This window comes from Pseudomonas sp. URMO17WK12:I7 (genome assembly GCF_003269045.1).
Taxonomy (GTDB): Bacteria; Pseudomonadota; Gammaproteobacteria; order Pseudomonadales; family Pseudomonadaceae; genus Aquipseudomonas; species Aquipseudomonas putida_J.
Map to the genome: position 1 here is coordinate 1 of NZ_QLTL01000019.1, position 108,076 is coordinate 108,076.

A 108,076-nucleotide genomic window follows, 5' to 3' on the forward strand; every position below is an offset into this window, starting at 1 on the left:
GCATGACGGGAGACAGATGGGGCTGCGTCAATGCCCACAGAGATCGAGCGCCGCCCGCGCGGCGCATCGCGGATGAATCCGCTCCTACATTTTTTCGGGCCAATTATTCCTGTGAGGTTAGCGCTGTCCGCCTTGGTGCATGACGGGAGACAGATGGGGCAGCGTCATGCCCACAGAGATGTATCGCCATACCAACAAGGCGGTTCCTGTTGGCTTCACAGGAGTGACTGGCCCGAAACAAATGTAGGAGCGGATTCATCCGCGATGCGCCGCGCGGGCGGCGCTCGATCTCATAGGCGCTGCACCTCCCAAGGCAAACACTCCGAAGCCCAAACGCCCCAACACAATCCCCTGTTTTTTTACGCTCTTTTTACGACAGCCCTGACGCGCTGCAAGGATACTGACCGCGCGATGCTCAGGGATGGCATGCATTTCCAACCGCCAGTCCAGAGAAGCCTTTCGTGAGCCAGTCCGCCGTCGCAGCAAACCCACCCCAACCCAGTAAATCCACCGCTGTCGGCATGCTCGTTGCCGCTGTCGGCGTGGTCTATGGCGACATCGGCACCAGCCCGTTGTACACCCTCAAGGAAGTGTTCGCCGGGCACTACGGCGTCCAGGCCAACAGCGCCGGTGTGCTTGGCGTGCTGTCGCTGGTGTTCTGGTCACTGCTGTGGGTGGTGTCGCTCAAGTACGTGCTGTTCATCCTGCGCGCCGACAACCAGGGCGAGGGCGGCATCATGGCCCTGACGGCGCTGGCGCACCGCGCGGCAGCACCTTACAAGCGGCTGGGCAGGGTGCTGGTGCTGCTTGGCCTGTTCGGCGCTGCGCTGTTTTATGGCGACAGCATGATCACCCCGGCCATCTCGGTGTTGTCGGCGGTGGAGGGCTTGCAACTGGCCTTCGACGGCATTGAACACTGGGTCGTGCCGCTGGCGGTGGTGGTGCTGGTGGCGCTGTTCCTGATCCAGAAGCACGGCACTGCGCGCATCGGCATTCTGTTCGGGCCGATCATGGTGCTGTGGTTCGTGGTGCTCGGCGCGCTGGGTGTGCACGGCATCGTCCAGCACCCGGAGGTGCTGCAGGCACTGAGCCCGGTGTGGGCGGTGACGTTCTTCATCCTGCACCCGGGCATGGGCGTGGCCATTCTCGGCGCCGTGGTATTGGCGCTGACCGGTGCCGAAGCGCTGTACGCCGACATGGGCCACTTCGGCCGCAAACCCATTGCCCGGGCCTGGTTTCTGCTGGTGCTGCCGGGGTTGGTGCTGAACTACTTCGGCCAGGGCGCGTTGATCCTTGGTAACCCGGAGGCGGTGCGCAACCCGTTCTACCTGCTGGCGCCGGATTGGGCCCTGCTGCCCATGGTCGCACTGGCCACGCTGGCCACCATCATCGCCTCCCAGGCGGTGATTTCCGGGGCGTTTTCCATGACCCGCCAGGCCATCCAGCTGGGCTATGTGCCGCGCATGTTCATCCAGCACACCTCCAGCGAGGAGCAGGGGCAGATCTACGTCGGCATGGTCAACTGGGCGCTGATGGTCGGCGTGGTGCTGCTGGTGGTCGGCTTCGAGTCGTCCGGGGCACTGGCGGCGGCCTATGGCGTGGCGGTGACCGGCACCATGCTGATCACCACGCTGCTGGCTTCTGCGGTGGTGCTGTTGCTGTGGAAGGCGCCACGCTGGCTGGCGGTGCCGATGTTGCTGGCGTTCCTGCTGGTGGACAGCCTGTTCTTTGCCGCCAACGCCCCAAAAATTTTCCAGGGCGGTGCCTTCCCGGTGATTGCCGGGGTGGCGTTGTTCGTGTTGATGACCACCTGGAAGCGCGGGCGCAAGATCATCGTCGAACGGCTGGACGAACATTCACTGCCGCTGGAACTGTTCATCGCCAGCCTGCAGGCGCAGCCGCCGCATCGCGTCAGCGGCACGGCCGTGTTTCTCTCTGCGCGTCCTGAGGCGGTGCCCCACGCGTTGCTGCACAACCTGCTGCATAACCAGGTGCTGCATGAGCAGGTGGTGCTGCTCACGGTGGTGTTCGAGGACGAGCCGCGGGTCACCGCCGGCAAGCGCTTCGAAGTCGAGGCCTTCGGCGCCGGGTTCTACCGTGTGAGCCTGCACTTCGGCTTCATGGAGGAGCCCAACGTGCCGCTGGCACTGAGCCGTTACCCCCATGCCGACCTTGAGTTCGGCCCGATGCGCACCACCTACTTCCTCAGCCGCGAGACGGTGATTGCCGGTAAACAGAAAGGCATGGCCCGCTGGCGCGAGCACCTGTTCGCCTTCCTGCTGAAAAACGCCAACAGCAACCTCAAGTACTTCCAGTTGCCGTTGAACCGGGTGATCGAACTGGGTACCCAGGTCGAAATGTGATCCCTGCGTTCAAACCGCCTTACGGCGATATGCATAGGTTTCGGCAAAACGCGACAGCATGTAGGCGCTGCACGACACCGGCGGGTACTTGGCCGGGTTGTCGTGGCCGGAGCAGTTGGGCAGGCAGCTGATCTCGGTGTCCGGGTGCGGCTCGGCGAAGAACGGCATCGAGTAGCGGTCCACGCCCAACGGGCTGATGACCCGGTGCGGCGTGGAGGTGTAACGGTCATTGCTCCAGCGCGCCATCATGTCGCCGATGTTGACCACGTAGGTGCCTTCGATGGGCGGCGCGTCGATCCACTGGCCGTCGCGGCTGCGCACTTGCAGCCCACCGGCGTTGTCCTGATACAGCAAGGTGATGCAACCGTAGTCGGTGTGTGCGCCGGCGCCTTGCTGGTCGGCGCTGCTGGCGGCCTGGCGTGGCGGGTAGTGAATCATGCGCAGCACGCTGATCGGTTCGGCGAAACGCTGGTCGAAAAAGTCCTGCGCGATGCCCAGTGCTTCGGCCATGGCCCGCAGCAGAGTCAGGGAAAGCCCGTGCATGTCCTGGTAGTGCTGTTGCAGCAGTGCTTCCCAGCCAGCGATGGCCGGATGGCGGTTGGGGCCGCGCAGCGGTTTGCCTGCCAGCACGTCAGGGTGTTCGGCGCTCATGTGGAAACCCATGTCGAAGGTCTCCTTCAGGTCGCTTGGCCGCTCAGGGTCGAGTTGCTCGGTGGCGATGGCGCCATAGCCGCGATGGTGGGCGCTGCGGGTGATGTCGATCCGCAGCTTTTCATCGGTTGGGCGGGCAAAGAAGTCTACGGCGGCGGCTTTCAGTTCAGCGATGCGCGCGGCCGGGATCGGGTGCCCCTTGATGTAGTAGAAACCCCATTGCCGGCAGGCGGCATCGATCTGCCGGGCCACGGCCTGACGGGCAGCGGGGTCGTGCTGGTAGAGCGGGGTGATGTCGATGATTGGCAGTGTGTTCATCAGGGCTCCGGAACAAGGGCGGTGATCAAATTTTCAGGCCTGTGCTGGCACTTGTAGGAGCGGCCTTGTGTCGCGAGAGGGCCGCAACGCGGCCCCATGAATGCAGCGTAAATGCATGGCTTGCTGGGGCTGCTTTGCAGCCCTTTCGCGACACAAGGCCGCTCCTACGGGACCTTACTTGGGCAGTTGCGCGGTGATGCCTTTGACGTAGTAGTTCATGCCCGCCAGTTCGGCATTGCTGGCCACCGCGCCCTCAGGAATCTTCACCTCCCCGGCCTGGTCGAGGATCGGCCCGGTGAAGGGGTGGAACGAGCCGTCCTTGATGCTGGCGATGATCTGCTCGGCGCCGCTTTTCACGTCAGCCGGCACCAGGTCGCTGATCGGCAGCTCGACGGTGCCTTCGGCCAGGCCGCCCCAGTAGTCCTGAGGCTTCCAGTTACCGTCGATGACCGCCTGGGTGCTCTTGATGTAATGCGGGGCCCAGTTGTTGACGATGGAGGTCAACACCGCCTTGGGCCCGAAGTGGGCCATGTCCGAGGCATAGCCCACCGCGTAGATGCCACGGCGCTCGGCGGTCTGGATCGGCGCCGGGCTGTCGGTGTGCTGGAACAGCACGTCGACGCCCTGATCGATCAGGGCATTGGCAGCGTCGGCTTCCTTGCCCGGGTCAAACCAGGAGTTGACCCACACCACCTTGATCTCGGTGCCAGGGTTGTACTTGTCCAGCGCCAGCTGGATGGCGTTGATGTCGCGCAGCACTTCCGGGATCGGGAAGGACGCGACGTAGCCGACTTTCTTGCTCTTGGTCATCTTCGCGGCGAGGTAACCGCCGACGTAGCGCCCCTCATAGGAGGTCGCCAGGTAAGTGCCGAGGTTCTTGTCCTGCTTGTAGCCGGTGGCATGTTCGAAGGTGACCTTGGGGAACTGTTTGGCCACCTTGGCGGTAGGGTTCATGTAGCCGAACGAGGTGGCGAACACCAGGTCGTAGCCACCCTTGGCCATGTTGCGGATGACCCGCTCGGCGTCGGCGCCTTCCGGCACGTTCTCGACGAAGCTGGTCTGGACCTTGTCGCCGAACTGTTTGATCAGCGCCTGGCGGCCCTGCTCGTGCTGGTAGGTCCAGCCATGGTCGCCGATCGGGCCGATGTAGACGAAGCCGACCTTCAGCGGGTCGGCTGCGGTGGCAGAGAGCGCCGTGCTAAGGCCGATGGCGGCGGCCAGGGTGCGCAGCAGTGTGGTGCTTTTCTTCAGATGCATCGAGGGTTCACTCCTGTGGGTCTTGTGTTGTTCTGTTGTTTGCCGGTGCGCCGTCAGCGTCCCGCTTTCCAGGGCTGGCCCAGCGATACCGGGGCGTAGAGCCGGGTCTTGAGTGCATCGCGCGAGAGCACCACCAGCACCAGGATCGTCGCCACGTACGGCAGCATCGCCAGCAGGTTGGCCGGGAAGCTCACGCCGATGCCTTGGGCCACCAGGTGCAGGATGCTGGCCAGGCCGAACAGGTAGGCGCCGAGCAGCACGCGCAGTACCCGCCAGCTGGCGAATACCACCAGCGCCAGGGCGATCCAGCCGCGGCCGGCAGTCATGTTCTCTGCCCACATCGGCGTGTAGGCCAGCGACAGGTAGGCGCCGGCCAGGCCGGCCATGGCGCCGCCGAACAGCACCGCCAGCGTGCGCACGCGCAGCACCGGCAGGCCCATGGCGCTGGCGGCGTCGGGGTTTTCGCCAACGGCCTGCAGGACCAGGCCGGCGCGGCTTTTCAGCAGCACCCAGGCGACCAGCAGGAACAGGGCGAAGGACAGGTAGACCAGCAGGTCCTGGTTGAACAGCATGTGGCCGATGATCGGCAGGTCGGCCAGCAGCGGAATCGCCAGCGCTTCGAAACCGCTCAGCGGCTTGCCGACCCAGGCGCTGCCAACGAACGCCGACAGGCCGACGCCAAAGATGGTCAGGGCCAGGCCGGTCGCCACCTGGTTGGCCTGGCAGCCCAGGGCAACCACGGCGAACAGCGACGCCAGCAGCATGCCTGCCAGGCATGCCATCAGCACACCGAGCCACAGGCTGCCGGTGGCGAAGGCGGTGATGAAGCCCACCACCGCGCCGAACAGCATCATGCCTTCCTGGCCGAGGTTGAGCACGCCGCTTTTCTCGCACACCAGTTCGCCCAGGGCCACCAGCAGCAGCGGGGTGCCGCAGCGCACCATGGCGTAGAGGATGTTGCCAAGCAGATCGAGATCCATAGTCGAAGCCTCAGCCTGCGCACCCATGGCGGCAGGCACTGGTAAAGGTCAGGGGAGGTCAGGCACTGGCCGCTTCGGCCAGCGGCGTGCGCCGCCGCCAGTTGAGCCTGAGCCGTGGCCGGTAAAGGATCAGCACGTCGCAGGCGAGCAGGTAGAACAGCATCATCCCCTGGAACAGCCCGGTCAGCGCCTGCGGCAGATTGAGGCTCATCTGCGCGTTCTCGCCGCCGAGATAGAGCAGAGCCATCAGCAGGCCGGCAACCAGGATGCCAAGCGGATTGAGGCGGCCGAGAAAGGCCACGGTGATCGCGGCGTAGCCGTAGCCCGGCGACACCTGCGGCACCAGCTGGCCGATCGGCCCGCTGACTTCACTGACCCCGGCCAGGCCCGCCAGGCCACCGCTGATCAGCAACACCAGCCACACCAGGCGCTTTTCGCGAAAGCCGACGAAGCCGGCGGCGCGCTGATCGAGGCCAAGCACCTTGATCTGGAAACCCAGGAAGCTCTTGTGCAGCAGCACCCACACCGCCACCAGTGCCAGCAGTACGAAGTACAGGCCGACATGCACGCGGCCATCCTCGAACAGTGCCGGCAGGCGGCTGGCATCACCGAACATCGCCGACTGCGGGAAGCTGAAGCCTTCGGGGTCTTTCAGCGGGCCGTGCACGCAGTACAGCAGCAGGTTCAGGGCGATGTAGTTGAGCATGATGGTGGTGAGGATCTCGTTGGCATTGAAGTGCGTGCGCAGCCACGCTGCCAGCGCCCCCCACAGGGCACCGGCAAGGCTGCCGGCCAGCAGCACCCAGAGCAGTGCCCAGCGGCTTTCCCAGTCGATGATGTGGATTGCCAGGGCGCTGCCGGCCAGGGCGCCGATCAGCAACTGGCCCTCGGCGCCGATGTTCCAGATGCGCGCCTGGTAGGCCACCGCCAAGCCCAGGGCGCAAAGCAGGATCGGCAGCGCTTTGAGCAGCAGTTCGCTAAGGCCGTACAGGTCGCTGACCGGTTCGATCAGCAACGTGTGCAAGGTCAGCAGCGGGTCATGCCCCAGGGCGCTGAACAGGATCGCTCCGCTGGCCAGGGTCAGCAGGGCAGCAAGCAGCGGCGACAGCACCAGCATGGCGCGCGACTGCTGGGTACGGGGTTCGAGGGATAGCAACATGGTGGGCTCTCGTCAGATGGCGGCTTGCGCGGTGTCGAACTGGCCGGCCATCCAGCTGCCGACCTCCACGCTGTGGGTGTCGGCGGTGGCCTTGAGCGGTGACAGGCGCCCGCTGCACAGGGCGCCGATGCGGTCGCTGATCTGCAGCAGCTCATCGAGGTCTTCGGAAATCACCAGGATCGCCGCGCCGGCATCACGCAGGGCAATCAGTGCGCGGTGGATCGCCGCAGCGGCGCCAACATCGACTCCCCAGGTCGGGTGGGCGGCAACCAGCAGCCTGGGGCTCTGCAGGATTTCCCGGCCAAGGATGAACTTCTGCAGGTTGCCGCCAGACAGGCTACGCGCGGTGGCCTGCGTGCCCGAGGCTTTGACCGAGAAACGCTGGATGATCTGTTCGGCCAGCGCCAGTACTTTGCCCGAGCGGATCAGCCCACGTTCGACCAGGCCCTGCTGGAAGGCGCTGAGCAGGGCGTTGTCGGCCAGGCTCATGTCCGGCACGGCGCCGTGGCCCAGGCGCTCTGCCGGGACAAACGCCAGGCCCAGGGCGCGACGGGCATCCGGATACAGGTTGGCCATGGGCTGGTTGTCGAGGCTGATGCGCTCGCGCTCGCTGGCGTGCAGGCGGGTTTCGCCACTGAGCAGGGCCAGCAGCTCGTCCTGGCCGTTGCCGGCGACCCCGGCGATGCCGACGATTTCGCCGCTGCGCACCTCCAGGCGCAGGTGCTCGAAGGAGGTGCCGAACGGGTCCTGGTTGCGCCAGCTCAGGTCGTCCACCCGCAGCCGCGGCAGGCCACCTGCGCGTTTCGGGTAGCGGGCTTCCAGCCCTTCGGCATCGCCGACCATCAGCCGCGCCAGCTGCAGGTCGCTGCAGTCGGCCGGCACGCAGGCGCCGGAAACCCGGCCTGCGCGCAGCACGGTGGCGCTGTGGCACAGGGCGCGCACTTCATTGAGCTTGTGGCTGATGAACAGGATGCTGCAGCCTTCGTGGGCCAGCGTGCGCAAGGTGACGAACAATTGATCGACCTCCTGGGGCGTCAGCACCGAAGTCGGTTCGTCGAGGATCAGCAGTTTGATGTCCTGCATCAGGCACCGCACGATCTCCACCCGCTGGCGCTCACCGATCGACAGGCTGTGAACCAGGCGTTCCGGCTCCAGGCTCATGCCGTAGCGCTGCGACACCTCGCGGATACGCGGCGCCAGCTGCTTCGGCGAGCCCGCTTCGCGGCCCAGCGCCAGGGCAATGTTCTGCGCCACGGTCAGGGTCTCGAACAGGGAAAAGTGCTGGAACACCATGCCGATGCCCAAGCTGCGTGCCTGGGCCGGATCAGCCACCTGCACCTGCCGGCCCTGCCACAGCAGCTGGCCGGAGTCTGGCCGGGTGACGCCATAGATGATCTTCATCAGGGTGCTCTTGCCCGCGCCGTTCTCGCCAAGCAGGGCATGTATCTCACCGAGGGCGATGCGCAGGTCGACGCGGTCGTTGGCCAGCGTGCCCGGGTAGCGCTTGCTGATGGCACGCAGCTCCAGGCGCAGGTGCGGAGGGGATTCGGACATGGGGCTGCTCGGCAGTGGTGGGTGTGAGCAGCATGCAAAGCAAAAACATGGCCAAGTGGTCAGATTCCCGTCGCGGGGCCGTTGCAGGCGGGGTTGTGGCCGATCAAGGCAGCGCGCAGGGCGGGTGCAGGGGGAGGCTGGGTGTGTGGTTTTGGGGCGCAGGCGGCGCCAAAGTGGGGCGAAAATCAATCATGAGCCGTCTTGATGCTTTCACATATTGCGACTAATACTAAAGAGCTGCCAAGAAGAGGGATGGTCATGCAGACGCGCTTCGTTGTGGTTCCCGCTCTACCGCCGGAAAAAGACTACCTGCCCAGGCGCGCAGGTTTCCCCAACACGCTGGGCAAGGGATACGACCTCTATGACACCCTCGACAAGCTCAGGCTGACGCTGAATTTCGCAACCCGGGCTGAAGCGGACTACGCCTGTGCATGCCGCAATGGCGCGTTTGGCGCGAATGAAGAAAGCCCTACCGATGGGCGGTCTGGGTGGTGTAACGCACAGACGTGAGCACCAGGGCGCTGCCGCCCCGGTGCTAGTTGCCAGTTATCAACGATCCTTGTCTTTATGCTGGGTGCCGCCCTGGGAAGCTTGCCCACCCATGCGTCCGCTGTCGGCTGGATTCTGCTTGCCACCGGCCTGCCCACCTTGGTGCCCGGTATCCTTCTGCTGCCAATCCTTGTCCTTGCTCATCTTGTCTTCAGGCGTGTGTCCGGACTGCTGGCCACCTTTCTGCGTACCGGCCATGCCGCCTTGTCCGCCTTTGCCGCCAGCATCCCCCGCGTTGGCCTGGTTGCTGCCGCCTTGGGGTCTTTCTTTGTCTTGATTGTTAGCCATGATCGGTTACCTCAAGTCAGACACAGGAAGTTCTGTGTTTACGTGTGACTGGCGATAGTTGCCGCAGCGTGCAAATTCTTTCAGCTATTCGGACGAGATGCTTTAACCAACCCCGGCCCAACAATTAGCGGGCGAAAGCCTGCTGCATGGCCCAAGTGGCAGACGGGCTTGGGGTGACGTGATGATGCTGTGTGTGTCGCGGGCCCGGACGCCTGCGCTGACGTTGGACCTGCGATGAAAGCAGGGGCCGCAAAGCGGCCCCTGCGTTCTCCCTATGGAACGCCAGGGTGCAAATCCGTCATCTACTGCTGATCGCCCTGTTTTTCTATCATTGCTGCTTCAGGACAATTACACATCAGGAGTTTCCATGGCAGAGCGAGCAATCCGTGCATCTTTCGCAGGCGTGGCCTACCAGGTGAACATCACCAATGGCCAGCACCAGTGGGCCAGCGACGTCGTTGAACAGGCAGGTGGCGCCGATGTGGGGCCGTCGCCCCATGAGCTGTTGCTCTCGTCCCTTGGGGCTTGTACCTCCATCACCGTTGCCATGTACGCGCAGCGCAAGGAAATGCCGCTGCAAGCCATCGACGTGGACATCACCATCGAACAGGAGCAGCTGGGGCGCGAACCCAGGCTCCAGATCGCGCGCGACATTCGCCTGCGCGGGGCGCTGAGCGATGAACAACGTGCGCGTTTGCTGGAGGTCGCCAATGCCTGCCCGATTCACAAGGTGTTGAGCGGCGAGATCATCATCGCCAGCAAGCTGGTGGAGTGACGCACGCGCCCCTAGAGGCAGGCGTACACCACCAGTTCCACCAGCATTTCCTCGCGGGCCAGGCCTGCCACCACGATCGCCGCGCGGTTTGGGTACGGCGCCTGGAAGTACTCGGCATACAAGCTGTTGACGGCAGCCAGGTAGCTGCGATCGGTTACGTAGATCAGCACCTGGGTCACCGCATCCAGCGAGCTGCCGGCAGCCTCCAGGGTGTGGTGCAGGTTGTCCAGGGTCTGACGGGCCTGTGCTTCGATGCCGCCGGCGACCACCTGGCCTTGGGCATCGATGGGAATCTGGGCGGTGTAAAGCGTGCCGTTGCCGACCACGGCCCACTCCAGTGGTGCCCTGGAGGCGTACAGGTCGGTCTTGATCGCATGTTTCATTGCATGGCTTCCTGGATGTAGGCGAGGGTCAGTCGGTGTCGCTGCCGCCGCCTGCACCATGGCGGCGGGAGGCTTCGGTGCTTTCGACGAGAATCTGCTCGGACAACTGCTTGAGCCGCTGCCAGGTGCCTGCGTCTACCGTGAAGCCCTGGTTAGCCGTGCGTTGTGTGGTGCCCGCACTGGGAAGGGCGTAGGCCGGCCGGGTGAACAGCACCGTGACGCCTTGTTCGAATGCCTCGACGGCGCCTGGCTGGGCTTCACTGCGCAGCGCAGGGCGTTGCTCGCCTGCGGTAAAGTCGGCCAGGTGGCGCTGGCGCGCATCGTCCCAGCGGGCCTGCACGTGCAGCCCGCGCTCGGCGGCCTTGCTCAGGTAGCCCAGCAGCAACAGGCGGTTATGGCAGTGGTGAATCTTCAGCAACGCCTGGCCACGGTGCAGCGCCTTGTCCAGTGCCAGTTCCACTGCCGTCGCGGCGCAGCGCAGCACGCTCTGGCCGTGGGCGTCGAGCACCAGCAAGGTGCTGTCGTCGTAGCTCAGGGTGAAGGGTTGGCTGGCTTCACCTTGCAGGTAGTCCAGCGCCTGTGCCAGCGCACCGATGCCATCGAGCCCTTGCACGTGCAGCCAGCCCACCAGTTCGGCCGCGTCCTCGCAGTCGCCCGGGGCATAGCCCATGCCTTCGAACGCCTTGCGGCACATCACCTGGATTTCGTTGAGGGATACACGCATGGTCACAAGGCTCCCTGCGGCATGACCGCGAAGTTCCAGTCGTCGTCGAACGGCTGGCCGATGTCGCTCACCAGAGGCGCGCCCTGGAACAAGGTGATGCGTACCCAGCGGCTGGATTTGGGGTCGAACTTGCCCGCACCGAAGAACGCCAGTTTGCAGCGCAACAGGTGGATCGGCAGCATGTCGCGGTCCAGCAGGTTGGCGCGGATTTCCCCGTAGTTGCTGTGCGCCATGCCTTGCAGGCGGCGCACCGTGCCTTTGAGCGTCGGTGCGGCGATCAGCAGGTGCGCGGTCAGGGCCTGAGGCTGTGCCTGCAGGTGTTCGAGCACGGCGCGGTGGCAGCGCTGGATATTGCGCGCAATGCCTAGTTGCATTTCCTTTTCCGCGCCCGGCTCTTCGGTACGCATGCCCAGGCGTGGCTCCTCTTTTTCGGCTGAGCGGTACCAGAAGAAATGCTCGGCCGCCACGTGGGTGAAGTCGTAGGCCAGGGCCCAGCCGTACTGCTGCTCGATGAGTTCGCGCAGCTGCCTGAGGGGCATCTGTGCGTCCAGCTGCCAGCCTTCGCTGGCCCCCATTTGCTCGGCCAGCGGCGTCACGAGCGCGGGGTACAGCTCCAGCAGCAGGCTCACCAGCAGTTCCTGGCAACCCGGCCCGGCGTGTGTCTCGCTCCAGGCCAGCAGCCGTGGCCAGAGGCCATTGCCAGCGGGCTGGCCACCGAGCCAGTCGGCCAACGCCGCGAGTTCGGCCAGGGTTTGCTGGTCCTGTTGCTGCTGGCGCAGGTCTTCGGTCTGGGTCTGGCTCAGGTGCAGGCTTGCCCGCCTCAGCAGTGCGTGCAGACGCTCCAGTCGGACGGGCTCGGCCGGTTGCGCCAAGGCCCGGCTCAGCGCCGTTTCGCGCATGCTGACCCAGCGTTCCACCAATTGCGGGTGGTTGATCAGGAAGGGCGCCATGCCCAGCCCGGTCGCGTTGCCGACCCCCAGGTAGCGTTGCAGTGCCGGGGCCAGTGCCACGGCACGTTGCGGGTCGAGGGCCCGGGCCATGTGTTCGATCTGTTCGATGCTGAAATGGCGCAACAGGTAGACCGTGAACATCTGCGCGCTGAAAGGCTGGTTGAAGTCCGGGTTGTCCTGCAGGCAGCCGAAATCGGCGATGCCGAACTTGCCGTTGCCGTATACCGCAGTGGTGCGGTAGAGGTAGCCGACCTCGGCCAGCTGGCGTGGGTCTGGCTGCTGCCCTTCGGCCAGCGCCGCCAGGAAGCGGTCGAAGTTGCGCAGGCTGCGGTTGGCCCGCGACAGCACCAGCACGCGGGCATCGAAGCGCCCGGCCTCCTGCAGCGGCACGTTGCGCTGCAGGTCGTCCAGGTGCGCCGCATCGACGTCGCCTGCAACCAGCACGAAGGTGACGTCCCACTGGTCGGCGATCACCCGGTCGCTGCGTTTTTCCGGCGGCAGGTAGGCCGAAAACAGCACGCAGTGGTAATGCCCATGGGGCGTGTCGATGCGGTAGATGGCCGTACCGAAGCCTTGCGCATCGAGGTCGAAGCGGCTGCGCTGGATGTGCCAGCGCTGGTTCATCATCCGCCGCATGCTGCTGCGCACGAAGCTAAGCGGGCTCTGGAAGTGGCTGCCCAGGCGGGCCAGGTCCATGACCTGGCTGGCGGGGCGCAAGGCCAGTGTTGCAGGTAGGCTGTTGGACATTGTTGTCATACCTGGATGGATCATGTTCAGACGCCTTGTTCGCGGGCCATGTGCCGGGCGATGCGCACCGCATCCCACAGCGCTGGCAGGATCACCAGCGAAACCGGCACCGCGGTGATGACAATGAAGGACTGCAGGGCCGTCACGCCGCCGGCACCGATGGTGATCAGCACCACCGCCGCCAGGCCCATGCCGATGGCCCAGAAACCACACAGCCACTTCTTCGGTTTATCGTTGCTGGACATCGCCAGCGCCACGGTGAAGGCCATGGCATCGCCATTGGTCGCCACCGAGATGAAGCTGAGGAACAGGAACAGCGCACTGATCAGGCCGCCCAGCGGCAGGTTTTGCGTCACCCCCAGCAACAGGTCTTCGGGCTGCGCGCCGTGGGCGGTGACGATGCCCGGTGTCTGCAGCTCCAGGCCGATGCCGGTGCCGCCAACCACGGTGAACCAGAACATGGTCACCAGCGGCGCGATGATCGACAGCGTCATGATGATCTCGCGGATGGTGCGGCCCCGCGAGATCCGCGCGACGTACAGCGCCACCATTGGCGCATAGCCTATGAACCAGCCCCAGTAGAACACCGTCCACCAGTCCAGCCACTTGGGGTCGGCACGAAACATCGTCATCGGGATGAAATGCTCGATGTGCAGGGCAAAGGCTGCCGGGAAGCCGCCGAGGATGAACAGGGTCGGGCCGAACACCACCATGAACAGTCCCAGGCCGATCATCAGCCAGACGTTGATCTCGCTGACGAAGCGGATGCCCTTGAGCCCCACCAGGCAGGACACGGTGTACATCGCCGTGACCAGCACGATGGTCAGCGACTGGGTGATGATGTCGTTGGGCAGGCCCCACACGGCATGCATGGCGCTGCTGATCTGCAAGCCGAGAAAGCCGATCGGGCCAATCGTGCCGGCGACCACGGCGATGATCGAGGTGGCGTCGGCCAGGGTGCCGATCGGGCCCTTCAGCGCACGCTCGCCAAACAACGGGTAGAGCAGGGTGCGCGGTGCCAGCGGCAGGCCTTTGTCGTAGTGCAGGTGCATCAGCACGATGGCCAGCAGGCTGCCCAGTACGGCCCAGGCCAGGAAGCCCCAGTGCACGAAGGCTTGCGCCAGTGCCGCGGTGGCTGCGGCCTCGCTGTGTGGTTGCAGGCCGGCGAACAACGGCGGCGGGCTGGCAAAGTGCATCAGCGGTTCGGCGGCGGCCCAGAAGGCGCCGCCGCCGGCCAGCAGGGCGCACATGATCACCGCGATCCAGTTGAAGGTGCTGATGTCCGGGCGCTGGGTCACGCCGCCCAGGCGCACGCGCCCGCAACGGGAGAAGCCGATGGCCAGGCTGACCGCGAAGGTCGCCAGCATCAGCACCTGCCAGTACAGGCCAAAGGCCTTGGTCGACCAGGCGAACAGGGTGTTGACCAGCGCCGACACCGTGTCGATGTCGATCAGCGCCGCCAGCAGGAATGCGCCGAGGAAGCCGCCGCTGATCAGGAACAGCGGCCAGTCGATGTCTCGCGTCAGCGGCAGGCCCATGGCCTGGCCTTCAGCCTGCAGGGTGGTTGGGTTTTTCATGAAGCCTCCGGAACCTGCGATTGTTGTTATTGTTGATGCTGTCCGTGCAAGGGGCTCAGGCCTGTGCCGTGGTGGCGGTCTCCAGCAGGCGCAGCCAGTTCAGCCCCATGATCTTGCCCACCTCGGCTTCTGCAAAGCCGCGGGCGCGCAGGCCCTGGGCGATATTGCGGAAGTCGCGGCTGTCGCGGAACCACTGCAACGGTGCCGGCCAGTTGGCGTTGTCCTTGGAGCCTTCGCCGTAGTCCTTGTCCTTGCTCCAGCGGCCATTGCGCATCCATTCGAGCACCGCCAGCGGCTGTGCCTGGCACAGGTCGGTGCCGATGCCGATATGCTCCACGCCCATCAGGTCTGCGGTGCGTGCGACCATGTCGCAGAAGCTTTCCAGGCTGCAGTCCGACGCCCCCTTGAGGTGGAACGGGTAGGTGCTAAAGCCCAGCAGCCCGCCGGTTTCGGCGATGCCGCGCAGCACGGCATCTGACTTGTTGCGCTTGGCGGCGTGGAAGCTCGACGGGTTGGCATGGGAGATGATCACCGGCCGGCTCGACAGCTCGATGGCTTCCAGCGTGCTGCGTTCGGCGCTGTGGGACATGTCGATGAGCATGCCGACCCGGTTCATTTCGGCAATCACCTGGCGACCGAAGCGGCTGATGCCGTTGTCTTCGCGCTCGTAGCAACCGCTGGCCAGCAGGCTCTGGTTGTTGTAGGTGAGCTGCATGATGAACACCCCCAGCTGGCGGAACACCTCCACCAGGGCGATGTCGTCCTCGATTGGCGAGCAGTTCTGGAAGCCGAAGAAGATCCCCACCCGGCCTTCGGCGTGGGCCTGGCGAATATCGCTGGCCGTGCGCACCGGGCGGATCAGTTCGGGCCAGGCTTCGAAGCGGCGGTTCCACTCACCCAGGCGCGACAGGGTCTCGCGGGCGTTCTCGTGGTAGGCGATGGTGGCGTGCACCGCGCTCAGGCCACCGGCCTGCATCTGCTGGAATATTTCCGGGCTCCAGTTCGAGTACTGCAGGCCGTCGATCATCAAGAGGTCGTGCATGGCGCGTATTCCTTCAGGGCCGCAGGTAGGTGGTCTTGACCACGGTGTAGAAGTCGCGGGCGTACTGGCCCTGTTCGCGGGGGCCGAAGCTTGAGGCTTTGCGGCCGCCGAACGGTACGTGGTAGTCGGTACCGGCGGTGGGCAGGTTGACCATCACGCAGCCGGTCTGGGCGCCGCGCTTGAAGGCGCTGGCGTGGCGCAGCGACTGGGTGATGATGCCGGCGGTCAGGCCGTAATCGGTGTCGTTGAGGGTGGCCAGGGCCTCGTCGAAGTCGCGTACGCGGATCACACAGGCAATGGGCCCAAACACTTCCTCGCGGTTGATGCGCATGTCGTTGCGGCTGTTGATGAACAGCGCCGGGCGCATGTAGTAGCCGTCGCTCTGAAGCTGCAGGCGTTCGCCACCTTCGATCAGGGTGGCGCCTTCGTCCTGGGCAAGCTGCAGGTACTGCAGGTTCTGTTCAAGCTGGCGGGCGTCGGCCACTGGGCCGATCTGCACCCCGGCCTCCAGGGCATGGCCCACCTTGAGCTGGCGCATGCGCAGGCGCAGCGCTTCGACGAAGCGGTCGTGAATGCCCTCGCAGACGATCAGCCGCGAAGACGCCGTGCACTTCTGCCCGGTGCCGAAGAAGGCACCGTTGAGGGCGCACGCCACGGCCAGGTCGAGGTCGGCATCGTCCATTACCACCAGGGCGTTCTTGCTGCCCATCTCCAGCTGGCAGCGCACCAGGTTGCCGGCGGTGGCGACCGCGACACGGCGGCCGGTCTGCAGCGAGCCGGTGAAGGTCAGGGCGTCGATCTCGGCCGACTGCACCAGGGCTTCGCCAACGCTGGCCCCGCTGCCCATGACCAGGTTGAAGGTGCCGTTGGGCAGGCCCTGTCGGCTGATGATCTCGGTCAGCGCCCAGGCGCTGGCCGGCACCAGGTTGGCCGGCTTGAACACCACGGCGTTGCCGAATGCCAGCGCCGGGGCGATCTTCCAGGCGGCGGTGGCCATGGGGAAGTTCCACGGGGTGATGATGCCCACCACGCCCACCGGTTCGCGATGCACTTCGATGTCGATCCCGGGGCGCACCGAAGCGGCGGTCTCGCCCATCTGGCGCAGCACTTCGGCTGCGTAGTAATGGAAGAACTGGCCGCTGCGGTGAACCTCGCCGACGCCTTCGGCCAACGGTTTGCCTTCTTCACGCGAGAGCAGCTCGCCGAGTTCCTGCTTGCGGGCGATCAGTTCGTCGCCGATGGCCATCAGCACCTGCTGGCGGGCCTCCAGGCCGCTGGCGGCCCATTGCGGTTGCGCGGCGCGGGCAGCCTGGATGGCCTGGTGGGCCTGTGCGGCGCTGGCCTGATGGTATTCGCCGATCAGGTCGTGGGTGTCCGAGGGGCTGTAGTTGCCCAGGGTGGTGCGGCCTTCGCACCACTGGCCATCGATATAGTTCTTGTAGGTCTTGAATGACATGGCTGAAAGCCTCTGGTTGCCTGGCCTTCATCTTGCGAGCAATATGCAGCAAATAAAAATTAATAAAAAAAATGCTTTGATAAGGAACGCTAACCATGTTGCCCGAGCTGAAAATCGCCCAGCTGCGCTACTTCTTGCTGGTGGCTGAACTCAAGAGCTTCCACGCCGCAGCGCGCCAGGCGTTTCGCACCCAGCCGGCAATATCGCTGGCGGTGCGCGAGCTTGAGCAGAAGCTGGGGCAGGCGCTGATCGAAAAGGGTGGTGGCCGGGTGGAGCTGACCCCGTTCGGCGAGCATTGCCTGCCGTTGTTTCGTGGCTTGATCGAGCACCACGACCGCATTGCCCGCGAGGCCACCTTACTGGCCCGGCACGAGATCGGCCAGGTCAGCATCGCAACCGTGCCCTCGGTGGCCAGCCGCATGTTGCCTGGGCCACTGGCGCGTTTCGTCGCCGAGCACCCGAATGTGCAGGTCAGCATCCAGGACGGCACGGCCGAGCGCGTTCAGCAGTTGTTGGCCCAGGGCCAGGTGGATTTTGGCATCAGCAGCTTGTGGCTGGAGGACGAGCAGCTCGAGTTTGCGCCGATCGTCAATGATCAGGTGGGCGTGGTGTGCCGCGCCGACCACCCGCTGGCGCAGGCGGGCGAGGCCTTGCACTGGTCGCAGCTGCAGGGCGTGCCGATGGTCCGCAACGGTACCTCGCAGCTGCTGGCCGGCACCGAAGCCGAGTGCTTGCTGGGGCATAGCCGGTTGTTCGTCTCCAACATGATCTCGTTGATCGCGATGCTGGAGGAGGGGGTCGGGATCAGCACCTTGCCGTACCTGGCGTTCCCCCTGGAGAACGACAAGCTGGCGTTCGTGCCGCTGGTCGAGCCCAAGGTGGAGCGGCACATCGGCATGCTCACGCGCAAAGGGCGCAGCTTGTCCCCTGCGGCCGCCGCACTGATGGCATTTTTGCAGGTGCACCTGGCAAGTGCCGGATAGCGCTCTTCGCTCCGGGGCAATAATCCCTGACCCATGATTGCCTTGCTGCAAGCAGCGACATGGGCAGTGCCTATTCAATTTGCCGGCATTTGAGGGTTTGATGGTACGGGCATTACTGTATCGCCCATTTCGCTTGTGCCTGACAGGAATAAACGATGGACAAGATGATGGCCCTGACCATCTTCGTCGCGGCGGCCGAGCACGGCAGCGCCGTCGGCGATCACCAAGGCTGTCGCGCACCTGGAAAGCGAACTGGGCGTGCGCCTGTTCCAGCGCACCACCCGGCGCATGGCGTTACCGAGGCCGGCAACCTGTACCTGGATGGCGCCCTCCAGGCATTGCTGCACCTGCAGCGGGTGACCGAGGAGGTGGAGCAGCGGCAGTACGCGCTGCGTGGCACCCTGCGCATCACCGCGCCGCCGTCGTTCGGCTACCTGTCGGACCGCCTGGGCCGGCGCGTGGTGATGGGCTTCGGCGCGCTGGTCATGGCCTTGGGGCTGTTCGCGTTCTTCTCGCTGGTGGGCATGAAGCGCTTCGCCATTGCGCTGTTCGCCTATTGCGTATTGCCTGACCGGCCTGCGGATGGGCGCGACCCAGGGCCCGATCGCGGCTTTCCTCGGTGAGCAGTTCCCACGCAGCATGCGCTACTCGGGGATTTCGGCCGGTGACCAGATCGGCGCCGCGCTGGGCGGCGGCACGGCATCGAGCATCGCCACGGCGATCCTGATGCTGACCGGCCACGATCCGCTTGGGGTGGCGCTGTACGGGGCAGCGGCGCTAACGCTGGTCGCGGTGTGTTCGCTGATGTTGCGCGAGACCTTGCGCTTAAGCATGGCGCAGATCGATGAACCCGCGACGCTGCGGTTGAACGTTGCCAAGGGGCAGGGCTCATACTTGCAAAGGGCACAGCGAGGAGTCCCGATCATGAGCATCGAACGCAGCATCCCCGAGCTTGAGGCCTGGTACGCCCAGTACGACGACATCAGCTACCGCCAAGCGTCGCCGGATGCCTACCACCTTGAGCTGGTTCGCACCGCCGAGGCCCTGCGCGACGAGGGCGCCATCGACTGGGACGACTGGCTGGCGCTCAAGGCGCTGGCCGACCAGGCCCATGTGCACGCGTTGGAGGACGCCGTGCAGGCCCACGTGAGCGACCCGGACGCATGAAAGCGCTGAAGATCGCCAGTTTCAACATCAACGGGATCCGCAGCCGCCTGCCGGCGCTGCTGGCCTGGCTGGAGCGGGCGCAGCCGGACATCGCCTGCCTCCAGGAGCTCAAGGCGCCCGATCAGCAGTTCCCGCGTCAGGACCTGGAGGCGGCAGGCTATGGTTGCCTCTACCAGGGCCAGCCGTCATGGAACGGTGTGGCGATTCTGGCGCGTGGCAGCGAACCGCTGGAGGTCCGCCGTGGCTTGCCCGGCATGGAAGACGACAGCCAGAGCCGCTACCTGGAGGCGGCAGTGCACGGTGTGCTGGTGGCCTGCCTGTACCTGCCGAACGGCAACCCGCAGCCCGGGCCGAAGTTCGATTACAAGCTGCGCTGGTTCGATTGCCTGGTGGAGCATGCCAAGGGTCTTCACGGCAGTGGGCACCCGACACTGCTGGCAGGCGACTTCAACGTGGTCCCTACCGACATGGACATCTACAACCCGCGCTCATGGCTAAAGGACGCCCTGCTGCAACCCGAATCGCGAGCGCGTTACCGGCAGCTGCTGGAGCAGGGCTGGGTCGATGCCATTCGCTATCTGCACCCTGACGAGCGCGTGTACACCTTCTGGGATTACTTTCGCAATCACTGGGCGCGCAACGCCGGGTTACGCATCGACCACCTGCTGCTCAACCCCGACCTCGCGCCTTACCTGAAGCGTGCAGGCGTCGATGCCTGGGTGCGCAACGAAGCCAAGGCCAGTGACCACGCACCGGTCTGGATCGAGCTGGGCACGCGTAAAAAGTGAGCTACAACAACGTATCGAGGGTGATCGGAAACGCCCTGATCCGCTTGCCGGTGGCATGGTAGACCGCATTGGCGACCGCCGCCGCGACGCCGACCACGCCGATCTCACCGACGCCTTTCGAGCCTAGTTCGTTGACGATGTCGTCCTGCTCTTCGACGAAAATCACCTCGATATCACCGACGTCGGCATTCACCGGAATGTGGTATTCGGCCAGGTTGTGGTTGAGTACCCGGCCCTGTTCGTGGTCTGTCTGAGCTTGTTCATGCAGGGCCATGCCCAGGCCCCACACGACGCCGCCAAGAATCTGGCTCCGTGCAGTTTTCGGATTGACCACGCGGCCCGCCGCCACAGCACTGACAACCCGGGTGACGGTAATCGTGCCAAGGTCCTGGTCGACCTGGACCTCGACGAAGACTGCCGAATGCGTCGCAGTGGAGAACGGTTTACGCTTGGCGCTTGGCTCTGCCTTGACCTGTGCCTCGAAGTAGCCCTCTTTGGACTTGGCCGCAATCTCCGACAAGGCAATCCGCTGCCCATCGAACTGCAGGTACCCATCGGCAAAGGTAATGGCGTCCAGCGGCTGGCTGGCTAGCGCGGGATGGGTCGAGCGGGCGCTTTGCAGCACTTTGCTGCGCAGGATCTGGCAGGCTTGCTGCACTGCCGAGCCTACCGATGAGACGGTAAAGGAACCACCCTGCAATGGCGCGGTTGGCAAGGAAGAATCGCCCAGTAAGAACGTCACGTCTTCCAACCTGAGACCGGCAGCATCGGCCGCGATCTGGCTCATCACCGTACCGGTACCGGTGCCGATGTCGGTGGTCGCACTGCTGACCGTCAAGTGCCCTTGGCCGTCCAGCCTGGCGTTGGCACTGGCTGTCATCTGCATGGCTTCCCAGACACCGCCCGCCATGCCCCAGCCAACCAGATGCCTGCCGCTGCGCATGCTGCGCGGCTCGGGATTGCGGTTGGCCCAGCCGAAGTGCGCGGCGCCCTGCGCGTAACAGGCGAGTAATTGCTTGCTGGAGTAGGGTTTGCCTTCATTGCCGTTGTGGTCGGCAAAATTGGCCCGGCGCAACTCAAGCGGGTCAAGCTTTGCCGCACAGGCCAATTCGTCCATCGCGCATTCCAACGCGAGTACTCCCGAGCCGGCACCTGGGGCGCGCATGTCCAGCGGGGTGAACACGTCGAGCGGAACGAGGCGGTAACTCAGCGCCACGTTGTCGCAGCGGTAAAGCATGCCGCTCCATTCCACCAGGTGCTCGGTGAAGTCCTCGAAACGTGAGGTCTGAGCAATGGCGTCGTGGGCGACTGCTACCAGCCGGCCGTCGGCACTGGCACCCAGGCGAAGACGCTGCTGGGTGCGGGGGCGGTAACCGAAGGTGAACATCTGCTGGCGGGTGAGTGTGACCCGTACCGAGCGCTTCAGATGCAATGCAGCCATGACCGCCAAGGGCAACTGATACTGCGGACGCAGCCCCGAACCGAAGGCACCCCCCACGTACGCGGCCAATACCCGGACCTTGTCTTTCGACATGCCGAATACTTTGTGCAGATAGTCCTGGCAGTTTTGCGGGCCTTGGGTTTTGTCGTGGATTTGCAGCGAACCATCGGCCTGGTAAAACACCGTCGATGCGTGGGGCTCCATGGGGTTGTGATGCTCGTTCGCCGTCAGGTAGGTTGCATCGACGGTGATCGCTGCCTTGGCGAACTGCCCGGCGAAGTCGCCACGGGCCGGTGGTGTCTTGGCCGGGGCCTGATGGCTCTGGTCGAGCACGGCGAGCAGGTCGGTCTGGTGGGCTTCTTCGCTGTATTCGATCTGCACCAGCGAGGCAGCGTAACAGGCCAGCTCAAGGTTTTCGGCAACGACCAACGCCAGGGGTTGCCCGTTATAAAGCACGCGATCATTGAACAGTGGGCGAAAAGGCGCGCCCTTGGCCGAGTCGGCGTCACTGTAGTCGTCGTCATAACTCGACACCGCAGGGCGGTGGGCGTGGTCCAGCACCGCAATCACGCCGGGGACCTTCAGCGCTTGGCTGCTGTCGATGCGCAGCACCCGTCCACGGGCGATGGTGCTGCAGACGACACTGCCATGCAGCAGTCCCGCTTCGGGGTATTCACCGGCATAGCGCGCCTGGCCGGTCACTTTTGCCATGCCATCCACTCGGTCGAGCGGCTGGCCGATCACGGGGGGCATGCTGTTCATGCGGTTGCTCCTGGGTAAGGCTGTCCAACAGCGGCCTCATTCAACGCCCTTACGATTGCCCGATGGGCAAGGGGTACCTTGAAGCCGTTATGCTGCAACGGTCTGGCGCCCTGCAGCAGCACGTCGGCGGCCTGGGCGAACAGCGTCAGGCTGGCTGCCTGGCCGGTCAGTACGCGTTCAGCCGCCGGCTCGCGCCACGGCTTGTGAGCCACGCCGCCCAGCGCAATTCGTGCATCCCTGATCACGCCGTCCTCGATCCTCAGCGCTGCCGCGACCGAGACCAAGGCGAAGGCATAAGACGCCCGGTCGCGAATCTTCAGGTAGTTGCAATGCGTGGCGAAGTGCGGCGGTGGCAATTCGACGGCGGTAATCAGTTCGTCATCGGCCAACTGATTGTCGCGCTGAGGCAGGTCACTGGGCAGGCAGTGGAAGTCGGTCAGCGGGATCTGGCGCATACCGGCACGGCCTTGCACGTGCACCACGGCTTCCAGTGCCGCCAGCGCGACGCACATATCCGAGGGATGGGTCGCGACACAGGCGTCGCTGGCACCGAGGATGGCATGGATGCGGTTCAGGCCGGTGCGTGCCGGGCAGCCACTGCCGGGTTGGCGCTTGTTGCAGGGAGTGCCGGTGTCGTAGAAGTAATAACAACGGGTGCGTTGTAGCAGGTTACCGCCGGTGCTCGCCATGTTGCGCAGCTGCGGTGAGGCACCGGCGAGGATCGCCTGGGCCAGCAGTGGATAGCCTTGCTCGACCAACGGGTGCCAGGCCAGTTCGGCGTTGCTTACCAGTGCGCCGACGCGCAGGCCGCCGTTTGCAGTGGCTTCGATGCCCCTGAGCGGCAGGCCTGTTATATCGATCAGGCGCTCGGGGCGCACCACATTCTCCTTCATCAGGTCGACCAGGTTGGTGCCGCCGGCGATGAACTGCGACGACAGATCCACGAGGCTGATGGCTTCGCTGATGGAGGCCGGTTTGTGGTAACTGAACGGGTTCATGGGCGCACCTGCTGCATCAACGGCAGGGCTTCTTCCACGGCCGCGACGATGTTGGCATAGGCACCACAACGGCACAGGTTGCCGCTCATCTGTTCGCTGATGGCTGCGCGGCTGTCGGCCCGCCCTTCGTGGGCCAGGCCTATGGCCGAACAGATCTGCCCGGGGGTGCAGTAGCCGCACTGGAATGCATCATGGCGGATGAAGGCGCGTTGCATGGGGTGCAGCTGTTCGCCATCGGCGAGGCCTTCGATGGTCACCAGTTCGGCGCCGTCGCACATCACGGCGAGCGTCAGGCAGGCATTCACCCGCTGGCCGTCGCGCAACACCGTGCAAGCGCCGCACTGGCCGTGGTCACAGCCTTTCTTGGTGCCGATCAGGTCCAGCTGTTCGCGCAGCAGATCCAACAGCGTGGTCCACGGTAGGACGTGCAGTGAACGGGCCTGGCCATTGAGCATCAGGTGTATGAGGTGCGCCTTGGCGCCCTCGGGGGAGATCGCACTCATGAAAGGTCCTCACGGTTGGTTATTTCTTCCCGGGCAACACCGAGCTGAGCACCTGCTTGGCCGTTTGCACGATCACCCCGGCCTGGTCCGGGTCGCCCTTGAGCAGGGTGCTGGCGAACTTCTTCGCCTGTTCCAGCTTGATGTGCGGCGGCAGGGGGGGCACGTTCGGGTCGGTCTTGAACTCGATCAGCACGGGCCGGTCGGCAGCCAGGGCCCGTTCCCAGGCGCTGGCGATGTCCTCCTCGCGGTCCACGTAGATGCCTTGCAGGCCAATGGAAATGGCGAACAGGTGGTAGGGCACGTCGGGTATCGATTGCGAGGCCTCGAACTTCGGGTCGCCCTCCATGACCCGCTGCTCCCAGGTGACCTGGTTGAGGTCCTCGTTGTTGAACACCGCGCAGATCCACTGCGGGTTGTCCCATTGCTGCCAGTACTTCGCAACGGTGATCAGCTCGGTCAGGTTGCTCATCTGCATGGCGCCGTCACCGACCAGGGCCACCACCGCCCGCTGCGGGTGAGCGAACTTGGCGGCGATGGCGTAGGGCACGGCTGCGCCCATGCTGGCAAGGCCCCCAGACAGCGAGCACTGCATGCCTTGGCGTATCTGCACATCACGGGCGAACCAGTTGGCGCAGGAGCCTGAGTCACTGGTGACGATGGCGTGCTCGGGCAGGCGAGGGGAGAGCTCGTATGCCACGCGCTGCGGGTTGATCGGGTCGGCCTTGGCCAACGCGCGTTTCTCCAGAGTCTTCTCCCAACGTGCGCGCCAGTGTACGACCTTGTCGCGCCAGCGCATGTCGTGCTGCTGATCGAGCAATGGCAGCAGCGCTTGCAGGGTCTGCGCAGCATCGCCGACCAGGTTGACCTCCATCGGGTAACGCAGGCTGAGCATGTCGGGCTGCAGGTCGATCTGCACGCCTCGGGCCTGTCCTTCCTTGGGCAGGAACTCGGAATAGGGGAAGCCGGAGCCGATCATCAGCAAGGTGTCGCATTCGCTCATGAGCTGGTAGCTGGGTTCGGTGCCGAGCAGGCCGATGGAGCCGGTGACCCAAGGCAGGTCGTCTGGCAGTACGGCCTTGCCAAGCAGCGCCTTGGCCACGCCCGCGCCGAGTTTTTCGGCCACCGCAATGACCTCCCCGGTTGCCTGAAGCGCGCCGGCCCCGACCAGCATCGCCACCTTGCGCCCGGCATTGAGCACATCGGCAGCACGCTGTAGGTCTTCCTCGAAGGGCACGACTTTGGGCTTGCTGTAGCCGATGCCGGAATGCACCGTGCCGTGGGCCCTGGGCGGCTCTGCGTAGGGCAGGTCCTGTAAGTCGTTGGGCAGGATGATGGCGGTGACACGGCGCTCGCCGACCGCCGTGCGCACGGCGCGGTCGAGCAGGTGCCGGACTTGCTCTGGCGTTGAGGCCTGCTGGACGAACGCACCGGCCACGTCCTTGAACATCGACAGCAGGTCCAGCTCTTGCTGGTAGTGCCCGCCCAGGGCCGCTCGCGCTTGCTGGCCGACAATGGCCAGCACCGGCTGATGGTCCATACGCGCATCGTACAGGCCGGTGAGCAGGTGCGAGGCGCCGGGGCCAGAGGTGGCGATGCACACGCCAAGCTCGCCGGTGAACTTGGCGTGGGCGCTGGCCATGAACGCGGCCATTTCCTCGTGGCGGGCCTGGATGAACTCGATCTTGCCGTTGGCGCGGTTCAGCGCGCCGAACACGCCGTTGATGCCATCGCCAGGGTAGCCGAAGATGCGCCGCACACCCCATTGATACAAGCGCTCCACCAGAAAGTCGCCTACCGTGCCAGTCATAGTCCTCTCCCGGTCTGTCGTCGATAGGGTCTGGACTGGGTACGCCCGGAGAAAGTTTCAATGGTGTTCACGTCGGTCGGCTGACCGGAACCGCGCAACGTGCCGGGCGTTCTCAAGCAGACCGAGAACCTGGTCAGGACGCTCAACTCATGATGGAAATCGACACCGTGAATGTCGCTGTACAGACCCTGTGCTTCGCAGATGACGGGGCAACCCCCAACAGCCGTTTGCCGGTCTTGCTCTACCACTTGCAGCTCGACGCCGCGCAGGACACTGCCGCTGGCTTCGAGGCACTGTTCGCGGGGTACCAGTGGACCCCACTCTGGCGTGACGGGATTTTCGATTACCACCACTTCCATCCCAACGCTCACGAAGTACTGGGTATTGCCCGTGGTCATGCGCGGGTGACGCTGGGGGGGGAGGCGGGGCAGACGCTGAGCGTGAAGGCAGGTGACGTACTGGTGTTGCCGGCCGGGACGGGGCATCGCTGCATCGCCTGCAGCGAGGACTTTCTGGTGGTTGGCGCCTATCCGCGCGGGCAGGAAGATTACGACATCCAACGCCCTGACCGGGCGGCTCACCAGCAAGTGCTGGCGCGCATTGCCGCTGTCCCGGACCCTGAACAGGACCCTGTCACCGGTGCGCCGATGAGCCGCTGGCATCGTCGAACATCATGCAATTGACTGCGTACATGTCGCTGTAACCCCTGAAGGGGACGCCTTAGGCTTTTCGCGTGGAGCAAAACACCGCTCGATGCCGTGGTTGGCAGCTGAGCGCGATCCCCATATTCGTCTCGATCAAGGACAGCAGCGCGCAGTTCGGCCAGCTGTTTGCGCAGCACCGCCTTGCTGGGCGCGGCGACGAACACACACTCGGCATTGGCGGCAGCGAAGGCGCGCCCGCCTGGTAGATCACCGGCGAGCGTTGCGGCGAGGGTTCGCTCAAATGAAAGCCCGGCACCTTGAACCAAGTGCCCTGGTGGTCGATGCCGTGGACCTTGCGTGGGTCGGCGTACACTCCGCTTTGCCGGTCGGCCTGCACTGCGTCGTCGTCCCAGCTGGTTTCCCAGAGCTTGTAGCAGACGTGAAGGTACTCCTCGGCCATGCATAGCGCTGATCGTGGCTGAGGGGCGGCTGGCCCATGCTGCGCCGACAACATGATCACTTGCGCAGGGCTTGCACCAGCTCTGCCTTGGTCATGCTCGAACGGCCCTTGATGTCCTTGCTGCGCGCCTCCTTGAGCAGGCTTGCCTTGGTCTGGCTTTCCAGCGAGGTGCTCGATGTCCGGGAATGTCCCTCACGGGACTTGGCGGCGCGCTTGGCCGAATCGGAACGGGCGCTTTTCTGCTCGCCGGCTGAGGTTTCGCTGCCCGACCCACCCGCCTTCTCGCCACCGCCGGACTGCTTGTTCACGGTAGCCCAGGCGCGCGCCTCGGCTTCATCCTTCGGCACGCCCTTGTGCTCGTAGCTTTCTTCGATGTGCGCGGCCTTGCGCTTTTGCTTGTCGGTGTATGTGTCCTTGTCGCCGCGTGGCATGGCGATCACTCCTGCGTGGTGGGCTTGCAGGGTTGAGCGTTCAGGGCCATCGGCAGTGCCATCGAAGGGACGGGCGGTGGGTCACGGCTCGCTGATCTGCGACAGCGGCCTGGCCACCTGTTCGAGTGAACGCCGCTCGGCGGCCACGCCCCACATGGCCTGGGTCACGGCAGCGATGATCATCAGCGCTGCGCCGATCAGGTAGCCGTACAGCACATTGATGCGCTCGCCGGTTTCGATCAGCGCGCCGAACAGTGTCGGCCCGATCAGGCCACCCAAGCCGGTGCCGAACGCATAGAACACGGCAATGGCCAGCGCACGGATTTCCAGCGGGAAGGTTTCCGCCACGGTGAGGTAAGCCGAACTGGCGGCCGCAGAGGCGAAAAAGAAGATCACCATCCAGGCCACGGTCTGCTGGGTCACGTCGATCAGTTCCTGCTGGAACAGGTAGCCGCTGACCGTCAGCAACACGCCCGAGATCAGGTAGGTCGCGCTGATCATGATGCGCCGGCCGATCACGTCGAACAGCCGTCCAAGCAGCAGCGGGCCGCAGAAATTGCCGAGCGCGAAGGGCAGGATGTACCAACCCACCTTGGCCGACGGCACGGCGTAGAAATCGGTCAGCACCAGCGCATAGGTGAAGAAGATCGCGTTGTAGAAGAATGCCTGCGCGGTGAGCAAGGTCAGGCCTACCAGGGCGCGGCGGCGATGCTCGACGAACAGGCTCTGGAACACCTCTGGCAGGGGCGTATGGTCCCGTGCGCGAAGGCGCAGGGGAGGGCCCTGCAACGGCGCAATTGCGATCCCGCGCTGGTGGTAATGGCGTTCGATGTTGGCGACGATGCGTTCGGCGCGCTCCGGCTGGTTGTGGATCATCAGCCAACGTGGGCTTTCGGGTATCCACAAACGCATCAGCATGATCAGCAGGCCCAGCATTGCGCCGATGCCGAAGCACAAACGCCAACCGAGTTCGCCACCGGCAACCGCCGGGTCGAGCAGGATCACGGCACCGCCTGCGCCGAGTGCGGCGCCGATCCAGAAGGTGCCGTTGATGGTCAGGTCGACCCAGCCGCGGTAGCGTGCCGGGGTGAACTCCTGGATGGTCGAATTGATCGCCGTGTACTCGCCGCCGATGCCGGCACCGGTCAGGAAGCGGAACACCAGGAAGCTCCACAGGCTCCACGAAAACGCCGTTGCCGCCGTGGCACCGATGTAGAGGAACAAGGTGATGAAAAACAGTCGACGCCGGCCCAGGCGGTCGGTCAGCCAGCCGAAGAACAGCGCGCCGAGCACCGCACCGGCGATGTAGCTGGCGCCTGCCAGGCCGATGTCGGTGTTGCTCATGTGCAGTGCAGGGCTGTTCTTGAGCGCGCCGGCTACCGAACCTGCAAGGGTGACTTCAAGGCCGTCGAGCAGCCAGGTGATACCCAGCGCCAACACCAGCAAGGTGTGAAAACGCGTCCACGGCAGGCGGTCGAGGCGGGCGGGGATGTCGGTGCTGTAAAGGCGTCCCGAGCCATCGTTGGGCTGCTGCAAAGCTTGGGTCGTCACTGCAATTCCTTCTCTGACAGACTTGCGCGGGCCGTAGGAGCGGCCTTGCCGGTCCGGCGCCCCGGCAAGGCCGCTCCTCCAAGAGCATTGTGAGCTAGCTGCTTGAGCGACCCGTGCCCGTCCGCCAGGCCCAGGCAGCCCTAGTGCTCGGCTGCACAGGTCCGCTGCGTGTCAGGGCGCCAGTCGCTTGAGCAGTGCCTGGGCCGCCGCCTCGGATGAGGCGGGGTTCTGCCCGGTGATCAAATGGCCGTCCTCGACCACATGACTTGCCCAGTCCACAGCTTTGGAGTACTCGCCGCCATTGGCCTTGAGCATGTCCTCAACCAGGAATGGCACCACCTCGGACAAGCCCACGGCCTGTTCTTCACTGTTGGCGAAGCCGGTGACCTTCTTGCCTTTGACCACCGGATGCCCGTCTGGCGCCTTGACGTGCTTGAATACGCCTGGCGCGTGGCACACTGCGGCAATCGGCTTGTTGGCGGCATAGAACGCTTCGAGCAAGGCCTTCGAGTCCTTGTCCTCGGCCAGGTCCCACAGCGGCCCGTGGCCACCGGGGTAGAACACCGCATCGAAGTGGTAGGGGTCGATTTCGCCCAGCGGCACCGTGTCGGCCAGGGCCATCTGCCCGTCAGTGTCGCTGGCAAAGCGCCGGGTGGCGTCGGTCTGGGCGTCCGGTTCGTCGCTTTTCGGGTCTAGCGGTGGCTGGCCGCCTTTGGGCGAGGCAAGGGTGACGTCGGCGTGGGCGTCGACGAACACGTAGTAAGGCGCAGCGAATTCTTCCAGCCAGAAGCCGGTTTTCTTGCCGGTATCCCCCAACTGGTCGTGCGAGGTGAGCACCATCAGGATCTTTTTCATGCGGGCCATTGCTCCAGAAGTGAATAGGCAGCGCGCTGTTCGCCCTGCATAAAGGTGGGAGGGCAGCGCGCAGCAGGCGTTCCATCATAACGCTCGAAAAGGATGCGGAGTTTGCAGCCCGGCTCAATTACCCTATGGGCACGATCATTTCATTTTATGGATGCATACCCATGAGCAACACGTCATTCCGCCAGCCTGTCGTGCGTGACGCCGAGCGCTGCTTCGCGATCGAGATCGGTGCCTACGAGGGTGACGAAGCGGCCACGCTGGAAAAGATCCGCACGCGCATCAGCCAATACCCTGAAGGCTTCCTGCTGCTTGAAGACGCGCATGGCATCGTCGGCTTCATCAACAGCGGCTGTGCCCACGATGTGGTGATGTCCGACGAGGCCTTCAAGGAACTGGTCGGCCATGACCCGCTGGCGCCCAACGTGGTGATCATGTCGGTGGTGGTAGACCCTGCCCACCAGGGCAAGGGCTACGCCAAGCGGCTGATGGGCGAATTCATCACGCGCATGAAGGCCCAGGGCAAGCAGACCATCCACCTGATGTGCAAGCAACAGCATGTCGAGCTGTACCGCAAGATGGGCTACCAGTATGTGCGGCCTTCGCCCTCGGACCACGGTGGCATGGCCTGGCATGAAATGGTTATGGTGCTTTGAGCCCGTCAGCCCGCTGTCTCAGTACACTTGTGGCACGATGATATCGCTGGGGGTCGGGTTGCGGATGTAGTCCTCTTTCCTGACCCGTTGCGGCAGCTCGATCGTCGGCACCTGCACTTCTTCATAGGGCATTTGCCCAAGCAGGTGATGGATGCAGTTGAGCCTGGCCTTCTTCTTGTCATCGGCCTGCACCACCCACCAGGGCGCTTCGGCGATGTGGGTGCGTTCGAGCATGACTTCCTTGGCCTTGGTGTAGGCCTCCCAGCGCCGACGCGACTCCAGGTCCATGGGGCTGAGTTTCCATTGCTTGAGTGGGTCATGCACGCGGCTGAGAAAGCGCAGGTGCTGTTCCTGGTCGGATATGGAAAACCAGTACTTGATCAGCTGGATGCCCGAGCGGGCCAGCATGCGTTCGAACTCCGGCACGCTGCGGAAAAACTCTTCGTACTGGTCGTCGTTGCAAAAGCCCATGACTTTCTCGACGCCTGCGCGGTTGTACCAGCTGCGGTCGAACAGCACGATCTCGCCCGCTGCGGGCAGATGCGAAACGTAACGCTGGAAGTACCACTGCGTGCGTTCCCGGTCATTGGGTGCCGGCAATGCCGCCACCCGGCATACCCGGGGGTTGAGGCGCTGGGTGATGCGCTTGATCACGCCACCCTTGCCAGCCGCATCGCGGCCTTCGAACAGGATGACCACCTTGTGGCCGGTCTTCACCACCCAGCTCTGCAGTTTCACCAGCTCACCCTGCAGGCGGAACAGCTCGCGGAAGTAGGTGCGTCGCGCGGCCTTTGCGCTGCCTTCCTCCATGTCCTCGTCAAACAGGGCATCGAGGTCATGGCCGTCCTCGGCCAGTTCCAGTTCCAGCTCTTCATCACTGTGGTCCAGCAGCTCGCGATGGATGCGCCTGATCAAGGTGTGTTCGGTGGGGGACATGGCGGGCACTCGCGTCGGGGGATGATGGCAACGTGTTTAGTCATATTTGGTTACCACGAAATGACAGCCCGCTGCCTGTCAGCCCCCGTACTAGAGGGGGGTAATGCATCGACTGCCATTCAATAGTCACAAAGCTGTAACACAGCTGCTGCAAAGTGTGTCGGCCATCACACGGAGCGCTTTTTCCATGATACGCCTGATGAAGTCTGCTGCACTCGCTGTTGCCGTCTCGCTTAGCGCCACTTCGGCCTTTGCCGCAGACAACGTTCGCCTGACCGGTTCCGGCGCCAGTTTCCCTGCGCCTATCTACCTGACCTGGTTCAAGGACTTCAGCAAGAACACTGCTGGCGTTACCGTTGACTACCAGTCCAAGGGGAGCGGGGCGGGTGTTCAGGACTTCCTGAACAAGACCGTCGACTTCGCAGCCAGCGACTCGGCCATGAGCGAAGCAGACATTGCCAAGGTCGGCGAGGGCGTACAGCTGCTGCCGATGACCGCCGGTGAAATCGTCCTGGCCTACAACCTGCCAGGCAATCCGAAAGGCCTGAAGCTGCCACGCGATGTGTACTCCAACATCTTCCTGGGCAAGATCACCAAGTGGAACGACCCACTGATCGCCAAGGCCAACCCAGGCCTGAAGCTGCCTGATCTGCCGATCACCGTGGTCGTGCGTGCCGACTCCAGCGGTACCAACGCCGTCTTCACCAAGCACCTGTCGGCCATCAACGCCGACTTCAAGAAAGACCTGGGTGAAGGCAATACCGTCAACTGGCCGGCCACCGACAAGTTCATCAAGTCGCCGAAAAACGACGGCGTGACCGCCACCGTTCGCCAGACCCCGGGCGCCATCGGTTACATCGAATACGGCTTCGCCAAGCTGGCCAAGGTCGACTTCGCCGAGCTGGAAAACAAGGCCGGCCAATACGTCGTGCCGAACGCCGAGAGCGGTGCCGAAGCACTGGCTGCGGTGAAAATGCCGGAAAACCTGATTGCTCACCTGCCGGACCCGGAAGGTGCCAAGTCCTACCCGATCACTTCCTACACCTGGATGATCTTCCGCAAGGACAACGGCAGCCCGGAAAAGGCCAAGGCCATGCGTGACATGGTCGAGTACGGCCTCACCCACGGTCAGAAGATCGCCGACTCGATGGGCTACATCCCGCTGCCGCCGTCGGTTGTCGACGAAGTGCGCAAAGCGTCGCAAAGCATCCAGTAACACCGTCAGGCGCTCCCGGCGTGGTGTGACCCACCGTGCCGGGCGTGTTTGCCCCTAGTCCCGGAATCAGCCAAATGAACACACCTTTTGCCATACCGGATAACCCAGGCTCCGCGTGCCAGCCGCCGTCCACCAAGGACTTCCTGGTCGACCGCACCTTCCGTGCCCTTGCACGTATCGGTGTTGTGCTGATTCTCGCGCTGGTTTTCGCGTTGGTATACGAAGTAGGACGCAAAGCACTTCCAGGAATGGAAAAGCACGGTTTCGACGTGCTGTTCGGCAGTGTGTGGGACGTCAACCAGGGCAAGTACGGCATTTTGCCCGCCATCTGGGGCACGCTTTACAGCGCCCTGATTGCCTTGTTGATCGCAGGTTTCTTCGGCGTCAGCATGGCCATTTTCCTTACCCAGGATTTCTTGCCGGCGAGGCTTGCCGCGGTGTTTCGCACCATCGTCGAGCTGCTCGCCGCCATCCCCAGCGTCGTTTATGGCCTGTGGGGCATCTATGTAGTGATTCCGGCCATCCGGCCCCTGACCGCCTGGCTGAACAGCGAGCTGGGCTGGATCCCGTTCTTCGGCACCTCCCTGAGTGGCCCCGGCCTGCTGCCGGCGGCGTTGGTGCTGGCGATCATGATCCTGCCGACCATTGCCGCCGTTTCCCAGGATGCGCTGACCAGCGTACCGATGAAGACCAAGCAGGCGGCCTATGGCATGGGCACCACCCATTGGGAAGCCATCCTCAAGGTGATGGTGCCGTCGGCCGCCACCGGCATCTTTGGTTCCCTGGTGCTGGGCCTTGGCCGCGCACTGGGCGAAACAATGGCCCTGGCGATGCTGGTCGGTAACGCCAACACCATCACCCTGTCCCTGTTTGCCCCGGCCAACACGCTGGCAGCCTTGCTGGCGCTGAACTTCCCTGAGGCCGGGCCGAACGAGATCGAAGTGCTGATGTACGCCGCCCTGGTCCTGATGTTCATCACCTTGCTGGTGAACGTGTTCGGTTCGATGATCATGCTCTACGCCCAGCGGGGTAACAAATAATGACTGACCTCACAGCGGCAACTACGGCATTGCCCAGCCTGCAGCGTCGCTTCGAAGGCCGCGCCTTGCGCAGCCTGGTGCTGACCTCCACGGTCTGGTGCGTGGCCCTGCTGGCCAGCGTGCCCCTGATTTCCGTGCTGTACATGCTGATCACCCGCGGCGGTGCACGGCTGAGCCTGGAAGTGTTCACCGAGCTGCCACCCACCGGTTTCGAGATGGGCGGTGGTTTTGGTAACGCCTTGGCCGGTACTTTCGTCATGGTCGGCATCGCCGCAGCCATCGCGGTGCCGGTCGGCATCCTGGCGGCGGTGTTCCTCGCCGAACTCGGGCCCGAGAGCAAGCTGGCGAACGCTTCGCGCTTCGCGGCAAAAATGCTCACCGGCCTGCCGTCGATCCTCGCCGGTGTATTCGCCTACGCCCTGGTGGTGATGACCACCGGTACCTACTCGGCCCCGGCCGGTGGCGTGGCGCTGGCGGTACTGATGCTGCCGATCGTCGTGCTGACTGCTGAAGAAGCCATGAAGATGGTGCCCAAGATCATGAAGGACGCCGCCTATGGCATGGGTTGCACCCGCGCCCAGGTGATCTGGAAGATCGTGCTGCCAACCGGCATGCCGGCGATCCTCACCGGCGTCATGCTGGCCGTGGCCCGGGCTGCAGGTGAAACCGCACCGCTGCTGTTTACCGCACTGTTCAGCAACTACTGGATCTACCACGACGGCAGCCTGGCCGTCATGAACCCCACGGCATCGCTTGCCGTACTGATCTACAACTTCTCCGGCATGCCGTTCGACAACCAGCTGGAGCTCGCCTGGGCGGCCTCGCTGGTGTTGGTGATGATCGTGCTGGTAGTCAACATTCTTAGCCGTATTTTCGGCAAGCCCAAGTACTGAGAAAGGGAGCATTCGACCGTGAACGTATCTACAGCGCAAAGAGCCGCTCCCTTGGTCAGCGAAGCGCCAATTGTCATGGACTGCAAGCTGGACAAGATTTTCTACGGCAACTTCATGGCGGTCCGCGACAGCCACGTACCGATCAGGAAAAACGAGATCACCGGTTTCATTGGCCCGTCCGGCTGCGGCAAGAGTACCGTGCTGCGCAGCCTCAACCGCATGAACGACCTGGTCAAAGGCTTCCGCTTCGAAGGTCATGTGCACTTCCTTGGCCAGGATGTCTACGGCAAGGGCGTGGACCCGGTGGTGGTGCGCCGTTATATCGGCATGGTGTTCCAGCAGCCAAACCCGTTCTCGATGAGCATCTTCGACAACGTCGCCTTCGGCCTGCGCTTGAACCGCTACAAGGGCGACATCGGCGACCGCGTCAAGCACGCCCTGCAAGGCGCTGCGCTGTGGGATGAGGTCAAGGACAAGCTGAAGGTCAGCGGCCTGTCGCTGTCCGGCGGCCAGCAGCAGCGCCTGTGCATCGCCCGCGCGATCGCCACTGAGCCTGAAGTGCTGCTGCTCGACGAGCCGTGCTCGGCACTCGACCCGATCGCCACCCGCCGGGTGGAAGAGCTGATGGTCGAGCTGAAAAAGGACTACACCATCGCCTTGGTGACCCACAACATGCAGCAGGCGATTCGTGTGGCCGACACCACCGCGTTCTTCTCGGTCGACATCTCCCAGGGCACCCGCACCGGTTACCTGGTAGAGATGGGCCCGACCACGCAGATCTTCCAGAATCCGCGTGAACAACTGACCAGTGACTACATCAGCGGCAAGTTCAGCTGAGCCAGCGCCCCCCCCCCCCGGCGACCCACCCCGCAGGCCAGGAAGGCCGAGCGGGGTGGGTCGCTTTAACGATTGTTCTGTTTCAAGAGATTACCAATGGATGCGACATGTCGTCTTGACCTGCCAGCGGTAGAGCGCGCACTTCGCGAAGTGCAGGGCCGCTTTGCCGAACTCAGCCAGCACTTCACCGAGCCGCGTGATCCGTTCACCGACGAGGTGCTGCTCAATGTGCTTGAAGGCTATGCCTTGATTGACGACTATGTCGCACGGGGTGTGGACCTGTTCGACCTGCAGCAGCTGAACCTGATGCTGGAGATCAACGCCACCGTGCTGTGCGGCAGTGACCCGGCGCGCCGCCGCGAGTTCGCCCCACACCTCGAGGCCACTGAGGCACGCTTTTTCAACAACGTCGAAGGCGGCATCAAGGACCTGTACAACTGGTATTGCTCGTACCGCAGCGAGTCGATCTGGAAGCGGGCAGCCGGGGTCTATGTACGCATCCTCAGCAAGCCGCAGCTGTTCATCGAAGGCAACAACCGCACGGGGTCGCTCATCGTCAGCTACCTGCTGATGCGTGCAGGGTTGCCGCCGTTCGTGTTGACGCTGGACAACGCCGAGGGCTACTTCAACCCGTCCTCGGTCATTCGCAACTCCGCCAAGCATGGTGTGAAGGCTTTGTACGAATTGCCCAAGATCAAGAAAAAGTACGCAGCCTTCCTCGAAGCGAAGGCGCCTGAACCCGACAAGTTCTTCCTGCGCGGCACCTGCGTGCCGGCCCGTCAGGGGAGCCGATGATGGAAAGGTATTCGATGCTAGAGCAAGGCAGGGCCAGTGGGCGACGTGCGTGGCAAGCCATCGGGCGTAAATTCAGGCGCCCGCAGATGCGCATTTCCTTCGATATCGATGACACACTGGCCTGCCTGCCTCACCACGCCGATGAAGAACACAGCAAGCTGCCGACGTTCATCCACCGCTGGCTGGGCGAACCGCTGCGCAGCGGCACGCGTTCATTGATCCGCGACCTGCGCCGCCAAGGCTGCAGCATCTGGATCTACACCTCTTCGGGGCGCACACCGGCCTATATCCGCCGCTGGCTGATGCTTTACGGCATTCACGTTGACGGCGTGGTCAACAGCGATCGCCACCAGCACGTTTTGTCGCTGCACGGGCTTGAGAATGCCCCTTCGAAGTATCCACCAGCGTTCGACATCGACTTGCACGTCGATGATTCCGAAGGGGTCGGCATCGAGGGCTACGACCACGGTTTCCGTGTGGTCGTGGTCAACCCGGAAGATGACCGCTGGGCGCAGAAGGTCATGGATGCCGCTGAACAGGTGCAGGCCCAGCTGGCCTGGCAGCAACCCCAGCGGTACGAGGCACCGACGCCGCGGCGTTCGCAAGCGCTGGCTTCCTGACTGTCCGAGTGGGCTCGTAAACGCAGAGAGATGCAGCGCCTGTGAGATCGAGCGCCGCCCGCGCGGCGCATCGCGGATAAATCCTACATTTGTTGCAACGTGGCCAACCATAGTTGTCAGCCGGTATGCACGGCTCAAGTCAAGCGCCAGGGCGGGCAATCATGGCGTAACAGGTTCGGCACGTTGCAACAGGTGTAGGAGCGGATTTATCCGCGATGCGCCGCGCGGGCGGCGCTCGATCTCACAGGCACTGCACATCTGACGGCAGGCAAAACTCAGTGATGCGCGCTGTCCACGGCGATGCTTTCGCCAGACACTTCCAGGTACCGGGTGCTGCGGTTGGCGAGCGCGTAGTGGATCAGCCCGCCCAGGCCGGCGCCAAAGAACCAGGAGAACTGCGACAGCGTTTCGAATGCCGGCACCAACGCCAGCAGGATGGCGATCAGCGAGGCCGGGACAAACGCCGCCACAGCACGCAGGTTGACCCCGCCGCGATAGTGATAGGCGCCCTCGGGGCTTTCACTGTACAGCTGCGGCAGGTTTACCCGGCTGCGGCGTACCAGGTAGTAATCGGTGACCATGATGCCGTACAGCGGGCCGAGCAGGGCACCCAGGCCGCCGAGGAAATACACGATCACCGACGGGCTGTTGTACAGGTGCCAGGGCAGGATCAGCACCGCGATGGTGGCGCTCAGCAAGCCCGCGCGGCGGAAGTTCAGCACCTTCGGTGCCAGGTTGGTGAGCACGAAGGCCGGGGCGACAAAGTTGGCCATGATGTTCACCGCCACGGTGACGAGCAGGAAGGCCAGGCAGGCCAGCACCAGGCCGGCGGTGTTGGGGATGGCGGCGACGATTTCGCTTGGGCTCTGTACCAGCTTGCCGTCGATGCTGAACTGCGCGCCGGCGAGCACCACGGCGATCAGCGCGAAGCCAAGCATGTTCACCGGCAGGCCCCAGAAATTGCCCACGCTGATCGTGCGTCGGTCCGGGCAGTTGCGGGTGAAATCGCAGAAGTTGAGAATCATGGTCCCGTACAGCGAGACCCACAGCGCGGCGGCACCGAGCACTTTCAGCCACATCGTGGGGCCGGTCGGCGCGTTGCCGCTGGACCAGGCGATCGACAGGCCACTGCGCCAGTACATCCAGCCCGCCAGGCCGGTGAAAGCGACCAGGATGATCGGCCCGGCGAGGGATTCGAAGCGGCGTACCATCTCCATGCCGTAGGCGAAGATCGCCACTTGCACGCACCAGATGCCGAGGAAGGTAACCCAGCCCAGGGTCGACAGGCCAAGCATCGAATTCTGGTCATAGGACTTGAGGTCTGGCGCGATGGCGGTGAGCAGGACGCGCAGCACCACCGAGGCGAGGTAGGTCTGGATGCCGAACCAGGCGATGGCGATCACCGCGCGGATCAGTGCCGGAATCTGGGCACCGTGGATGCCAAAGCTGATTCGGCACATCACGGGGTAGGGCAGGCCGGTCTTCTGCCCCATGTAGCCAGACAGGTTCATCAGGCCGTAGATCACCAGCGCACCCAGCGCGAAGGCGGCGAGGATCTGCGCGCCGCTCATGCCCAAAGCGAACAGGCCGATGGCGAAGGAGTAGTTGGCGATGTTGTGCACATCATTGGTCCACAGGGCAAACAGGCTGTAGCGCCCCCAGGTGCGGTTTGCCGCGCGGGTCGGAGCAAGGTCGGCACTGTACAGGCGCGGGCTCATTTGCAGTTGACTGGGGTCAGTCGTCTCGGCGGGGAGATCGGCAAGCTGGCCAACATCGGAACGGGAAATCGACGCCATCGGGACTCCATGATGGTTGTGTACTTTTATTGTTGGTATTTGTATACAAACAAGATTCGTACCAATCCGTGAACGAGGGGGGAATTCACGGTCCCGGCGCGTTTATGCCAGCCAGGTCCCTGGCTGCCTGAGCATTCATGTGGGAATTATGTGCACGTTCACTGTGCACCGTTGTTACCTCGCGCACTCGACGTGTTGAACAAGTGGCTTGCAAGGGGTGTTCAGAATAAGCTTGTGGCAGGTTGCCATGGAGGTCAGTCGATGTCGCATCTACCGCTAGCGCTAGGCCTGTTGCTTGCCGCCACTTTGGTCGAGGCGGCGCCGCTGCAGGTGCCCACTCCGGCTGCACTCAGGAGCCAGCTAGACAGCCTAAAGCCTGGCCAGTTTCTGTGGTACCCGCAGGTCTCGCCGGTAGGGCCGGTGACGGTGGTGGTCAGCCTCACCGAGCAACGTGCCTACGTTTATCGCAACGGCATCGCCATTGGCGTCAGCACCGTGAGCAGCGGCAAGGCCGGCCGGGAAACCCCCACGGGGGTATTCAGCATTCTGCAGAAGAAGGTCGAGCACCAGTCCAGCCTCTACAACAGCGCACCGATGCCCTATATGGAGCGGCTGACCTGGGACGGTATCGCCCTGCATGCGGGGCACCTGCCGGGCTACCCAGCCTCCCATGGTTGCGTGCGCCTGCCGCTGGAATTTGCCAAGAAGCTGTATGAGGTCACGGGTTTCAGTTCGACCACGGTCATCGTTTCCGATACCCACAGTGCGCCGGTGGAGGTCTACCACCCCGGCGTGCTGGCGCCTACGGTCAACGCAGGCAAGGCCCAGGGCCCGCTGGTACTGAGTAACCAGCAGTTCTGGAACGACCCGGACCCGGCGTCAGGGCCGCTGTCGATCCTGATCAGCCGCGCTGACCGGCGTGCCTACGTGTATCGCGGTGGCCAGTTGATCGGCTCGGCACCCGCCCTTTCCATTGAAGAGAGCCAGCATCGCAGCGGCATGGCGGTTTACTCGCTGCTGCAAAAACCATCCGCCCTGGCACTCGATGACGGGCTACCCTTACGGTGGTCGGTGGTGGGCCTGAGCAACCCTGAATACGGGAGTACGCCCTATGAACAACTGGGGCAACTGAACATCAACGCGGAGTTCCGCCGTCATCTGCGCGCGGCGATGGATGTCGGCACGATGCTGGTGATCACCGATTGGGCGTCTACCCGGGAGACTCGCAGCGACGGCAAATTCACTGTGATCACCACCGACGACGATGAAAAACTTAAGCCGTTGGTCAAGAAATGATCGGCATTGCGCTAGAAATCAAGCAAAGTGGTGGCTTTTGGCCTTAAACCGGCGGATTTTTCGCTGACAGGTTCAGGTCTTTACCCGGGTAACCCATGTCGATTTTCAATCCCTTGCAGGGCGCCCTCCGGCTCTCGGTGGCCAGTGTTGGCCTGTTTTTACTCGGCGCCTGGCACAGTGCCCAGGCGCAACCCCTGCCCAGCGCCGCCGAGCTGCAGCAGCTCGCGCCGAACGCCAGCCTTTCGACCTTGACCCTGGCACTGAGCGCCTACGCCTGCGCCAGCCACAGCGAGGCGGACAAGTTGCTGACGGTGATCGATTACTCCAAGGCCTCGCGTGACAAGCGGCTCTGGGTGTTCGACTTGCGCGCGCGCAAACTGCTGTTCGAGGAATGGGTCGCCCATGGCAAGAACAGCGGCGCCGATGTGCCGACCTTGTTCTCCAATGCCCCGAACAGTTACCAATCCTCCATCGGCCTGTATGAGACCGGCCAGACCTACAGCGGCAAGCACGGCCGCTCGCTGCGCCTGCAGGGGCTTGAGCCGGGGTTCAACGACAACAGCATGTCGCGGGCGATTGTCATGCACGCCGCCGCCTATGCCGACCCCAAGGTCGTGCCCGGCCTGGGGCGCCTGGGGCGCAGCCAGGGCTGCCCTGCCGTGCGGCCGGCCATTGCTGGCAAGCTGATCGACACGCTGCAGCGCGGTAGCTATGTGTTTGCCTACTACCCGCAGCAGGACTGGCTGAAGACGTCGCGCTTCCTCAACGCCCAGAGCTGCCCGCTGGCGGGGCACTCGATCGCCAGCAAATAGCGAGCGAGGCAGCGCGAGGCTGGACATCAACTCGCAATCGGAGCTGTTCGCCCAGTTCATCGGCTGGTTGCGGCGCCCCCTCAGGCATACCCAGTGGTTTCGTGCGGGCAGGGCTTACCAGCGCAGCAGGCGCGGGCCCAGCCACGCGCCGAGCGCAGTTGGCAGCAGCATGCCGAGGACGTACCAAAGGCCCCAGAACGGCACTCCCATCTCCGGGCAGTGCAGGCAGTAGGCCAAGGTGGCCGTCGACCCGGCCAGCAGGCCGCCTGCGGCACCGGCCTGGCGCAAACGGGTGGGTGCCAGGCCGCGCAGGGCCCAGAACACGCTGACCAGCCCCGGCAGCGACAGCAAGGCAATGTTCAGCGCACAGGTGCGCCAGGTGCGGCCGAACAGCAGGTCGGCGCGCGCATCGAGGGGGGCGCCGGCAAGGCTCAGCGCCGCGCCCAGCCACAGCAGCAGCAAGGGCAGGCCAAGCAGCCCCCAGGCCACGCCACCGCGTACGCCCGGCCTGGCCAGCCGGCTGGTCAGCCACAGCCCCAGCGCCGCCAGGCTGCCAGGCAAGGCAACCTTGGCCCAGAACAGCGGGGTGCGCGCCACTTCGGCAAGGTCGCTGCGCACACCGTAAAGGGCCGCAGTCATCAGCACTGCCGCCAGCAGGCCAAGCAGCACGGCCAGCCCCAGGCGCCTGTTCGGCACATTGCGCTGCACCGGGCCTTCACCTGCGGCCAGCAGGCTGATCAGGTCATCGGTTTTCATGCTTGCCTCCAATCAGCCTGGCCAGCGCCTTCAGGCCGCGATGTATGCCCACCTTGACCGCAGAGCTGGAAAGCCCGGTCAGTTGCGCGGTTTCTTCCACCGACAGCCCCTGCAGCTTGACGTGAACGATCGGCAGCCGCTGGCGCGCTGGCAGCTGTTCAAGCAGCCTGGCCAGGTCCCGGCTGGCTTCAGCCGGCTCGGCATCGCTGCTGGCGAACAGCTCGGCGTCGTCATCCAGGGGCGTGCTGTGCGCCTCCAGGCGGGCCCTGCTGCGCAGGTAGTCGACCAGCTTGTAGCGGGCAATGGCCTGCACCCACGCCGTCAACGGCTGTTGCGCCTGGTAAGTATGCCGCGCGTTGTGCACCGCCAGCAGCACTTCTTGCAACAGATCTTCGATCTCGGCAGGGCGCCGGGCCAGGCGCCGGCGCAGAAACGCCCGGATATGCAGTGCCAGGTCCGCAAGGAATGCCCGGTAAGCCTGCGCATCACCCGCCAGGCCTGCCAGCAGCAAGGCTTGCAGCTGGGCTTCGCGCGCATCGAGCAGTGCCTGTGAGTTAGTTCGCTGCATGGGCCGCCTGGGTTACACCGTGGGTGCATTTTCTGTGAGCCCACCGTTGGCGGCCCCCTGGATTGAAACCTTAGGTGGCGGCAGCCGGTTGAGCGAAAAATTTTTCCAGGGCTGTAACCCGATCCGGGCATGCCACGAACTACTCCATGAGCCGCCGGTAAACGTGCCACGGCCACACACCCTGGAGACTTCAGCATGAAAACCTTAGCCCTCGCCACCGCCGCCCTGGCCCTCGCTTCGCTGGCAAGTGCCGCCCTGGCGGCCACCCCCACCCAGCCGGCCGGCAGCGGCGCCGCCATGGAAAAATGCTATGGCGTCGCCATGGCCGGCAAGAACGACTGCAAGGCAGGCGCCGGCACCACCTGCGCAGGTTCTGCCAAGAAAGACTACGACGGCATGCACTGGAAAAACGTCCCGGCAGGCACCTGCACGTCGATCAAGACTCCAGCGGGCATGGGCTCGCTGACTCCGGTCAAGGCCTGAGCAGAGGAGGCCGACCATGAACGGCAATGTAGCGTTGGGCGCCGGGATCGGGCTCAAGGCCGAGCACTACGCCCAGGCCCTCGCGTGCAGCGCCGAGGGGCTCTGGTTCGAGGTTCACCCAGAGAACTACATGGTCGGCGGCCCACGCCTTGCCTGGTTGAGGCGCATCGCCGAGCGCCATCCGCTGTCGCTGCACGGTGTGGCGCTGTCGCTGGCGGCTGATGCCGACCCTGATCCGCTGCACCTGCAACGGTTACGCATGCTGATCGACCAGGTCCGGCCGGTGCTGGTGTCCGAGCACCTGGCCTGGTCGACCTGGCGCGGCGACTATCATCCCGACCTGCTGCCGTTCCCGCGCAGCAGCGAGGCCCTGGCCCGCATCTGCAGCAACATCCAGCGCAGCCAGGACGCGCTCGGACGGCGTATCTCGATCGAGAACCCCAGCCATTACCTGCAGTTGGAAGGGCACGACTGGGATGAGATCGATTTCCTTGCGGAGCTGACCCGGCGCACTGGTTGCGGCTTGCTGCTGGACGTTAACAACGTGTACGTCAGTGCACATAACCTGGGCTTCAGTGCCACCGACTACCTGGACCGTTTTCCGGCGCAGGCCATCAGCGAAATCCACCTGGCGGGCTACAGCCAGGACGCGCAAGCCGGCTTGTTGATCGATTCCCATGATGCGCGTGTTGCCGAGCCCGTCTGGGCGCTTTACCGGCGCCTGATCGCACGGGTCAGCCCGCGCCCGACGCTGCTGGAGCGTGATGGCAATGTTCCGCCGTTCACCGAGCTGCTTGGCGAACGCGCCATGGCCCAGTCGACCCTGATCGGTCCGGGAGTGCAGCCATGCAGCTTACCTTGAGCCAGTACCAGGACGCCTTCGTCGCAGCGTTGCAGGGGCGCCCGGCGCCCGGGCTGGCGGCGCTCACCGAACAGGCGGCGTTCGCGGTGTACCGCAACACGGTGATGGCCGGTTGCGTGGAGGCGCTGTGCGCCAACTTTCCCAGCATCCTGACCCTGGTCGGGCGCCAATGGATGGAAGTGGCTGCAGCGGACTATGCGCGGCAAGTGCCGCCCAGCGATACCCGGCTGATTCACTACGGCGCAGCCTTTGCAGACTACCTTGAGCAGTGGCAGGCGCAACACGGCTTGCCCTACCTGGCCGAAGTCGCCCGGCTGGATGCCTGCTGGAGCGAGGCATTCAGTGCCTTCGATGAACCTTGCCTCGACCTTGCCGAGCTGGCGGGCATGACTGCCAGCGACCTTGCGCGCAGTGTCATGCGCCCCCGTGGCAGCGCCCGCTGGCACTGGTGCGAGCAGCATCCGGCCTACAGCCTCTGGCGCTGCGGCCGCGAGCAACTGGACTGGGCGGACGATCACCCTTGGGCCGGCGAGGGCGTGCTGTTCGTCGGCGGCCCCGAGGGCGTTTGCCATCAACCACTGGAGAAGGGCGGTTGTGCGTTCCTGCAAGCCTGCGCAGCCCGACAGCCCCTTGAACTGGCCTCACAGTTTGCCCAACTCACCCAACCGGACCTGGACTTCACCGACCTGCTCGGCCGGTTGCTCGGCGCACAGGTCTTCTGCCCGCTCAGCTTTGCTTGAGGACACCACCATGGACCGCGTTCACTCCACGCCATTGGCCAGCAACCTGCGGCACACCTGGAACCGGCTTGCCGACACCGTACAACAGCACATTGGTGATACCGTCTTGTGCCTGGTTGCCCGGTTCGGTATTGCCGCGGTGTTCTTCCTTTCCGGGCGCACCAAGGTCGAAGGCTGGCTGACCATCACACCGGGGACCTACGAGCTGTTTCGCACCGAGTACGCGCTGCCGCTGCTGTCCCCCTGGCTGGCGGCGCACCTGGCCACCTACGCCGAACACCTGTTCTCGCTGCTGCTGGTGCTTGGCCTGATGACACGGCTGTCGGCGTTGGCGCTGCTGGGCATGACCACGGTAATCGAAGTGTTCGTCTACCCCGATGCATGGCCCACGCACCTGACCTGGGCGGGTCTACTGCTGCTGTTGATCGCGCGGGGGGCGGGCAGGCTGTCCCTGGACCACCTGCTGAAAGTGCGCTGACCGATGAGTGCCTGCCTCGCGGCGTTACAGCCCGCCGCCGAACGCGTACTGCCGTTCGGCAGAGGCTGCCGCCGGGGAGGAGGGCTCAGTCCGCCATCACTTCGTCCAGAGCCTGCTCAAGGGTGCTGAGCGTGCGCTCGATATTGTGCAGTTTTTCAAGCCCGAACAGCCCAATGCGGAAGGTCTGGAAGTCGGCCGGCTCGTCACATTGCAACGGCACGCCAGCCGCTATCTGAAGGCCGTGCCGGGCAAATTTCTTACCGTTCTTGATGTCGGCGTCATCGGTGTAGCTGACCACTACGCCCGGGGCCTCAAAGCCGGCTGCGGCCACGCTCTTGATGCCTTTGCCGGTCAACATGGCCCGCACCCGATCGCCCAGCGCTTGTTGCTCGCTGCGGACCTTGTCGAAACCGTAGGCTTGCATCTCGTTCATCACGTCGTTGAATCGCGCGAGTGAATCGCTGGGCATGGTCGCGTGGTAGGCATGCCCGCCCTGTTCGTAGGCCTGCATGATCTGCAGCCACTTTTTCAGGTCGCAGGCAAAGCTGCTGCTCTGCGTCTGCTCGATGCGCTCAAGGGCCAACGCACTGAGCATCACCAAGGCGCAGCACGGGGAAGCGCTCCAGCCTTTCTGCGGTGCGCTGATCAGCAGGTCGACTGCACACTTGTGCATGTCGACCCAGAGCGTGCCTGAGGCGATGCAGTCCAGCACGAACAGCCCCCCGACTGCATGCACGGCGTCGCCGACGGCCCGCAGGTAATCGTCGGGCAGGATAATCCCGGAGGAGGTTTCAACGTGGGGGGCGAAGACAATCTGCGGCTTGTGCGCCTGAATGGCCGCCAGCACTTCTTCCAGAGGGGGTGGGGCGTAGGCAGCCTGGCGACCGGTATCGACCGGCCGGGCTTTCAGCACCGTGGTGGCCGCCGGGATGTTGCCCATATCAAGTATCTGGCTCCAGCGATAACTGAACCAGCCGTTGCGTATCACCAGGCATGGCTGGCCGGTGGCAAACTGGCGCGCTACCGATTCCATGCCGAATGTTCCGCTGCCCGGGACTACCGCGACGGCCTGGGCGTTGTAGACCTGCTTCAGGGTCCTGGAGATGTTCTTCATCACGCCTTGAAATGCCTGCGACATATGATTGAGCGAGCGGTCGGTGTAGACCACCGAGTACTCGATCAGCCCCTCTGGATCAATACTGGGATAAAGCTTTGACATGGGGTAATTCCTTCGACAGAGAAGGTTCAGCATAGACCACCGCCTGGCCGCTAAAGGTCTCTTGAACTAAATGGAATTTCCCCTGCAACTGAAGGTGCCGAGGCCGTCATGAGCGTGGCTAAAGGTGCTGTGAAATCAATTCAGTTCCATGCGATCAGACCCACAACCTAGAATGCCCATCAATTGGAGATTATTTAAGTATTCGAGTGAGACGGTCAGCCATGACGAGCACAGACTTCAAGTTTTCCATCAACAGCATCTGTTTCGACGAACACTATCGTCCTGCTGAAACCACGCGTATCACCACCAACTTCGCCAACCTGGCAAGAGGCGCACGCCGTCAGGAAAACCTGCGCAATACGTTGAAGATGATTGACAACCGTTTCAACGCCTTGGCGCATTGGGACAATCCCGAAGGAAATCGATACAGCGTCGAACTTGAGATTATTTCCGTCGAGATGAGCATCGCCGCGCAACGCCGTGATCATGCATTGCCGTTGATTGAAATACTGAAAACCAACGTCGTCGATCGCACCACTGGCGAGCGCGTTGCCAGCATGGTCGGGAACAATTTTTCGTCTTACGTGCGCGACTATGATTTCAGCGTATTACTGTTGGGCCACAATAAAGACCAGGCGGCCTTCAGCACGCCTGAGCACTTTGGTGAACTGCATGGCAAGCTGTTCAAATGCTTCGTCAACTCAGCGGCGTATAAAGAGCAATTTGCCAAGCCACCGGTCATCTGCCTGAGCGTTTCAAGCAGCAAGACGTATCACCGGACTGAAAATCAGCACCCTGTAATGGGCTTTGAATACCTGCAAGATGAGTATTCACTGACGGATGAATACTTCAAGAAAATGGGCTTGAACGTGCGTTACTTCATGCCGCCGAACAGCGTCGCGCCCTTGGCTTTCTATTTTTCCGGTGATCTGCTCGGCGACTACAGCAACCTTGAGTTGATCAGCACCATCAGCACCATGGAAACCTTCCAGAAGATCTATCGGCCGGAAATCTACAATGCCAATTCCGCCGCAGGCAAAGCCTACCAGCCCAGCCTGCAACACCAGGATTACTCATTGACTCGCATTGTCTACGACCGCGAGGAACGTAGCCGGCTGGCCATCGAACAAGGGCGCTTTGTCGAAGAACACTTCATCAAGCCTTACCACGCGGTGCTCGAGCAGTGGTCCGCTGACTACACGCGTTGATTGACAAGGCATACAAGGTTATTTGCGATGAAAAAACTGCTACCTACTTCTACCGCTGGCAGCTTGCCTAAACCCTCTTGGCTCGCGCAGCCGGAAACACTCTGGTCACCCTGGAAGTTGCAAGATGAGGCACTGATCGAAGGCAAACAGGATGCGCTGCGCCTGGCCTTGCAAGAGCAGCAGCACGCCGGCATCGACATCGTCAGTGATGGCGAGCAGACGCGCCAACACTTCGTCACCACGTTCATCGAACATCTGAGCGGTGTTGACTTCGAGCGACGTGAGACGGTCAGGATCCGTGATCGTTATGACGCCAGCGTACCGACGGTGGTGGGTGCTGTTGAGCGTCAAAAGCCAGTATTTGTCGAGGATGCCAGGTTCTTGCGCCAGCAAACCCGGCAGCCGATCAAGTGGGCGCTGCCAGGCCCCATGACCATGATCGATACGCTGTACGACAGCCATTACAAAAGCCGCGAAAAACTGGCCTGGGAATTTGCCAGGATTCTCAACCAGGAGGCCCGGGAGCTGGAGGCTGCCGGCGTTGACATCATCCAGTTCGACGAGCCCGCGTTCAATGTGTTCTTCGACGAGGTGAATGACTGGGGTGTGGCCGCCCTGGAAAGGGCGGTCGAAGGCCTGGAGTGCGAAACGGCCGTGCATATCTGCTATGGCTACGGCATCAAGGCCAACACCGACTGGAAGAAAACCTTGGGTTCGCAGTGGCGGCAATATGAAGAAGCCTTCCCCAAGCTGCAAACGTCCAGCATCGACATCATCTCGCTGGAGTGCCACAACTCCCATGTACCCATGGAGCTGATCGAACTCATCCGTGGCAAGAACGTGATGGTCGGTGCCATTGACGTGGCGAACCACGCGATTGAAACACCTGAGGAAGTCGCCAATACCTTGCGCAAGGCGCTTCAATTCGTCGATGCCGACAAGCTCTATCCGTGCACCAACTGTGGCATGGCGCCGCTACCGCGCCGGGTGGCCAGCGGCAAGCTGAGTGCCTTGAGTGCGGGGGCAGAGATCGTCCGCAAAGAACTCGCGAGCCATTGAAGAACCCGACCGCCAGGAATCAACATGTCACTTCCCAGTACGGCCATCGAGCCATTGCACTTTCGCGAAGCGCTCGGGCACTACGCATCCGGCATTACTGTGATCACGTCGTGGGTCGAGGGCCAGCCAGTCGGCTTCACCTGCCAGTCGTTCTACAGCGTGTCGATGAACCCACCGCTGGTTTCGTTCAGTGTGATGGCAGGCTCGGCCAGTTACCCCGGCATGCGCCAGGCGGGTCGATTCGCGGTCAACATCCTGTCGGGTGAACAGGTCGGCATCTCCAAGCAGTTCGCCCGCAAAGGGACTGACAAGTGGCGTGGCGTTCAATGGCAGCCGTCGCCGTTTGGCAATCCGCTTATTGCGGGCAGCCTGCACTGGCTGGATTGCGAGATTCACGCCGAACACGTTGCCGGGGATCACCTGATCGTAGTAGGTGAGGTGAAGGCGCTGAGCGTGCAAGAAACTGCGGTGACGCAACCCTTGCTGTATTTCAAAGGACAATATTGCAACCTTGCCGCGCTTGGCGCGGCGTGAGGGCTTGCCGGCTTCCCATGATCGATTTGAGACATCTGCGCACCCTGCATGCCTTGCGCGAAACGGACAGCATGCCCGAAGCCGCCGAGCGCCTGCATCTGACCCAGTCGGCGCTGTCGCACCAGTTCCGGGAGCTGGAAAATCGCGTCGGCATGCCGGTGTTCGTGCGCAAGTCCAAACCGGTACGCTTCACCACCGCAGGCCTCAAGGTGCTGCAACTGGCCGACCAGGTGCTGCCGCTGATCCGCACCACGGAGCGCAACCTGAGCAAGCTGGCCAATGGCACGGCCGATCGGCTGCACATCGCGATCGAGTGCCACAGCTGCTACCAATGGTTGATGCCTTCGCTGGACGCGTTTCGCAGCACCTGGCCGGAGGTTGAACTGGACCTGGCATCGGGCCTGGCGTTCGCGCCGTTGCCGGCGCTGCAGCGAGGGGATCTTGACCTGGTGGTGACGTCCGACCCGCTGGCCTTGCCCGGGATCACCTACGTGCCGCTGTTCGGCTATGAGGCCATGCTGGCCATCGACAAGCATCATGCCCTGCGCGAAAAGGCGTATGTGGAACCTGCCGACATCGCCAGCCAGACGCTGATCACCTACCCGATCGAGCGCAATCGCCTGGACATCTTCACCGGCTTCCTCGACCCGGCTGACATCGAGCCGGCCCAGGTACGCACGGCAGAAATGACCGTGATGATGATGCAGTTGGTGGCCAGCGGCCGTGGCGTGTGCTGCCTGCCGAACTGGGCGGTGCACGAGTACACCACCCGCGGCTATGTGATCGCCAGGCGCCTGGGCGAGAAAGGCTTGCAGGCGACGCTGTTCGCGGCGGTGCGCAGCGACATGCTCGCTGTGCCGTACATGAGTGACTTCCTGCTCACTGCAAAAGACATTTCCTTTACGACGCTGGAAGGCGTCAATGCGGTGTCAGGCCCCACTGCCTGACATTCGCTGCCGTTGGGCAACCTCAGAAGTGATATTTGACCAGGGCGCTTGCGGTGTTCTGATCGGTGGTGAAGCCTTTGGAGTCCCTGATGCCGTATTTGTCCGACCAGTAGTCATATTCCAGGCCCACGTACAGGTGCTTGGCCTCGTAGCCCATGGCCTTGCCAAGGTCGTACTTGAGCTGCGGGTTGAAGTGCAGGTTGGCGTGGTAGTCCGACTGATTGCGGTGGCTGGCGCTGGCGTCCTTGTTGTTGACGACCCAGTCCATGAAACCGTCGAACAGGATGTCCGAGTTGCCGACGGGGATCGTGATGGCCCAGGCCGGCGTCACCTGCCACGCGCCGGAGGGCACGCGATTGCCGTCGGGCTTGCGGTAGTAGACGTTCAGCTGGAAGTAATCGAAGCCAGGTATGGCCAGGTCGACGGCCGGGCCGAGCAGGTAAGCCTCGACATCACCCTCGCCGAACTCGTAGGTACTGGCGATCAGCACATCCTTGATCGGGCCGAACGACAGGTCGCTGCCGGTGATCTTGCCCAGCGACAGGCGCGGGCTGAACTCGCCGTAATAGCTGCTCTTGCCGTTGTTGGCGCTGTCCTTGCCGTTGTAGTTGATCTGGTCGACGAAGAGCCAGATGTCGCCCCACGTCCAGTTGCTGGCACTCTCGAAGGTGAAGGTTTGCTGGATGGGCGGGTCGACCTTGTAGTTCTTGCCCCAGAGATACGTCAGACTTTCGTTGTGCCAGAGCAGCGGCCCGTCGTTGACGACTGGCCCTGGCGCCAGGTCCTTTCCGCCTGCGAGGGCCTGCCCGGCCGCCAGCAGGCCACTCGCGATCAGCAGGCAAGCCAGGGTACGTTCCATGTTCATGTTCCTCACATTGCGATTTCAGGCACTTATTCAGTAGTTTGCCTGGCGGTGGCTGTCAAATTTCCGCAGGCCCTCTCAGCTCGCCGCCGAATCGAGCGCGTCACGCAGTTGGGCAACGCCTTCGAGCGCCAGCGCCTGGGCGGAATAACACAAGCCGATGCGTCGCCGCAGGTCCAGCTGTGGCAATGCTTCTACGTGCACACCGCGGTGTTCGGCTGCCCGTGATTCGGAGACGATGGCCGTGCCCAGCCCGGCTGCGACCGCTTCGGCCCGGTGGATGCGATCATCAACAACGCCGGGGTGATGCTGCTGGGCAGCATCGCTACCCAGGATCCTGGGGAATGGGACCGCATGCTCGACATCAATGCGCGTGGCCTGCTCAACGGCATCCATGCCGTGGTTGCCGGCATGGTCGAGCGCAAGCAAGGCACCCTCATCAACGTCAGCTCTGTTGCCGGGCGCAAAACGTTCCCCAACCATGTCGCTTACGTCGGTACCCAGTTCGCCGTCAGCGGGCTGTCCGAGAACCTGCGCGAAGAACTGTCGCCGAGCAATGTGCGGGTGATCACCATCGAGCCGGGCGCGGTGGAGACCGAACTGCTCAGCCACGCCAGCGATGAGGCCATCAAGGCGGGCCACGACAGCTCGAAACAAGGCATGGGCGGCGTGCTGACCGCCGACAACATCGCTGAAGTGATCGACTTCGCCTATGGCCAGCCGCAATCGGTATGCATCAGGGAGATCGTGGTCTGTGCCACGCGCCAGCAGCAATAACGGCGCACGCTTCAGAAAACCACTGAGCGCCGATGCTCCGCAGTCGCCACCACCTTGCCACGCTTGAGCACCATCAGCCGTGCCGGCAGATCAAGTATCACATCGCTGACCGCCTGCGTGTCCACCAGCACCAGGTCAGCGTCCTTGCCCACTTCCAGGCCATAGTTGCGCAACCCCAAGGCCCGGGCCGGGCGGGTCGTGAGCATCGGCAGCACCGTGGCCTGGTCATCGGCGCCGCCCAGGTGGCAGGCCGGGATGGCGAGTTGCGCGATGTGCAGCAAGTCGCCCGTGCCATACGGGGTGAACGCATTGCGAATGTTGTTGGTGGCCAGGCAGACGTTCACGCCGCCATCGCGCAACGCCCGCACCGGGGTCAGTGTGCGCCTTACGTTATGGCTGTCGCCACGGGCACCCAGGTGCAGGTCGGTGGCTGGCAGGCACATCACACTGATGTCGGCTTCGCGCAGCAGTTCGATGATGCGCGCTTGCCGGTCGGGCTCGACCGCGGCCAGGCTGGTCAGGTGGCCGACGCAGACGCGGCCGTGATAGCCCTCGGCGATGGTGCGCCGGGCCACATACTCGATGGTCATCTGCTCGGCGTCATCGGCGAAGTCCTGGTGGAAGTCGATGTCCTTGCCGTAGCGTTTGGCCAGTTCGAAGACGAAATCGATGTGATCGAAAGGTGAATCGTCGTTGTAGGGAATACCGCCGACGACATCGGCGCCTTTCTCCATGGCCTCGACCATCATGGCCTGCATGCCCGGCAGTTTCAGGATGCCCTCCTGGGGGAACGCGACCACCTGGATGTCGATGACGTCGCGGAACCTTTCGCGCAGCTCGAGCACCACGTCGAGCCCCGTAAAGCCCTGTGCCGGGTCGAACTCGGCATGGGCGCGGACATGGCTGCTGCCCGCCTGCACGAGGGCGCGCAGGACCTGGGTCGAGCGCTCGAGGATGTCTTCGCGGGTCAGTGTCGGCTTGAGCGCGGCGGTCACCGCGATCGCTTCCTTCAGGGTGCCGGAGCGATTGGCCTTGCGCTGCATGACGTTGGCCTTTTCCAGGTGCAGGTGGCCTTCGACGAACCCCGGAATCAGCACGTTGCCGTTGCCCTCGACTTCCTGCGCAGCACGGGCGGCAATCGCCGGGGCGATCTGGGCGATCTTGCCATTGTGCACGGCCACGTCCAGCAAGGGTTGCGCATCATCGATGCGCACGTTTCGAAAGATGATATCCATGGGCGTTGCTCCTCACGTCAGCTCGGGCCCACCGCCCTCGGGCGGTGAGCCGTTTACAGCAGGATCAGAACGGCTTGGTCGGCAGGTACTTGCCATCCAGGGTGATGACGGCACGGGAGCCGCCTTCCGGATCGTCGACCTTCTTCACGTCCAGCTTGAAGTTGATGGCGCTGATGATGCCGTCGCCGAACTTCTCGTGGACCAGCGCTTTCAGGGTGGTGCCGTACACCTGCAGCATCTCGTAGAAGCGGTAGATGGTCGGGTCGGTCGGCACGCCGTTTTCCATGCAACCGCGTACCGGGATGGTCTGCAGCAGGGCGATGCCGTCAACGTCGAGGCCGAGCTTTTCGCCTACCACCTTGGCGGCATCGGCGGGCAGTGGGTGCTGGCCGAGCAGGGCGGCGGTGACGAAGGCTTCGGACAGGCCGGTGCCCTCGGTGATCTGGGCATAAGACAGGTCCTTGCGGGCCTTGGCCATGAGGATGACTTCGGTCAGGGCCTGGCGAGCACTTTGGGTAGCGTGCGAGTGGATCATGGGGGTATCTCCTTGGGTGGAAATTGCGGTCAGGCAACGTGCCTGGCTTGATGGGAAACGGCACATACGTCGGGGTTGGCGGCGAGTGACACAAAGCTGCCGCTGCGGCCATCGAAGGCATCGATGCGGCCGCTTTCGATGTCGTAGATCCAGCCGTGCAGGGTCACGCGGCCTTCTTCAAGGGCCAGGCGCACTGACGGGTGGGTCTGGATATTGGCCAGTTGGGCGATAACGTTCTCGCGCACCATGGCCGCGACCTTGGTCGGCTGGTCGGGGTGCTGGCGGGCTTCGTTGACCACCCGCGCGGAGTCGGCGTAGCGCAGCCAGCCGGCTACGGCGGGCATGTGCTCCAGGCACTTGCAGGTGGCGATGGCGGTCATGGCGCCGCAGTCCGAGTGGCCGCAGATCACGATGTCGGCCACCTGCAGCGCCGCGACGGCGTATTCGACCGAAGCCGATACACCACCTGGCTCAGGGCCGTAGGAGGGCACGATGTTGCCGGCGTTGCGGATGACGAACAGGTCGCCGGGCTCGCGCTGGGTCACCAGTTCCGGTACCAGGCGGCTGTCGGAGCAGGAAATGAACAGTGCCCTTGGGCGTTGTTGGGTGGCCAGGTCCTTGAACAGCTTGACCCGCTCGGGGAAGGCGTCGCGCTGGAACCTCAGGAAACCGTCGATGATGTCTTTCATGGCTGCTGCCTCAATGTCGCGGTGTGTTGGAGCAGAGATTACGGAGCGCATGGCATAAGGTAAAAGTCTCATTTATGATTGGGTCCATCAGATTAGCTTATGTGAGTTGCCATGCTTGCCCGACACATCCAGTACTTCCTCGCCGTGGCGCAACACCACAGCTTCACCCGCGCCGCAACGGCCCTGCATGTGTCGCAGCCGGCACTGTCGCAGCAGGTCCGGCAGCTGGAGGAAAGCCTTGGCGCGCAACTGTTTGATCGCTCGGGGCGTAGCACACGGCTGACCGATGCCGGGGAGGTCTACCTGCGTTACGCACGACGGGCCGCGCAGGAACTGGAGCAAGCCAAGCGTGCAATTCATGACGTCAGCGACCTCAGCCGCGGCCTGCTGCGGGTGGCCGTGACGCCAACGTTCACCTCTTACCTGGTCGGCCCCTTGGTCGAGGCGTTCCATGCTCGTTATGCGAACATCACCCTGAACGTGCGTGAAATGTCCCAGGAGCGCATGGAAGCAATGCTGCTTGCAGACGAGCTGGACCTGGGGATCGCATTCGAGGACGTTCAGGCGCAGGACATCGAGGCCAGCCCGTTACTGGTCGAGACCTTGGCGTTGGTGGTCAACCGCCGGCACCCCTTGGCCAAGGCAACAGGTATCGGGCTGCAAGCGCTGAGCACTGAATCATTGATCGTGCTCAGCGGGGAGTTCGCCACCCGCGAACAGATCGACCGTTTCTTCCAGCAACATGGCATTCACCCACAGGTGCGGATGGAGGCCAACACCATCAGTGCAGTGATCGAGATCGTGCGCCGTACGTCCCTGTCGACCTTGCTGCCTGCAACCATTGCCCTTGCCAATGAAGACCTGGTTGCCATTGCACTCGAACCGATCCGTTTGCAGCGCACGGCGGTATTGATGCAGCGCAGGGGCGGTTATCAGCGTGCAACCGCCCGCGCATTCATCGAACTGGCTGCAGAGGTGGCAGCGGCGCTGGAAAAGTGAAAGGCGTGCGCGCAACAGGCCGATGGTCAGCTGCGGCGTGGGCTCAAACGGTCTGCTTTGCCCTTGCTGCGAAGCGCAAGGCCAGCGGCAGCGCCAGTGCCCAGACCGGCGCCAGGACCAGCGCGGTTTCCAGGCGCCCCAGTGGCAGGTCGACACCGGCCAGCCGGGCGCCGGCCAGGTAAGCCAACGGGCCCCCGAACATGCCCAGCAACACCGCGCGCCACGCTGGCCGGGCAAACCCTGCCAGGCTGTGGCGCATGCCACTGGCCAACACAAGCCACAGCAGTGCCAGCCAGGGCGGCAGCGGCCACTGGCCGAAGCTGAATACGCCGAGCATTCCCAAGGTGCTGTCCAGCAGGCAGCCAACCAACGCTATTGCCAGCAGCACGCGCCACTCACCGCCGGGGCTCAGGCGCAGGTGCAGCAGCAGGCCGGCCAGCACGACCAGCAACAGCCAGGGCCTGTGCGCCCCCAATACACAAAGCCACCAGCCGGCCTGCAGCCACAGCGCATTGCCGAGCAGCCAGCCACGGCGGCCCATGTTCAGGCGCCCGGTAGCGGCGCCCGTCGCGCCTTGGGCCCGGCCCACAGCATCTGTGCCACGCCGATGGTCCGTTCCTCGAAGCCGCCCTGGCAATAGCACAGGTAGAACTCCCACAGACGCTGGAAGGCCTCGTCGTAACCAAGCCTGATCAGCTCTGTGCACGAGTGGCGCAGGTTGTCGCGCCAATGGCGCAGGGTGCGTGCATAGTCCTGGCCGAAGTCCTCGAGGTGCACAAGGTTCAGCGCCGTCTGGCGGCTGGCGGTGTCGAGCAGCACGCTCAGCGAGGGCAGCGCGCCGCCGGGGAAGATGTAGCGCTGAATGAAGTCCACCGAGCGCCGGGCCTGGGCATAGCGTTGGTCGCGGATGGTGATGGCTTGCAGCAGCATCAGGCCATCGTCCTTGAGCAGCGAAGCGCACTGGCGGAAGTAGGTGGGCAGGTAACGGTGACCGACGGCCTCGATCATCTCGATGGACACCAGCTTGTCGAAGCGCCCACGCAGGTCGCGGTAGTCCTCGTGCAGTACGGTGACATGCCGTTCCAGGCCCAGCGCCTTGACCCGCTGCAAGGTGTGGGCGTGCTGCGCGGCGGAGAGGGTGGTGGTGGTGACCCGGCAGCCATGCTGCACGGCGGCATGGATGGCCAGGCTGCCCCAGCCGCTGCCGATTTCCAGCAGGTGATCGTCGGGCTTGAGTTCGAGCTTCTCGCAGATAAGCCGGAGCTTGTTTATCTGAGCCTGCTCCAGGCTTTGTTCGGCACTGTCGAAGCGCGCAGCGGAATACATCATGGTCGGATCAAGCAACCGTTCGAACAGGGCATTGCCCAAGTCGTAGTGGGCCAGGATGTTGCGCCGCGCACCGCGTCGGCTGTTGTGGTTGAAGCGGTGCAGCAGGCGCAGGGCCGGGCGCGCCAGGCGGGCCAGGCCGCCCTCCATGGCGTCCAGCACGTCGAGGTTGGCGACGAACAGCCGGGTCACCGCGGCCAGGTCAGGGCTGCGCCAGTAGCCATGGATATAGCCTTCGCCGGCGCCGATCGAGCCATTGCCGGCCACCAGGCCCCAGGCGGCATCGTCAACGATCTCCACCTCGGCGCACAGTGGGCTGGCGAGGTCGCCGAAGGTCCATTGCCGGCCCCGGCTGATCAGGCGCAGCTGGCCGTGGCTCAACTGGCTCAGCTGCGCCAGCACCGCATGCCTGGCCAGGCCGCCGAGCAGCGGAGCAATGCTGGCTGATTTGCTAACGCTCAAGGTCGGTTCGGACATGGTCTGGCTCCTCGTGGATGGCTTGGCCTGGCGCCAGGTCGTGCTGGCTGGCGATGTGGTCGTATACGGGTGTGCGTTTGAGCAGCAGGCGCAGGGCTTGCCAGTAGATGCCGGTGACGGTGCGCAGGCTCATCCACGGGAAGGCCAGGATGTGGCGTTGCACGTTGGCGCGGTCGAGCGGCTGGCGTTGCAGGGCGAGGTCGGCGTCGAACACCTTCTGCCCGGCGCGCCAGTTTTCCATGTGCACGTGTACACGTTGCGCATCGAGGGCGAAGCGCAGCCGGTAGTCCATGTCCATCGGCATGAACGGCGAGACGTGGAAGGCCTTGGCCACGGCAAATGGCTGGGCCAGGTTGCCTTGCACCGGCAGCACATAGTGAAAGCGCTCGCGCCAGGGGGTGTTGCGCACCTCCAGCAGCACGGCCGCCACCTGCCCTTGGCAGTCGTGGCAGAAGTAGACGCTTACCGGGTTGAACGACAGCCCCCAGCAGCGTGGTTGCGTCAGCAGGTGAATGGCACCTTGGGGCACCTGCCCGGTGGCCTGGCCAACCAGCAGGCGTGCGGCCTCGACCAGGGGCATGCCCTGGCGGGTCAATGCGGGCAGGTAGTCGCTTTCGCGCCAGCACAACGGCGCCAGGCGCGAGCGCCCAAGCCAGCGGGACAGGCCCAGCAGGCGCGGCAGCTCGTCGAGGTCCAGATAGAACATGCCGACGCGGTAACGGAACGCGTGGTGCCCGGGCGTCAAGCGCCGGTGGCTGAGCCAGCCGTGGCACAGGCTGCTGTTCACAGCTGTTCTCCAAAGTGGCTGGCGACGGTCAGCGCGCTGAGCACGCCATCTTCGTGAAAACCGTTGGCCCAGTAGGCGCCGCAGTAGTAGCTGTGCAGCGGGCCCTGCAGTTCGGCCTGACGGGCCTGGGCGGCCACGGCGGCGAGGCTGTACTGCGGATGCGCGTACTCGAAGCGGGCGAGTATTTGCGTGGGGTCCACCAGCGCGGTCTGATTGAGGCTGACGCAAAAGGTGACCGGCGCCTGGATGCCTTGCAGGATGTTCATGTTGTAGGTAACGGCAGCGGGTGCCTGTTCGCTGCCGCCCAGGCGGTAGTTCCAGCTGGCCCAGGCCCTGCGCCGCTGGGGCAGCAGGCGGGTATCGGTGTGCAGCACCACGTCGTTGCTGGCGTAGTGGATGGCGCCGAGGATGGCCTGTTCGTGCTCGCTGGGGGCGTCCAGCAGCGCCAGGGCCTGGTCGCTGTGGCAGGCGAACACCACCTTGTCGAAGCGTTCGCTGCCGCCTGCCCAGGCCACGTCCACGCCTTCGTCGTCGCGGCTGACCCGTTGCACCGGACAACTCAGGCGGATGCGTTCGGCAAAGGGCCGGCACAGCGGCGCCAGGTAGCTGCGTGAACCGCCCTCGATCACCCGCCATTGCGGGCGCTGGTTGACCGACAGCAGGCCATGGTTGCGGCAGAAGCGCACGAAGAACTGCAGCGGGAACTGCAGCATGTCGGCCCGTGACATCGACCAGATGGCCGAACCCATGGGCACGATGTAGTGGTCGATGAAGCGTTGGCCGTAGCGGTTGTCGCGCAGGTAATGGCCCAGGGTGGTCGCGCCATCGATACGCTGTTGGTCGAGGTCGGCCGGCGCCTGGCGGTTGAAGCGCAGCACATCGCCCAGCATGCCCCAGAAGCCTGGCGACAGCAGGTTGCTGCGCTGGGCAAACAGGCTGCGCAGGTTGTGCCCGTTGTACTCGAAACCCGTACGCGGGTCGTGCACCGAAAAGCTCATCTCGGTGATCCGCGAGGCGACGCCCAGGTGTTCCAGCAGGCGAATGAAGTGCGGGTAGGTCCAGTTGTTGAAGACGATGAAACCGGTGTCCACCGCATAGTGCTGGCCGTGCCAGTGCACATCGACGGTATGGGTATGCCCACCGACCCGGTCCGCCGCTTCGAACAGCGTGACGGTATGCCGGCGGGACAGCAGGTGGGCGCAGGTGAGGCCGGCGATGCCGCTGCCGATGATGGCGATATGCATGGCTCAGCCCTGGGGTTGACGCGCCAGGCGCTGGCCCAGCTTCAGGCGCCAGCGTGCCGGCAGTGCGCCGAGCAGGCGCAGCAACAGGATGAAGGTGGCGGGGAAGGTGATCTCCAATGGGCGGCGTGGCAGGCGCGCAGCAATGTACCCGGCGGCGCGCTCGGCGCTCCATAGCTGCGGCATGGGGAAGTCGTTGCGGCGCGTCAGCGGGGTATCGACGAAGCCGGGGCTGACCAGGGTGACATCGATGCCTTCGCTGGCAAGGTCCAGACGCAGCGACTCGACCAGGTAGCGCAGCGCTGCCTTGGACGCGCCGTAGGCACCGGCCCGTGGCAGCGCCAGCCAGCTGACCGAGCTGCCCATGACCACCAGGTGCGGGCGTTTGCCGCGGCGCAGCAAGGGCAGGGCGGCCGCCAGGCAATGGCTGGTGCCGATCAGGTTGGTGCGGACCACCCGCTCGACCAGGGCCGGGTCGAACTGCCCCGGCTCCAGGTACTCGCAGGTGCCGGCATTCAGGATCACCAGGTCCAGCGAACCCCAGGCCTGTTCGATCTGCGCGGCGATGCGTGCCACCTGCTCAGGTTGGTCGACATCGCCGACCGCCAGCAGGACCTGGCCGGCAAAGCGTGCGGCCAGCTCCGCCAGGCTGTCTGCCTGGCGCGCCCCAAGCGCTACCTGGTGGCCTTGCTCCAGCAGGCGCAGCGCCAGTACCGCACCGATGCCGCTGCTGGCACCGGTCAGCCAGCAGCGGCTCATGCCAGCCTGCTCTTGAGCCAGCGAACCGCCCGGCCCATGACGGGAACATGCTCATACAGCAACGCGCCGGCATCGAAGTAGTCCTGATGAAAGTGAACCCGCCCGCGCCAGCGCAGATGGCTGCAGCCTTGCAAGCTGATCGGCTGCCCGCCGGCCAGGCGTGGGTGGCGGTAGTGCAGGGTCCAGCGGATGTAGCCGTGGCCCGGCTGTGGTTCGTCAAGGCCCTCGAAGGTGTAGCGAACCTCGGCCACGTTGGCATAAAGCTGCGCGAAATAGCCACGCAAGGCTGTGAGCCCGCTGATCTGATGGAGCGGGTCGCGAAAGGTGACATCCTCGCTGTACAAGTCGCCAAGCTGGTCAAGATTGTGTGCACCCAGCGTGGCAAAGCGTTCGGTGAAGTGCTGCAGGTAGTTGGACATGCACAATACCTGTACAAAATTAGGCTGATGTACAAGGTATAGTGCAGGTATCCGGATAACGCTATACAGAAGAGAATTTCTGTACAGCTTTATTACTCGGCATTCATCTGGCCTTCAACCGTACGGAGGCGCTGGCAGTTCGGCCAGGAGCCTTTTCAGGCCGTCGCTCCATTGCCTGCGAATCTGCTGGTAGTAAGCATCGTCGGCGCTGATGCGTTGGCGCGCATGCACCTCCAGGCTGTTCTTGCGGTACACCAGCAGGTCCAGCGGCATGCCTACTGACAGGTTGCTGCGAATGGTCGAGTCGAAGGAAATCAGGCCGCAGCGCAGCGCTTCGTCCAGGGGCGTGTGGTAGCGCAGGTTGCGGTCGAGAATCGGCCGGCCGTACTTGCTTTCGCCCAGTTGCAGGAAGGGGGTATCTGCCGTGGCCTGGAAGAAGTTGCCCTGTGCGTAGACGTTGAAGATGGCCATGGGCCCGCCAGCAATCTGACCGCCGACGATGAACGAACAGCTCAGGTCGATGCCGGCAGTCAGCTTGCTGCGGTCGCGGCTGACCACCTCGCGCAGGGTGTCGGCGACCAGCACCGTGGCGTCGTACAGCGTGGCAACATTCAGCAGGTGCGGGCCAGGGCCGTGGGTACGTTGCTGGAGCAGGTTCACCACCGACTGCGAGGTCGCCAGGTTGCCGGCAGTCTGCAGGACGATCAGGCGCTCGCCCGGCAGGCTGAACACGAACAACTTGGCAAAGGTCGATATCTGGTCGATACCGGCATTGGTGCGTGAGTCGCTGATGAAGACCAGCCCGTCCGCCAGGTGCATGGCGACACAGTAAGTCATGCGGGTTCCCTTGTTATCGCTGTCAACGGATGCAGCGCCGGTCACTGGCGGTGCACATGGACGCTGGCCTGCATCGACTCGGCGCCGCCACCCCGGCGCACGCCCCTGACCGGGCAGGCATCGAGGTAGTCCAGGCCCACGGCTAGCTTAAGGTGACGCTCTGGCCGTGTGAGGCGGTTGGTGATGTCAAAGCTGTACCAGGCGTCGTCGACCCAGGCCTCGGCCCAGGCGTGGCTGGCCAGGTGCTGCTCGTCCTCGGTGCACAGGTAACCGGAGACGTAGCGCGCCGGTATGCCCAGGCTGCGAGCGCAGGCCAGGAAGGCGTGGGTGTGGTCCTGGCAGACCCCGGCAGCACCGTTGAACGCTTCGATGGCGGTGGTGCCCACTGAGGTGCTGCCCGGGCGGTACGGCATGTGCTCGGCCAGGCCTTGCATCAGCCCGATCAGCGCAGCGCGGTCGCGGTGGGCGCCGCAGTGGCGGCTGGCAAAGGCCTTGAGTGTGTCGTCGGCCTGGGTCAGGTGGCTGCCGCGCAGGAACGGCAGCGGTGATTGTTCACCGGCCTCCTGCTCGTGTGCCGGGTCGATTTCCACCTGGCCGCTGGCGGTCAGTGCCAGGTGGCCATGGGGCTTGTCCAGGGTCAGTACATGCAGGATGTTGCCATACGGGTCGATCTGGCCCTTCACCTTGCTGGGCAGGTCCAGGTGCCATTCGTGGATGCGCTGGCGTTGGCTGCTGCGTGGTGTCAGGCGCAGGAACTGGATGCTGTTGCAGACGTCGCTGGCGTAGCTGTAGGTGGTGTCGTGGCGAATGGACAGTTTCATACGACCTCCAGGTAGGAGTGATGGACCGCCTGGCCCAGTTGGTTGATGCGCCCGAGGAAGTCGGTCAGCCATGGGTGCAGGCCTGCTTCGAGGATTTCGTCGACTGCGGTGTAGCGCAGGCGTGCATTGAGTTCGGCGGCCATGCGTTGGGCAGCGCGGCCGGTGCTGCCCGGCAGGCTGGCCAGGATCTGGTCCAGTTCCTCGATGCAGGCATGCAGCGAGCGCGGCACGTCCACCCGCAGCAACAGCAGCTCGGACACCGGCCGGGCACTGGGTGCGGCGCGATAGAGTTCGTTGAAGGCTTCGTACGAGGTCAGCGCGCGCAGCAAGGCGCTCCACTGGTAATAGCCGCGGGCAGAGTCGTCGCTGACTTCTTCGGAGGCTTCGCCAAACATCTCATAACGTGCATCGAGCAGGCGCAGGGTGTTGTCCGCCCGCTCCAGAAAGGTCCCCAGGCGGATGAAACTGTAGGCATCGTTACGCATGATGGTGCCCGATGTCGCCCCGCGGAACAGGTGCGAGCGTTCCTTGACCCAGTCGCAGAACTGGCTGATGCCATACCGGCCCAGGCCGTTGCTGGCGATGTTGCGCATCTCGATCCAGGTGGCGTTGATGTTCTCCCACATGTCGGCGGTGATGCGGCCACGTACCGCATGGGCATTGGTCCTGGCCGCCTGCAGGCAGCAATAGAGGCTGCTCGGGTTGGTCGCGTCGAGGGCGAAGAAGTGCAGCATGCGCTCGGTGTCGAGCGTGGTGTGCCGGCGGCGGTAGTCATCCAGCGTTCCGGAGGCCAGCAGCGACATGGCCAGCTCGGCATGGCCGTCGCTGCGCCCGGCCTGGGGCATCAGCGACAGCGAATAACTGACCTCGAGCATGCGCGCGAGGTTTTCTGCACGTTCCAGATAGCGCGACATCCAGTACAGGTCGGAAGCGGTTCTCGAAAGCATGGTTCAGTCCTCCACCACCCAGGTGTCCTTGGTTCCGCCGCCCTGCGACGAGTTGACCACCAGCGAGCCTTCCTGCAGCGCCACACGGGTCAGGCCACCGGGCACCAGGCGGGTTTCACTGCCTGACAGCACGAACGGGCGCAGGTCGATGTGGCGCGGGGCGATGCCGCTGTCGACGAAGGTCGGGCAGGTGGACAGGCACAGCGTGGGTTGCGCGATGTAGGCATGCGGGCGGGCCTTGATGCGGGCGCGGAAATCCTCGATCTGCGCGCTGGTCGAGGCCGGCCCGACCAACATGCCGTAGCCACCGGAACCCTGGGTTTCCTTGACCACCAGCTCGGGCAGGTGGGCCAGCACATGGGACAGCTCCGCAGGCCGGCGGCATTGCCAGGTGGGAACGTTGTTGAGGATCGGCTCTTCGCTCAGGTAGAAGCGGATCATGTCGTCGACATAGGGATAGATCGACTTGTCGTCGGCCACCCCAGTGCCCACTGCGTTGGCCAGCACCACGTTGCCGGCACGGTACACCGAGATCAGCCCCGGTATGCCCAGCATCGAGTCCGGGTTGAACGACAGCGGGTCAAGGTAGTCATCGTCCAGCCGCCGGTAGATCACGTCCACCTGTTGCGGGCCGGCGGTGGTGCGCATGTAGACATGCTCGTCACGGATGAACAGGTCCGCGCCCTCGACCAGTTCGATGCCCATTTCCCGCGCCAGGAAGGCATGTTCGAAATAAGCGCTGTTGAAGCGCCCCGGGGTGAGCAGTACCGCGGTCGGGTTGTCCAGCGGGCTGGCGCTCTTGAGCGTGTCCAGCAGCAGGTTGGGGTAGTGGTCGATGGGGGCGATACGCTGGGCGGCGAACAGCTCGGGGAACAGCCGCATCATCATCTTGCGGTCCTCGAGCATGTAGCTGACCCCGCTGGGGGTGCGCAGGTTGTCTTCCAGCACGAAATAGCTGCCATCGCCATCGCGCACCAGGTCGACGCCGGCGATATGGGCATACAGCCCTCGGTGCAGGTCCAGGCCCTGCATGGCGATCTGGTAGCCCTCGTTGGCCAGCACCTGCTCTGGCGGGATGATGCCGGCCTTGAGGATGCGCTGGTCGTGGTAGATGTCCTGCAGGAACAGATTCAGCGCCTGCACCCGCTGGATACAGCCGCGTTCGACCATGCGCCATTCGCTGGCGCGAATGCTGCGCGGGATGATGTCGAAGGGGATCAGGCGCTCGGTGTCCTGCTTGTCGCCGTACAACGTAAAGGTGATGCCGGCCCGGTGAAACAGCAGGTCGGCTTCGCGCCGACGTTGCTCCAGCAGCTCCTGCGGGGTATTGGCCAACCAGCGGGCGAACTCCTGATAATGCGGGCGGCAATTGCCGTTCGCTTCGTACATCTCATTGAAAAAAGCCCGGGACATAGCCACTCCTTGCCACCGTTGCTGGCAGTGCGTTGTGCATGCAAAAGGCCATTGCAATGAAGGTGCCGAAAGTTCGGTGCAGCGCTGGAAGGCGTGGGGGTGTGCGGTAAATCACTGAAATTGCGTGGTTTTATCGAGGCGTTGAAGAGCGGCGCAGCGCGCTGTGGTCGCTGCTCATGGGCGCAGATGCCGCCCGGCGTGCATCAAAAAGGCGCGTTATGCATCCTGCTGCCGATTTTGACCCGAGTGGGTGCTTGCCTTTGCAGCACCAACCGCCTGTGCAGGTTCAACGCCGTGGCTGCCAGGCACAATTCAGCGCCGCCAGGGCCAGCACCGAGGCCGCGGCCGCCTAGGCCCAGATCGCGGGTATCACTGGGCAGGCACAGGCCGAGTACCTGGGCGGCGTTGCGCGACTCTCGGTCGGCGCGCAGGATGGGCGCCGCACCGGCAGCGGTGGACATGGCAATTTCGTGAGGACGTGGGCTTGCAGGATAACCTGCTTGCTTACCCGGATGGCCCACTCTTTGCTTCTCTGCGCCACATGCACTTGAGGTAACAGAAACGCCATGCACGCCCAACGCCATCGCTTCAATGACGTCAACACCCATGCCAGCGCGATCCTCGGTTGGCAGCAGACCTACGACCAGATCAGCGCCGGCAGCGCCCACACCGAACTCACCCATCTCACCGCAGAGCGCTTCCAGATTTTTCATGAGTGCCTGGACAAGCGTGTAGTCCAGCACGGGGTGGCGCCGGCGCGGCGTTTTTGCCTGGCAATACCCGCTGGCAGCGCGGGTGCCGGGGTGTTCCAGGGCAGCAGCGTGGGGAGTGCGGATGTCACCCTTCTTCACAGTGGTCAGGAGTTTTTCGTCCATGCGCCCGAGGGCATGGACCTGCTGGCAGTCAGTGTCGATGCCGGTCGTCTGGAACAATTGGCCGAGCGTGAGTTCAGCGCCCAGGAACTGCGTGCGTTGAACCGCACCACCCGGCTGAACGTCAGCCCGGCTTTTCTGGGGGCGGTACGTCAGCAACTGCAGGGGTTGATCGATGCGGCGCTGCAGGGTGAAGCGCTGGTGGAAGCGCAGCTCGAAGACTCGCTGCTCGAGTGCATGCTGGTGCTGCTGGATCAGGTCAGCCAGGACGGCAGCGGGCGTGGGGGAAATGTTGCGGTCAGCGCCTACCTGGTCCGGCAAGCGCACCAGATGGCCTTGGATTGCCTGGACGAGCCGTTGTCAGTGCTGCAGATCTGCGAGCGGCTGGATGTCAGCCGCAGCACTTTGCAGCGCAGCTTCCTGGCCGTCACCGGCCTTAGCCCGGTCGAGTACCTGCGCACGGTACGGCTGAATGCCGTACGTCAACGGCTGCAGCGCACCGCAGCCGAGCAGTTCACCGTTGCCCGGGTGGCCAGTGATCTTGGTTTTACCCACCTTGGGCATTTTTCCGGGGCCTACCGTGCGCTGTTCGGTGAACTGCCTTCGCACACCCGTCGCCAGGACAGCCTTGGTCAGTCAAAGCGTTCCAGGCGGTAAGGGGTCGGGTCCACCAAGGGCGTGCTGCCATCGACCAGGTCCGCTGCCAGCTGGCCGGCCGCTGGCGAGGTACCGAAGCCGTGGCCGGAAAAGCCGGTAGCCAGCACCATCCCCGGTAGCTGCGTGACTGGCCCTATCACAGGCAGCGAGTCGGGGGTCACATCGATGGTGCCGGCCCACGCCTGCTCGATGCGCGCCTGCTTGAATACCGGCCAGGCGGCTCTGAGGTTGTTCAGCGCCTCCTGGTTCAAGGCCGGGTTGGCAACAGGGTCCTGGGTGCGGATGCGCTCGAATGGCGAGACCGCGGTGGCCGACCAGCGCCGCGCCAGCGCCAGGTCCTTGAAGAACGGCTTGCCGAACGACACCCGCAGCAAACCCCGTTGTGCCCGGAACTGCGGCAGGTAGCGTGGGCCGAGCAAGGCATGATCCAGGGTCAGGTGCGCGTCGAGGGCACCCCGTTGGGTGATGATGAAACCGCCGTCGATATGCTTGCGGAACGAGAAATCGGGGCCGCCCACGGCGATGTCGGTCGGGCCTTCCATGGGCGCCGTACGCAGCACCGAGCAGTTCAGCGGCAAGCTTGGCAGGGCGACCCCGTGGTTGCCCAGCAGGCGCCGTGACCACAAGCCGCCCGCCAGCAGCACCTGCTCGCAGCGGATCTCGCCGTGTTCGGTCACCACGCCGTCGATGCGCCCGGCGGCGGTGGTGACGCAGCGCACGGCGCACTGCTCGACAATCACCGCGCCCCGGGCCATGGCGGCCTTGGCGATGGCGCTGCTGGCCAAGGTTGGCTCGGCACGGCCGTCGCTTTCGGTGAAGATGCCGCCCGCCCAGGCCGCTTGCCCACCCGGTACGCGGCGGGCGATTTCGGCGTTGCTCAACAGGCGCGAGCCCACTGGCAGGCCTTGCACCGACGCCAGCCAGGCTTCGTGCAGGGCCATTTGCCCGGGCTCGCGGGCGGCGAACAGGATGCCCGCCTGCCGATAGCCGACCTCGCGGCCGACCCGGGCGGGCATCTGTGCCCACAGGCGGTCCGCTGCCAGGGCCAGGGGCAGGTCCTCGCGGTGGCGGCTGGTCTTGCGCACCCAGCCCAGGTTGCGCGAGGACTGCTCGCCAGCGATGCGGCCCTTCTCCAGTACCACCACCGGGATGTTGCGTTCGGCGAGGGTCAGTGCAGCGGTCAGGCCGACGATGCCGCCGCCGATGATGACCACGGTGGTGGCACTGGGGGGTGTGGTTGCGCAGTGCACCGGCGCGATGACAGGGGACATGGGCGGTTCTCCTCGAAGCGGGCGGACTAGCGCTGCAGGTCGATCAGGTGGGGGGTGGCGCGGGATGCTCCGCGGTAGGCGGTGACCTCCAGCTCCACCCGGTAGACCGTCGAGCCCAGAGGTGGGCAGGTGACCGTGCTGGCTGGGTCGACGCCGCGGAACACTTCACCGACGAGGGTCATCACGGTGGCGACATCCGCAGGGTTCTGGATGAACACCCGTGAGCACACCACGTCGGCGAGGGTTGCATCCACAGCGTTGAGCGCGGCTTCGATGTTGGCGAACACCTGGCGGGTCTGGGCCTCCAGGTCCTCGGGGATTTCGCCCGTCGCCGGGTTGCGCCCGGCGGTGTTGGAGACGAAGATCCAGTCGTCCACGGCCACCAGGCGCGAGTAGCTGCCCAGGGTCTCGTATTTCGATCCGGTTTTCAGTTTGGTGATTTGCAACATGGCATTGGCCTCAGGGTTGGATGGATGAATCAGCTCAGCGCAGGGCTTTCCCACAGGTTCAGGCGCACGCCGACACCGCGTTCCAGCGCCTGGCGGTACACCACCGTGCCCCAGGCCACATCCTCGACCGGCATGCCGCCCACCGACATGATGATGATCTCCTCGTCGTTGCGCCGGCCGGGCGCGACGCCTGCGACGATCTTGCCGATGTCCTCCAGCTGATCAGCCGGCAGGCTGCCTTCGGCGATCATGTCCATGAAGCGCACGCCTACCAGCGGCACATGGTTGTGTGCGGGCTTGGGCAGCTCCTCGAACCAGGCTTCGTACAGGCCGGTGTTGTCGACCACCTTGCGCACGTCGGCCTGTTCCATGCCGGCGTCGATGCTGCAGCCTGCCGGCATGGCGAGGAACGCGCCGGGCTTGACCCACTCACGCTTGACCAGCGGGTAGCTGGACGGGTCACCGGTTTCGCCGGAGGTGCAGTAGGTCACCAGGTCCGAGCCACGTACCACGGCCTCGATGCTGTCCACCACGTCGATGGTGGTGATCTGCGGATAGGTGTCGCGTACCCAGCTGATGAAGTCGTCCAGGCTTTTCTGGCCGCGGCCCTTGAGCTTGAGCGTATCGACCTGCGGGCACACGGCCATGAACGCGGCCACGGTGGTCTTGCCCATGACGCCAGGGCCCAGCAGGCCGATCACCCGCGCGTCGCGGCGGGCCAGGTGGCGTGCGCCGACTCCGGGGATGGCGCCGGTGCGGTAGGCCGACAGCAGGTTGGCCGACATGTGCGCCAACGGGGCGCCAGTGTCGGGGTCGTTGAGGGTGAACATCAAGATCGAACGCGGCAGGCCTTTGTCGCGGTTGGCGATATTGGAGCCGTACCACTTGACCCCGGCGGTGCAGAAGTCGCCGCCCAGGTAGGCCGGCATCGCCATCATGCGCCGGTCGGCGGTGGGTTTGGGCATGTTGGGGAAGGGCGAGTCCTTGGGGAAGGTGATCATCGCACCGTGGGAATCGCTGTTCGGCCCGGCCATGCGGTAGTCACCGTGGTGCAGCAAGGCGAACATCTGTTCCATGGTGTTCACGCAGGCCAGCATGTCGGTGACGCCGGCGCGGATCATGTCCTGCTCGGACAGGTAGAGAAAGTCGATTTTTGTAGTTTTAGTCATGGCTTGTCTCGAAGGCATGGGGGAGGTGCCTGCAGCGGGGGCTGCTGCTGACGGTGCCGATGTTAGGAATGCCCCAGGGCGCGCGGCTATCCCGAATTGGTCAGGAATGACGGGGTGGCTGCAGCCATGCCGGTTCGTGCTCTCTAGCCCGGGGCTTTGCGCGTTATCGATGCATTTCGGGCCACAATGGCGTTGGCAGCCATGACCAAAAGCCCGGCAATGCGGTACATGCCGTGCGCCTTCGAGCGCGGCACACTGTGGCGGTCGCAAGGCACCTCAATTCAGGATCAGCCCATGAAAACAACAACATCCAATCCGATTGACAAGACATCCGTGTACATCTGCGCAGGCCTGGTTTCCGCTGGCGGGGCGCTGCTGCTCAATGTGCTGCCGGTACTGTTTGGCGCCTTGGCCGAGCAGTTCGGTTATGGCGAACAGCAACTGGGCAGCCTGGCCATGGCCATGAACCTCGGTTTCGGGGTGCTCGGCCTGGCCTCGCTGCTGTGGATCCAGCGCCTGAGCTGGCGGGTCATTTCCACCCTGGCCTCGCTGCTGGTGGCGGCTGCGCTGGCGGGCATGCTGGGCAACCCCACGTACGAGACGCTGATGCTGCTCATGGCCCTGGCAGGCGCCGGTACCGGTGGGCTGTATGCCTTGGCGATGACCATTTTCGGCGACAGCGCGCAACCTGAGCGGGCATTCGGTTTCAAGCTGGGCATGGAGACGGTGCCCGGCGCCGTGCTGTTGATCGTGTTGCCGGTCGCCGTGGCGCCGCTGTGGGGCTTCCAGGGCATGTTGGTGACGCTGGTCATCAGCATGCTGCTGATGGGCGTAGCGCCCTTGCCGTGGGTGCCGAGCCGCAGCGCGCGGCAGCTCGAGGCGCGCGCAGGCGGGGCGCCGGTGGTGTGCCGTGAGAGCCGCACCATTGCCTGGCTGAGCCTGCTCGCCAGCCTGGTGTTCCTGACCGGCATCATGTCGGTGTGGGCATTCCTTGAGCTGATGGGCAAGAAGAGCGGCTTGTCTTCGGACACCATTGGCTCGGTGTTGGCGCTCGGCTTCATCATCAACGCCGGCGGCGGTTTCATCGCCTCGTCGGTCGGCCTGAAGGCCGGGCGCTTCCTGCCGGTGGCGGTGATCATCGCGGCCGAGGTGGCCGGCCTGGTGCTGTTGGCGCAGTTCGACTCGCTGACCACCTACGTGGCCGGGGTGATGTGCTTCCTGTTCTCGATCAGTTTCGTGCTGGCCTACACCTTCGGCGTAATGGCTGAGTTCGACCTGTCGGGGCGGTTGGTTGCTTTGGGTGCGCTGTGCCTGTCGGTCGGCGCGGCGGTGGGGCCGGCGGTCGGTGGCCTGCTGATCGAATCTTACGGTTACACCGCAGTGCTGCTGTTCTCCGGCGCCTGCTCGATCAGCGTGCTGGCGATCTACGGTGCTGCCGTGCTGCGCTCGCAGCAGGCGGGCAAGCGCGAGCCGATTGGCGACGCGGTGACCTTGCCAAAGCTGTGATGGATGCAGCCTGGGTAGAAGAGGCTCGCCGGGGATGACCCGGCGAGCTTTTTCATTTCACGCAGATAAGGACGAAACCAAGCATGAAGATTGCAGTGATCGGGGCAGGGGCGATGGGCAGCCTGTTTGCCGCCAGGTTGATCGATGCCGGTGCCGAGGTGACCCTGGTCGATGTCGATGAGCGCTTGCTCGACGCGCTGCGCACCCATGGCCTGCGCCTGGAGGACGAACAGGGCGCGCGCGTGTACTGGCCGCGGGCGGTGCGCGCCGAGCAGTTGCACGGCCAGGTCGATGTCCTGCTGATGCTGACCAAGAGCCATCACACCCGCCAGGCCATGCAGGCAAGCCAGCATCTGCTTGGCCAGCAGACCCTGGTGGTGACGTTGCAGAATGGCCTGGACAGCGTGCCGGTGCTGCGCGAGTTCGTGGCTGACCATTGCCTGGCGATAGGCATGACCCTCTACCCGGCCGATGTGCTGGCGCCGGGTAGCGTGCGCAGTTGCGGCGCTGGCGAAGTGCGCTTGCGCGGGCTGTTGCCTGGGCCGCAGCCGCTCGGCCCATTGCAAGCTCTGATCGATTGCGTGCGCCGCGGCGGCATGCACTGCATCGAGGACCCGGACATTGAGGTCAGCCTCTGGGAAAAAGTCGCCTTCAACACGGCCCTGAACTCGCTGTGTGCCCTGACGGGGGAGAATGTCGGCGAGCTTGGCCGATGCTCGCGTGGCCGCGAAGTGGCCCTGACATTGGTCGCCGAAGCTGCCTCTATTGCCGCGTCAGTGGGTGTGGCGCTGGATCCGCTGCGGGTCACGCAGGCAGTGGAGCAGGCATTCGTCGTGCACGCCGCGCACAAGCCTTCGATGCTCCAGGACCTTGAGCATGGCAGGCGCATGGAGATCGACGCGCTGTCCGGCGCCTTGCTCGCCCATGCCCGGTGCCAAGGCGTGCAAGCCCCGGCCATGGCCGCCATCGACAGGTTGCTGCGCAGGGCGCAGCGGCGCCGTACGCTTTTGTCAGTGCAGCGGTGAGAAGGCGGCGGGCAGATACACCACCGAGTTCATCTTCTGCAACTGCGGGGCAGAATTCTCCGGCGGCCACACGCCGTCGCCGACCGCGCGGGTGCGCACATCCAGGCGCTGTTCCAGGCTGGCGTAGGGCCAGATGTGCAGGTAGCGCGGCACCCGGCCATTGGTGGCGTAGAACGCCGCATACACTGGCGAATACGGTTCAGCGGTGCGCGGCCCTACCGCCTTGCGCCAGCCGGCCAGGGTCGGTGCCAACCCGGAGCTGACCAGGTCGTACTCGCGCAGCTCATAGAACGGCCCATGCTTGCCGGGGGCCAGCGGCTCCAGGAAGGGGAACAGGCGGTAGTCGTCCATGTGCTGCTCGAGCACGAACTCACCGATACCAAAGGCGTCGCTGGCCAGCAGCACACGCTCGCGTTCGGCCGCCTGGACTTCGACGCTGGCGAAGCGGCGCAGCACGGCAATGGTGTTTTGCGGGCCGATCTCGGACACCCAGCAGCCGATCAGCTCGACACCTTCCATGGCAGCCTGCAGGGCCTCCTGAAGACGCGGCAGGGCTTGGCCGGGTGTGCGCACGCGCAAGGTGAAACGCAGCAGTTCGTAAGGGTGGGACATCAAGCGTAGCTCCTGGATAAAAAAGCCCGGACCTTCCCCGCACGGCAACGCCCGGGCAAAACGGTAAGAAACGCTAACGGTCAGTGGGTGGGGCGCTCAATGACAGCCAGGCGCAATGTTGTTGCGTTACGTGCAACGACGGCCCGGCGGTAGGTGGCGAAAGGCAATGTGGCGCGGTATGTGCTTACGGTTCGCCTATCAGTCTTTTTGTTACCCAAAATCACGTGAATATTGCACTAATATGGCGCGTGCTCTTGATAGAGGTGGTTCATGAACGGTCAAGCGATGTCTGTCTGGAACGCGAGTGTCCACGCTGTATGCGGGCGCTTCGAAACGCGCTACGACCACTGCCAGAGCCTTTTCATCGGCGATTTGCGCCCCTCGCTGCTGGGCACCACGCAGGTGGCCCATATCCGAAGCAATGCCCACGCGATCGCCCGTTCGGGGCATGAAGCGTGGCGTGACGGCGATACACATTGTTTCCTTGTGTTACAACAGCAGGGGGAAATGGCCATCGAGCTGGGCGACCGGGTAATTGAGCTGCGCGAAGGTGACATGGCCTTGCTGGACTCGGCGCAGGCGATGAAGATGATCCCCCGCGGGCTGTTCTCCCACGTGTCCATTCACGTGCCCCGTGAGCGCTTGAACAACCTGGACCCCAGCCGTTTCGGCAAATTGTCCACTGCCGGCGTGTGTGGCCAGTTGCTGGCGACGTTGGTGCGCCAGGTGGCCGAAGGCGAGCTCGAACAGTGGGCCTGCCCGGAAGACGGTGACGGGCTGCAGGCCGCGCTGGTCGGGCTGCTCGGCTCGGTGTTGGAATACCGGGCACGTGACAGTTCGCCCGGCCTGCACCTGCACGAAGTGCAGTCACTGATCCAGCAACGCCTGGACTCGCCGCGCCTGACGCCTGTCGCCCTGGCCGAGGAACTGGGCATCTCCAGCCGCCAGCTGTATCGCCTGTTTGAGGCCAGCGGCGACAGCGTCTGCCGCTACATCCTGCGCGAGCGCCTGCTCAGGGCTGCTCAGGACTTGCGTAACCCTGCCTATGGCCATCGCTCGATCACCGACATCGGTACCCGTTGGGGCTTCGCCGATTCTGCGCATTTTTCCAAGACGTTCAAAAAGCAACTGGGCATGGCGCCACGCAGCTATCGCAGCCAGGGGCAGTAGGTCAGGGAGGGGGCTAAAACGCCTGCATCGCTTGGGCAGGCACGACCCGGAAGCTGGCAGGGAGGTGGCGACAGGTGCTGCCCCCAAGGTTGGCTGCATCGACATGCCGATCACCGCGGCTTCCTAGGTGAAAGAGCGGCCTGCCCAGTCATCGTCGTAGTCCAAGGCCAGGCCAACGTTGCCGCACATGCCGAAGCCGATGGCCGAGCGCGCGTCGATCTGGTGGCTGATGAACCGGCTGGTACCGAGCAGGTACAGCAGGGCGTTGCCGCCTTCGTTGCCATCGAAGTCGACGCATCAGGCAGAAGGCGCTTGCCTGCATGGACGACTGGAACGTCCGTACGCTTTCAACCTACCTGGGCGAGCCCGGCCCAAAAGCCAAGCAGCGCACTGACCCCGACCCGGCCAAGACCCACTGGCTGCAGCGGGTGAACTTCGTGCTGTGCGACGGCAACATGGGCCAGGCTGACAAGAATGGCTCAACCAGTACAAGTCAGTCGGCGTCGAGCCCTGCAAGGAAAACTTCACCCAGGAGCCACTGGCGGCCGCGAAGAAGGGTGAAGAGCTGGGCATGAAGCACAACAAGGAACTGGCACCGAAGATGACCGATGCCGGCAAGCTGCTGGGTACCCGCGAGCAGTTGAGTGACGGGCCCCGGGACCTGTTTGCCGTGGGCAGCTACATCGGCCAGTGGGGGTAGCCACCGCATGAAAGTATCTCCCTGCGCACCGAGACCGCTGCCGATGGCAAGCCGATCAATGGCGCCAATGGCAAGCCTTACGTCATGCACTTCAAGGCACCTGAAGTCAGCCAGTTCTGGTCCTTTACCGTCTACGCCTCAGACAACCGCCTGATGGCCCACAACGCCATCAACCGCCATCGCCGCGGTGACCGTACCCTCAAGCCGGATGACAAAGGTGAATACACCCTCGAGCGGAGCGCCAAGGGTGACGAGGGCAACCCTGATTACCTGCCAATTCCGCAAAAGAATGCCTAAATCGTCCTGAGGTTGCCTGGCCCAAGCTAGGCAGTGCAAGGCGGTGGATACAAGTTCCCGCCTGTCGAAGTGACTTCGCACGGATTCGTGAGGAGGGTAATGCACTTTCGGGCCTGGCTCCGAGGGTGCTCAGGTTGGCTGCTTAACGCCTTGATTGCGCCCTGGAGGCAAGCGAGTGCCTGGCAGCACACCGAGTATTCGGTATCCTGCTTTTTAAAGTAAAGCGCCAGCGTCACAGGCTATCGGGATTCCAGAAGAACATTTGGACATTCATATAAATCACATGGTTATGAATGGGAAATTGGATTTGTACCCGCAGATGTACCCCTTTCAACAGCAGCTACGAGTGGATTGCAGTGGACGCAACAAGGAGGGATCGTTTTCAAAGGTGCAATCCCTCACCCACTCGCGCAATTTATGCTTTGGGCTCGTCCCAGTCGCTACGCGTCGTAGCAGTCAGCGCATCCCAGTCATCAGGCGGGTTGCCGCGGCCCAGCATCTTCTCAAATACGGCGTAGGGATCAGATTTGCTGCCTGCAGACCGTAAGGTATTTTCGTCGTTGACCCATGCATAGACGATGACCTTGGATCTTGAGTCGTAGCGAAAGAACAGCCGAAAGCGCCTGCCGATTTTTGCCCTCCGCCAATGTCGGTAGGCGGTGCCCAACGTGTTGCCTTGGCGGAACTCATCACGGCCTGGGTCGGCAGGCACAGCCTCCATGATCAGATGGCTCAATGCCCGAAACAGCTTGACGTTGGCGTTGCTCTCAAAACCTTGCGGATCGTTCTGCTCGGCTCGGGCGGCGGCTTCTTGCAATTTACGTAGCTGTAATGTCACACCTTCATGGAACAACAGTGTCCAGCCATGTCGCAGCATCAGATCGCGACCTCACCATCGATATCTTCGTCCAGGTTTACCGAGTGGTTTGCGTTGGCGAACATGGCTTGCGCCAAGTCTTCCGGCAGAGTGGTGAGGTTGCGGCCGCTTCGGATATCAGCCTCCAGCAAACCCAGGAACGCACCGATGGCAGGGTCTTCGTGGGTAGTTTCTACGCGGCTGACTACGATTTCACCCCCGCGCACATCGAATGCGATTTTGCTTCCAGTGTCTATGCCCAAAAGCTGGCGAACTGATTTGGGCAGTGTGACCTGTCCCTTCGAGGTCAGCGTTGCGATTTCGTGGATTTCAGGCATGGGCGTTCTCCCCGGATGTATTGATTAAATCGTAAGGAATAATCCTTACTTGGTCAATCTTGGTTTTCTGCTGATTAAGCATAAGCAGGATGAAAGCTCGGAAGCACCGCAGCATGAGTTACACCATCCCTTAGGACACGATAGGAGCTTTTACGGTGCCGCGAGTTTTGAGTCTGACGCGGATTGATTCACAAAGGGGTGGTTATATATCCAGTCTTTACGTAATTTCAGACGATTTGCACCAAAATTGTCCTCAATCTTGTTTACCGCTCCCCATCAATCACGCTAATTTGCGGCAACGCTGGCACAGTGCCGCTATCGGTCGTCCTTCGACTAGTCCTCGCAAGAGCACACTGCTGCTCAGCTGGTGCCTACCCTTAAACAGGGCGGGATCATTGATCGTGCGCAGCAACCGTATGAGGATTCTGCGGTTTCGTGTTTGTGGGAAGTGTTATGGATGGCGTGAGTTTCAAGCAGGTAGATCAATATGCCCTGTGTTGTGTCGAGGAATTCTCTGAGGAGCTCAAGCTCGCGCTGAGGGAGAACCTCACGCGAATCTGCCACGGCGCCGACCAGGCCAGCAAGGACAGGGCCATCTACAAATACCCTGCGACGATCAGGCATTTCTGGAACGAGCGCTACTGCAAAAAGCCCTGGGAAACCCGGATCGGCATGCTCGGCGAGCTTCTGTCGCACGTCATCATTCTGAAGCTTTTCCCCGATTTCGACGTCGTCTCGCCGTTCTTCAACATGGAAGAAAAGAGCATTCGCAAGGGCTTCGATCTCCTTCTATACGAGACCTCAACCAACAACGTCTGGATCACCGAGGTCAAATCGGGGGGGCGAGGAGCGGACAAGACCTCTTGCTCCGCCACCAGCGGGCTGTTGCGCCTGGCTCGGGATGATCTCAAGAAGCGCTTGGCAGAGCCGGAGCTCAATCACTGGCTCAACGCGATCAATGCCGCGAAAAATGCGATCCACAACAAAGCCAACTACCGGGACTCGGTGATTGAGATTTTGGAGATGGAAGGTGATCTAGCCGAAGAAGACGGTGCGACTGCCTCGGACAACAATGTGTTTCTGATCTCTGCCCTGTTCAGCGATGTGTCCCAGGCCATCGCCGAGAAGACCGTATCAAATTTCACCACGAAGCTTGTGGCGGAGGCGGTGTTCAAGACGGTGTGGGTACTGTCCCTGCACAAGGGCACTATGGAAGAGCTGGAAGAGTTCTTGAGGCAGGAGGCGGAGCAGTAGCATGGAAGAGTTGACCATCAGGAAGCTGGGCAACACCAAGTTCAAGGATCTGTATTTTCAACTCCTCAAGGGAGACGAGTTGGGTAACACGCAGACCGTAAAGTTACTGGCCATCGCCGTGCTGCTCCTAAACCACAAAACCCCTGAAATTCGGCGTCTTGGCTACCGAATCATCTTGTTTTACGGGAACGCCACGGGTCAGTACCAGGCACTCTACGATGTGGCGCTCGACAGTGGCCTACACCCTGTCTCAGCGGTGATCAGCAGCTATTTTTCCGAGGACGACCACCGCAGCGAGTCGTTCATAAGAAACATCGTTGGCAGCTACGTCGATACCTTCCGTGATCAGGGCATCGTGCTCACTGAGCAACAGGACGCACTGCGAACATTTGTACAGTCGGAGTACCGTAAGTCGTCAGTCGTGGTTGCACCGACCAGCTACGGCAAATCTGAGCTCATCATCCAATCGGTGAAGGAGAATCCGGGGCAGCGAGTGTTGATTCTCGTCCCCTCGAAGGCCCTGCTGGCACAGACGAAGAAGCGGTTGATCTACGCGGACATCGAGGGCGTGGGCAAGGTGGTCACCCACCCCGAAATGTATTCGGTTGAGCGAAATAACAGGGCATTTGTCCTAACCCAGGAACGGCTCAACAGGCTTTTGAACGAGAACGCCGGGCTGACCTTCGACATGGTCTTCGTCGATGAGGCCCACAACCTCTTGCAGAGTGATCGCAGAAGTGAGTTGCTGGCTGCCATGCTGTGCATTCTGGGGGCGCGTAACCCTGAAACGTCATTCAAGTTCCTGACTCCCTTCCTGTGTGATGAGCTCAATGTCCGTGTGCGCTTCCTGGACATGATCCCGAACGGGTTCAAAATCGACGAATACATCAAATCTGAGCGCTTCTACATCAAGGACTTCAGGGCGGGGAGGGAGCGAACAAAGCTCAAGCTTTATGACCACTTCCTGAATGACTGGATGGAGTTTGATCGGAGGTATGCCAACTGCTTTGAGCTCATCAAAGGCGAAGCACTGTCCAAAAACATCGTTTATGGCAACAGGAAGAAGAGCATTGAGTCATTCGCGGTCGAACTGGCAGCGGTGTTGCCACCCGTGGATTGTCCGCTGATCCAGACGGCCTGTGCTGAGCTCGAAGAGCTTTTTGACCGACGCTACAAACTGATCGGATGCCTGCGTAAAGGGGTGATGTACCACCATGGTTCGATCCCTGACACCATCCGCCTGTATCTAGAGAACCTGTTCAGTAGCTCTAAGCAGATGAGGTTTCTGGTCTGCAACTCCACGCTTCTGGAAGGGGTGAACCTGCCGATCGAACGGCTCTTCGTCTTTGATTACTTCAAAGGGAAGAAAACGCTGACGCCATCTCAATTCAAGAATTTGATCGGGCGCGTTAACCGATTCAGTGAGGTCTTCGCGCCTGGCGCTGAGGCTGCGTTGAGAAAGCTGGAGTCCAGCATCTACCTGTTAGGCGTGGATGGCTACACCCGCAACAATGCGGCGCTTGAAACCTTCTACGATAAATCGGTCAACGTCTCCAAAGTAGTGAAGGACACGGTTAGCAACGTACTGCTTGAGGCCACGAAGATCATCGATGGGAAGGTCTCGGTTCTCTACGACGACGCTGTGGCTCGGCTTGAGAATCTACATCCTGGCGTGGTTAAGGACCGGGAGTGCCGGTACGTGACCACTCAGGTGGGCAAGCTCCTCATCGCGAACAGCGTTAGTGAAATTGATGTGTTCGTAGAGGAGGAGGCGATTGAGCGGAAGATCAAGCGAGGCATCGAGGCGAACGGTGTCATCAACACCGTTGACAGATTAATGCTTGCCATCTCCAAATCGTTCATTGACCACTTCGATAAGAGTCGAGAGTACAGCGACCTGGTGCGTCTCAATCAAGAGGCTGCCCGGAATTTCTACGCCATGATTCTGGATTGGAAGTTGAAGAAACTCAGCGTTAAGCAGACGATCCGGTTGACGCTCGCGTACTGGAAAAAGCTTGTAGAGAGTAGCCATAGCGATCACGTGTTCGTGGGGAAATGGGGTGATACCAAGTATCGCGACAGCAACTACGAAAATTGGGTAAGGATCTCCCAGAAAGATGACGCTGAGCGGATTAACCTGGCGATCGTTCGTCTCAAGGACGAGGACGATTTCTTCGACAACAAGATCTTCAAGTTCGTCGAGGTGCTGAATGGGGTAGGCGCCCTGGATCCTGGCTTCTACAAGCTCATCAAGTACGGCACTGCAGATGACACCAAGATCAAGCTCATCCGGGATGGCTACAGTCATGGTTTGGCGGATCTGATGCTTGAACGCTACCCCGAAACCGTGCGTGCGACGCTAGGCGGAGACATCGAAGTGAGTTCTCGCCTGGTCAACATGATGATCAACAATGAGGAAAGCGATCTACTGATTTTTGAAGCCAAGATGAACCTCAAACCTGTTTGATTGAGGCTTGTGGAAGCGCTTGGGAGGTTATCAGATTGCCTCCCTGGCGTCAGTCATCAGCCTCCGAAAGCCCAATCTACGTGATTCCTGGGCCTGACCACTCATATCGGCCAATTAATCTTTACAGTCCGGGCTTCCAATTGCTGCGCGTACTAGTCACCATGCGAGTGGGTGGTGATTATCGTGGAGTCGCCCCTCGAGCTGTCGCACCTAGCGTCTCCGCGCTCAGCTGACCGGTCCTTACTCGAGACAGAAAGCATATGCAGTCCGATCTTATTAAAAAAAGAATCATTGGTAACCTGATCGGCGAGGTCGTCGAACTAGATGCTTCTTCTCTGGAAATTGTTGGTCATAGCCTCATTGAGTTGCTCGAGGATAATCGCCTGATCCATCACGGGCTTAATAAGGACTATCGGCCTGTCGGATACACGATCGACACTTTTTCGCAAGATTTCCTGGTCGCCGGCGAATACAGCGCCGAGAAAGATTACTTCCTTGGCAAGGTAAGCAAGGCACCAGACGGGCAAGGTTCCTCACAAGGGCAAGATACGGAGGGCGCGAACGCCGAAGCCCCCGTAGCGACTTACGCCAAGATCGAAAAAGACGTTCAGCATGTCCTTGACCATGCAGCAGGCAAGCTGCCCCAAAAAATTTATCTGATATGTAGCCAGGAGGAGCCAGAATCTTTTCGCGCGAAGTTCAATCGCACGGGGATCGCTAAGGAGCATGGAGAGCGTCTTAACATTCTTGATGCGCGGGAGTTGGCAAGGCTAATCTTCGAGTTCTCTACGCAGAATCAGACCGCTGCCGCTTTCTACACTACATTTTTCCCTGGTTTTTCCCAAGACCTCGACAACTATGCCTACTACGGTAAGGCACCTGCATCATGTGAATATCACGTCTCCGATGCTGCCGTGGTGGTTGCAATACGGGACCATTTCGATCAGGGCAACCGCGTCTGTCTGCTGACCGGAATCAGCGGTTCTGGTAAGACGCAGGCGACTGTTGACTACCTGCAGCGGGAAGGTAAGTACTACGAGAACTACATGTGGATCACTGGGGGGGACTGGAAGCCAGACACCTCGCTAAGCTCAGTTCAACGCGTTAGAGGTGGCGTTGCTGTCAATGTGGCGGGCATCTTCAACAGCTACAAGACGTTGCTCGTAATCGACAGCCTGGAGCGTGAATTGGTCGAGAACTCACTCGATGACCTCTCAAAGGGGTTCGAGCGAGGCGGTCATGTGATAGTGACCTCACAGCTCAATCCAGCGAGCAAATCAGTGCTTCATATGCCTACAATCTCGACGGAAGCGGCTGCCGCCATTTTGGGCGAGGACAGGAACAAGCTAAACGCAACTGCAGCAAGATTTATCGAGGCTTGTCGATTCTCTCCCCTTATCCTCGCAACTGTACGCAAGCTGGTCGAAGCGGAAGGCGTACCGCGGGAAGAGCTCTATGAAGAAATACTCGCAGAACCGCAGGTCATTTCAGATAGCAATGGCGCGGCAATTATGGGCAGTATCTTGCGGCGATTGGATTCAAGATATCTCCAAGGCCTGCAACAGATTGCAAACTCTGGATCATTTTCGAACGACGCCAGGTTTCTCGGGCATTTCCTGGGACACGCTGTAAAGTCTCACCTTCAGCGTCTGTCGATACTGAAACCGGCAGTCGCGCCAGGGCTTCTGTCTGTGCACGATCTCATCTGCCAGGCCGTTCGCGACAAACCAGATGCCGAACCTATCGCTACCGCCGTCACGAAGTATGTCGAAAAACACTCGGGGGAGATGATCCCCAGTGTAATTCGACAGATTCACTTGTGCGCATCCCAGCTGACGGAGATCTATCAGCGGCGCCAAGCCCAGCAGCCAGACTGGCTGACTTACGCTTTGCTGCAACTGGATAGTGGCCGTAGTCTTGTGCAAGAGCAGGAGCTGCATCGCCGGAGTACTCACGGGGGAGCGCCATTGCAAGAGCTACTTTGTGTCATCGATGCGCAAGAGGCATTTGCGTATTCATTGGATCACGACGATCGGCGTCAGCACTTTAGTGCTTGGGCGGAAGAATATGGCAAGGCTCAGCAAGGGGATCCAGCATCTGAAGTAAACCTCGAGCTTTTGCACCACCAGGGCAAGGCATTGCGCCGTTGCGGCAGATTGCATGAGGCTCTGACCTGCTTTCAAAAGCTTCTGGAGATTCGGCCCGAGTGGCATGCGACTTGTCTGCAGATTGCGCATATGGGAACACAGAAGGATGCCGATGACCCAATCAAAATGGCGGGAGCACATGCGATGCAAACCCTCGTCGACCGAGTTATCGAAGCTCCGTGGGATGTGCCATTGCGGGTCTCGTTGGCGTCCGTCGCGCGACTCCGGTCTTACAGGAAAGTCGCCGACGAGACGGTGAGCAATACTGAGCAAGTGCGGGCTCTCGCAGACGTGATTGCTCTGTCGGCTCTAGAGGGTCTAGACCAATTTTATGAGGCCTACCTGTCCTTCACCTCGATTTTTGCTTATCAGCACCCAGAGATTTGCGTGGCGCTGGCCGAGGGGTTCCCGGAGATTCTCTCCACGCCACCTGAGTTGGTTGATAAGGGCCAATGGAGTAGCGCGTGCGAGTCGCTTGGTAATACTGCAGCAGCTGCCGACAGTGCAGGCAAGACTAATTTGCGCGACCGAATCACGGCGGCGGGCGTTGTATTTGCCACGGCTCTGGGGAGCAAGCATGGAATTAGGAGCTTTGACGCACGCGCAGTAGCCAAAATGTTCCTTTTCGCAAGGATGCCGGCGGAGGCGCTGGATGTAATCATGAAGATTCCGACTGAAGCCCTCAACAAGGACCATTGGCTCCTGTACCGCAAGGCTGAGGCAGAATTGGGAGTTCACAAGCTGGAGGATGGACTGAGCACCGCTGAACGTGCTCTTGCGCTTGCTAAAGATGATAAGAAAGGGCTTGAGCGCATCGCTAGTTATCATGAGTTGCTCAGTAAATGTCACGAAGCATTGGGTGCGACAGACTCTGCGATCGCGCAAACGGAGGCAGCGCTGGAGTCGTGCCAGGCGGGGAAGTATAGGGATGCGTTGTCGGGGAGGTTGGAAGAGCTGAAACGGCGAGCAAGCACTCACTGATCGAGGATTTAGAATCGCCTCGGGCGTTCTCAAACGCCTGCATTTGGCCGATTTCTGCCGATGGCCAAAGGCAGCAATCGGCCGACTTCAGTCGGTCGAGGACGAAGCCCTTAAAGACTGTCAGGGTCGCCAAAGAACATTTGTATCCGTGACCGCAGCCAGCGTTCCGCCGGGTCATTGTCCTGCGCCCCGCGCCAGGCCATGTGCAGTTCGAACGTACGCACTTCCATGGGCAGGTCTTCCGCGCGCAGCCCGCCGGCTGCAGTCAAGGCATCGGCCGTGTAGTCCGGCACCGTGGCGACGATATCGGTCCCTGCCAACAAGCTTCCCAAACCATTGAACTGGGGCACCGCCAGCACCACATGGCGCTTGCGGCCGATTTCTTCCAGCGCCTCATCGATGAAGCCTGACAGGTCGCCGGCAAACGACACCAGCGCATGCGGCCGAGCGCAGAAGTCGTCGAGGGTGATGCTGCCTGGCACGCTGTCGGCGCGCAGCAATTTGGGCTTGCTGCGCCGCAGCACCTTGCGCTTGGCGTTGGCCGGCAGTTCGCTGGTGTAGCTGACACCAACGGAAATCTCGCCCGAGGCCAGCAGGGTCGGCATCAGCAGGTAGTTGACCCGGCGCACCACCAGGACAATGCCGGGGGCTTCGGCGCGGATGCGCTTGAGCAGCTGTGGCAGCAGGGCGAACTCGGCGTCGTCCGACAGGCCGATGCGGAACACCGCGTTGCTGGTCGCCGGGTCGAACTCGGCGGCGCGGCTGACTGCGGTGGAGATCGAATCCAGCGCCGGCGACAGCAGGGCGAAAATTTCATGAGCCCGCGCCGATGGCTCCATGCTGCGGCCGGTGCGCACGAACAGCGGGTCATCGAACAGGTTGCGCAGGCGTGACAGGGCCGCGCTGATGGCCGGCTGGCCGAGGAACAGCTTCTCGGCGGCACGGGTCACGCTACGCTCATGCATGAGGGTTTCGAACACGATCAGCAGGTTGAGGTCTACGCGACGCAGGTCGTTTCGATTCATCGGTGCGCTTCGCCTAAAGTGGGGCAGGGGTGAATATTAAGGCCAAAGGCTGTTACCCTGCACCGATTTCCGGGGGCCAATGCACAGGAAAGTCAGGTGCCCAATCGATGACAGGCATGTCGACTATTAATAGCCACTGATGGTCTAACGGCAAAAGCCCGGATAAAGTCCGTGGTAATACGAGATTCACAAAGGCGAGGTATGCGATGTCCCGCATGATCCGTTTCCACAAGTTCGGCGCTGCCGATGTGCTCCGTTGCGAGGAGCAGGCCGAACCGTCACCTGCCGTCGGCGAGGTGCAGATCCGCGTCGAGGCTATCGGCGTAAGCTGGTATGACGTGCTCTGGCGGCAGAACCTGGCGCCATCTCAAGCGCGGCTGCCTGCGGGGATCGGCCACGAGATGGCCGGTGTGGTGACAGCGGTCGGCGAAGGCGTCGAAGATATCGCAGTGGGCGACCGGGTCGCCAGTTTCCCGGCCACCAGTGCCAACGATCACCCGGTGTATGGCGATGTCATCGTCCTGCCACGCACCGCCATCACCCGGTATCCGGATATTCTCACGCCGATCGAGGCCAGCGTGCATTACACGCCGCTGCTGATCGCCTATTTCGCCTACGTCGACCTGGCGCGTGCCAAGGCCGGGCAGACCGCGCTGGTCACCGATGCCAGCCATTGTGCCGGACCGGCATTCGTGCAATTGGGCAAGGCGCTCGGCCTCAAGGTGTTCGCGGCCACCAAGGAGCCCGAGCAACGTGAATACCTGCTGGGCCTGGGTGCCGACAAGGTGATCGTCACCGAAGAGCAGGACCTGCTCATGCAGGTTGGCAAGTACACCGATGGCCGCGGCGTCGACATGGTCCTCGATGGCATGGGCGGGCCGCAGATGTCATTGCTGGGTGATGTGCTGGCGCCGCGTGGCAGCCTGGTGCTGTATGGCCTGCAGGGGGGCAACCAGACGCCGTTCCCGGCCTGTGCGGCGTTCCAGAAGAACATCCAGTTCTACGTGCACTGTATCGGCAACTTCACCGGCAAGCCGGAGCTGGGCATCAGCCAGGACCAAGTGGCATTGCAACGGGCCTTGCGCGATATCAACCAGTTCACCGCCGATCAGTTGCTGACGCCACAGATCATCAAGGTGTATCCGTTCGCCGATGTGGTCGAGGCCCATCGCTACATGGACGAATGCCCCTGTGGCGGGCGGGTAGTGCTCGATATGGCGTCGCGCTGACGGCATAACTGGTAAACAAAAACCGGGCATATGCCCGGTTTTTTGCATTCTGCGCGGCTATATTTCATGAGGTTGTAGTTGTTAACTTTGTAAGTTGATGTTGCTGGGGAGTTATAAGCGGGTCTTTAGTAGGCTTTTATACATTGCAGGTCCCGTATTTACTGATTTCTGAATGGTTTTTTCATTGAGATCTGTATCTTTTAATCCCTATTCAACGCTCGATAATGGCGCATTGATAGTTGGCGCAAGGAGCGTGCAGTGAAGACGAGTAGGCGCGGCAGTGCGCGGTTCAAGGCGGTGGAGAGTTCCTGGTTAGGCTCATCTGTTTCAAGGGTGTGGCGACAGCGTACTGCAACTTCAAAGCTTCCTGTTTGATTGTAGGAAATTTCTTCAAGTTAAATCCGCTGCACTGAACCCTCAGGTGGCGTGCTTTTGTGTTGAATGAAGTTGTGAGGTGATGCCGTGAGTATTGTTCACGACCAGGCTATGCACTTTATTTATCAGCAGGTGCTGGAACGCCTGCTGAAACATATGACCAAGGAGCAACGCGCTTCGCTGCAGTTGCTGATCCAGCGTTTGCTGGTAGCCGCTGGCGGGCCAGAATACATCGGTACGTTCAGGTTGCTGGTGGTTCACGGGGGAGACCGTCGTAGTGCCCGGTTATTGGCCGTGTTGCGTGCCGCGCAGTTGAGCATTGCCTTGCGCGCACCTGTCACCTTCAAGTTGCGGGTACTGGTCACCTGTGTGCCGGCAACCAGCGGCGTATTACTGGAGCAGCATGAGCGCACCTTCAACACCTTGTTCATGCATGATGATCCGCGTGTGCAGTTGCAGATGGTCGAGGGGGCAGCAGTGGTGCCGTTCTGTCGCCAGGCTGACACCATGGATCGGCATTTGCCGTTGTCACGCCAAGCCTTGCTGATGTTCGGCCACCTCGTTGATGCACACCCCGAAGCACTGCTGGGCAGTCGCACGCATCTGGAACTGGCTGATGCCATGCGCCTGGCGCTGGCCGCGTACCCGGGCGCCGATGCCCTGATAACCGCCATACCTGCCAGCCAGCGGCGGCGTTTTGCGGCCTGGGCCCGCCGGGCCCTGCGCCAGGCAGGTGTAGCCAGTGCTGGCTCGTTGCATCAATGCATCGACAGCCTGGCCAGGTCGCTGGGCCATTTGCATGTTGTCGCAGGCTCACCGGGCGGGGTGATCGGCGCGCCGGTCAGCGCCCAGGAAAGGCCATTGCCGCTGCGGGTCATCGTGATTGACGATCTTCTGGCCCAGTTGCTCAGTGAAGGCGAACTCGACCTGATGATGGGCTGGGGCTTCGAGCCGGCGGGCGAAAGCGCACCGCTGGCGGCATTTGTCGACCCTCTGGCGCTGGCGCAGTTGCACGAGACAAGCGGGCGCTGCAAGGCACCTACTGCCCCCCGGCAAGCATTGCGCCTGGCCGGCCAGGATGTTCCTGGCAAGCCTCAGGCGCCCCAGCAGGCGCGCTTCGCCAGGGCCTATGGGCTAGAGCAGACCCAGCTCGCCTGTTTGTTGTACCGGCCCTTTGCCAACCAGGGGGCGGGTCTGGAGCGGTTCCTGCAATCGCGCCATGCCGACATGCTGGTGGCCTTGCCCTACCTGCATCGGGCCCTGCAAGGCAAAACCTGCCCTGATGCCGTCAAGGACTGGATCGTGAATACCAGCGGCCTGCCGCTGGCGCAATTGCGCATGGTCTACAAGGGGCGGTTGGCGCCGGGTGTCCGTCAATTGCTGATCAACCTGGCGCGGCGTGATGTGCAACTGCGGTTTTTGCACTGCGCGATGCGCAAGGCTTCATCCTGATGGGGCGCGAGTTTGCCTACCAGGCGGTGTACCGTTACCTGATCGCGTTGATCGACGAGGCCGAGCGAGGCGGGCAGCCACGCCTGCCGTCGCTAAGGGCGTTGTCCAGGCGCTTGCGTGTTTCGTTGGCGACGGTACAGGCGGCCTACAGCCTGCTTGAGCAGGAAGGGCGTGTGCAGTCGGTACCAAAGTCCGGCTATTTCGCCCAGGTCAGCCTGGAGGTCGGCAGGGCTGATGCAGGCCATGGGCTGCCCGCGCAGCCGTTGCTGGAGCGCGCGTTGTTCGCCCATGAGCGGCGCCTGGGGCGGCTGCGTGCGCGGCCCACGCGGGTGCTGGGCGGGCCACGGCTGCGTGACGCCCTGGCCGAGCGCTATACCCGCTCTTCCCGGCAGTACTGGCGACCTGAGGATGTGCATCTGGGCCCTGATGTGCAGGCGTTGCTGGAAACGCTGTTGCAGGCTCTGGCGCTGCAGGGCAGTACCGTGCTGGTCACCTCACCGTGCTGTTGGCGTATCCTGCGGGCCCTGCAACGCTGCGACATGCGGGTCCTTGAAGTCCCGCTGGATGGCGGCGGCAGCCTTGATATCGGCAGTCTGTCCAGGCTGCTGCGCTATGAACCGGTGCGCATGATGATAATGCCTTCGTGCCTGGCCATCCCAGTGGGGCGAGTGATGCCTGAGCGCGATCAGCAGCAGATCGCCGATCTGTTGGCAGCGCACCCGGTCTGGTTGCTGGAAAATGATCTGGACAGCGAGCTGTGCTTTTCCGTGCCACCGTGCTCACGGTTGCGCGACTGGGTGGACCCGCGCTGGCTGCTGGTGCTGGGTTCGCTGGAGGCGACAGTAGGGGCCGAGGCACCTTATGCCTACCTGTTGGGGCGCCATGAAGCTTTGGTAGAAGCATTCGCCCAGCGTGCTTTTCAACTTGCGCCAACGCGTCAGCAGGCGCTGGCGCAGATGATCACCACGGGCGAAATCGATCAGCACCTGGCCCGGACGCGGGCGGTGCTGCATGGGCGGATGGAACAAATGTGCCAGCAGCTGCGCACGGTGTTGGGCAGGCAGGTGGACTTCGACATGCCTGAGGGCGGGTATGCCTTGTGGGTGCGCCTGTCACCTACGATGGTAAGCGCTCAAGCCGTGGCAGCGACTGCGGACTCGGCATTGCAGGTGCTGGCGGGTGAGCAGTTCGGTCTGGATGGGCGTTATCGGCAGTTCCTGGCGCTGACCTGGCTGGGCGAGCAGCCCAAGGCGCTGGGCGAGGCGCTGGAACGCCTGGCAAGGGCCTTGGCGTTTGACGCCATTCGTCGGTAGCCCGGCGGAATGAGCCTTGGTGCTTGCCTGTGCGCGCAATCTGTATGTATAAACAGTGCTCACTTTTACTGCCCGACCCCGCCTTGTGATTGCCCACTCCGTCGATGACCCGCTGTATTACCTGCACAATTTCCGCCAGGTATTGCGCTGGGTCGAGTCACGTTATACCGACCTGCTCGATGCGCAGGAACTGGCGTTTGTCCAGGCGTTTGCTGCGCTGGCGCAGCCGGCCCAGGCGCTGATGGTGCGCATGGTGATGCGCAAGGGCGAGCTGTTTCGCTGCGACCGCCTGGACTATGCCGAAATCGGTGACACTGCGGCCGCCTTGCAGCCACTGTTGGCGCTGGGTTGGGTGCGCGAGCCGGAGGTCCTGAGCCTCGAGCAACTGTTCGCACTGTTGCGCAAGGACGAACTCGCCCTTGGCTTCGCCGGGCAGTTGGCCCGCCCGCGCGCGGCAAAGGGCGACCTGTTGGAGCAGTTGCGGCCTCTGTCGCTGGCTCCCAGGCCTTTGCACGAGTGGTTTGCCCAGGCCCCGGTAAGTATCGTGCAGTGGTGCCTGCAGCCGCTGTGTGATCGCATACGCTTGTTGTTTTTTGGCAACCTTTATCAGGACTGGTCGGACTTCGTGCTGGCTGACCTGGGCCTGCTGCGTTTCGAGCAGGTGCCTTTCAGCCGCGACTCACGTGCCCTGCAGCAGCGCAGCGAGGTCGACCAGGCCATGGCGCTGCACCAGTGCGGCGAGCGTCTGGAACTGGGTGAGGAGCCGGCATCGATCCTGGCGACACTGGCCGGCCTGACGATCGACAACCCTTGGCTGGCACGGCGCCATGGCCGGCTGTTGTTTGCCGTGGGCCAGCAATGCGAGCGCCTCGGTGACTGGGATCAGGCGCTGGCGGTGTATGCCCGTAGCAGCCATGCGCAAGCGCGTATTCGCCAGGTTCGTGTGTTCGAGCGCAGCGAGCGCTGGGAGCAGGCCCACGCATTGGCCCGGCAGCTGGCTGCCGAACCGGCCAACACCTTGGAAGTGCAGGCCTTGGAGCGCATGTTGCCGCGGCTGGCACGCAAGCTCGGCGGCCCCGCACAGCCACGCCGGCGCGCGGCTGTGCCTGAGCTGATCGAGTTGGAACTGCCGCGCGAGCAGGCAGCGCTGGGTGTCGAGGAAGCGGTGCGGCAGTACCTGGGGCAAACCGGTGGGCAGGCGCACTACGTGGAGAACACACTGTTCAACAGCCTGTTTGGCCTGTTGTGCTGGGAGGCGATCTTCGCCCCGGTGCCGGGGGCCTTCTTCAACCCGTTCCAGGCGGCGCCCCAGGATTTGCATGACAGCGATTTCCAGCAACGGCGCGCAGTGCAGCTCGCTGCCTGCCTGGGCCGCCTGGACGATGGCTCCCATCGCCAGGCCATCCTCGATTGCTACGCGGCCAAGCAAGGCCTGCAGTCACCGTTCGTGTTCTGGTCCATGCTCAACGAAGGGTTGCTCGATCAGGCGCTGACGTGCCTGCCCGCCGCGCACTTGAAACAGTGTTTCCTGCGCCTGTTGCAGGACATCCGCAACAACCGCGCCGGCATGCCAGACCTGATCCAGTTCTGGCCAGAGCAGCAGCGCTATCGAATGGTCGAGGTCAAGGGGCCCGGTGATCGCTTGCAGGACAATCAACTGCGCTGGCTGGAGTTCTGCGCCGAGCACGGCTTGCCGGTGGCGGTGTGCCACGTGCGCTGGAGCGAGCCAGCGTGAGTTATCGCGTGGCGGTGCGGGCGCTGTGCGAGTTCAGCGCCAAGGTCGGTGACCTGGACCTGCGCTTCACCCCGTCACCCACGGCTCAGGAAGGTATCGAAGGGCATCGCCGGGTGGTCGCCCGGCGCGCCGCAGGCTATGAGGCGGAGGTCGCCCTTGAGGGCGAGTACCAAGGCCTTCAGGTACGCGGGCGCGCCGATGGCTACGACCCGGCCGCCAATCGCCTGGAAGAGATCAAGACCTACCGCGGCGACCTGGCGCGGCAGCCGGCCAATCATCGCCAGTTGCACTGGGCTCAGGCCAAGGTCTACGCCTGGCTGCTGTGCCAGGCGCGGCAGTTGCCAGCCATCGAGGTGGCGTTGGTCTATCTGGATGTCGACAACGACAGCCAGACGCTGATCAGCGAGCACTACCGCGCCGATACCTTGCAACACTTCTTCGAAATGCAGTGCCAGCGTTTTCTTGCTTGGGCCGTGGCTCAGCAACAGCGCCTTGTCGAGCGCGACCAGGGTTTGCAAGCCTTGGGCTTTCCTTACCCCCAGTTCCGCCAAGGCCAGCGGCAACTGGCCGAAACCGTGTACAAAGCCGTCAGTACCGGGCGCTGCCTGATGGCCCAGGCCAGTACGGGTATCGGCAAGACGCTCGGCACCTTGTTCCCGCTGCTCAAGGCCATGGTCCCGCAGCAGCTGGACAAGGTGTTTTTCCTCACGGCCAAGACCCCGGGCCGGGCGCTGGCGCTGGACGCGCTGGGCCAGATCAGCGCGGGCACGCCGCAGCCCGCGTTGCGCACCCTGGAGCTGATCGCCCGGGACAAGGCCTGCGAATACCCGGACAAAGCCTGCCATGGCGAGTCCTGCCCGCTGGCCCAAGGCTTCTACGATCGCTTGCCCGTTGCACGCGAGGCAGCGGCGTTGCGGCCCATGCTCGACCGCGCCAGCTTGCGCGAGGTGGCCTTGGCGCATCAGGTCTGCCCGTATTACCTCGGCCAGGAAATGGCCCGCTGGGTGGACGTGCTGGTGGCCGACTACAACTATTACTTCGACGCCCACGCCTTGCTGTTCAGCCTGACCCAGCTGAACCAGTGGCGGGTCGCGGTATTGGTGGACGAGGCGCACAACCTTGTCGAGCGCGGCCGCGGCATGTACAGCGCGAGCCTCGACCAGGGCCAGTTGCTCGCCTTGCGTCAAAGCAAGCCGCAGGGGCTCGGCAGCGCCCTGGACCGGCTGAATCGGCAGTGGAATGCGCTGTACAAGGGGCAGCAGGCTCCGTACCAGGCCAGTGAACAATTGCCGGAGGCCTTCCTGCGGGCCCTGCAGCAGTGCATCGGGCTGATTCAGGAGCGCATGAACGAAAAACCCGCCGAGGTCGATGCCCAGGTGTTGCAGTTCTTCTACCAGGCGCTGCAGTTCAGCCGGGTGGCCGAGCTGTTCGACGAGCATTTCCTGTTCGACATCAGCCTGCGCGAAGGCCCGCGCAAGCGGCAGCTGGCCAGCCTGTGCCTGCGCAACGTCACCCCGGCCCGGTTGCTCGCCCCACGCATGCAGGCGGCGCGCAGTGTGACGCTGTTTTCCGCCACCTTGAGCCCACGGCACTTCTATACCGACCTGCTCGGCATGCCGGCCGACACCGCCTGGCTGGAGGTGGCAGCGCCGTTCCGCGCCGAGCAGCTCGAAGTGCGTATCGCCAGCCAGGTCTCGACCCGCTATCGCGAACGCCAGGCTTCACTGGCACCGATTACCGAGTTGATTGCCGACCAGTACCAGCGCCAGCCAGGTAACTATCTGGCGTTCTTCAGCAGTTTCGAGTACTTGCAGCAGGTGGCCAGCCTGCTTGCCGAGCGCCACCCTGGCATCCCGCTGTGGGCCCAGGCGCCAGGCATGGACGAAGCCGCGCGCCAGGCCTTTCTCGATCGCTTCGTGGCAAACGGGCAAGGGGTAGGCTTTGCCGTGCTCGGTGGGGCGTTCGGTGAGGGCGTCGACTTGCCTGGAACCCGCCTGATCGGGGCCTTCGTCGCCACCCTTGGCCTGCCCCAGGTCAACCCGGTCAACGAACAGTTCAAGCAGCGCCTGGGGCGGCAGTTTGGCGCTGGTTTCGACTATGCCTACCTGTACCCCGGTGTGCGCAAGGTCATCCAGGCTGCCGGGCGGGTCATCCGTGGCGACCAGGACCGCGGTGTGCTGGTGCTGATCGACGAGCGATTCGCCGAACAGCGGGTACAGCAGATGTTCCCGGCCTGGTGGCAGGTGGCCGCCAAATAATCCTGTGCGGCCCCATCGCGCCACATTGCAACTCCCAGTACACTGCGTGTTCCAACACCAACATCTGTTGAACTCGAGGTTTTTGCATGACGCTCAGTCCTTTGGCAGGCAAGCCGGCTCCGGCCAGCGTGCTGGTCGATATCCCCCGCCTGCTCACCGCTTACTACACCGGCCGCCCTGACGCCGCCGTGGCGGCCCAGCGCGTGGCCTTCGGCACCTCGGGGCACAGGGGCAGCTCGTTCGACCTGAGTTTCAACGAGCACCACGTGCTGGCGATCACCCAGGCCATCTGCTTGTACCGCCAGGAAAAGGCCATCGACGGGCCGCTGTTCATCGGCGCCGACACCCACGCGCTGTCCGCGCCGGCCGCGGCCAGTGCCCTGGAAGTGCTGGCCGCCAATGGCGTGCAGGTGATGCTGTCCAAGGACGATGAATACACCCCGACGCCAGCGGTGTCGCATGCCATCCTCTGCTACAACCGTGGCCGCAGCCAGGGCCTGGCTGATGGCATCGTCATCACCCCGTCGCACAACCCGCCACAGAGCGGTGGCTTCAAGTACAACCCGCCCAACGGCGGCCCGGCCGACAGCGATGTGACCAAGTGGATCGAGGCCAAGGCCAACGAACTGCTGGCCGCAGGGCTTGCCGGGGTCCAGCGCATGGACCATGCCCAGGCGCTGCAGGCCGCCACGACCCACCGTCATGACTATGTGACCCACTACGTGGCTGACCTTGAAAACGTCATCGACTTCGACGTCATTCGTGGCGCCAACCTGCGCCTGGGCGTTGACCCGCTGGGCGGGGCAGGGGTGCGCTACTGGTCGGCGATCGCCGAGCGCTACCGGTTGAATCTGGAAGTGGTGAACACCGAAGTCGACCCGACCTTCCGCTTCATGTGCGTGGACTGGGACGGCCAGATCCGCATGGACCCGTCGTCGCCTTACGCCATGCAAGGCCTGATCGGCCTGCGCGAGCGTTTTGACGTGGCCTTTGCCTGCGACCCGGACCACGACCGCCATGGCATCGTCACCGCTGACGGGCTGCTTCAGCCGAACAACTACCTGGCGGTGGCCATCGATTACCTGTATCGCAACCGTCCGCAATGGCGCAGCGACGCCGCGGTGGGCAAGACCGTGGTATCCAGCGGCCTGATCGACCGCGTTACCGAGCGCCTGGGCCGTGAGCTGTACGAAGTGCCGGTGGGCTTCAAGTTCTTTGCCCAGGGCCTGTTCGACGGAACGCTTGGCTTCGGCGGTGAAGAGAGCGCCGGTGCGTCGTTCCTGCGCAAGGACGGCACGGTCTGGGCGACCGACAAGGATGGCCTGATTCCGGCGCTGCTGGCGGCCGAGATGACTGCCCACACCGGGCGCAATCCGAGCCAGGCGTACAACGAGCTGACCGCAGCGCTGGGCAAGCCGTTCGCCACCCGTGTCGAGGCCAGGGCCGATGCACGGCAGAAGGCAGCGTTGAGCAAGCTGGCACCTGAGCAGGTGAAGTCGACCGAACTGGCGGGTGAGCCAATCGTGCAGATCCTCAGCCATGCGCCGGGCAATGGCCAGGCGATTGGTGGTTTGAAGGTAATGACGGCCAATGGCTGGTTTGCCGCGCGGCCATCGGGCACCGAAGACATCTACAAGATCTACGCCGAGAGCTTCGTCGACGAGGCGCACCTCAAGCGCCTGGTGGAAGAGGCGCAGGTGCTGGTGGATGCGGCGATTGCCTGAATGACCTGAGCGGGGCTGCCTTGCAGCCCAATCGCCGGCAAGCCGGCTCCCACAGAAACTGCACAAGTCTGAAGGTTTGTGCGGTCACTGTGGGAGCCGGCTTGCCGGCGATTGGGCCGCAAAGCGGCCCCTTTCACTTATGCAACATCGACCAGGACGATTTCGCTGTCCTCGATAGCGGTGACCTTGAGCACTTCCTCCTGCTCGATCGCCACCCCATCCCGGCCCTTGGCGCGCAGCCCATTGACTTCCACCAGCCCCTTGGCCGGCACCAGGTAACCCCGGCGCCCGGCATCGAAGCGGTATTCGGCGGTTTCGCCAGCGCGCAACGTCGCGGCTACCAGCCGTGCATCGGTCCGGATCTGCAAGCTGTCCTCGTCACCCGCGCGGCCGCTGGCCAGGGTCACGAAGCCTTCACCGCGCTCGCCTTTCGGGAACGGGCGGGTCCCCCAGGACGGCGCATCGCCAACCTTCTCCGGCACAATCCAGATCTGGAAGATGCGGGTATCGACCTCTTCCAGGTTGTACTCGCTGTGCACGATGCCGCTACCGGCACTCATCACCTGCACGTCGCCAGCCTCGGTACGGCCCTTGTTGCCCAGGCTGTCCTGGTGGGTAATGGCGCCTTCACGCACATAAGTGATGATTTCCATGTCGCGGTGCGGGTGGGGCGGGAAGCCGCTGCCGGCAGCGATCAGGTCGTCGTTCCAGACCCGCAGGTTGCCCCAGTGCATGCGCGCCGGGTCGTAGTATTCGGCAAACGAGAAGTGGTGATGGGCGTCGAGCCAGCCGTGGTTGGCGTGGCCAAGGCCTTCGAATGGGCGCAGTTGCAGCATGGTTGTGCTCCTTGAATCAGTGGAATGAAGCCATGATGCACACAAAATAGATCGAAAATAAGCGTAAATATCGGCTTATTACAATCAGTTTTATCGATTTATAGTGGCGATGTGGATTATGCGATTCAACGCCTAATCCACTGATCTGCAAGCATTCGCTGGCGATTTTTGGTGGATACGGCGAACATGGCCCGCTGATCTGATATTCAACGGAGTGACCGTGGCCCACGAGCAACCCCAGGCCCCTGCCAAACTGACCCCACCAGCCCAACTGCCTTGGTTCCGCCGCCTGGCTGCACGCCTGTTGGGCCGTGGCCTGACTCGCCTGCAGGCACAACATCGCGAATCCTGGAGCCTCGGCCACGCGCAGGGTTATGAAGCAGGTCGCCAGGTTCTGGTGATCCGCGATTCACGGCCGGATACCGCCGCGGTGCCCGAACAGGACGACAACCTTTTCGATGACTGGCGCCTGCCCCTGACCGCGGAGCTGAAAAAGCGCTTCAAGGCCGACGTTGCCCAGCGCCTGCCCGCCGAGGCGCAGCCCAGCGCGGCGCAATGGAAGCTGATTTTCAGCGACACACCGTCCACCTGTGTGGTGGCCGGCGCCGGGGCCGGCAAGTCGACCTCGCTGGTGCTGCGCATTTTGCTGTTGCGTCACTACCTGGGCTACGAGTTGGACGCGATGACCGTGGTCACCTTCACCCGCGAGTCGCGCAAGGACTTCATCAAGCGCCTGGTGCAGGTGTTTGCCCTTTGGCAGCTGGACTTGCAACCGGCCAAGGCGCGTGATCTGGTGCGCACCTTCCATTCACGGATCCTGCCGTTGGTGCGCAGCCTGCCGGGCTTCGGCCAGGTCCGTGCGTTCGAGACCCTGGGTAACGAGATGCCGGCCGGCCGCGAGGCGGAGGCTGAGAGCAACCCGTTCGACCTGCGCCTGAACGATGCCCAGCGCCAACAGCTGAACCAGTGCTACAGCCAATTGCTCGGTGAAAGCCCGCGCTTTGCCGAGATCGTCGCCACCCTGCGCCGCGAGGCCCTGCAACTCAAGCCGCTGGACCCGGGCCACCCGGATGTGCAGAAGCGGGTGCAGGTCACCCAGCTGGCCGCCCAGCGTGACGAAGAACTGTGCGATGTGATCGAAGACCTGTGGTTCGCCGCCGGCGCCTGGCCGATCAAGGGTATCGAGCCCTGCCGCGAAACCGTCGAGATCCGTGGCAGCCGCTTCCATGTGCATGGCCGCCTCGAAGGCCTTGACGCCTGGGTGGTGCTGGGCTTCGACCCGGCGGAAAGTGCCCAGTATCAACGCCCCGGCGCCAAGCTGGCGGTGCGTGCCGAGTGGGCGGTAAAGCGCACCTTGTTGCAGGCGTTCTGCGACAAGCCGCTGATCTGGCTCGATAACTACGCCATGGCCAGGCGCCTGGCCGCATCACTGGCCGGTGATGCCGTGGCAGGGCCCGGTTTCGAGTACAAGGTCAAAGGCGAGCTGGCCCCGGCGCCGCTGCTCGACGCCTTCGTCGGCGCCGCCAACTTCATCGAAAACCTTGGCCTGGAAGTGAACCCGGCCGTGGCGGCCATGAGCTTCCCGTCAGGCGATACCGACGCGCTGTTCTTCGAGGCGTTGGCCCTGTACTGGAAAGCCCTGGAGGCGCACTTGCTGGACCAGTCGCCACCGGTGATGAGCTACAACCGCATGTTCGCCCTGTTCGGTGAGAACAACCCGGAGAACCTGCAACTGCTGCCCGACCCGTTGCTGCGGCCACTGGCGCACCTGATGATCGACGAATTTCAGGACGTTTCGCCACAGATCGTCAGCTGGCTGCGCGCCTGCCTCGCGGAAATCCGCCGTCGTGGCCCGTCCATGCACACCGGGCGCAATGCCCAGCATTCCTCGCTGATGTGCGTGGGCGATGACTGGCAGTCGATCTACGGCTGGCGCGGCAGTTCGCCAAAGTACTTCATGGAGTTCACCAAGGCCTTCCCGTCGCCGGCCAACACCCGGGTGATGCTGGTCGACAATTACCGCTGCCAGCAGCAGGTGATCGACGCGGCCGAGCACCTGGTCAAAGGGGCGCCTGCCATCAGCGGCAAGAAGGCGCGTGCCGCCGGGCCAGCTGCAGAGCTGCCCGGTTCGCCGGTCAAGGTGTTCGACCGCGATGAGGCTGCACTCGGCCAGACCCTGATCGAGCATTACCAGCGGGGCGAGTCGGTGATGATGCTGTACCGCAAAGGCAGCGACCGGGCGCTGATGAACGATCACCTGCACAGCGTGCTGCAGGCCGAGGCCTCGTTGCCGAGCGAGCAGCGGCGCTTGCGCCAACTGACTTACCACAGCGCCAAGGGCTTGCAGGCCGATGCGGTGTTCATGCTTGGCGACTGTCAGTACCTGACCAGTTCGCCCTACAAGAATCAGGTTTACCGCCAGGCCGGCCTTGGCCGCGCAGGCGACAGTCAGCCGTTCGACACTGCGCAGAAGGAGGAGGTGCAACGCCTCGCCTACGTGGCAGTGACACGGGCGGTCAGGCACTGCTATTGGCACGTGGAAGCGGCCAATGGTGAAACGGCGCAAGCGCCACGGGCGTCAAGCCAGGTGGATGGCCGGCAGGTATTTTTCGAAGACCTGCGCGGCCAGTAAGAATGCTCGGTTGTTGGCGTCCAGTGCCTGGGTCAGCCTCGCGATCAAGGCCTTGCTGCATTCGGGGAGGGTTCTGGCGATCTGTTTCTGGTGGAAGGGTGGGTGGCTCATGTTCGTGCTCCAGTGTCGGTCAGACGCCATGGGGCACGAGCCGGCCGCAGGCCAGCAGGTAGATAGATGCCGACACCGGTCGGTTCTGTGTATGTCGTTGTCGGCGAGGGACCAGCAGGCGGCCGGCAGCTGCGCCAAGGTAAAGTGCCGGCCTGACGAGCACGCGCCAGGCATCAGTCAGGGAGAGAGAACATGCGTTTGCCGTTCAGCCCCAAGGATCATCTGCTCGACCTCAACGGCATCGAGATTGCCGTACGCTGCTGGGGCCCGGAGGAGGGCATTCCAGTGCTGGCCTTGCATGGCTGGCTAGACAATGCCGCCTCGTTCGAGCGCCTTGCACCCATGCTCGACGGCTGCTTCGTGGTAGCCCCGGACCTGGTCGGCCATGGCCGCTCCGATCACCGTCGTCACGACAGTGGCTATTACCTCTGGGAGCATGCCGAGGACATGCTGGCGGTGGCCGACAGCCTGGGGCTGGCCCGGTTTCATGTGCTGGCCCATGGCATGGGCACGGGTATCGCTTCGCTGCTTGCAGCCATGACCAGTGGTATCGCCAGCATGTTGTTCCTGGATGGCATGGGTGCGCCATTCACGGTCGCCGAGGATGATCGGGTACAACACTTGGCCCGTGCCTATCGGCTCAAACGCATGGTCCAGCGCAGCCAGCTGCCCGGCTTTGCCGCAACCGAAGGCAGCCGTTTCGACGACCTTGAAACGGCCCTGCAACAGCGGCGCACACGCCTGGACGGGGAGTTGACCGAGGAGGCCGCGCGGCTGTTGGCCCAGCGCGACCTGCTGCAATTGGCGGATGGTTATTGCTGGCGCCACGACCCGCGCCTGGTGTTGCCGGAGCCTATGCCGCTGACCGAGCGCGAGGCGTGTGACCTGCTCAGGGAAATCCGTTGCCCCTTGTACCTGATGCTTGGCAGGCAAGGAGCGTACAGCAGCAACGGTTTCGAGCAGCGGCAAGCGGCGTTGCCGGGCCACGCCCGGGTTTCCTGGCACCCGGGTGGGCATCATTTTCATCTGGAAGCGCCCGACCGGGCGCTGGTCGACCAGATCCTGCGGGTCCTTGCCCGCCACGAGGGTGGCCAGCTGCAGCGCCTGGTGAACGAGTAGGCGCCATGGCCAGCAGGTCAGGTCTTGGGCTATGGTGGCCAATGCCATCGGGCAGGCACTTCAAGGAGACCTTGCATGCGACCGTTCGCCATCAAGCACATCGACCACCTGGTGTTGCGGGTCACTGACCTGCAGCGCAGCGTGGCCTTTTACCGCGATCTGCTGGGCTGCAAGGTCAGCCGTGAGCGCCCGGACCTTGGTATGGTTCACCTGGCGACCGGCACGGCCATGATCGACCTGGTGACGCTCGATGGCCCGCTGGGCCGGCCCGGTGGTGCGGCACCCGGGGCAGAGGGGCGCAACCTGCACCACTTCTGCCTGCGCATCGAACCGTTCGACGAACAAGCACTGATGGCTTACCTGCAAGCGGCCGGGGTGGCGGTTGAGCCGGCAGAAAAACGTTATGGTGCCGAAGGCGAAGGGCTATCGCTGTATTGCTTCGACCCCGATGGCAATCAGGTCGAACTCAAGGGCCCGGTCGAGGTGGCGGCATGACCCAGGTCAACGCGCTCGAACACTGGGTCGATACGCCAGACGGCAAGCTGTTCGCCCAGGACGTGAGGCCGCAGAACGCACAAGGCGTGCCGATCATACTGCTGCACGACTCGCTGGGTTGCGTTGCCTTGTGGCGTGACTTCCCCAAACAGCTGGCAGCAGTGACCCGGCAGCGGGTCATTGCCTATGACCGACTGGGCTTTGGCCGCTCCGATGCACATCCAGGCCGCTTGCGCCGGGGCTTTGTCGAGGCTGAGGCGGAACAAGGCTTCGCCGCCTTGCTGCGGCAGCTGGAGATTGACGATTTCATCGTCTTTGGTCACAGCGTCGGCGGCGGCATGGCCGTCGGCTGCGCGGCGATCCACGGCAAACATTGTCGAGCCCTCATCATCGAATCGGCACAGGCCTTTGTCGAGGGCCTGACCCTGCAAGGTATTCGCGCTGCGGACCAGCAGTTTGCCGCGCCGGGGCAGCTGCAGCGCCTGACGCGTTATCACGGCGACAAGGCCGAATGGGTATTGCGCGCCTGGGTGGACACCTGGCTGGACGACGCCTTCGCCGACTGGAACCTGGATGCATTGCTGGCGCAGGTGCAGTGCCCGTTGCTCAGCCTGCATGGCGACCAGGACGAATTCGGCTCGCCAGCGCACCCTCGGCGCTTTACCGCATTGGCCGCTGGGCCGAGCGTGATGCGCCTGTTGCCGGGCTGCGGGCATGTTCCGCACCGGGAACAGACCGAGGTCGTGCTGGCCGAGGTGCAACGGTTTCTGGGGTAATGGCAACTGGCGATGCTGGCAAGTGGATATTGCCGTAAAGCCGATTATGCTTCAGTTACCTTGCTGCGATTCGAGGCAGCTGACCTCGTTGTGCTTCGCGCAACCAATGCTAGCCCTTGGGCCTGGGTGCGACGGTGAAATGGGTGTGAGGTACTCCGGCCTTCGATAACGACAAGACGGAGGCATCCCATGGCGGTTCTCGACAGCGCTTCCACGGGCAGTAGCGCGCCCCAACGGGGCATTACCAAGGAGGAGCGCAAGGTCATCTTCGCCTCCTCGCTGGGTACCGTGTTCGAATGGTACGACTTCTACCTGTACGGCTCGCTGGCAGCGATCATCGCCAAGCACTTCTTCGCCGGCGTCAATGAAACCACCTCGTTCATCTTCGCCTTGCTGGCCTTTGCCGCCGGCTTTGCCGTGCGGCCGTTCGGCGCGATCGTGTTCGGCCGCCTGGGCGACATGATCGGGCGCAAGCACACCTTCCTCATCACGATCGTCATCATGGGCCTGTCCACGGCGGTGGTGGGGCTGTTGCCCAGTTACGCGTCGATTGGCGTGGCGGCACCGGTCATCCTGATCACCCTGCGCCTGCTCCAGGGCCTGGCGCTTGGCGGCGAATACGGCGGTGCGGCCACCTATGTGGCTGAGCACGCGCCCAAGGGCCGGCGTGGCTTCTTCACGTCGTGGATCCAGACCACCGCCACCCTCGGCCTGTTCCTCTCGCTGCTGGTGATCCTGGCCTGCCGCACCGCCATGGGCACCGAGGTGTTCGAGGCTTGGGGCTGGCGGGTGCCGTTCCTGTTGTCGATCCTGCTGCTGGCGATTTCGGTGTACATCCGCATGCAGCTCAACGAGTCGCCGGTATTCATGAAGATGAAGGCCGAGGGCAAGGCGTCCAAGGCGCCGCTGACCGAGTCGTTCGCCCGCTGGGACAACCTCAAGGTGGTGATCATGTCGCTGCTTGGTGGCACGGCCGGGCAGGCGGTGGTGTGGTACACCGGGCAGTTCTATGCGCTGTTCTTCCTGCTGCAGATGCTCAAGATCGACCCGCAGACTGCCAACCTGCTGATCGCCGGCTCCCTGCTGATTGGTACACCGTTCTTCGTCATATTCGGCAGCCTGTCGGACCGCATCGGCCGCAAGAAGATCGTCATGGCCGGCTGCATCATTGCGGCGCTGACCTACTTCCCGATCTTCAAGGCGCTGACCGAGTACGGTAACCCGGACGTGTTCGTCGCCCAGGAGCAGAACCCGGTGGTGGTAGTCGCCGACCCTGGCCAGTGCGCGTTCCAGTTCGACCCGGTGGGCAAGGCCAAATTCACCAGCTCCTGCGACATCGCCAAGAGCCTGCTGGCCAAGCGTGCGATTCCTTACACCAACCAGGCAGCCGAGCCTGGCAGCGTGGCGCAGGTTCGCATCGGTGAGCGGGTGATCCCGAGCTTCGACGGCAGCAGCCTGGCGGCCGCCGACCTGAAGACCCAGAGCGATGCCTTTGCCGCGACCATGGGCGGTGCCTTGAAAGAGGCGGGTTACCCGGAAAAGGCCGACCCGGCCAAGATCCACTATCCGATGGTGCTGTTGCTACTGACCATTCTGGTGATCTACGTAACCATGGTTTACGGGCCGATCGCCGCCTGGCTGGTGGAGCTGTTCCCGGCACGCATCCGCTACACCTCGATGTCGCTGCCGTACCATATCGGCAACGGCTGGTTCGGCGGCTTCCTGCCGACGGTGGCGTTTGCCATGGTGGCGGCGACCGGGGATATCTATTACGGGCTGTGGTACCCGATCGTGATTGCGGTGATGACGGCAGTGCTGGGGATCTGCTTCCTGCCGGAGACCAAGGATCGGGAAATTACCTAGGCAGGTCCGGCCCCTTCGCGGCTGAAGCCGCTCCTACAGGTGCAGCGCAGGCTTTGTAGGAGCGGCTTCAGCCGCGAAGAGGCCAGTGCAGGAAAAATCAGTCGAAGTACCCTCGCAGCGTGTAGGCATACCCGGTATCCACCTCCTTGGCCTTACCCCGGCTCCAGCGTTTCTTCAGCACGAACTCGAAAGCAGGTTCGTACAAGCCTTCCCTGATCAGCGCCCCGGCCAGCACCTCGACGTCATACCAGCCATTGTCCAGCTCTATGATCGGCCGCCCCGGCACCTGATAGCGCGCCATCAGGTCACCTAGCGTCTTGTTGGTGAAGTGCTGCAGGACACGCCAGGTGTACAGCATCACCGCACGGTTCTCGACCTGCAGCACATAGCCGTTGCGCCGGTGCTTGAGGCGACTGCCCGGTTCGAGCAGGGCCGGTGTGTAGCCATCGAGGGTGAACAGGATGTGGTAGGGCAGGTTGTCGACCCCCGCCAGCGGTATCACCACACCTTCTGCCACGGCCTTGTCGCCGCTGTCGTTGCTGGTGAACTCGCGGGCCAGGTCATCGGACAGGTGGTTTTCGTGTTTGAAGCGCTCGAGCAGCTGGATATCGCCCAGCAGGAAGTAGTCGACCAGGTCATTGAGCACTTCGCTGAATTCGTGGCGCATCTGTTTTCCTTATTGTGGCGCACGGGTACAGCTGCAATGTAGCCAATGGCAGCACCGGCTGCCATGGCCGCTGCTCAGTGCTTCTGGGCAATCTGTATCAGGTTGCCGCAGGTGTCGTCGAACACCGCGACGGTGACCGGGCCCAGGTCGGTGGGCTCTTTGATGAACTTCACGCCGGCCTTGCACAGGCGAGTGTACTCGGCCTGGATATCGCGCACGCCGAAGGAGGTGGCCGGAATGCCGTCCTGCTTCAGCGCTTGTTTGTAGATTTTCGCCGCCGGGTGTGCATCGGGCTCCAGCAGCAACTCGACCCCGTTGGGATCGTTGGGTGAGGTCAGTGTCAGCCAGCGATGCTGGCCCATGGGGATGTCGTGCTTGGGCTCGAAGCCGAGGACGTAATGGTAGAAAGCCAGAGCCTTGGCCTGGTCATCGACGAGAATGCTGGTGACAACGATCTTCATAGGCGCATACCGTACCTGCGGGTCGATACTTTCCAGTAAAGACGTTCTGGCCCAATTCACCAGCGAGAGAGTTTTCTGTGAGCATCTGTTCCAGATGGGGTGATGGTGAGCCTGGCGGTAGCCTTGAAAAACATTCAATCCCAGCAGGAGTGATAGTAATGAAAGACATGGTTAAGGATGCAATGTTGGTCACCGCAGGGCTCGCAGGGGTGCAGGAACAGATGATGAGCGGCGATGAGGCTGTACACCTCGATGACGTGCAGGAAAACGCTGATGGTGTATCCAACTCAGCGGCTACTGATGCTCCGGCGACGCTGTCTCGCAAAAAGCGTGGACTGGGTCCAGTCATGGGTATGCCCTGCGCGGATGGGTACAAGAAAGTTGGCGACGAATGTGTAACCTCGAATATCGAGTTCGAATGAGCGGGCCTCATTGTCGGCTTGCCGGCGATGAGGCCCGCACAGATCACAACCAGCCTTTGATTTGCCGCGCCACCGGCTCGGTGGAGATGCCATAGCGATCATGCAAGGTCGGCAACGCACCGGCATCGAGGAACGCATCCGGCATCGCAATCCCGATGCCCCGTGCCACCGCCTCACGCAGCGCTTCACGGCTGCCGATTTCCATCAGCATGCGCGGGCTGACCTCGTGTTTGGCCAGCACCCGTTCGAAGGCTGCCCGTGTGGTCGAACCCTGTTCCCGGCGCAACATGGCCTGGCCCTGCAACGCCTCGAGGCGCACGCAGTGGTGGCGAGCCAAGGGGGGGCGACATGGGCGAACAGGATTACCGGGTGGCGTGCGTACAGTTGCACCTGAAACGCCGGGTCTTCATGCAGCCCGGCCAGCACGCCGACGTCGATCACGTAGCTTTCCAGGTCTGGCAGTACCGAGGCCGAGTTGCCGATGCGGATCGACAGGTCGATCTGCGAGAAGGCGCGGCGATAGGCATCGACCATCTCGATTACATGAAATGGCCCCACGGCACCCAGTAGCAGCTGGCCCCGGCTCAGTGTGCCGGAATCACGCAACAGCCCGCTGGCTTCGGCTTCCAGCGTCAGCAGTTGCTGGGCAATCGGCAACAGCTGGCGACCTACGCCAGTCAGTTCGATACGCCGGCCACGGCGAGGGAACTGATTTTCTCGGGCTCGCACGATGGCAGCCCCTGGCGGTGGCCAATGGCAAGGTTGACGGTGCGGCGGTGGCAGACCGCATTCTCGCTTCGGCCATCGCCGCCGGGGAGGTGGGCCAGGATGATCTGCGGATCGCCTGGAGCTCCCCGGGCATCCCCGAGTCGCCCAGGGCCAGTCCAGTGCTGGCAAGTCGACCTTGCTGCGCTGCATGAACCTCCCGGCCCGCGCCGACAGTGGCGAGCTGCAGGTGGCAGGTATCGACGCCATGCTGCCGCGAGCCGTGAACTGCGCCGCCGGGTGGCGATGATCTTCCAGCATCACAATGTGGTGCCACGCCTGTCGGTGCTGAAGAACGTACTGACCGGCCGGCTCGGCGCCATACAGATTGCCATCTGGGGCACGTTGCTGGGTGTGATCTTCGCTATTCCCCTGGCGCTGCTGGCGGCGCGCAACCTGCACAGCAATCGCTGGGTGTATCAAGGCACCCGGCAGTTGTTAAACGTAATACGTAGTATCAATGAACTGATCCTGGCCCTGGTGTTTGTCTCGGCGGTGGGCCTGGGGCCGTTCCCCGGCGTACTGGCGCTGGCCGTGAACGGTGTGGGCATGCGCGGCCAGTGCTTTGCCGAGAGCATCGAGGAGATCGATCAAGGCCCGCTCGAAGTCCTGCGTGCCACGGGGGCTCGACCGTTGCAGGTGATCATGTTCGGCGTGTTGCCACAGGTGGTCGCGGCGTGGACCGCGGTGATCCTGCGACAGAAAAATTATGTTCAAGCCTTAGGCAAATCCTTCATCAGGCTGCGGCCCGTTGAAACAGGCTACAAGGTAAAGTGACAGGAAAATTCCAAGGCGCCCGCGAATGGCGCCAACGAGGTGCCTGTGGCTTCCTACACCCTGCGACAACTCAAATACTTCGTCACCACCGTCGAGGCCGGCAGCGTCGCCGAGGCCTCGCGCCAGCTGTACATCGCCCAACCGTCGATCTCTACGGCGATAAAGAGCCTGGAGGAAAGCTTTGGCGTGCAGCTGTTCATCCGCCACCACGCCCAGGGCGTTTCGCTGACGCCCAGTGGCAAGCGCTTCTATGCCAAGACCAAGTCGCTGCTGCAGATGGCGCACGAGTTCGAGCAGAACGCCCTGGCCGACAACGACACCGTGGCCGGGCATATCGACATCGGTTGCTTCGAAACCGTGGCGCCGCTGTATCTGCCGCGGCTGATCGCCGGCTTTCGCGAACGCTATCCGGGGGTGGACATCCGCCTGCGCGATGGTGAGCAGCAGGACCTGATCCAGGGGCTGACTGCCGGCACCTTCGACCTGGCGTTCCTTTATGACCATGACCTGGATGGCACCATCGAAGCCGAACCCTTGATGCCGCCGCAGAAGCCTTATGTACTGCTGCCCGAGAAACATCGCTTTGCCGCCCAGGCGCAGGTGTCGCTGCGCGACCTGTGCCCGGAGCCAATGATCTTGCTGGACGTAGCGCCCAGCCGTACCTATTTCGTCAGCCTGTTCAATGAAATGGGGCTGACGCCGAACATCGTCTTCAGTTCGCCGTCGATCGAGATGGTGCGGGGGATGGTGGGGCAGGGCTTTGGGTTTTCGTTGCTGGTGACCCGACCGCACTCGGAATGCACCTATGACGGGCAGAAGCTGGTGATGATCGACATCGCCGAGCCGGTGGCATTGTCGGGGTTGGCAGCGGCGCACCTGAAGCGGGTGCAGCTGACCAAGCCGGCGCAGTTGTTTGTCGAGTTCTGCCGCGAAGAACTGGCCACGTTCTGAAAAAGCTTGGCGGGCAAGCCCGCTCCCACAGGGTGAGCGCTGACCTCAGGTCCGGCGCAATCCTGTGGGAGCGGGCTTGCCCGCGAATGGGCTGCAAAGCAGCCCTTGGGGGTTATTGAATCACTGCTGATCCGGCACCACCGCAATCACATCGATTTCCATCAGCCATTCGGCCTGGGCCAACCCTGCCACCACTAGCCCGGTGGAAATCGGGAACACGCCCTTCAGCCACTTGCCGACTTCCTTGTACACCGGCTCGCGGAAACGCGGGTCGGTGATGTAGGTGGTGGTCTTGACGATGTGCGACAGGTCCGAACCTGCCTCTTCGAGCAACTGCTTGACGTTCTTCATCGCCTGCTCGGTCTGTGCCCGTGGGTCACCCAGGCCTACCAGCTTGCCTTCGAAGTCGGTGCCGACCTGGCCACGCACATAGATGGTGTTACCGGCCCGCACGGCCTGGCACAGGTCGTTGTCCAGGGTCTGGTTGGGGTAGGTTTCCTTGGTGTTGAACATGCGGATGCGAGTATGGGTAGGCATCAGTGGGCTCCGAGGGTGCTGACGTTGCTGATCGAGTTGTCTTGTTGGTCATCCGCTTCGCGCTGGTCGCGGTCGCGGTAGGCCAGGTAGGTGCGCTGCGTGGCGATGTGGCCGGCGACGTGCTTGGCGTCGTGCCACACGCCCCAGATGAACGACGAGCCACGGCGCGACAGCCAGGGCAGGCCGAGGAAGTACACGCCCGGCTCGCGGGCTACGCCGCGCTGGTGCTGGGGTTTGCCGTTGGCGTCGAAGGTGTCGACCTGCAGCCAGCTGAAGTCCACGCCGTAGCCGGTGGCCCAGATGATGCTGGTGACGCCGGCCTGGGCCAGGTCCAGTTGCTGCAGTGGGTGGGTCATGCACGCAGGGTCAGCCAGGCGCTTGCGCGCTTCGGGCTCCTCCGGCAGGTCCAGGCCGTTGCGCTCGATATAGGCATCGGCGGCATCCAGCAGGGCCAGGTAGTTTTCGTCGCCGCGGTTGATGTTCTCGACCAGGTTGTCCTGGAAGCGCGCCACACCGTTGTCGAACGACTGGGTCAGGCCGACCAGGGTCATGCCCTGGTGGGCGAGGGCGCGGAAGTCCACGGTGTGGCCGCCACGGGCACCGCTGACGGCGATGGTCACGTGCTCGCGGCCCGGCTTGGCGATTTCTGCGTCCCACTCACCGAGCACGCCCAGCCACCAGCAGAAGTCGCGGTTGCGGTAGGCCCGTGGTGGGCGGTCGTGGGCGCCTACCGACAGGTACACCTGGCGCCCGGCGCGCATCAGTTCCTCGGCGATTTGCACGCCGGAAGAGCCGGCACCGACCACGAGTACGGCGCCTTCAGGCAGTTGCTCGGGGTTGTAGTAGGCGGCGGAGTGGATCTGGTGGAGGTTGGCGTCTTTCGGCGCGATGGCCGGGATGACCGGCTTCTGGAACGGGCCAGTGGCAGCCACCACGCGGTTGGCGCGGATCACGCCTTGGTTGGTTTCGATGGTGAAGCCGGGGCGGTCGGCATTGCGTACCACCTTCTTCACTTCGATGCCGGTGCGTACCGGCAGGTTGTACTTGCGTACGTACTGCTCGAAGTAATCGGCGACCTGGTCCTTGCCAGCGAAGGCGTCGGCGTCGAGGTTGAATTCCAGCCCCGGGAAGCGGTCATGCCAGACCGGGCCGTTGGCCACTAGCGAATCCCAGCGGCCGGTGCGCCAGGCCTCGGCGATACGCTTGCGCTCCAGCACCAGGTGCGGCACGCCAAGCTTGTTCAGGTGTTCGCTCATGGCCACGCCGGCCTGGCCGGCGCCAACCACGAGGGTGTCGATTTCGATGTTGTTCAGTGTCATGTCCGAGCCCTTTGTCAGGCGGTTTTTGTCAGGTCGGTTTGGTGGACCGCCGTTACCTGGGGCCAGACTAGGGACGCTCGGAAAATCGCGAAAATAGTATTTAGCTGGGGCTTGCCGATAAAACGGCGAAGGCCCCGATATGCAAGGGCTTGGCCGGGGTTTTCAGTGGTTTGCGGGGGTTACTGACGAGCCTTAGTTTTTTCCTGTTCAAGGCACAGGAAAATGTTGGTTTCGTGGCCCTGAAGGTTCCACCCAGAATGCTGGGCATCGCACAGAACAACAGGAGTTCTACCATGACCTTCTCCATCATCGGGCGCTGCCAGGAAACCGGCCAGGTCGGTATCGCCATCAGCTCGTCAAGCATCGCCGTGGGCGCCCGCTGCCCGTGGGTACGTGCTGGCGTCGGCGCAGTTTCCACCCAGAACATCACCTTGCCAGCGCTCGGCCCGCAGATCCTCGATGCCTTGGAGCAAGGCCAGCTGTCGCCAGCTGCCGCGCTGGACCGGGTGCTCAGCGCCAATGGCTGGAGCGAGTATCGCCAGGTCACGGTGATCGACAGTCAGGGCCAAGTGGCGCTGTTCACCGGCAAGGAAGCGCTGGGTGTACACAACGCTGTGGCGGGTGAGCAGTGCGCGGCCGCTGGTAACTTGTTGTCCTCGCTGCAGGTGATCGAGGCCATGGTGAAGGCCTTCGAACAGGCCGGCGGGCATCTGGCTGACCGCCTGCTGGCGGCCATGCATGCGGCGATGGCAGCCGGTGGCGAAGCAGGCCCCGTGCACTCGGCAGCACTGAAGATCGCCGGCGAGCTGACTTGGCCGCTGGTGGACCTGCGTGTGGACTGGGCTGAGCAAGACCCGATTGGTGTTCTCGATGGCCTGTGGCAAGCGTATCGCCCGCAGATGCAGGACTATGTCACCCGCGCCCTCGACCCGACCGCCGCGCCGAGTTATGGGGTGCCGGGCGATGAGTGAATTCAGCAGCCGCGCCCTGTTGGAGCGGCTGATCGGCATTGCCACGGTCAGCCGCGACTCCAACCTCGAGCTGATCGGTTTCATCCACGACTACCTGGCCGAGCTTGGCGTGGAGTGCGAACTGTTCCACAACCCTGAAGGCACCAAGGCCAACTTGTTCGCCACCATCGGCCCCAAGGATGTCGGTGGTGTGGTGCTATCCGGGCATACCGATGTGGTGCCGGTGGAAGGCCAGGCCTGGACGCTGCCGCCCTTCGCCTTGACCGAGCGCGACGGGCGCCTGTATGGCCGTGGCACGGCTGACATGAAGGGTTTCATCGCCTCGGTGCTGGCTGCGGTGCCAGCGTTCCTTGCGCAACCGCTGCGCATGCCGGTGCACCTGGCGTTCTCCTATGACGAGGAAGTCGGCTGCCTGGGCGTGCGCTCGATGCTGGCCGCACTGGAAAAGCGACCGCACAAGCCGCGCCTGTGCCTGATTGGTGAGCCTACCGAACTCAAGCCGGTGCTTGGCCATAAGGGCAAGCTGGCGATGCGTTGCGAGGTCCACGGTGCGGCGTGCCACTCGGCATACGCACCTTACGGGGTAAATGCTATCGAGTACGCTGCGAAGCTGATCGGCAAGCTGGGTGAGATCGGTGATGCCCTGGCCTTGCCGGCGCATCACGACACGCGCTTCGACCCACCGTTCTCCACGGTGCAGACCGGGGTGATCAAAGGGGGCAGGGCACTGAACATCGTGCCGGAAGAGTGTGTGTTCGATTTCGAGGTGCGCGCCTTGCCGGGGTATGCAGCACAGGCGGTGGCCGACCAGTTGCAGACCTACGCCGAGACTGAGTTGCTGCCACGCATGCGCAAGGTGAACGCTGCCAGTGCCATTCGCCTGCAACCGCTGAGTGCATACCCTGGGCTGGCCACGTCGGCCGACAGTGAGGCCGCGCGGCTGGTGGCATTGGTCAGCGGCTCGGATGACTTCGGCACCGTTGCGTTTGGCACCGAAGGTGGCTTGTTTGACCAGGCTGGTATTCCGACCGTTGTGTGTGGGCCAGGCAGCATGGATCAGGGGCACAAGCCTGATGAATTCGTCAGCGTCGAGCAGTTGCTGGGCTGTGATGCGATGTTGCTGAGGTTGGTGGACTACCTCAGGCAGGATTGATCGGGTTGGCCCTTTCGCGGGTAAACCCGCTTGTGTCTTGGCGAGGGGATAGAATCTGAAGTGAGAGCGGTGAATGGCAAGCTGATAGCCCGAGGTGCCTTGAGCACGTGTGGGAGCAAAAGCTGCCATTCACCGTTCCACTTTGGCGAGAGCCCGAACAGTTGGATGAGGGCCGTAATCTCGAATCACAAGCGTGGGCCAAGCCAAAGCGCTCTCACTCCTTGAGTTTAAGAGGGTTTGGCCATGTCTTCCTCTGTCGGCATCGATGTTTCCAGTGCCACACTTGCCGTTCACA

Annotated in this window: 103 protein-coding genes and 8 pseudogenes; 54 read left to right on the forward strand and 57 right to left on the reverse strand. The window is 63.1% G+C overall.

What is annotated here, in order from left to right; translation table 11 throughout:
- Positions 1-521: 521 nt before the first annotated feature.
- Positions 522-2,363, forward strand: a complete 1,842-nt coding sequence (locus tag H040_RS22765; protein WP_050437213.1) for a potassium transporter Kup — start codon at positions 522-524, stop codon at positions 2,361-2,363.
- A 9-nt stretch (positions 2,364-2,372) separates the two neighbouring features.
- Here H040_RS22765 and H040_RS22770 read toward each other — a convergent pair whose 3' ends face one another.
- The 5 genes from H040_RS22770 to H040_RS22790 form a co-directional block, all read right to left on the reverse strand.
- Positions 2,373-3,332, reverse strand: coding sequence for an isopenicillin N synthase family dioxygenase (locus H040_RS22770; protein ID WP_027918821.1), 960 nt, complete (start codon positions 3,330-3,332; stop codon positions 2,373-2,375).
- Positions 3,333-3,506: 174 nt separating this feature from the next.
- Positions 3,507-4,589, reverse strand: coding sequence for a BMP family ABC transporter substrate-binding protein (locus H040_RS22775; RefSeq protein ID WP_027918820.1), 1,083 nt, complete (start codon positions 4,587-4,589; stop codon positions 3,507-3,509).
- A gap of 53 nt (positions 4,590-4,642) precedes the next feature.
- The gene (locus H040_RS22780) at positions 4,643-5,569 is read right to left on the reverse strand and encodes an ABC transporter permease (RefSeq protein WP_027918819.1); all 927 of its coding nucleotides are present in this window, start codon (positions 5,567-5,569) and stop codon (positions 4,643-4,645) included.
- Between the two features lie 58 nt (positions 5,570-5,627).
- A complete protein-coding gene (locus tag H040_RS22785) occupies positions 5,628-6,728 on the reverse strand; it encodes an ABC transporter permease (protein ID WP_027918818.1) in 1,101 nt (366 codons plus the stop codon).
- 12 nt (positions 6,729-6,740) lie between these two features.
- Complete coding sequence (locus tag H040_RS22790; RefSeq protein WP_027918817.1) at positions 6,741-8,282, reverse strand: ABC transporter ATP-binding protein; 1,542 nt, start codon at positions 8,280-8,282, stop codon at positions 6,741-6,743.
- A gap of 252 nt (positions 8,283-8,534) precedes the next feature.
- Between H040_RS22790 and H040_RS22795 the strand changes: the two genes are divergently transcribed.
- Positions 8,535-8,792, forward strand: a complete 258-nt coding sequence (locus H040_RS22795) for a hypothetical protein (RefSeq protein WP_050437212.1) — start codon at positions 8,535-8,537, stop codon at positions 8,790-8,792.
- 39 nt (positions 8,793-8,831) lie between these two features.
- Here H040_RS22795 and H040_RS22800 read toward each other — a convergent pair whose 3' ends face one another.
- Positions 8,832-9,119, reverse strand: a complete 288-nt coding sequence (locus H040_RS22800) for a hypothetical protein (RefSeq protein WP_027918816.1) — start codon at positions 9,117-9,119, stop codon at positions 8,832-8,834.
- A gap of 367 nt (positions 9,120-9,486) precedes the next feature.
- Between H040_RS22800 and H040_RS22805 the strand changes: the two genes are divergently transcribed.
- Positions 9,487-9,894, forward strand: coding sequence for an OsmC family protein (locus tag H040_RS22805; protein WP_027918815.1), 408 nt, complete (start codon positions 9,487-9,489; stop codon positions 9,892-9,894).
- An 11-nt stretch (positions 9,895-9,905) separates the two neighbouring features.
- Here the strand turns inward: H040_RS22805 and H040_RS22810 are convergent, their stop codons facing one another.
- Genes H040_RS22810 through H040_RS22835 form a run of 6 tightly spaced genes read right to left on the reverse strand, consistent with a single transcriptional unit; the run spans position 9,906 to position 16,773 of the window.
- Complete coding sequence (locus tag H040_RS22810; protein ID WP_027918814.1) at positions 9,906-10,277, reverse strand: RidA family protein; 372 nt, start codon at positions 10,275-10,277, stop codon at positions 9,906-9,908.
- Between the two features lie 28 nt (positions 10,278-10,305).
- A complete protein-coding gene (locus tag H040_RS22815) occupies positions 10,306-11,001 on the reverse strand; it encodes a DUF3726 domain-containing protein (protein WP_027918813.1) in 696 nt (231 codons plus the stop codon).
- Positions 11,002-11,003: 2 nt separating this feature from the next.
- The gene (locus H040_RS22820) at positions 11,004-12,698 is read right to left on the reverse strand and encodes a hypothetical protein (protein WP_027918812.1); all 1,695 of its coding nucleotides are present in this window, start codon (positions 12,696-12,698) and stop codon (positions 11,004-11,006) included.
- Between the two features lie 26 nt (positions 12,699-12,724).
- Positions 12,725-14,275, reverse strand: coding sequence for a BCCT family transporter (locus H040_RS22825; protein WP_027918811.1), 1,551 nt, complete (start codon positions 14,273-14,275; stop codon positions 12,725-12,727).
- A gap of 55 nt (positions 14,276-14,330) precedes the next feature.
- On the reverse strand, positions 14,331-15,317 hold the full coding sequence (locus H040_RS22830; protein ID WP_027918810.1) for a dipeptidase: 987 nt from the start codon (positions 15,315-15,317) through the stop codon (positions 14,331-14,333).
- Between the two features lie 13 nt (positions 15,318-15,330).
- On the reverse strand, positions 15,331-16,773 hold the full coding sequence (locus H040_RS22835; protein ID WP_027918809.1) for an aldehyde dehydrogenase family protein: 1,443 nt from the start codon (positions 16,771-16,773) through the stop codon (positions 15,331-15,333).
- Positions 16,774-16,868: 95 nt separating this feature from the next.
- On the opposite strand from H040_RS22835, the gene H040_RS22840 reads away from it, so the two are divergent.
- From H040_RS22840 to xth, 4 genes and pseudogenes are all read left to right on the forward strand, one after another.
- A complete protein-coding gene (locus tag H040_RS22840; RefSeq protein WP_027918808.1) occupies positions 16,869-17,756 on the forward strand; it encodes a LysR substrate-binding domain-containing protein in 888 nt (295 codons plus the stop codon).
- 155 nt (positions 17,757-17,911) lie between these two features.
- Positions 17,912-18,184 (forward strand): annotated as a pseudogene (locus tag H040_RS27535) (LysR family transcriptional regulator); the annotation flags it as partial.
- Positions 18,185-18,680: 496 nt separating this feature from the next.
- Positions 18,681-18,923, forward strand: a complete 243-nt coding sequence (locus H040_RS22850) for a hypothetical protein (protein WP_027918806.1) — start codon at positions 18,681-18,683, stop codon at positions 18,921-18,923.
- Positions 18,920-19,711: an exodeoxyribonuclease III gene (gene xth, locus H040_RS22855; RefSeq protein ID WP_027918805.1), complete on the forward strand. Its 792-nt coding sequence runs from the start codon at positions 18,920-18,922 to the stop codon at positions 19,709-19,711. The genes H040_RS22850 and xth overlap by 4 nt, the downstream gene beginning before the upstream one ends.
- 1 nt (position 19,712) lies before the next feature.
- On the opposite strand, the gene H040_RS22860 is transcribed toward xth, so the two are convergent.
- From H040_RS22860 to H040_RS22875, 4 genes are read right to left on the reverse strand one after another with little or no spacing between them, the layout of a single operon-like run.
- Positions 19,713-21,914 (reverse strand): xanthine dehydrogenase family protein molybdopterin-binding subunit, encoded by a 2,202-nt coding sequence (locus H040_RS22860; protein ID WP_027918804.1) that lies wholly within the window; start codon positions 21,912-21,914, stop codon positions 19,713-19,715.
- Complete coding sequence (locus tag H040_RS22865) at positions 21,911-22,912, reverse strand: FAD binding domain-containing protein (protein ID WP_027918803.1); 1,002 nt, start codon at positions 22,910-22,912, stop codon at positions 21,911-21,913. Before H040_RS22865 ends, H040_RS22860 begins: the two co-directional genes overlap by 4 nt.
- Positions 22,909-23,415 carry a (2Fe-2S)-binding protein gene (locus H040_RS22870; RefSeq protein WP_027918802.1) on the reverse strand — a complete coding sequence of 169 codons (507 nt, stop codon included), beginning with the start codon at positions 23,413-23,415 and terminating at the stop codon, positions 22,909-22,911. The genes H040_RS22865 and H040_RS22870 overlap by 4 nt, the downstream gene beginning before the upstream one ends.
- Before the next feature lie 19 nt (positions 23,416-23,434).
- A complete protein-coding gene (locus H040_RS22875; RefSeq protein WP_027918801.1) occupies positions 23,435-25,222 on the reverse strand; it encodes a thiamine pyrophosphate-requiring protein in 1,788 nt (595 codons plus the stop codon).
- Between the two features lie 149 nt (positions 25,223-25,371).
- On the opposite strand from H040_RS22875, the gene H040_RS22880 reads away from it, so the two are divergent.
- On the forward strand, positions 25,372-25,905 hold the full coding sequence (locus tag H040_RS22880) for a cupin domain-containing protein (RefSeq protein WP_027918800.1): 534 nt from the start codon (positions 25,372-25,374) through the stop codon (positions 25,903-25,905).
- A 107-nt stretch (positions 25,906-26,012) separates the two neighbouring features.
- Here H040_RS22880 and H040_RS22885 read toward each other — a convergent pair.
- The 4 genes and pseudogenes from H040_RS22885 to H040_RS22900 form a co-directional block, all read right to left on the reverse strand.
- A pseudogene (locus tag H040_RS22885) lies at positions 26,013-26,370 on the reverse strand (5,10-methylene tetrahydromethanopterin reductase); the annotation flags it as partial.
- 12 nt (positions 26,371-26,382) lie between these two features.
- Entirely contained in the window at positions 26,383-26,757 is a 375-nt protein-coding gene (locus H040_RS22890; protein ID WP_027918799.1) for a hypothetical protein, read from the reverse strand.
- Between the two features lie 81 nt (positions 26,758-26,838).
- Positions 26,839-28,308, reverse strand: a complete 1,470-nt coding sequence (locus H040_RS22895) for an MFS transporter (protein ID WP_081784280.1) — start codon at positions 28,306-28,308, stop codon at positions 26,839-26,841.
- Between the two features lie 171 nt (positions 28,309-28,479).
- On the reverse strand, positions 28,480-29,163 hold the full coding sequence (locus H040_RS22900; protein ID WP_027918797.1) for a type 1 glutamine amidotransferase domain-containing protein: 684 nt from the start codon (positions 29,161-29,163) through the stop codon (positions 28,480-28,482).
- A gap of 170 nt (positions 29,164-29,333) precedes the next feature.
- Here H040_RS22900 and H040_RS22905 point away from each other — a divergent pair, with 170 nt between their 5' ends.
- Complete coding sequence (locus tag H040_RS22905; RefSeq protein ID WP_027918796.1) at positions 29,334-29,825, forward strand: GNAT family N-acetyltransferase; 492 nt, start codon at positions 29,334-29,336, stop codon at positions 29,823-29,825.
- 18 nt (positions 29,826-29,843) lie between these two features.
- Here H040_RS22905 and ppk2 read toward each other — a convergent pair whose 3' ends face one another.
- A complete protein-coding gene (gene ppk2, locus H040_RS22910) occupies positions 29,844-30,761 on the reverse strand; it encodes a polyphosphate kinase 2 (protein ID WP_027918795.1) in 918 nt (305 codons plus the stop codon).
- Between the two features lie 187 nt (positions 30,762-30,948).
- Here ppk2 and pstS point away from each other — a divergent pair, with 187 nt between their 5' ends.
- From pstS to H040_RS22940, 6 genes are all read left to right on the forward strand, one after another.
- Positions 30,949-31,977 carry a phosphate ABC transporter substrate-binding protein PstS gene (gene pstS / locus H040_RS22915; RefSeq protein ID WP_027918794.1) on the forward strand — a complete coding sequence of 343 codons (1,029 nt, stop codon included), beginning with the start codon at positions 30,949-30,951 and terminating at the stop codon, positions 31,975-31,977.
- A gap of 74 nt (positions 31,978-32,051) precedes the next feature.
- Positions 32,052-33,017 (forward strand): phosphate ABC transporter permease subunit PstC, encoded by a 966-nt coding sequence (pstC, locus tag H040_RS22920; protein WP_027918793.1) that lies wholly within the window; start codon positions 32,052-32,054, stop codon positions 33,015-33,017.
- On the forward strand, positions 33,017-33,910 hold the full coding sequence (gene pstA / locus H040_RS22925) for a phosphate ABC transporter permease PstA (protein ID WP_027918792.1): 894 nt from the start codon (positions 33,017-33,019) through the stop codon (positions 33,908-33,910). The genes pstC and pstA overlap by 1 nt, the downstream gene beginning before the upstream one ends.
- A 75-nt stretch (positions 33,911-33,985) precedes the next feature.
- Positions 33,986-34,747: a phosphate ABC transporter ATP-binding protein PstB gene (pstB, locus tag H040_RS22930; protein WP_050437214.1), complete on the forward strand. Its 762-nt coding sequence runs from the start codon at positions 33,986-33,988 to the stop codon at positions 34,745-34,747.
- Between the two features lie 96 nt (positions 34,748-34,843).
- The gene (locus H040_RS22935; RefSeq protein WP_027918790.1) at positions 34,844-35,542 is read left to right on the forward strand and encodes a hypothetical protein; all 699 of its coding nucleotides are present in this window, start codon (positions 34,844-34,846) and stop codon (positions 35,540-35,542) included.
- Positions 35,542-36,162, forward strand: coding sequence for a hypothetical protein (locus H040_RS22940; protein WP_027918789.1), 621 nt, complete (start codon positions 35,542-35,544; stop codon positions 36,160-36,162). The genes H040_RS22935 and H040_RS22940 overlap by 1 nt, the downstream gene beginning before the upstream one ends.
- A 275-nt stretch (positions 36,163-36,437) precedes the next feature.
- Here the strand turns inward: H040_RS22940 and H040_RS22945 are convergent, their stop codons facing one another.
- Positions 36,438-37,958: an NCS1 family nucleobase:cation symporter-1 gene (locus H040_RS22945; protein ID WP_027918788.1), complete on the reverse strand. Its 1,521-nt coding sequence runs from the start codon at positions 37,956-37,958 to the stop codon at positions 36,438-36,440.
- A gap of 261 nt (positions 37,959-38,219) precedes the next feature.
- Here H040_RS22945 and H040_RS22950 point away from each other — a divergent pair, with 261 nt between their 5' ends.
- Together H040_RS22950 and H040_RS22955 are read left to right on the forward strand one after the other, a co-directional pair.
- Positions 38,220-39,254 carry a L,D-transpeptidase gene (locus H040_RS22950; RefSeq protein WP_027918787.1) on the forward strand — a complete coding sequence of 345 codons (1,035 nt, stop codon included), beginning with the start codon at positions 38,220-38,222 and terminating at the stop codon, positions 39,252-39,254.
- A gap of 95 nt (positions 39,255-39,349) precedes the next feature.
- Entirely contained in the window at positions 39,350-40,066 is a 717-nt protein-coding gene (locus tag H040_RS22955; RefSeq protein ID WP_027918786.1) for a murein L,D-transpeptidase catalytic domain family protein, read from the forward strand.
- Positions 40,067-40,180: 114 nt separating this feature from the next.
- On the opposite strand, the gene H040_RS22960 is transcribed toward H040_RS22955, so the two are convergent.
- Together H040_RS22960 and H040_RS22965 are read right to left on the reverse strand one after the other, a co-directional pair.
- The gene (locus tag H040_RS22960; RefSeq protein WP_027918785.1) at positions 40,181-40,822 is read right to left on the reverse strand and encodes a DUF1109 domain-containing protein; all 642 of its coding nucleotides are present in this window, start codon (positions 40,820-40,822) and stop codon (positions 40,181-40,183) included.
- A complete protein-coding gene (locus H040_RS22965) occupies positions 40,809-41,390 on the reverse strand; it encodes a sigma-70 family RNA polymerase sigma factor (RefSeq protein WP_027918784.1) in 582 nt (193 codons plus the stop codon). The genes H040_RS22960 and H040_RS22965 overlap by 14 nt, the downstream gene beginning before the upstream one ends.
- 195 nt (positions 41,391-41,585) lie before the next feature.
- Between H040_RS22965 and H040_RS22970 the strand changes: the two genes are divergently transcribed.
- Genes H040_RS22970 through H040_RS22985 form a run of 4 tightly spaced genes read left to right on the forward strand, consistent with a single transcriptional unit; the run spans position 41,586 to position 43,953 of the window.
- Positions 41,586-41,873, forward strand: a complete 288-nt coding sequence (locus H040_RS22970; protein ID WP_027918783.1) for a BufA1 family periplasmic bufferin-type metallophore — start codon at positions 41,586-41,588, stop codon at positions 41,871-41,873.
- A 16-nt stretch (positions 41,874-41,889) separates the two neighbouring features.
- The gene (gene bufB / locus H040_RS22975) at positions 41,890-42,735 is read left to right on the forward strand and encodes an MNIO family bufferin maturase (RefSeq protein WP_027918782.1); all 846 of its coding nucleotides are present in this window, start codon (positions 41,890-41,892) and stop codon (positions 42,733-42,735) included.
- Positions 42,720-43,475 carry an HvfC/BufC N-terminal domain-containing protein gene (locus tag H040_RS22980; RefSeq protein ID WP_027918781.1) on the forward strand — a complete coding sequence of 252 codons (756 nt, stop codon included), beginning with the start codon at positions 42,720-42,722 and terminating at the stop codon, positions 43,473-43,475. Before bufB ends, H040_RS22980 begins: the two co-directional genes overlap by 16 nt.
- A 10-nt stretch (positions 43,476-43,485) precedes the next feature.
- Entirely contained in the window at positions 43,486-43,953 is a 468-nt protein-coding gene (locus tag H040_RS22985; RefSeq protein WP_027918780.1) for a DoxX family protein, read from the forward strand.
- An 85-nt stretch (positions 43,954-44,038) separates the two neighbouring features.
- On the opposite strand, the gene H040_RS22990 is transcribed toward H040_RS22985, so the two are convergent.
- Complete coding sequence (locus tag H040_RS22990; RefSeq protein WP_027918779.1) at positions 44,039-45,172, reverse strand: aminotransferase class V-fold PLP-dependent enzyme; 1,134 nt, start codon at positions 45,170-45,172, stop codon at positions 44,039-44,041.
- A 221-nt stretch (positions 45,173-45,393) separates the two neighbouring features.
- Between H040_RS22990 and H040_RS22995 the strand changes: the two genes are divergently transcribed.
- Genes H040_RS22995 through H040_RS23010 form a run of 4 tightly spaced genes read left to right on the forward strand, consistent with a single transcriptional unit; the run spans position 45,394 to position 48,920 of the window.
- Positions 45,394-46,380: a DUF1852 domain-containing protein gene (locus H040_RS22995; protein ID WP_027918778.1), complete on the forward strand. Its 987-nt coding sequence runs from the start codon at positions 45,394-45,396 to the stop codon at positions 46,378-46,380.
- 27 nt (positions 46,381-46,407) lie between these two features.
- A complete protein-coding gene (locus tag H040_RS23000; protein ID WP_027918777.1) occupies positions 46,408-47,439 on the forward strand; it encodes a methionine synthase in 1,032 nt (343 codons plus the stop codon).
- Between the two features lie 24 nt (positions 47,440-47,463).
- Complete coding sequence (locus H040_RS23005; RefSeq protein WP_027918776.1) at positions 47,464-47,973, forward strand: flavin reductase family protein; 510 nt, start codon at positions 47,464-47,466, stop codon at positions 47,971-47,973.
- A gap of 17 nt (positions 47,974-47,990) precedes the next feature.
- Positions 47,991-48,920 (forward strand): LysR family transcriptional regulator, encoded by a 930-nt coding sequence (locus H040_RS23010; protein ID WP_027918775.1) that lies wholly within the window; start codon positions 47,991-47,993, stop codon positions 48,918-48,920.
- A 22-nt stretch (positions 48,921-48,942) separates the two neighbouring features.
- Here H040_RS23010 and H040_RS23015 read toward each other — a convergent pair whose 3' ends face one another.
- Together H040_RS23015 and H040_RS23020 are read right to left on the reverse strand one after the other, a co-directional pair.
- Positions 48,943-49,779, reverse strand: a complete 837-nt coding sequence (locus tag H040_RS23015) for an outer membrane protein OmpK (protein WP_027918774.1) — start codon at positions 49,777-49,779, stop codon at positions 48,943-48,945.
- A gap of 81 nt (positions 49,780-49,860) precedes the next feature.
- On the reverse strand, positions 49,861-49,986 hold the full coding sequence (locus H040_RS23020; protein WP_256208062.1) for a hypothetical protein: 126 nt from the start codon (positions 49,984-49,986) through the stop codon (positions 49,861-49,863).
- A 60-nt stretch (positions 49,987-50,046) separates the two neighbouring features.
- On the opposite strand from H040_RS23020, the pseudogene H040_RS23025 reads away from it, so the two are divergent.
- Positions 50,047-50,559, forward strand: a pseudogene (locus H040_RS23025) (SDR family oxidoreductase); the annotation flags it as partial.
- An 11-nt stretch (positions 50,560-50,570) separates the two neighbouring features.
- On the opposite strand, the gene H040_RS23030 reads toward H040_RS23025, so the two are convergent.
- From H040_RS23030 to H040_RS23040, 3 genes are all read right to left on the reverse strand, one after another.
- Positions 50,571-51,794: an amidohydrolase family protein gene (locus tag H040_RS23030; RefSeq protein WP_027918773.1), complete on the reverse strand. Its 1,224-nt coding sequence runs from the start codon at positions 51,792-51,794 to the stop codon at positions 50,571-50,573.
- A 64-nt stretch (positions 51,795-51,858) separates the two neighbouring features.
- Positions 51,859-52,329: a cyanase gene (gene cynS, locus H040_RS23035; protein WP_027918772.1), complete on the reverse strand. Its 471-nt coding sequence runs from the start codon at positions 52,327-52,329 to the stop codon at positions 51,859-51,861.
- Between the two features lie 29 nt (positions 52,330-52,358).
- The gene (locus H040_RS23040; protein ID WP_027918771.1) at positions 52,359-53,018 is read right to left on the reverse strand and encodes a carbonic anhydrase; all 660 of its coding nucleotides are present in this window, start codon (positions 53,016-53,018) and stop codon (positions 52,359-52,361) included.
- Between the two features lie 111 nt (positions 53,019-53,129).
- Between H040_RS23040 and cynR the strand changes: the two genes are divergently transcribed.
- Complete coding sequence (gene cynR, locus H040_RS23045; protein ID WP_027918770.1) at positions 53,130-54,017, forward strand: transcriptional regulator CynR; 888 nt, start codon at positions 53,130-53,132, stop codon at positions 54,015-54,017.
- Positions 54,018-54,060: 43 nt separating this feature from the next.
- On the opposite strand, the gene H040_RS23050 is transcribed toward cynR, so the two are convergent.
- The 11 genes from H040_RS23050 to H040_RS23100 form a co-directional block, all read right to left on the reverse strand.
- Complete coding sequence (locus H040_RS23050; RefSeq protein ID WP_027918769.1) at positions 54,061-54,558, reverse strand: DUF2878 domain-containing protein; 498 nt, start codon at positions 54,556-54,558, stop codon at positions 54,061-54,063.
- Between the two features lie 2 nt (positions 54,559-54,560).
- Positions 54,561-55,820, reverse strand: a complete 1,260-nt coding sequence (locus H040_RS23055) for an SAM-dependent methyltransferase (protein ID WP_027918768.1) — start codon at positions 55,818-55,820, stop codon at positions 54,561-54,563.
- Positions 55,795-56,607 carry a DUF1365 domain-containing protein gene (locus H040_RS23060; RefSeq protein ID WP_027918823.1) on the reverse strand — a complete coding sequence of 271 codons (813 nt, stop codon included), beginning with the start codon at positions 56,605-56,607 and terminating at the stop codon, positions 55,795-55,797. The genes H040_RS23055 and H040_RS23060 overlap by 26 nt, the downstream gene beginning before the upstream one ends.
- Positions 56,604-57,851: an NAD(P)/FAD-dependent oxidoreductase gene (locus tag H040_RS23065; protein ID WP_027918767.1), complete on the reverse strand. Its 1,248-nt coding sequence runs from the start codon at positions 57,849-57,851 to the stop codon at positions 56,604-56,606. Before H040_RS23065 ends, H040_RS23060 begins: the two co-directional genes overlap by 4 nt.
- Before the next feature lie 3 nt (positions 57,852-57,854).
- Complete coding sequence (locus tag H040_RS23070; RefSeq protein ID WP_027918766.1) at positions 57,855-58,607, reverse strand: SDR family NAD(P)-dependent oxidoreductase; 753 nt, start codon at positions 58,605-58,607, stop codon at positions 57,855-57,857.
- Positions 58,604-59,026, reverse strand: a complete 423-nt coding sequence (locus H040_RS23075; RefSeq protein ID WP_027918765.1) for a nuclear transport factor 2 family protein — start codon at positions 59,024-59,026, stop codon at positions 58,604-58,606. Before H040_RS23075 ends, H040_RS23070 begins: the two co-directional genes overlap by 4 nt.
- A gap of 114 nt (positions 59,027-59,140) precedes the next feature.
- Positions 59,141-59,863: a proteasome-type protease gene (locus H040_RS23080; RefSeq protein ID WP_027918764.1), complete on the reverse strand. Its 723-nt coding sequence runs from the start codon at positions 59,861-59,863 to the stop codon at positions 59,141-59,143.
- Positions 59,864-59,904: 41 nt separating this feature from the next.
- Positions 59,905-60,684, reverse strand: a complete 780-nt coding sequence (locus H040_RS23085) for a transglutaminase family protein (protein WP_027918763.1) — start codon at positions 60,682-60,684, stop codon at positions 59,905-59,907.
- On the reverse strand, positions 60,681-61,631 hold the full coding sequence (locus tag H040_RS23090; RefSeq protein ID WP_027918762.1) for an alpha-E domain-containing protein: 951 nt from the start codon (positions 61,629-61,631) through the stop codon (positions 60,681-60,683). The genes H040_RS23085 and H040_RS23090 overlap by 4 nt, the downstream gene beginning before the upstream one ends.
- 3 nt (positions 61,632-61,634) lie before the next feature.
- Entirely contained in the window at positions 61,635-63,044 is a 1,410-nt protein-coding gene (locus tag H040_RS23095; RefSeq protein ID WP_027918761.1) for a circularly permuted type 2 ATP-grasp protein, read from the reverse strand.
- 203 nt (positions 63,045-63,247) lie between these two features.
- Positions 63,248-63,505 carry a hypothetical protein gene (locus H040_RS23100; RefSeq protein WP_027918760.1) on the reverse strand — a complete coding sequence of 86 codons (258 nt, stop codon included), beginning with the start codon at positions 63,503-63,505 and terminating at the stop codon, positions 63,248-63,250.
- Between the two features lie 105 nt (positions 63,506-63,610).
- Between H040_RS23100 and H040_RS23105 the strand changes: the two genes are divergently transcribed.
- Positions 63,611-64,573 carry a helix-turn-helix domain-containing protein gene (locus tag H040_RS23105; RefSeq protein WP_027918759.1) on the forward strand — a complete coding sequence of 321 codons (963 nt, stop codon included), beginning with the start codon at positions 63,611-63,613 and terminating at the stop codon, positions 64,571-64,573.
- Here the strand turns inward: H040_RS23105 and H040_RS23110 are convergent.
- From H040_RS23110 to H040_RS23120, 3 genes are read right to left on the reverse strand one after another with little or no spacing between them, the layout of a single operon-like run.
- Complete coding sequence (locus H040_RS23110; RefSeq protein WP_027918758.1) at positions 64,549-65,844, reverse strand: NAD(P)/FAD-dependent oxidoreductase; 1,296 nt, start codon at positions 65,842-65,844, stop codon at positions 64,549-64,551. The two genes, H040_RS23105 and H040_RS23110, sit on opposite strands and share 25 nt — an antisense overlap.
- 26 nt (positions 65,845-65,870) lie before the next feature.
- Positions 65,871-66,293 (reverse strand): RidA family protein, encoded by a 423-nt coding sequence (locus H040_RS23115; RefSeq protein ID WP_027918757.1) that lies wholly within the window; start codon positions 66,291-66,293, stop codon positions 65,871-65,873.
- A 29-nt stretch (positions 66,294-66,322) separates the two neighbouring features.
- Positions 66,323-67,462, reverse strand: a complete 1,140-nt coding sequence (locus H040_RS23120; RefSeq protein ID WP_027918756.1) for a tyramine oxidase subunit B — start codon at positions 67,460-67,462, stop codon at positions 66,323-66,325.
- A gap of 294 nt (positions 67,463-67,756) precedes the next feature.
- On the opposite strand from H040_RS23120, the gene H040_RS23125 reads away from it, so the two are divergent.
- Together H040_RS23125 and H040_RS23130 are read left to right on the forward strand one after the other, a co-directional pair.
- On the forward strand, positions 67,757-68,968 hold the full coding sequence (locus tag H040_RS23125) for an MFS transporter (protein ID WP_050437211.1): 1,212 nt from the start codon (positions 67,757-67,759) through the stop codon (positions 68,966-68,968).
- A gap of 83 nt (positions 68,969-69,051) precedes the next feature.
- Positions 69,052-69,993 (forward strand): ketopantoate reductase family protein, encoded by a 942-nt coding sequence (locus tag H040_RS23130; RefSeq protein ID WP_027918755.1) that lies wholly within the window; start codon positions 69,052-69,054, stop codon positions 69,991-69,993.
- Here H040_RS23130 and H040_RS23135 read toward each other — a convergent pair.
- Positions 69,979-70,605: an NIPSNAP family protein gene (locus tag H040_RS23135; protein WP_027918754.1), complete on the reverse strand. Its 627-nt coding sequence runs from the start codon at positions 70,603-70,605 to the stop codon at positions 69,979-69,981. The two genes, H040_RS23130 and H040_RS23135, sit on opposite strands and share 15 nt — an antisense overlap.
- A gap of 270 nt (positions 70,606-70,875) precedes the next feature.
- Here H040_RS23135 and feaR point away from each other — a divergent pair, with 270 nt between their 5' ends.
- Positions 70,876-71,775, forward strand: a complete 900-nt coding sequence (gene feaR, locus H040_RS23140) for a transcriptional regulator FeaR (protein ID WP_027918753.1) — start codon at positions 70,876-70,878, stop codon at positions 71,773-71,775.
- 126 nt (positions 71,776-71,901) lie between these two features.
- On the opposite strand, the pseudogene H040_RS27860 reads toward feaR, so the two are convergent.
- Positions 71,902-72,063 (reverse strand): annotated as a pseudogene (locus H040_RS27860) (transporter); the annotation flags it as partial.
- Positions 72,064-72,095: 32 nt separating this feature from the next.
- Here H040_RS27860 and H040_RS27865 point away from each other — a divergent pair.
- From H040_RS27865 to H040_RS27875, 3 genes are read left to right on the forward strand one after another with little or no spacing between them, the layout of a single operon-like run.
- On the forward strand, positions 72,096-72,350 hold the full coding sequence (locus tag H040_RS27865) for a hypothetical protein (protein WP_256208061.1): 255 nt from the start codon (positions 72,096-72,098) through the stop codon (positions 72,348-72,350).
- Positions 72,347-72,475, forward strand: coding sequence for a hypothetical protein (locus H040_RS27870; protein ID WP_256208060.1), 129 nt, complete (start codon positions 72,347-72,349; stop codon positions 72,473-72,475). The genes H040_RS27865 and H040_RS27870 overlap by 4 nt, the downstream gene beginning before the upstream one ends.
- Positions 72,476-72,529: 54 nt before the next feature.
- The gene (locus H040_RS27875) at positions 72,530-72,772 is read left to right on the forward strand and encodes a DUF1214 domain-containing protein (protein ID WP_256208063.1); all 243 of its coding nucleotides are present in this window, start codon (positions 72,530-72,532) and stop codon (positions 72,770-72,772) included.
- A 415-nt stretch (positions 72,773-73,187) separates the two neighbouring features.
- On the opposite strand, the gene H040_RS23155 is transcribed toward H040_RS27875, so the two are convergent.
- Both H040_RS23155 and H040_RS23160 read right to left on the reverse strand, forming a co-directional pair.
- Positions 73,188-73,649, reverse strand: coding sequence for a type II toxin-antitoxin system YhaV family toxin (locus H040_RS23155; RefSeq protein WP_027918751.1), 462 nt, complete (start codon positions 73,647-73,649; stop codon positions 73,188-73,190).
- A complete protein-coding gene (locus H040_RS23160; RefSeq protein ID WP_027918750.1) occupies positions 73,649-73,966 on the reverse strand; it encodes a type II toxin-antitoxin system PrlF family antitoxin in 318 nt (105 codons plus the stop codon). The genes H040_RS23155 and H040_RS23160 overlap by 1 nt, the downstream gene beginning before the upstream one ends.
- Positions 73,967-74,419: 453 nt before the next feature.
- Between H040_RS23160 and H040_RS23165 the strand changes: the two genes are divergently transcribed.
- The 3 genes from H040_RS23165 (at position 74,420) to H040_RS23175 (ending at position 80,815) form a co-directional block, all read left to right on the forward strand.
- On the forward strand, positions 74,420-75,220 hold the full coding sequence (locus H040_RS23165) for a hypothetical protein (RefSeq protein ID WP_027918749.1): 801 nt from the start codon (positions 74,420-74,422) through the stop codon (positions 75,218-75,220).
- 1 nt (position 75,221) lies between these two features.
- The gene (locus H040_RS23170) at positions 75,222-77,687 is read left to right on the forward strand and encodes a DEAD/DEAH box helicase (protein ID WP_027918748.1); all 2,466 of its coding nucleotides are present in this window, start codon (positions 75,222-75,224) and stop codon (positions 77,685-77,687) included.
- A gap of 260 nt (positions 77,688-77,947) precedes the next feature.
- A complete protein-coding gene (locus H040_RS23175) occupies positions 77,948-80,815 on the forward strand; it encodes a tetratricopeptide repeat protein (protein ID WP_027918747.1) in 2,868 nt (955 codons plus the stop codon).
- A 110-nt stretch (positions 80,816-80,925) separates the two neighbouring features.
- Here the strand turns inward: H040_RS23175 and H040_RS23180 are convergent, their stop codons facing one another.
- Positions 80,926-81,840 carry a LysR family transcriptional regulator gene (locus tag H040_RS23180; RefSeq protein WP_027918746.1) on the reverse strand — a complete coding sequence of 305 codons (915 nt, stop codon included), beginning with the start codon at positions 81,838-81,840 and terminating at the stop codon, positions 80,926-80,928.
- A 206-nt stretch (positions 81,841-82,046) separates the two neighbouring features.
- Between H040_RS23180 and H040_RS23185 the strand changes: the two genes are divergently transcribed.
- From H040_RS23185 to pgm, 6 genes are all read left to right on the forward strand, one after another.
- Complete coding sequence (locus tag H040_RS23185; protein WP_027918745.1) at positions 82,047-83,069, forward strand: zinc-dependent alcohol dehydrogenase family protein; 1,023 nt, start codon at positions 82,047-82,049, stop codon at positions 83,067-83,069.
- A gap of 462 nt (positions 83,070-83,531) precedes the next feature.
- Entirely contained in the window at positions 83,532-84,896 is a 1,365-nt protein-coding gene (locus H040_RS23190) for a hypothetical protein (RefSeq protein WP_027918744.1), read from the forward strand.
- Positions 84,896-86,209 carry an aminotransferase-like domain-containing protein gene (locus H040_RS23195; protein ID WP_027918743.1) on the forward strand — a complete coding sequence of 438 codons (1,314 nt, stop codon included), beginning with the start codon at positions 84,896-84,898 and terminating at the stop codon, positions 86,207-86,209. Before H040_RS23190 ends, H040_RS23195 begins: the two co-directional genes overlap by 1 nt.
- An 85-nt stretch (positions 86,210-86,294) precedes the next feature.
- The gene (locus tag H040_RS23200; RefSeq protein ID WP_027918742.1) at positions 86,295-87,944 is read left to right on the forward strand and encodes a VRR-NUC domain-containing protein; all 1,650 of its coding nucleotides are present in this window, start codon (positions 86,295-86,297) and stop codon (positions 87,942-87,944) included.
- Positions 87,941-90,202 carry an ATP-dependent DNA helicase gene (locus tag H040_RS23205; protein ID WP_027918741.1) on the forward strand — a complete coding sequence of 754 codons (2,262 nt, stop codon included), beginning with the start codon at positions 87,941-87,943 and terminating at the stop codon, positions 90,200-90,202. Before H040_RS23200 ends, H040_RS23205 begins: the two co-directional genes overlap by 4 nt.
- A gap of 86 nt (positions 90,203-90,288) precedes the next feature.
- Complete coding sequence (gene pgm / locus H040_RS23210) at positions 90,289-91,926, forward strand: phosphoglucomutase (alpha-D-glucose-1,6-bisphosphate-dependent) (protein WP_027918740.1); 1,638 nt, start codon at positions 90,289-90,291, stop codon at positions 91,924-91,926.
- Positions 91,927-92,063: 137 nt separating this feature from the next.
- Here pgm and H040_RS23215 read toward each other — a convergent pair whose 3' ends face one another.
- A complete protein-coding gene (locus tag H040_RS23215; RefSeq protein ID WP_027918739.1) occupies positions 92,064-92,762 on the reverse strand; it encodes a pirin family protein in 699 nt (232 codons plus the stop codon).
- 220 nt (positions 92,763-92,982) lie between these two features.
- Here H040_RS23215 and H040_RS23220 point away from each other — a divergent pair, with 220 nt between their 5' ends.
- Entirely contained in the window at positions 92,983-95,394 is a 2,412-nt protein-coding gene (locus tag H040_RS23220) for a UvrD-helicase domain-containing protein (protein WP_027918738.1), read from the forward strand.
- Here H040_RS23220 and H040_RS27385 read toward each other — a convergent pair.
- Positions 95,341-95,505: a hypothetical protein gene (locus H040_RS27385; RefSeq protein ID WP_155954351.1), complete on the reverse strand. Its 165-nt coding sequence runs from the start codon at positions 95,503-95,505 to the stop codon at positions 95,341-95,343. The genes H040_RS23220 and H040_RS27385 overlap by 54 nt on opposite strands.
- 192 nt (positions 95,506-95,697) lie before the next feature.
- Between H040_RS27385 and H040_RS23225 the strand changes: the two genes are divergently transcribed.
- The 4 genes from H040_RS23225 (at position 95,698) to H040_RS23240 (ending at position 99,758) form a co-directional block, all read left to right on the forward strand.
- The gene (locus H040_RS23225) at positions 95,698-96,624 is read left to right on the forward strand and encodes an alpha/beta fold hydrolase (RefSeq protein WP_027918737.1); all 927 of its coding nucleotides are present in this window, start codon (positions 95,698-95,700) and stop codon (positions 96,622-96,624) included.
- A 75-nt stretch (positions 96,625-96,699) separates the two neighbouring features.
- Positions 96,700-97,119, forward strand: coding sequence for a VOC family protein (locus H040_RS23230; RefSeq protein ID WP_027918736.1), 420 nt, complete (start codon positions 96,700-96,702; stop codon positions 97,117-97,119).
- The gene (locus H040_RS23235; RefSeq protein WP_027918735.1) at positions 97,116-97,895 is read left to right on the forward strand and encodes an alpha/beta fold hydrolase; all 780 of its coding nucleotides are present in this window, start codon (positions 97,116-97,118) and stop codon (positions 97,893-97,895) included. Before H040_RS23230 ends, H040_RS23235 begins: the two co-directional genes overlap by 4 nt.
- Positions 97,896-98,084: 189 nt before the next feature.
- Positions 98,085-99,758, forward strand: a complete 1,674-nt coding sequence (locus H040_RS23240) for an MFS transporter (RefSeq protein WP_027918734.1) — start codon at positions 98,085-98,087, stop codon at positions 99,756-99,758.
- Between the two features lie 97 nt (positions 99,759-99,855).
- On the opposite strand, the gene H040_RS23245 is transcribed toward H040_RS23240, so the two are convergent.
- Complete coding sequence (locus H040_RS23245; protein WP_027918733.1) at positions 99,856-100,425, reverse strand: hypothetical protein; 570 nt, start codon at positions 100,423-100,425, stop codon at positions 99,856-99,858.
- Between the two features lie 74 nt (positions 100,426-100,499).
- Positions 100,500-100,886, reverse strand: a complete 387-nt coding sequence (locus H040_RS23250) for a VOC family protein (RefSeq protein WP_027918732.1) — start codon at positions 100,884-100,886, stop codon at positions 100,500-100,502.
- A gap of 158 nt (positions 100,887-101,044) precedes the next feature.
- Here H040_RS23250 and H040_RS23255 point away from each other — a divergent pair, with 158 nt between their 5' ends.
- On the forward strand, positions 101,045-101,308 hold the full coding sequence (locus tag H040_RS23255; protein WP_033696168.1) for a hypothetical protein: 264 nt from the start codon (positions 101,045-101,047) through the stop codon (positions 101,306-101,308).
- A gap of 43 nt (positions 101,309-101,351) precedes the next feature.
- Here H040_RS23255 and H040_RS27880 read toward each other — a convergent pair.
- Positions 101,352-101,459: pseudogene (locus H040_RS27880) on the reverse strand (transketolase family protein); the annotation flags it as partial.
- 51 nt (positions 101,460-101,510) lie between these two features.
- Positions 101,511-101,842 (reverse strand): annotated as a pseudogene (locus H040_RS28215) (LysR family transcriptional regulator substrate-binding protein); the annotation flags it as partial.
- Positions 101,843-102,016: 174 nt separating this feature from the next.
- Between H040_RS28215 and H040_RS28220 the strand changes: the two are divergent.
- The 3 genes and pseudogenes from H040_RS28220 to H040_RS23280 form a co-directional block, all read left to right on the forward strand.
- Positions 102,017-102,183: pseudogene (locus H040_RS28220) on the forward strand (PhnD/SsuA/transferrin family substrate-binding protein); the annotation flags it as partial.
- Positions 102,153-102,769: pseudogene (locus H040_RS23275) on the forward strand (ABC transporter permease subunit); the annotation flags it as partial. The pseudogenes H040_RS28220 and H040_RS23275, both read left to right, overlap by 31 nt.
- A gap of 126 nt (positions 102,770-102,895) precedes the next feature.
- Positions 102,896-103,801, forward strand: a complete 906-nt coding sequence (locus H040_RS23280) for a LysR family transcriptional regulator (protein WP_027918729.1) — start codon at positions 102,896-102,898, stop codon at positions 103,799-103,801.
- Between the two features lie 120 nt (positions 103,802-103,921).
- On the opposite strand, the gene H040_RS23285 is transcribed toward H040_RS23280, so the two are convergent.
- Entirely contained in the window at positions 103,922-104,338 is a 417-nt protein-coding gene (locus H040_RS23285) for a RidA family protein (protein ID WP_014590706.1), read from the reverse strand.
- On the reverse strand, positions 104,338-105,657 hold the full coding sequence (locus H040_RS23290) for a flavin-containing monooxygenase (protein WP_027918728.1): 1,320 nt from the start codon (positions 105,655-105,657) through the stop codon (positions 104,338-104,340). The genes H040_RS23285 and H040_RS23290 overlap by 1 nt, the downstream gene beginning before the upstream one ends.
- Before the next feature lie 293 nt (positions 105,658-105,950).
- Here H040_RS23290 and H040_RS23295 point away from each other — a divergent pair, with 293 nt between their 5' ends.
- On the forward strand, positions 105,951-106,628 hold the full coding sequence (locus H040_RS23295; RefSeq protein ID WP_027918727.1) for a DUF1028 domain-containing protein: 678 nt from the start codon (positions 105,951-105,953) through the stop codon (positions 106,626-106,628).
- Positions 106,621-107,781 carry an acetylornithine deacetylase gene (argE, locus tag H040_RS23300; protein ID WP_027918726.1) on the forward strand — a complete coding sequence of 387 codons (1,161 nt, stop codon included), beginning with the start codon at positions 106,621-106,623 and terminating at the stop codon, positions 107,779-107,781. The genes H040_RS23295 and argE overlap by 8 nt, the downstream gene beginning before the upstream one ends.
- The last annotated feature ends 295 nt before the right edge of the window (positions 107,782-108,076 follow it).

Bases quoted from the DNA above. Each gene is read 5' to 3' on its own strand.
- H040_RS22965 (WP_027918784.1), bottom strand. From the start codon at position 41,390: ATGCAGCGAACTAACTCACAGGCACTGCTCGATGCGCGCGAAGCCCAG.
- H040_RS22805 (WP_027918815.1), top strand. From the start codon at position 9,487: ATGGCAGAGCGAGCAATCCGTGCATCTTTCGCAGGCGTGGCCTACCAG.
- H040_RS23010 (WP_027918775.1), top strand. From the start codon at position 47,991: ATGATCGATTTGAGACATCTGCGCACCCTGCATGCCTTGCGCGAAACG.
- H040_RS22970 (WP_027918783.1), top strand. From the start codon at position 41,586: ATGAAAACCTTAGCCCTCGCCACCGCCGCCCTGGCCCTCGCTTCGCTG.
- H040_RS22800 (WP_027918816.1), bottom strand. From the start codon at position 9,119: ATGGCTAACAATCAAGACAAAGAAAGACCCCAAGGCGGCAGCAACCAG.
- argE (WP_027918726.1), top strand. From the start codon at position 106,621: ATGAGTGAATTCAGCAGCCGCGCCCTGTTGGAGCGGCTGATCGGCATT.
- H040_RS22835 (WP_027918809.1), bottom strand. From the start codon at position 16,773: ATGTCATTCAAGACCTACAAGAACTATATCGATGGCCAGTGGTGCGAA.
- H040_RS22960 (WP_027918785.1), bottom strand. From the start codon at position 40,822: ATGAAAACCGATGACCTGATCAGCCTGCTGGCCGCAGGTGAAGGCCCG.
- H040_RS23095 (WP_027918761.1), bottom strand. From the start codon at position 63,044: ATGTCCCGGGCTTTTTTCAATGAGATGTACGAAGCGAACGGCAATTGC.
- H040_RS22825 (WP_027918811.1), bottom strand. From the start codon at position 14,275: ATGAAAAACCCAACCACCCTGCAGGCTGAAGGCCAGGCCATGGGCCTG.
- H040_RS22765 (WP_050437213.1), top strand. From the start codon at position 522: ATGCTCGTTGCCGCTGTCGGCGTGGTCTATGGCGACATCGGCACCAGC.
- H040_RS23160 (WP_027918750.1), bottom strand. From the start codon at position 73,966: ATGCCTGAAATCCACGAAATCGCAACGCTGACCTCGAAGGGACAGGTC.
- H040_RS23180 (WP_027918746.1), bottom strand. From the start codon at position 81,840: ATGAATCGAAACGACCTGCGTCGCGTAGACCTCAACCTGCTGATCGTG.
- H040_RS22790 (WP_027918817.1), bottom strand. From the start codon at position 8,282: ATGTCCGAATCCCCTCCGCACCTGCGCCTGGAGCTGCGTGCCATCAGC.
- H040_RS23005 (WP_027918776.1), top strand. From the start codon at position 47,464: ATGTCACTTCCCAGTACGGCCATCGAGCCATTGCACTTTCGCGAAGCG.
- H040_RS23255 (WP_033696168.1), top strand. From the start codon at position 101,045: ATGAAAGACATGGTTAAGGATGCAATGTTGGTCACCGCAGGGCTCGCA.
- H040_RS23295 (WP_027918727.1), top strand. From the start codon at position 105,951: ATGACCTTCTCCATCATCGGGCGCTGCCAGGAAACCGGCCAGGTCGGT.
- H040_RS23065 (WP_027918767.1), bottom strand. From the start codon at position 57,851: ATGCATATCGCCATCATCGGCAGCGGCATCGCCGGCCTCACCTGCGCC.
- H040_RS23125 (WP_050437211.1), top strand. From the start codon at position 67,757: ATGAAAACAACAACATCCAATCCGATTGACAAGACATCCGTGTACATC.
- H040_RS23115 (WP_027918757.1), bottom strand. From the start codon at position 66,293: ATGTTGCAAATCACCAAACTGAAAACCGGATCGAAATACGAGACCCTG.
- H040_RS27870 (WP_256208060.1), top strand. From the start codon at position 72,347: ATGAAGCACAACAAGGAACTGGCACCGAAGATGACCGATGCCGGCAAG.
- H040_RS22940 (WP_027918789.1), top strand. From the start codon at position 35,542: ATGGAAAGGTATTCGATGCTAGAGCAAGGCAGGGCCAGTGGGCGACGT.
- H040_RS23000 (WP_027918777.1), top strand. From the start codon at position 46,408: ATGAAAAAACTGCTACCTACTTCTACCGCTGGCAGCTTGCCTAAACCC.
- H040_RS23290 (WP_027918728.1), bottom strand. From the start codon at position 105,657: ATGACACTGAACAACATCGAAATCGACACCCTCGTGGTTGGCGCCGGC.
- H040_RS23050 (WP_027918769.1), bottom strand. From the start codon at position 54,558: ATGGGCCGCCGTGGCTGGCTGCTCGGCAATGCGCTGTGGCTGCAGGCC.
- H040_RS22865 (WP_027918803.1), bottom strand. From the start codon at position 22,912: ATGAACCCGTTCAGTTACCACAAACCGGCCTCCATCAGCGAAGCCATC.
- H040_RS23090 (WP_027918762.1), bottom strand. From the start codon at position 61,631: ATGCTTTCGAGAACCGCTTCCGACCTGTACTGGATGTCGCGCTATCTG.
- H040_RS22810 (WP_027918814.1), bottom strand. From the start codon at position 10,277: ATGAAACATGCGATCAAGACCGACCTGTACGCCTCCAGGGCACCACTG.
- H040_RS23185 (WP_027918745.1), top strand. From the start codon at position 82,047: ATGTCCCGCATGATCCGTTTCCACAAGTTCGGCGCTGCCGATGTGCTC.
- H040_RS23030 (WP_027918773.1), bottom strand. From the start codon at position 51,794: ATGGATATCATCTTTCGAAACGTGCGCATCGATGATGCGCAACCCTTG.
- pstB (WP_050437214.1), top strand. From the start codon at position 33,986: ATGGACTGCAAGCTGGACAAGATTTTCTACGGCAACTTCATGGCGGTC.
- H040_RS22840 (WP_027918808.1), top strand. From the start codon at position 16,869: ATGTTGCCCGAGCTGAAAATCGCCCAGCTGCGCTACTTCTTGCTGGTG.
- H040_RS22935 (WP_027918790.1), top strand. From the start codon at position 34,844: ATGGATGCGACATGTCGTCTTGACCTGCCAGCGGTAGAGCGCGCACTT.
- H040_RS23040 (WP_027918771.1), bottom strand. From the start codon at position 53,018: ATGAAAGACATCATCGACGGTTTCCTGAGGTTCCAGCGCGACGCCTTC.
- H040_RS23240 (WP_027918734.1), top strand. From the start codon at position 98,085: ATGGCGGTTCTCGACAGCGCTTCCACGGGCAGTAGCGCGCCCCAACGG.
- H040_RS23225 (WP_027918737.1), top strand. From the start codon at position 95,698: ATGCGTTTGCCGTTCAGCCCCAAGGATCATCTGCTCGACCTCAACGGC.
- H040_RS22950 (WP_027918787.1), top strand. From the start codon at position 38,220: ATGTCGCATCTACCGCTAGCGCTAGGCCTGTTGCTTGCCGCCACTTTG.
- H040_RS23285 (WP_014590706.1), bottom strand. From the start codon at position 104,338: ATGCCTACCCATACTCGCATCCGCATGTTCAACACCAAGGAAACCTAC.
- H040_RS23170 (WP_027918748.1), top strand. From the start codon at position 75,222: ATGGAAGAGTTGACCATCAGGAAGCTGGGCAACACCAAGTTCAAGGAT.
- H040_RS22850 (WP_027918806.1), top strand. From the start codon at position 18,681: ATGAGCATCGAACGCAGCATCCCCGAGCTTGAGGCCTGGTACGCCCAG.
- H040_RS23120 (WP_027918756.1), bottom strand. From the start codon at position 67,462: ATGACTAAAACTACAAAAATCGACTTTCTCTACCTGTCCGAGCAGGAC.
- H040_RS27385 (WP_155954351.1), bottom strand. From the start codon at position 95,505: ATGAGCCACCCACCCTTCCACCAGAAACAGATCGCCAGAACCCTCCCC.
- H040_RS22985 (WP_027918780.1), top strand. From the start codon at position 43,486: ATGGACCGCGTTCACTCCACGCCATTGGCCAGCAACCTGCGGCACACC.
- H040_RS23215 (WP_027918739.1), bottom strand. From the start codon at position 92,762: ATGCTGCAACTGCGCCCATTCGAAGGCCTTGGCCACGCCAACCACGGC.
- pgm (WP_027918740.1), top strand. From the start codon at position 90,289: ATGACGCTCAGTCCTTTGGCAGGCAAGCCGGCTCCGGCCAGCGTGCTG.
- H040_RS23100 (WP_027918760.1), bottom strand. From the start codon at position 63,505: ATGTCCACCGCTGCCGGTGCGGCGCCCATCCTGCGCGCCGACCGAGAG.
- H040_RS22980 (WP_027918781.1), top strand. From the start codon at position 42,720: ATGCAGCTTACCTTGAGCCAGTACCAGGACGCCTTCGTCGCAGCGTTG.
- H040_RS23130 (WP_027918755.1), top strand. From the start codon at position 69,052: ATGAAGATTGCAGTGATCGGGGCAGGGGCGATGGGCAGCCTGTTTGCC.
- H040_RS22860 (WP_027918804.1), bottom strand. From the start codon at position 21,914: ATGAACAGCATGCCCCCCGTGATCGGCCAGCCGCTCGACCGAGTGGAT.
- H040_RS22995 (WP_027918778.1), top strand. From the start codon at position 45,394: ATGACGAGCACAGACTTCAAGTTTTCCATCAACAGCATCTGTTTCGAC.
- H040_RS23250 (WP_027918732.1), bottom strand. From the start codon at position 100,886: ATGAAGATCGTTGTCACCAGCATTCTCGTCGATGACCAGGCCAAGGCT.
- pstA (WP_027918792.1), top strand. From the start codon at position 33,017: ATGACTGACCTCACAGCGGCAACTACGGCATTGCCCAGCCTGCAGCGT.
- H040_RS23135 (WP_027918754.1), bottom strand. From the start codon at position 70,605: ATGTCCCACCCTTACGAACTGCTGCGTTTCACCTTGCGCGTGCGCACA.
- H040_RS22870 (WP_027918802.1), bottom strand. From the start codon at position 23,415: ATGAGTGCGATCTCCCCCGAGGGCGCCAAGGCGCACCTCATACACCTG.
- H040_RS23075 (WP_027918765.1), bottom strand. From the start codon at position 59,026: ATGTCCAACTACCTGCAGCACTTCACCGAACGCTTTGCCACGCTGGGT.
- H040_RS22785 (WP_027918818.1), bottom strand. From the start codon at position 6,728: ATGTTGCTATCCCTCGAACCCCGTACCCAGCAGTCGCGCGCCATGCTG.
- ppk2 (WP_027918795.1), bottom strand. From the start codon at position 30,761: ATGTCCCCCACCGAACACACCTTGATCAGGCGCATCCATCGCGAGCTG.
- H040_RS23165 (WP_027918749.1), top strand. From the start codon at position 74,420: ATGGATGGCGTGAGTTTCAAGCAGGTAGATCAATATGCCCTGTGTTGT.
- H040_RS22820 (WP_027918812.1), bottom strand. From the start codon at position 12,698: ATGTCCAACAGCCTACCTGCAACACTGGCCTTGCGCCCCGCCAGCCAG.
- H040_RS23175 (WP_027918747.1), top strand. From the start codon at position 77,948: ATGCAGTCCGATCTTATTAAAAAAAGAATCATTGGTAACCTGATCGGC.
- pstC (WP_027918793.1), top strand. From the start codon at position 32,052: ATGAACACACCTTTTGCCATACCGGATAACCCAGGCTCCGCGTGCCAG.
- H040_RS22900 (WP_027918797.1), bottom strand. From the start codon at position 29,163: ATGAAAAAGATCCTGATGGTGCTCACCTCGCACGACCAGTTGGGGGAT.
- H040_RS23070 (WP_027918766.1), bottom strand. From the start codon at position 58,607: ATGAGCCGCTGCTGGCTGACCGGTGCCAGCAGCGGCATCGGTGCGGTA.
- H040_RS22905 (WP_027918796.1), top strand. From the start codon at position 29,334: ATGAGCAACACGTCATTCCGCCAGCCTGTCGTGCGTGACGCCGAGCGC.
- H040_RS23195 (WP_027918743.1), top strand. From the start codon at position 84,896: ATGGGGCGCGAGTTTGCCTACCAGGCGGTGTACCGTTACCTGATCGCG.
- pstS (WP_027918794.1), top strand. From the start codon at position 30,949: ATGATACGCCTGATGAAGTCTGCTGCACTCGCTGTTGCCGTCTCGCTT.
- xth (WP_027918805.1), top strand. From the start codon at position 18,920: ATGAAAGCGCTGAAGATCGCCAGTTTCAACATCAACGGGATCCGCAGC.
- H040_RS23015 (WP_027918774.1), bottom strand. From the start codon at position 49,779: ATGGAACGTACCCTGGCTTGCCTGCTGATCGCGAGTGGCCTGCTGGCG.
- H040_RS23105 (WP_027918759.1), top strand. From the start codon at position 63,611: ATGCACGCCCAACGCCATCGCTTCAATGACGTCAACACCCATGCCAGC.
- feaR (WP_027918753.1), top strand. From the start codon at position 70,876: ATGAACGGTCAAGCGATGTCTGTCTGGAACGCGAGTGTCCACGCTGTA.
- H040_RS22880 (WP_027918800.1), top strand. From the start codon at position 25,372: ATGATGGAAATCGACACCGTGAATGTCGCTGTACAGACCCTGTGCTTC.
- bufB (WP_027918782.1), top strand. From the start codon at position 41,890: ATGAACGGCAATGTAGCGTTGGGCGCCGGGATCGGGCTCAAGGCCGAG.
- H040_RS23080 (WP_027918764.1), bottom strand. From the start codon at position 59,863: ATGACTTACTGTGTCGCCATGCACCTGGCGGACGGGCTGGTCTTCATC.
- H040_RS22780 (WP_027918819.1), bottom strand. From the start codon at position 5,569: ATGGATCTCGATCTGCTTGGCAACATCCTCTACGCCATGGTGCGCTGC.
- H040_RS22770 (WP_027918821.1), bottom strand. From the start codon at position 3,332: ATGAACACACTGCCAATCATCGACATCACCCCGCTCTACCAGCACGAC.
- H040_RS23085 (WP_027918763.1), bottom strand. From the start codon at position 60,684: ATGAAACTGTCCATTCGCCACGACACCACCTACAGCTACGCCAGCGAC.
- H040_RS22775 (WP_027918820.1), bottom strand. From the start codon at position 4,589: ATGCATCTGAAGAAAAGCACCACACTGCTGCGCACCCTGGCCGCCGCC.
- H040_RS27865 (WP_256208061.1), top strand. From the start codon at position 72,096: ATGGACGACTGGAACGTCCGTACGCTTTCAACCTACCTGGGCGAGCCC.
- H040_RS22945 (WP_027918788.1), bottom strand. From the start codon at position 37,958: ATGGCGTCGATTTCCCGTTCCGATGTTGGCCAGCTTGCCGATCTCCCC.
- H040_RS23245 (WP_027918733.1), bottom strand. From the start codon at position 100,425: ATGCGCCACGAATTCAGCGAAGTGCTCAATGACCTGGTCGACTACTTC.
- H040_RS22830 (WP_027918810.1), bottom strand. From the start codon at position 15,317: ATGCACGACCTCTTGATGATCGACGGCCTGCAGTACTCGAACTGGAGC.
- cynS (WP_027918772.1), bottom strand. From the start codon at position 52,329: ATGATCCACTCGCACGCTACCCAAAGTGCTCGCCAGGCCCTGACCGAA.
- H040_RS23155 (WP_027918751.1), bottom strand. From the start codon at position 73,649: ATGCTGCGACATGGCTGGACACTGTTGTTCCATGAAGGTGTGACATTA.
- H040_RS22890 (WP_027918799.1), bottom strand. From the start codon at position 26,757: ATGCCACGCGGCGACAAGGACACATACACCGACAAGCAAAAGCGCAAG.
- H040_RS22990 (WP_027918779.1), bottom strand. From the start codon at position 45,172: ATGTCAAAGCTTTATCCCAGTATTGATCCAGAGGGGCTGATCGAGTAC.
- H040_RS23110 (WP_027918758.1), bottom strand. From the start codon at position 65,844: ATGTCCCCTGTCATCGCGCCGGTGCACTGCGCAACCACACCCCCCAGT.
- H040_RS23235 (WP_027918735.1), top strand. From the start codon at position 97,116: ATGACCCAGGTCAACGCGCTCGAACACTGGGTCGATACGCCAGACGGC.
- H040_RS22875 (WP_027918801.1), bottom strand. From the start codon at position 25,222: ATGACTGGCACGGTAGGCGACTTTCTGGTGGAGCGCTTGTATCAATGG.
- cynR (WP_027918770.1), top strand. From the start codon at position 53,130: ATGCTTGCCCGACACATCCAGTACTTCCTCGCCGTGGCGCAACACCAC.
- H040_RS22795 (WP_050437212.1), top strand. From the start codon at position 8,535: ATGGTCATGCAGACGCGCTTCGTTGTGGTTCCCGCTCTACCGCCGGAA.
- H040_RS22815 (WP_027918813.1), bottom strand. From the start codon at position 11,001: ATGCGTGTATCCCTCAACGAAATCCAGGTGATGTGCCGCAAGGCGTTC.
- H040_RS23055 (WP_027918768.1), bottom strand. From the start codon at position 55,820: ATGTCCGAACCGACCTTGAGCGTTAGCAAATCAGCCAGCATTGCTCCG.
- H040_RS23230 (WP_027918736.1), top strand. From the start codon at position 96,700: ATGCGACCGTTCGCCATCAAGCACATCGACCACCTGGTGTTGCGGGTC.
- H040_RS22955 (WP_027918786.1), top strand. From the start codon at position 39,350: ATGTCGATTTTCAATCCCTTGCAGGGCGCCCTCCGGCTCTCGGTGGCC.